Annotated in this window: 100 protein-coding genes, 2 tRNA genes and 1 pseudogene (1 of these 103 running past the window's edge); 43 read left to right on the top strand and 60 right to left on the bottom strand. The window is 46.8% G+C overall.

Annotated features, from left to right (window positions below):
- The 9 genes from NDA03_RS12805 to der form a co-directional block, all read right to left on the bottom strand.
- Nucleotides 1–469, bottom strand: partial view of a VanZ family protein gene (locus NDA03_RS12805; RefSeq protein WP_348238195.1) — the start only. 1,058 nt of this gene lie to the left of the window's left edge; the window shows 469 of its 1,527 coding nt (coding positions 1–469); its start codon is at nucleotides 467–469; its stop codon lies off the left edge, out of view.
- A gap of 60 nt (nucleotides 470–529) precedes the next feature.
- Nucleotides 530–1,342: a pyrroline-5-carboxylate reductase gene (gene proC, locus NDA03_RS12800; RefSeq protein WP_348238194.1), complete on the bottom strand. Its 813-nt coding sequence runs from the start codon at nucleotides 1,340–1,342 to the stop codon at nucleotides 530–532.
- Between the two features lie 109 nt (nucleotides 1,343–1,451).
- Complete coding sequence (locus NDA03_RS12795; RefSeq protein ID WP_190410749.1) at nucleotides 1,452–2,042, bottom strand: cell division protein SepF; 591 nt, start codon at nucleotides 2,040–2,042, stop codon at nucleotides 1,452–1,454.
- A 197-nt stretch (nucleotides 2,043–2,239) separates the two neighbouring features.
- A complete protein-coding gene (locus NDA03_RS12790; RefSeq protein ID WP_190525208.1) occupies nucleotides 2,240–2,911 on the bottom strand; it encodes a YggS family pyridoxal phosphate-dependent enzyme in 672 nt (223 codons plus the stop codon).
- Between the two features lie 85 nt (nucleotides 2,912–2,996).
- A complete protein-coding gene (gene pipX, locus NDA03_RS12785) occupies nucleotides 2,997–3,266 on the bottom strand; it encodes a transcriptional coactivator PipX (RefSeq protein ID WP_190410751.1) in 270 nt (89 codons plus the stop codon).
- A gap of 190 nt (nucleotides 3,267–3,456) precedes the next feature.
- Nucleotides 3,457–3,849 carry a holo-ACP synthase gene (gene acpS, locus NDA03_RS12780; RefSeq protein ID WP_190410752.1) on the bottom strand — a complete coding sequence of 131 codons (393 nt, stop codon included), beginning with the start codon at nucleotides 3,847–3,849 and terminating at the stop codon, nucleotides 3,457–3,459.
- Nucleotides 3,850–3,936: 87 nt separating this feature from the next.
- Nucleotides 3,937–5,358 (bottom strand): anthranilate synthase component I, encoded by a 1,422-nt coding sequence (locus NDA03_RS12775; protein ID WP_348238193.1) that lies wholly within the window; start codon nucleotides 5,356–5,358, stop codon nucleotides 3,937–3,939.
- 15 nt (nucleotides 5,359–5,373) lie between these two features.
- On the bottom strand, nucleotides 5,374–6,333 hold the full coding sequence (locus tag NDA03_RS12770) for a CbiQ family ECF transporter T component (RefSeq protein WP_190986517.1): 960 nt from the start codon (nucleotides 6,331–6,333) through the stop codon (nucleotides 5,374–5,376).
- Nucleotides 6,334–6,404: 71 nt separating this feature from the next.
- The gene (gene der, locus NDA03_RS12765) at nucleotides 6,405–7,769 is read right to left on the bottom strand and encodes a ribosome biogenesis GTPase Der (RefSeq protein WP_190410755.1); all 1,365 of its coding nucleotides are present in this window, start codon (nucleotides 7,767–7,769) and stop codon (nucleotides 6,405–6,407) included.
- Nucleotides 7,770–7,862: 93 nt separating this feature from the next.
- Between der and NDA03_RS12760 the strand changes: the two genes are divergently transcribed.
- Both NDA03_RS12760 and NDA03_RS12755 read left to right on the top strand, forming a co-directional pair.
- Nucleotides 7,863–8,906, top strand: a complete 1,044-nt coding sequence (locus NDA03_RS12760; protein WP_190410756.1) for a WD40 repeat domain-containing protein — start codon at nucleotides 7,863–7,865, stop codon at nucleotides 8,904–8,906.
- A gap of 195 nt (nucleotides 8,907–9,101) precedes the next feature.
- On the top strand, nucleotides 9,102–9,809 hold the full coding sequence (locus NDA03_RS12755) for a TrkA family potassium uptake protein (protein ID WP_190535549.1): 708 nt from the start codon (nucleotides 9,102–9,104) through the stop codon (nucleotides 9,807–9,809).
- Here the strand turns inward: NDA03_RS12755 and NDA03_RS12750 are convergent.
- Nucleotides 9,775–11,364: a cation:proton antiporter gene (locus NDA03_RS12750; protein WP_348238232.1), complete on the bottom strand. Its 1,590-nt coding sequence runs from the start codon at nucleotides 11,362–11,364 to the stop codon at nucleotides 9,775–9,777. The two genes, NDA03_RS12755 and NDA03_RS12750, sit on opposite strands and share 35 nt — an antisense overlap.
- 274 nt (nucleotides 11,365–11,638) lie before the next feature.
- Between NDA03_RS12750 and NDA03_RS12745 the strand changes: the two genes are divergently transcribed.
- Nucleotides 11,639–12,514, top strand: coding sequence for an NAD(P)-dependent oxidoreductase (locus tag NDA03_RS12745; RefSeq protein ID WP_348238231.1), 876 nt, complete (start codon nucleotides 11,639–11,641; stop codon nucleotides 12,512–12,514).
- Between the two features lie 135 nt (nucleotides 12,515–12,649).
- Here NDA03_RS12745 and NDA03_RS12740 read toward each other — a convergent pair whose 3' ends face one another.
- The gene (locus tag NDA03_RS12740; RefSeq protein ID WP_348238192.1) at nucleotides 12,650–13,162 is read right to left on the bottom strand and encodes a DUF1648 domain-containing protein; all 513 of its coding nucleotides are present in this window, start codon (nucleotides 13,160–13,162) and stop codon (nucleotides 12,650–12,652) included.
- Between the two features lie 164 nt (nucleotides 13,163–13,326).
- Between NDA03_RS12740 and NDA03_RS12735 the strand changes: the two genes are divergently transcribed.
- The gene (locus NDA03_RS12735) at nucleotides 13,327–13,731 is read left to right on the top strand and encodes a hypothetical protein (protein ID WP_348238191.1); all 405 of its coding nucleotides are present in this window, start codon (nucleotides 13,327–13,329) and stop codon (nucleotides 13,729–13,731) included.
- 81 nt (nucleotides 13,732–13,812) lie between these two features.
- Nucleotides 13,813–15,942, top strand: coding sequence for a tetratricopeptide repeat protein (locus NDA03_RS12730; RefSeq protein WP_348238190.1), 2,130 nt, complete (start codon nucleotides 13,813–13,815; stop codon nucleotides 15,940–15,942).
- A 116-nt stretch (nucleotides 15,943–16,058) separates the two neighbouring features.
- On the opposite strand, the gene gcvP is transcribed toward NDA03_RS12730, so the two are convergent.
- Nucleotides 16,059–19,007, bottom strand: coding sequence for an aminomethyl-transferring glycine dehydrogenase (gene gcvP, locus NDA03_RS12725; RefSeq protein ID WP_348238189.1), 2,949 nt, complete (start codon nucleotides 19,005–19,007; stop codon nucleotides 16,059–16,061).
- Nucleotides 19,008–19,261: 254 nt separating this feature from the next.
- Nucleotides 19,262–19,651 carry a glycine cleavage system protein GcvH gene (gene gcvH, locus NDA03_RS12720; protein WP_190410762.1) on the bottom strand — a complete coding sequence of 130 codons (390 nt, stop codon included), beginning with the start codon at nucleotides 19,649–19,651 and terminating at the stop codon, nucleotides 19,262–19,264.
- An 84-nt stretch (nucleotides 19,652–19,735) separates the two neighbouring features.
- On the opposite strand from gcvH, the gene NDA03_RS12715 reads away from it, so the two are divergent.
- Nucleotides 19,736–20,578 carry an alpha/beta hydrolase gene (locus tag NDA03_RS12715; protein WP_348238188.1) on the top strand — a complete coding sequence of 281 codons (843 nt, stop codon included), beginning with the start codon at nucleotides 19,736–19,738 and terminating at the stop codon, nucleotides 20,576–20,578.
- Nucleotides 20,579–20,648: 70 nt separating this feature from the next.
- On the opposite strand, the gene NDA03_RS12710 is transcribed toward NDA03_RS12715, so the two are convergent.
- Both NDA03_RS12710 and gcvT read right to left on the bottom strand, forming a co-directional pair.
- Nucleotides 20,649–21,680: a M28 family peptidase gene (locus tag NDA03_RS12710; RefSeq protein ID WP_348238187.1), complete on the bottom strand. Its 1,032-nt coding sequence runs from the start codon at nucleotides 21,678–21,680 to the stop codon at nucleotides 20,649–20,651.
- A 4-nt stretch (nucleotides 21,681–21,684) separates the two neighbouring features.
- Complete coding sequence (gene gcvT, locus NDA03_RS12705) at nucleotides 21,685–22,836, bottom strand: glycine cleavage system aminomethyltransferase GcvT (RefSeq protein ID WP_348238186.1); 1,152 nt, start codon at nucleotides 22,834–22,836, stop codon at nucleotides 21,685–21,687.
- A gap of 20 nt (nucleotides 22,837–22,856) precedes the next feature.
- On the opposite strand from gcvT, the gene NDA03_RS12700 reads away from it, so the two are divergent.
- The gene (locus NDA03_RS12700) at nucleotides 22,857–23,093 is read left to right on the top strand and encodes a hypothetical protein (RefSeq protein WP_348238185.1); all 237 of its coding nucleotides are present in this window, start codon (nucleotides 22,857–22,859) and stop codon (nucleotides 23,091–23,093) included.
- 88 nt (nucleotides 23,094–23,181) lie between these two features.
- Here NDA03_RS12700 and NDA03_RS12695 read toward each other — a convergent pair whose 3' ends face one another.
- Nucleotides 23,182–25,671, bottom strand: a complete 2,490-nt coding sequence (locus NDA03_RS12695; protein ID WP_348238184.1) for a tetratricopeptide repeat protein — start codon at nucleotides 25,669–25,671, stop codon at nucleotides 23,182–23,184.
- 178 nt (nucleotides 25,672–25,849) lie between these two features.
- On the opposite strand from NDA03_RS12695, the gene NDA03_RS12690 reads away from it, so the two are divergent.
- Nucleotides 25,850–25,999, top strand: coding sequence for a hypothetical protein (locus NDA03_RS12690; RefSeq protein WP_348238183.1), 150 nt, complete (start codon nucleotides 25,850–25,852; stop codon nucleotides 25,997–25,999).
- Nucleotides 26,000–26,148: 149 nt separating this feature from the next.
- On the opposite strand, the gene NDA03_RS12685 is transcribed toward NDA03_RS12690, so the two are convergent.
- The 3 genes from NDA03_RS12685 to hisF all read right to left on the bottom strand — a co-directional run bounded on the left by NDA03_RS12685 (nucleotide 26,149) and on the right by hisF (nucleotide 27,374).
- Nucleotides 26,149–26,221: transfer RNA gene (locus tag NDA03_RS12685), tRNA-Ala, on the bottom strand.
- A gap of 67 nt (nucleotides 26,222–26,288) precedes the next feature.
- Nucleotides 26,289–26,501 carry a hypothetical protein gene (locus NDA03_RS12680; protein ID WP_190410773.1) on the bottom strand — a complete coding sequence of 71 codons (213 nt, stop codon included), beginning with the start codon at nucleotides 26,499–26,501 and terminating at the stop codon, nucleotides 26,289–26,291.
- Between the two features lie 102 nt (nucleotides 26,502–26,603).
- Nucleotides 26,604–27,374 (bottom strand): imidazole glycerol phosphate synthase subunit HisF, encoded by a 771-nt coding sequence (gene hisF, locus NDA03_RS12675; RefSeq protein WP_348238182.1) that lies wholly within the window; start codon nucleotides 27,372–27,374, stop codon nucleotides 26,604–26,606.
- 103 nt (nucleotides 27,375–27,477) lie between these two features.
- On the opposite strand from hisF, the gene ruvB reads away from it, so the two are divergent.
- Together ruvB and NDA03_RS12665 are read left to right on the top strand one after the other, a co-directional pair.
- Nucleotides 27,478–28,581: a Holliday junction branch migration DNA helicase RuvB gene (gene ruvB / locus NDA03_RS12670; protein WP_348238181.1), complete on the top strand. Its 1,104-nt coding sequence runs from the start codon at nucleotides 27,478–27,480 to the stop codon at nucleotides 28,579–28,581.
- A 115-nt stretch (nucleotides 28,582–28,696) separates the two neighbouring features.
- Nucleotides 28,697–29,518 carry a tetratricopeptide repeat protein gene (locus tag NDA03_RS12665; protein WP_348238230.1) on the top strand — a complete coding sequence of 274 codons (822 nt, stop codon included), beginning with the start codon at nucleotides 28,697–28,699 and terminating at the stop codon, nucleotides 29,516–29,518.
- A 360-nt stretch (nucleotides 29,519–29,878) separates the two neighbouring features.
- Here the strand turns inward: NDA03_RS12665 and cax are convergent, their stop codons facing one another.
- Complete coding sequence (cax, locus tag NDA03_RS12660) at nucleotides 29,879–31,000, bottom strand: calcium/proton exchanger (RefSeq protein ID WP_190410779.1); 1,122 nt, start codon at nucleotides 30,998–31,000, stop codon at nucleotides 29,879–29,881.
- A 492-nt stretch (nucleotides 31,001–31,492) separates the two neighbouring features.
- Between cax and NDA03_RS12655 the strand changes: the two genes are divergently transcribed.
- Entirely contained in the window at nucleotides 31,493–34,138 is a 2,646-nt protein-coding gene (locus tag NDA03_RS12655; RefSeq protein WP_348238180.1) for a DUF3536 domain-containing protein, read from the top strand.
- A gap of 163 nt (nucleotides 34,139–34,301) precedes the next feature.
- On the opposite strand, the gene NDA03_RS12650 is transcribed toward NDA03_RS12655, so the two are convergent.
- A complete protein-coding gene (locus NDA03_RS12650; RefSeq protein ID WP_348238179.1) occupies nucleotides 34,302–35,279 on the bottom strand; it encodes a DUF2382 domain-containing protein in 978 nt (325 codons plus the stop codon).
- A 1,092-nt stretch (nucleotides 35,280–36,371) separates the two neighbouring features.
- Here NDA03_RS12650 and NDA03_RS12645 point away from each other — a divergent pair.
- Together NDA03_RS12645 and NDA03_RS12640 are read left to right on the top strand one after the other, a co-directional pair.
- Nucleotides 36,372–36,551, top strand: coding sequence for a hypothetical protein (locus NDA03_RS12645; protein WP_190410782.1), 180 nt, complete (start codon nucleotides 36,372–36,374; stop codon nucleotides 36,549–36,551).
- Nucleotides 36,552–36,881: 330 nt separating this feature from the next.
- Nucleotides 36,882–38,039, top strand: coding sequence for a helix-turn-helix domain-containing protein (locus NDA03_RS12640; protein ID WP_348238178.1), 1,158 nt, complete (start codon nucleotides 36,882–36,884; stop codon nucleotides 38,037–38,039).
- 43 nt (nucleotides 38,040–38,082) lie between these two features.
- Here NDA03_RS12640 and proB read toward each other — a convergent pair whose 3' ends face one another.
- From proB to NDA03_RS12615, 5 genes are all read right to left on the bottom strand, one after another.
- Nucleotides 38,083–39,192 (bottom strand): glutamate 5-kinase, encoded by a 1,110-nt coding sequence (proB, locus tag NDA03_RS12635; RefSeq protein ID WP_190535598.1) that lies wholly within the window; start codon nucleotides 39,190–39,192, stop codon nucleotides 38,083–38,085.
- 305 nt (nucleotides 39,193–39,497) lie between these two features.
- Complete coding sequence (locus NDA03_RS12630; RefSeq protein WP_190682799.1) at nucleotides 39,498–40,046, bottom strand: YqeG family HAD IIIA-type phosphatase; 549 nt, start codon at nucleotides 40,044–40,046, stop codon at nucleotides 39,498–39,500.
- Nucleotides 40,047–40,213: 167 nt separating this feature from the next.
- Nucleotides 40,214–41,299 (bottom strand): endolytic transglycosylase MltG, encoded by a 1,086-nt coding sequence (gene mltG, locus NDA03_RS12625; RefSeq protein WP_348238177.1) that lies wholly within the window; start codon nucleotides 41,297–41,299, stop codon nucleotides 40,214–40,216.
- 110 nt (nucleotides 41,300–41,409) lie between these two features.
- Nucleotides 41,410–41,979, bottom strand: a complete 570-nt coding sequence (locus tag NDA03_RS12620) for a DUF3727 domain-containing protein (protein ID WP_190410787.1) — start codon at nucleotides 41,977–41,979, stop codon at nucleotides 41,410–41,412.
- A 195-nt stretch (nucleotides 41,980–42,174) separates the two neighbouring features.
- Nucleotides 42,175–43,842 (bottom strand): alpha-amylase family glycosyl hydrolase, encoded by a 1,668-nt coding sequence (locus NDA03_RS12615; RefSeq protein ID WP_348238176.1) that lies wholly within the window; start codon nucleotides 43,840–43,842, stop codon nucleotides 42,175–42,177.
- A gap of 490 nt (nucleotides 43,843–44,332) precedes the next feature.
- Here NDA03_RS12615 and NDA03_RS12610 point away from each other — a divergent pair, with 490 nt between their 5' ends.
- The gene (locus tag NDA03_RS12610; RefSeq protein WP_190410789.1) at nucleotides 44,333–44,566 is read left to right on the top strand and encodes a hypothetical protein; all 234 of its coding nucleotides are present in this window, start codon (nucleotides 44,333–44,335) and stop codon (nucleotides 44,564–44,566) included.
- 367 nt (nucleotides 44,567–44,933) lie between these two features.
- Here NDA03_RS12610 and NDA03_RS12605 read toward each other — a convergent pair whose 3' ends face one another.
- Nucleotides 44,934–46,586: an alpha-amylase family glycosyl hydrolase gene (locus NDA03_RS12605; RefSeq protein ID WP_190410790.1), complete on the bottom strand. Its 1,653-nt coding sequence runs from the start codon at nucleotides 46,584–46,586 to the stop codon at nucleotides 44,934–44,936.
- 482 nt (nucleotides 46,587–47,068) lie between these two features.
- Nucleotides 47,069–47,263: a hypothetical protein gene (locus tag NDA03_RS12600; RefSeq protein ID WP_190410791.1), complete on the bottom strand. Its 195-nt coding sequence runs from the start codon at nucleotides 47,261–47,263 to the stop codon at nucleotides 47,069–47,071.
- A gap of 259 nt (nucleotides 47,264–47,522) precedes the next feature.
- On the opposite strand from NDA03_RS12600, the gene NDA03_RS12595 reads away from it, so the two are divergent.
- Nucleotides 47,523–49,481: a chloride channel protein gene (locus NDA03_RS12595; RefSeq protein ID WP_348238175.1), complete on the top strand. Its 1,959-nt coding sequence runs from the start codon at nucleotides 47,523–47,525 to the stop codon at nucleotides 49,479–49,481.
- A gap of 79 nt (nucleotides 49,482–49,560) precedes the next feature.
- Here the strand turns inward: NDA03_RS12595 and NDA03_RS12590 are convergent, their stop codons facing one another.
- Nucleotides 49,561–49,974 (bottom strand): AbrB family transcriptional regulator, encoded by a 414-nt coding sequence (locus NDA03_RS12590; RefSeq protein WP_190410793.1) that lies wholly within the window; start codon nucleotides 49,972–49,974, stop codon nucleotides 49,561–49,563.
- 394 nt (nucleotides 49,975–50,368) lie between these two features.
- Here NDA03_RS12590 and NDA03_RS12585 point away from each other — a divergent pair, with 394 nt between their 5' ends.
- The 7 genes from NDA03_RS12585 (at nucleotide 50,369) to NDA03_RS12555 (ending at nucleotide 56,876) form a co-directional block, all read left to right on the top strand.
- Nucleotides 50,369–50,812: an Rrf2 family transcriptional regulator gene (locus NDA03_RS12585; RefSeq protein WP_348238174.1), complete on the top strand. Its 444-nt coding sequence runs from the start codon at nucleotides 50,369–50,371 to the stop codon at nucleotides 50,810–50,812.
- Entirely contained in the window at nucleotides 50,757–51,890 is a 1,134-nt protein-coding gene (cbiB, locus tag NDA03_RS12580; RefSeq protein WP_348238173.1) for an adenosylcobinamide-phosphate synthase CbiB, read from the top strand. The genes NDA03_RS12585 and cbiB overlap by 56 nt, the downstream gene beginning before the upstream one ends.
- 244 nt (nucleotides 51,891–52,134) lie before the next feature.
- Nucleotides 52,135–52,752, top strand: a complete 618-nt coding sequence (locus NDA03_RS12575; RefSeq protein ID WP_348238172.1) for a peptidoglycan-binding protein — start codon at nucleotides 52,135–52,137, stop codon at nucleotides 52,750–52,752.
- A 168-nt stretch (nucleotides 52,753–52,920) separates the two neighbouring features.
- Nucleotides 52,921–53,457, top strand: coding sequence for a bifunctional pyr operon transcriptional regulator/uracil phosphoribosyltransferase PyrR (gene pyrR, locus NDA03_RS12570; RefSeq protein WP_190410797.1), 537 nt, complete (start codon nucleotides 52,921–52,923; stop codon nucleotides 53,455–53,457).
- A gap of 89 nt (nucleotides 53,458–53,546) precedes the next feature.
- Nucleotides 53,547–54,620 carry a type 2 isopentenyl-diphosphate Delta-isomerase gene (gene fni, locus NDA03_RS12565; protein ID WP_348238171.1) on the top strand — a complete coding sequence of 358 codons (1,074 nt, stop codon included), beginning with the start codon at nucleotides 53,547–53,549 and terminating at the stop codon, nucleotides 54,618–54,620.
- 88 nt (nucleotides 54,621–54,708) lie between these two features.
- Complete coding sequence (gene sppA / locus NDA03_RS12560; RefSeq protein ID WP_348238170.1) at nucleotides 54,709–56,523, top strand: signal peptide peptidase SppA; 1,815 nt, start codon at nucleotides 54,709–54,711, stop codon at nucleotides 56,521–56,523.
- Nucleotides 56,524–56,633: 110 nt separating this feature from the next.
- Nucleotides 56,634–56,876 (top strand): hypothetical protein, encoded by a 243-nt coding sequence (locus NDA03_RS12555; RefSeq protein ID WP_190430108.1) that lies wholly within the window; start codon nucleotides 56,634–56,636, stop codon nucleotides 56,874–56,876.
- A gap of 91 nt (nucleotides 56,877–56,967) precedes the next feature.
- Here the strand turns inward: NDA03_RS12555 and NDA03_RS12550 are convergent, their stop codons facing one another.
- From NDA03_RS12550 to NDA03_RS12540, 3 genes are all read right to left on the bottom strand, one after another.
- Entirely contained in the window at nucleotides 56,968–57,648 is a 681-nt protein-coding gene (locus NDA03_RS12550) for a GDYXXLXY domain-containing protein (protein ID WP_348238169.1), read from the bottom strand.
- 15 nt (nucleotides 57,649–57,663) lie between these two features.
- Nucleotides 57,664–59,151, bottom strand: coding sequence for a DUF2157 domain-containing protein (locus tag NDA03_RS12545; RefSeq protein WP_348238168.1), 1,488 nt, complete (start codon nucleotides 59,149–59,151; stop codon nucleotides 57,664–57,666).
- A 356-nt stretch (nucleotides 59,152–59,507) separates the two neighbouring features.
- Nucleotides 59,508–59,912 carry a PPC domain-containing DNA-binding protein gene (locus NDA03_RS12540; protein ID WP_190430111.1) on the bottom strand — a complete coding sequence of 135 codons (405 nt, stop codon included), beginning with the start codon at nucleotides 59,910–59,912 and terminating at the stop codon, nucleotides 59,508–59,510.
- 137 nt (nucleotides 59,913–60,049) lie between these two features.
- Here NDA03_RS12540 and NDA03_RS12535 point away from each other — a divergent pair, with 137 nt between their 5' ends.
- Both NDA03_RS12535 and NDA03_RS12530 read left to right on the top strand, forming a co-directional pair.
- Nucleotides 60,050–62,506 carry a dynamin-like GTPase family protein gene (locus tag NDA03_RS12535; RefSeq protein ID WP_348238229.1) on the top strand — a complete coding sequence of 819 codons (2,457 nt, stop codon included), beginning with the start codon at nucleotides 60,050–60,052 and terminating at the stop codon, nucleotides 62,504–62,506.
- A gap of 154 nt (nucleotides 62,507–62,660) precedes the next feature.
- Nucleotides 62,661–63,053 carry a KGK domain-containing protein gene (locus tag NDA03_RS12530; protein ID WP_190410804.1) on the top strand — a complete coding sequence of 131 codons (393 nt, stop codon included), beginning with the start codon at nucleotides 62,661–62,663 and terminating at the stop codon, nucleotides 63,051–63,053.
- Between the two features lie 64 nt (nucleotides 63,054–63,117).
- On the opposite strand, the gene NDA03_RS12525 is transcribed toward NDA03_RS12530, so the two are convergent.
- Entirely contained in the window at nucleotides 63,118–63,411 is a 294-nt protein-coding gene (locus NDA03_RS12525; protein WP_190410805.1) for a DUF4090 family protein, read from the bottom strand.
- A 33-nt stretch (nucleotides 63,412–63,444) separates the two neighbouring features.
- Between NDA03_RS12525 and NDA03_RS12520 the strand changes: the two genes are divergently transcribed.
- Nucleotides 63,445–63,690, top strand: coding sequence for an HNH endonuclease (locus tag NDA03_RS12520; RefSeq protein WP_348238167.1), 246 nt, complete (start codon nucleotides 63,445–63,447; stop codon nucleotides 63,688–63,690).
- Between the two features lie 264 nt (nucleotides 63,691–63,954).
- On the opposite strand, the gene NDA03_RS12515 is transcribed toward NDA03_RS12520, so the two are convergent.
- From NDA03_RS12515 to NDA03_RS12505, 3 genes are all read right to left on the bottom strand, one after another.
- The gene (locus tag NDA03_RS12515; RefSeq protein WP_348238166.1) at nucleotides 63,955–64,917 is read right to left on the bottom strand and encodes a DUF362 domain-containing protein; all 963 of its coding nucleotides are present in this window, start codon (nucleotides 64,915–64,917) and stop codon (nucleotides 63,955–63,957) included.
- Between the two features lie 122 nt (nucleotides 64,918–65,039).
- Nucleotides 65,040–65,342 (bottom strand): hypothetical protein, encoded by a 303-nt coding sequence (locus tag NDA03_RS12510; protein ID WP_190410808.1) that lies wholly within the window; start codon nucleotides 65,340–65,342, stop codon nucleotides 65,040–65,042.
- A gap of 59 nt (nucleotides 65,343–65,401) precedes the next feature.
- Nucleotides 65,402–66,829, bottom strand: coding sequence for an aspartate ammonia-lyase (locus NDA03_RS12505; RefSeq protein ID WP_348238165.1), 1,428 nt, complete (start codon nucleotides 66,827–66,829; stop codon nucleotides 65,402–65,404).
- Between the two features lie 553 nt (nucleotides 66,830–67,382).
- Here NDA03_RS12505 and NDA03_RS12500 point away from each other — a divergent pair.
- Complete coding sequence (locus NDA03_RS12500; protein ID WP_348238164.1) at nucleotides 67,383–68,324, top strand: tetratricopeptide repeat protein; 942 nt, start codon at nucleotides 67,383–67,385, stop codon at nucleotides 68,322–68,324.
- 7 nt (nucleotides 68,325–68,331) lie between these two features.
- Here NDA03_RS12500 and NDA03_RS12495 read toward each other — a convergent pair whose 3' ends face one another.
- Nucleotides 68,332–68,535, bottom strand: a complete 204-nt coding sequence (locus NDA03_RS12495; protein WP_348238163.1) for a hypothetical protein — start codon at nucleotides 68,533–68,535, stop codon at nucleotides 68,332–68,334.
- 248 nt (nucleotides 68,536–68,783) lie between these two features.
- Between NDA03_RS12495 and NDA03_RS12490 the strand changes: the two genes are divergently transcribed.
- The 3 genes from NDA03_RS12490 to NDA03_RS12480 all read left to right on the top strand — a co-directional run bounded on the left by NDA03_RS12490 (nucleotide 68,784) and on the right by NDA03_RS12480 (nucleotide 76,051).
- Nucleotides 68,784–71,699, top strand: coding sequence for a tetratricopeptide repeat protein (locus tag NDA03_RS12490; RefSeq protein ID WP_348238162.1), 2,916 nt, complete (start codon nucleotides 68,784–68,786; stop codon nucleotides 71,697–71,699).
- Nucleotides 71,700–71,922: 223 nt separating this feature from the next.
- Nucleotides 71,923–73,446, top strand: a complete 1,524-nt coding sequence (locus NDA03_RS12485) for a carboxypeptidase M32 (RefSeq protein ID WP_348238161.1) — start codon at nucleotides 71,923–71,925, stop codon at nucleotides 73,444–73,446.
- A gap of 184 nt (nucleotides 73,447–73,630) precedes the next feature.
- Nucleotides 73,631–76,051, top strand: a complete 2,421-nt coding sequence (locus tag NDA03_RS12480; protein WP_190429972.1) for a sucrose synthase — start codon at nucleotides 73,631–73,633, stop codon at nucleotides 76,049–76,051.
- Between the two features lie 218 nt (nucleotides 76,052–76,269).
- On the opposite strand, the gene NDA03_RS12475 is transcribed toward NDA03_RS12480, so the two are convergent.
- Complete coding sequence (locus NDA03_RS12475) at nucleotides 76,270–77,334, bottom strand: WD40 repeat domain-containing protein (RefSeq protein WP_348238160.1); 1,065 nt, start codon at nucleotides 77,332–77,334, stop codon at nucleotides 76,270–76,272.
- Between the two features lie 394 nt (nucleotides 77,335–77,728).
- Here NDA03_RS12475 and NDA03_RS12470 point away from each other — a divergent pair, with 394 nt between their 5' ends.
- A complete protein-coding gene (locus NDA03_RS12470) occupies nucleotides 77,729–78,031 on the top strand; it encodes an RNA-binding protein (protein WP_190410814.1) in 303 nt (100 codons plus the stop codon).
- A gap of 289 nt (nucleotides 78,032–78,320) precedes the next feature.
- On the opposite strand, the gene NDA03_RS12465 is transcribed toward NDA03_RS12470, so the two are convergent.
- The 3 genes from NDA03_RS12465 to NDA03_RS12455 all read right to left on the bottom strand — a co-directional run bounded on the left by NDA03_RS12465 (nucleotide 78,321) and on the right by NDA03_RS12455 (nucleotide 81,139).
- Nucleotides 78,321–79,364, bottom strand: coding sequence for a WD40 repeat domain-containing protein (locus tag NDA03_RS12465; RefSeq protein ID WP_242037429.1), 1,044 nt, complete (start codon nucleotides 79,362–79,364; stop codon nucleotides 78,321–78,323).
- A gap of 313 nt (nucleotides 79,365–79,677) precedes the next feature.
- The gene (locus NDA03_RS12460) at nucleotides 79,678–80,151 is read right to left on the bottom strand and encodes a peptidoglycan-binding protein (protein ID WP_242029116.1); all 474 of its coding nucleotides are present in this window, start codon (nucleotides 80,149–80,151) and stop codon (nucleotides 79,678–79,680) included.
- Between the two features lie 154 nt (nucleotides 80,152–80,305).
- The gene (locus NDA03_RS12455) at nucleotides 80,306–81,139 is read right to left on the bottom strand and encodes a TIGR01548 family HAD-type hydrolase (RefSeq protein WP_348238159.1); all 834 of its coding nucleotides are present in this window, start codon (nucleotides 81,137–81,139) and stop codon (nucleotides 80,306–80,308) included.
- A 127-nt stretch (nucleotides 81,140–81,266) separates the two neighbouring features.
- Between NDA03_RS12455 and NDA03_RS12450 the strand changes: the two genes are divergently transcribed.
- Complete coding sequence (locus tag NDA03_RS12450; protein ID WP_190410816.1) at nucleotides 81,267–81,566, top strand: 30S ribosomal protein PSRP-3; 300 nt, start codon at nucleotides 81,267–81,269, stop codon at nucleotides 81,564–81,566.
- Nucleotides 81,567–81,883: 317 nt separating this feature from the next.
- Here NDA03_RS12450 and NDA03_RS12445 read toward each other — a convergent pair whose 3' ends face one another.
- The 5 genes from NDA03_RS12445 to NDA03_RS12425 form a co-directional block, all read right to left on the bottom strand.
- The gene (locus NDA03_RS12445; protein WP_348238158.1) at nucleotides 81,884–82,852 is read right to left on the bottom strand and encodes an FTR1 family protein; all 969 of its coding nucleotides are present in this window, start codon (nucleotides 82,850–82,852) and stop codon (nucleotides 81,884–81,886) included.
- Nucleotides 82,853–83,093: 241 nt separating this feature from the next.
- Complete coding sequence (locus NDA03_RS12440) at nucleotides 83,094–83,528, bottom strand: ferritin-like domain-containing protein (RefSeq protein WP_190410818.1); 435 nt, start codon at nucleotides 83,526–83,528, stop codon at nucleotides 83,094–83,096.
- 24 nt (nucleotides 83,529–83,552) lie between these two features.
- Entirely contained in the window at nucleotides 83,553–84,584 is a 1,032-nt protein-coding gene (locus NDA03_RS12435; RefSeq protein WP_348238228.1) for a helix-hairpin-helix domain-containing protein, read from the bottom strand.
- A 96-nt stretch (nucleotides 84,585–84,680) separates the two neighbouring features.
- Nucleotides 84,681–85,715 carry a multicopper oxidase domain-containing protein gene (locus NDA03_RS12430; protein ID WP_348238157.1) on the bottom strand — a complete coding sequence of 345 codons (1,035 nt, stop codon included), beginning with the start codon at nucleotides 85,713–85,715 and terminating at the stop codon, nucleotides 84,681–84,683.
- A gap of 258 nt (nucleotides 85,716–85,973) precedes the next feature.
- Nucleotides 85,974–86,951 carry an aldo/keto reductase gene (locus tag NDA03_RS12425; protein WP_190410820.1) on the bottom strand — a complete coding sequence of 326 codons (978 nt, stop codon included), beginning with the start codon at nucleotides 86,949–86,951 and terminating at the stop codon, nucleotides 85,974–85,976.
- A 216-nt stretch (nucleotides 86,952–87,167) separates the two neighbouring features.
- Between NDA03_RS12425 and NDA03_RS12420 the strand changes: the two genes are divergently transcribed.
- Nucleotides 87,168–88,853, top strand: coding sequence for an iron uptake porin (locus NDA03_RS12420; RefSeq protein ID WP_348238156.1), 1,686 nt, complete (start codon nucleotides 87,168–87,170; stop codon nucleotides 88,851–88,853).
- Nucleotides 88,854–88,912: 59 nt separating this feature from the next.
- Here the strand turns inward: NDA03_RS12420 and NDA03_RS12415 are convergent, their stop codons facing one another.
- Nucleotides 88,913–89,404, bottom strand: coding sequence for a hypothetical protein (locus NDA03_RS12415; protein ID WP_190410822.1), 492 nt, complete (start codon nucleotides 89,402–89,404; stop codon nucleotides 88,913–88,915).
- Between the two features lie 291 nt (nucleotides 89,405–89,695).
- Between NDA03_RS12415 and NDA03_RS12410 the strand changes: the two genes are divergently transcribed.
- A tRNA-Glu gene (locus NDA03_RS12410) sits at nucleotides 89,696–89,768 on the top strand.
- 103 nt (nucleotides 89,769–89,871) lie between these two features.
- Here the strand turns inward: NDA03_RS12410 and NDA03_RS12405 are convergent.
- The 4 genes from NDA03_RS12405 to NDA03_RS12390 all read right to left on the bottom strand — a co-directional run bounded on the left by NDA03_RS12405 (nucleotide 89,872) and on the right by NDA03_RS12390 (nucleotide 95,854).
- Nucleotides 89,872–91,554: an AarF/ABC1/UbiB kinase family protein gene (locus tag NDA03_RS12405; protein WP_190681936.1), complete on the bottom strand. Its 1,683-nt coding sequence runs from the start codon at nucleotides 91,552–91,554 to the stop codon at nucleotides 89,872–89,874.
- Between the two features lie 221 nt (nucleotides 91,555–91,775).
- Complete coding sequence (locus NDA03_RS12400; protein ID WP_348238155.1) at nucleotides 91,776–94,004, bottom strand: GAF domain-containing sensor histidine kinase; 2,229 nt, start codon at nucleotides 94,002–94,004, stop codon at nucleotides 91,776–91,778.
- 219 nt (nucleotides 94,005–94,223) lie between these two features.
- Entirely contained in the window at nucleotides 94,224–94,484 is a 261-nt protein-coding gene (locus NDA03_RS12395; RefSeq protein ID WP_348238154.1) for a hypothetical protein, read from the bottom strand.
- A gap of 476 nt (nucleotides 94,485–94,960) precedes the next feature.
- A complete protein-coding gene (locus tag NDA03_RS12390; protein ID WP_348238153.1) occupies nucleotides 94,961–95,854 on the bottom strand; it encodes a hypothetical protein in 894 nt (297 codons plus the stop codon).
- A gap of 369 nt (nucleotides 95,855–96,223) precedes the next feature.
- Between NDA03_RS12390 and NDA03_RS12385 the strand changes: the two genes are divergently transcribed.
- Both NDA03_RS12385 and NDA03_RS12380 read left to right on the top strand, forming a co-directional pair.
- Complete coding sequence (locus NDA03_RS12385) at nucleotides 96,224–96,769, top strand: 3-isopropylmalate dehydratase (RefSeq protein WP_348238152.1); 546 nt, start codon at nucleotides 96,224–96,226, stop codon at nucleotides 96,767–96,769.
- 134 nt (nucleotides 96,770–96,903) lie between these two features.
- The gene (locus NDA03_RS12380; RefSeq protein ID WP_190410861.1) at nucleotides 96,904–97,248 is read left to right on the top strand and encodes an NAD(P)H-quinone oxidoreductase subunit M; all 345 of its coding nucleotides are present in this window, start codon (nucleotides 96,904–96,906) and stop codon (nucleotides 97,246–97,248) included.
- Between the two features lie 79 nt (nucleotides 97,249–97,327).
- Here the strand turns inward: NDA03_RS12380 and NDA03_RS12375 are convergent, their stop codons facing one another.
- Nucleotides 97,328–97,600: a hypothetical protein gene (locus tag NDA03_RS12375; RefSeq protein WP_190410862.1), complete on the bottom strand. Its 273-nt coding sequence runs from the start codon at nucleotides 97,598–97,600 to the stop codon at nucleotides 97,328–97,330.
- 85 nt (nucleotides 97,601–97,685) lie between these two features.
- The gene (locus NDA03_RS12370) at nucleotides 97,686–98,033 is read right to left on the bottom strand and encodes a hypothetical protein (protein ID WP_190681945.1); all 348 of its coding nucleotides are present in this window, start codon (nucleotides 98,031–98,033) and stop codon (nucleotides 97,686–97,688) included.
- Between the two features lie 356 nt (nucleotides 98,034–98,389).
- Here NDA03_RS12370 and NDA03_RS12365 point away from each other — a divergent pair, with 356 nt between their 5' ends.
- The 6 genes from NDA03_RS12365 to NDA03_RS12340 all read left to right on the top strand — a co-directional run bounded on the left by NDA03_RS12365 (nucleotide 98,390) and on the right by NDA03_RS12340 (nucleotide 106,674).
- A complete protein-coding gene (locus NDA03_RS12365) occupies nucleotides 98,390–98,629 on the top strand; it encodes a DUF6737 family protein (RefSeq protein WP_190410864.1) in 240 nt (79 codons plus the stop codon).
- 153 nt (nucleotides 98,630–98,782) lie between these two features.
- Nucleotides 98,783–101,149, top strand: coding sequence for a protein phosphatase 2C domain-containing protein (locus NDA03_RS12360; RefSeq protein WP_348238151.1), 2,367 nt, complete (start codon nucleotides 98,783–98,785; stop codon nucleotides 101,147–101,149).
- Nucleotides 101,150–101,512: 363 nt separating this feature from the next.
- A complete protein-coding gene (locus NDA03_RS12355; RefSeq protein ID WP_348238150.1) occupies nucleotides 101,513–103,150 on the top strand; it encodes a CHAT domain-containing protein in 1,638 nt (545 codons plus the stop codon).
- Between the two features lie 119 nt (nucleotides 103,151–103,269).
- Nucleotides 103,270–103,896: a hypothetical protein gene (locus tag NDA03_RS12350; protein ID WP_348238149.1), complete on the top strand. Its 627-nt coding sequence runs from the start codon at nucleotides 103,270–103,272 to the stop codon at nucleotides 103,894–103,896.
- 922 nt (nucleotides 103,897–104,818) lie between these two features.
- On the top strand, nucleotides 104,819–105,427 hold the full coding sequence (locus NDA03_RS12345) for an exopolysaccharide biosynthesis protein (RefSeq protein WP_190432632.1): 609 nt from the start codon (nucleotides 104,819–104,821) through the stop codon (nucleotides 105,425–105,427).
- Nucleotides 105,428–105,615: 188 nt separating this feature from the next.
- Nucleotides 105,616–106,674, top strand: a complete 1,059-nt coding sequence (locus tag NDA03_RS12340) for an alpha/beta fold hydrolase (protein ID WP_348238227.1) — start codon at nucleotides 105,616–105,618, stop codon at nucleotides 106,672–106,674.
- A gap of 57 nt (nucleotides 106,675–106,731) precedes the next feature.
- Here NDA03_RS12340 and NDA03_RS12335 read toward each other — a convergent pair whose 3' ends face one another.
- From NDA03_RS12335 to NDA03_RS12320, 4 genes are all read right to left on the bottom strand, one after another.
- The gene (locus NDA03_RS12335) at nucleotides 106,732–108,090 is read right to left on the bottom strand and encodes a PrsW family glutamic-type intramembrane protease (RefSeq protein ID WP_348238148.1); all 1,359 of its coding nucleotides are present in this window, start codon (nucleotides 108,088–108,090) and stop codon (nucleotides 106,732–106,734) included.
- Nucleotides 108,091–108,305: 215 nt separating this feature from the next.
- On the bottom strand, nucleotides 108,306–108,500 hold the full coding sequence (locus NDA03_RS12330) for a hypothetical protein (RefSeq protein ID WP_348238226.1): 195 nt from the start codon (nucleotides 108,498–108,500) through the stop codon (nucleotides 108,306–108,308).
- Between the two features lie 17 nt (nucleotides 108,501–108,517).
- Entirely contained in the window at nucleotides 108,518–109,081 is a 564-nt protein-coding gene (gene def / locus NDA03_RS12325) for a peptide deformylase (RefSeq protein WP_348238147.1), read from the bottom strand.
- A 126-nt stretch (nucleotides 109,082–109,207) separates the two neighbouring features.
- Complete coding sequence (locus NDA03_RS12320; RefSeq protein WP_348238146.1) at nucleotides 109,208–110,083, bottom strand: GNAT family N-acetyltransferase; 876 nt, start codon at nucleotides 110,081–110,083, stop codon at nucleotides 109,208–109,210.
- A 179-nt stretch (nucleotides 110,084–110,262) separates the two neighbouring features.
- Between NDA03_RS12320 and NDA03_RS12315 the strand changes: the two genes are divergently transcribed.
- Entirely contained in the window at nucleotides 110,263–111,165 is a 903-nt protein-coding gene (locus tag NDA03_RS12315; protein WP_348238145.1) for an ABC transporter permease, read from the top strand.
- 46 nt (nucleotides 111,166–111,211) lie between these two features.
- Complete coding sequence (locus NDA03_RS12310; protein WP_348238144.1) at nucleotides 111,212–112,030, top strand: DUF3598 family protein; 819 nt, start codon at nucleotides 111,212–111,214, stop codon at nucleotides 112,028–112,030.
- A gap of 92 nt (nucleotides 112,031–112,122) precedes the next feature.
- On the opposite strand, the gene NDA03_RS12305 is transcribed toward NDA03_RS12310, so the two are convergent.
- From NDA03_RS12305 to NDA03_RS12295, 3 genes and pseudogenes are all read right to left on the bottom strand, one after another.
- Nucleotides 112,123–114,093, bottom strand: a complete 1,971-nt coding sequence (locus tag NDA03_RS12305; RefSeq protein WP_348238143.1) for a hypothetical protein — start codon at nucleotides 114,091–114,093, stop codon at nucleotides 112,123–112,125.
- 123 nt (nucleotides 114,094–114,216) lie between these two features.
- Complete coding sequence (locus tag NDA03_RS12300; RefSeq protein ID WP_348238142.1) at nucleotides 114,217–115,170, bottom strand: DUF3578 domain-containing protein; 954 nt, start codon at nucleotides 115,168–115,170, stop codon at nucleotides 114,217–114,219.
- A gap of 77 nt (nucleotides 115,171–115,247) precedes the next feature.
- Nucleotides 115,248–115,343 (bottom strand): annotated as a pseudogene (locus tag NDA03_RS12295) (IS5/IS1182 family transposase); the annotation flags it as partial.

The following is a 115,343-nucleotide window of genomic DNA, read 5'->3' as shown; positions in this document are numbered from 1 at the left end:
TCGTTAACTTTTTGATCGAAAGAAAACTATTACTACTTCTAAGAAGATTTAAAGCTGCTCCTAAGATTTTATCTCCCCCTAAACGAAAGCTTAAAAACCCGATAAAAGCACCTAAAATACTGGCACCAATATCGACAAAAGAGGAACTTCGAGAAGGAATAAATAGCTGTAAAATTTCAATTGTAAAACTTAAACAAAAAGAAGTTAATAAGATGAAACCAACTGTCTTGATACCTGGGAATCTTTTTCGCTGCATCAAGCAGGAAAAGACGAAACCAAAGGGGGAAAATAATAAAACGTTAGTGATTAAGTCGTAAAAATTTCTTAATTTAAAAAATTCTGAAGTGAGAAAGCGATAATTTATTTTACTAGCATTCTCTTTAAAGGCAAAATCATACGGAAAAAGTGTAACGACCAGTATCAGTAAAAGGCTAAAAATAAAGACTTTATTTGCCCATTTTTGCCGCATAAAGGATTTTTAACAAATCATTTTACTTTTGGCAGCCGGAAAAGAGTATTCAGCGATGCATTAACGACCAAGCTCCTGAGAGCGCCGAGAAGCCGCCACCACTGCCTCAATCAAAGCCGAGCGGAAACCAGCCCTTTCTAACTGGGCAATCCCAGCAATAGTTGTACCTCCAGGGCTAGTCACGCGGTCTTTTAGTTGAGCGGGATGCATTCCCGATTCGTGCAACATCTGGGCAGTCCCCAAGACGGTTTGCAGGGCTAACGAAGACGCGATCGCTCTTGGCAATCCAGCTGCTACCCCACCATCTGCGAGTGCTTCCACCATCAGCGCCACATAAGCGGGACCCGAACCCGAAAGCCCTGTCACCGCATCCATTAAGGATTCCGGCACTTCAACAACCTCTCCCACCGCCTGGAAGATCGCCTTTGCTTGTTCTAAGTGGCGTTCGGTGGCGTGCTGACCCAGCGCGATCGCACTCATTCCTGCCCCTACCGTCGCCGGAGTATTCGGCATCGCCCGAATCGCTGGAGCCTGGGGAAAAGCTGCTTCCAGTTGACTCAAAGAAACACCCGCCATAATCGAAATCACGACTGGCGGCGACGCTTGGGCAGAAATTTCTTTCTCCAAGTCTGCCGCCACCGCTGCAAACACTTGAGGTTTAATCGCCAGTAACAGCACATCCTTTGCCGCCGCCACCGCCCGATTCTCTGCCGTCACCTGGATGCCGTACTGCTGCGCTAAAAAGTCTCGCCGCTCTCTTTGCGGCTCACTCACCAAGACTTCTTCTGTGGCATAAAGCTGTTTTTGCATCAGGCGGGATAATAGAGCTTCTCCCATTACCCCGCCACCAATCATGCCGAATTTAGTAGCCAACCTCGTCCCCCAATCCCTATCAGCATGAAAAGTCCGTTGTCGGCGGTCAGTTGTTTTTAGTCGTTACGACTGACCATTGACCGCTAACAAGCGTCTCGACTCAAAAATTTTACTGCGCCATCCGGGTCGGTTCGTTTGACCAAGCTGGGGAGGGGGCAGAGGGACGGGGAATCCGGACTTGTGGTTGAGGCACTTCGTGAACCACGCCAGTCTGGGTACTGACTTGAACACAACTCGGTGTAAACAGAAAGATACTTTCGCCGATCCGCTCTTGGTGCCCATCGATCGCATAAGTGCCACCGGCAACAAAGTCTACAGCTCGTTGCGCCTGATCTGGGTCCATAATTGTCAGGTTTAACACGACTGACTTCCGCTCGCGTAATGCTTGAATTGCCTGGGGCATTTCTTCAAAAGAACGTGGCTCCATCACGATCACTTCCGAAATTCCATTCACCGAACCGGGCATCCCAATTACATTATTCATTGTTGTCCCCATTTCTATTTCTCTTGCAACAGGTGTGTTTGTCCGCGCTCGACGGCTCTGGCGACGTTCTTCTTCTGCTGTCGTCGGTTGAGGATGCTGTTCTTGATAGAGATTTTGGTACTCTTCTCCCTCGGCTTCTTCGTACTCGTCATACTCGTATTGAGCTGGCTCATTGAGACCCACGAAATCTCGTAGCTTAGAAAAAATATTATTCACAGTTCACGCTCCATCACGATTTAAGGTTAGACTTTGGGGCTGGGATCGCAGGGCACCCTTGAGGCAGCAGTCCTAGTTTAAGGAAACGACAATAACAATCATATAGTCGTGCTGGCAATATAATATCCGATGCCTCTTCATTACCCCACTCATCTGTTCGGAATAGATGTTGACATTTGTAAGCATAGTGGGGCTTTTCAGGATGCCCGTTCTCCAAAAAGAATTCGCCCCAAACGTATCATTGTTGCCCCAGATTGCACAGCTAGCGGGTAATCACCTGACATTCCCATTGATAGCTGCTGCATTTGAATATTTGACCAGTTTTGCTGTCTGATTTCATCGGCTAGTTTGCGGGTTCTATCGAAAACTGACAGGATTTCAGAAGCCTTGAGATCGAAAGGCGGAATTGTCATCAAACCTTGAATTTGCAGATTGTAGCACTCATTCAAGGCTGGTAAATCGGCAAGCAGTTGAGGAACTGTCCACCCATACTTGTTGGGATCTGGCAGTAGTTTCACTTGCAGGCAGATGAAGGGCGATCGCGACAGCTCAAGCGCCAGTTCGTTTAATCGTTGGGCTAATTTTAAACTATCTATCGAGTGAATCCACTGAAATTGTTCTAGGGCTTTTCGAGCTTTATTACTTTGAAGGTGTCCAATCAGGTGCCAGGTGATGTCTGGTAAATCTTGCAGTTGCGCTTGTTTAAGTTCAGCTTCAGAGATGCGACTTTCGCCGAAATCCCTTACTCCCGCTGCATAAGCTTCGCGCATGGCTTCAGGGGAAACCTGTTTCGTAACGGCGATGAGGCGGACAGATTCCGGTAGTTGCTGGCGAATTTCAGAAAGGCGTTGGGCGATCGCTCCAGTCATTTGACTTCACTTGAAAATAAACAGGGAAGCAAAAATTAAAAATGCTTGCATTAAAAAGGATTTTTTAATTTTTAATTGCTGGCCCCTATTGAAATGTTCGCTTATGAATAGCCTGAAGTTGGGTGTACTCCTCCATTTGACCGTTGCGACGGAGCATCCGCAAACGGTTTTCCACCATGAGGCGACCATCGCTGCGGGTAATCGGTTCAAACGTGATGCCGGTAGGACTGGTATTCACCAAAAAGAAGAGACGCTGGGCATAAAGGGTCGTAAATAGTTCCTGGCTGTCCTCAAGCAGACACACTCTGTAAAGTAAGCCAAATGTAGGGTGATTTAAATAGGTTTCGCTGCTCATTAACATCCACGCGAAGAATGCCCATCCCTAAGGGAGAGATTGGGAAAAGTCGAAGAGTTTAAGCGGCAGTACGACTCGCGACAGCCGCTCTCTGTTGAAACCCAAGATGTTTCACTCTAGTTCAAACTATGCAGATGATAGCTTGTATTCGGGCACCTCAGAGAGAATGTTTGGGAATTGGCGACACTTTTCAGGGTGAGCAAACGAGGATGGCGGTGGCTACCGAATAATCGCCATCATGGCTGATGCTTAGCTGCCACTGACAATCTTCCCACCCTGCTGTCTGGGCGGCGGCTGAATGGTGAAGAAATACTTGCGGCGCACCTGTGGGTAAACGTCGAATCTCAATATCGGTGTAGCTGACTCCCCGCCATCCAGTTCCCAGTGCTTTAGCAACGGCTTCTTTTGCCGCCCAGCGCCCTGCTAGCTGGTTGATAGAGAGGCGACTGATATCGTTCTGAGTGTAGCCGCAATCTTGTTGTTCATCAAAAGTATAGACGCGCTGCAAGAAGCGATCGCCAAAGCGTTCAACAGCGGCTTTAATTCGAGGCATATAAACAATATCTGTTCCCAGCCGAATCATTCTGTTGCTAGTTGCTAATAGAAGAGTGGCTCTTCAAAACCCTGTCTGGTAGCCATTCGCTAATGGTATTTGACTGATGACCCAGAACTAATCACTAATAACATTAAAACTTCCCAGGGCTGCTAGCAGAGCTTGAGCTTTGTGTAGAGACTCATGCCATTCTCGTTCTGGATCGCTATCGGCAACGATTCCCGCCCCGACTTGCCCGTAAACCATCGCTGCATCGGCACGCTTGGGATAGAGGAGAGTACGGATCAAGATATTTAAATCTAGGTGCCCGCGCCAATCGAGAAAGCCACAGGAACCATAGAACAAATTGCGACGCACGGGTTCGAGTTCTTCAATGATTTCCATACAGCGGACTTTCGGACACCCAGTGATAGTACCGCCAGGGAAGAAGGCGCGAATTAGGTCAACCGCGTCGTAGTTTGGGCGAATTTTACCGATAACGTTGCTTACGAGGTGCATGACATGGCTGTAGCGCTCAATTGTGAAAAGTTCGTTGACTTCTACAGAACCCCACTCGCACACACGCCCCAAGTCGTTTCGCTCTAAATCCACCAGCATAATGTGTTCGGCTCTTTCTTTGGCATTGGCAATCAAGTCTTGCGCCAAATGCTCGTCGAGGGCGGGGGTGGTGCCGCGCGATCGCGTTCCTGCAATCGGTCGCGTTTGCGCTTGTCGATCTTGCATCTGAACCAATCGTTCTGGAGAACAGCTGATGAGTGCCCCCCACGGAGTCTGCCAATAGCTAGCAAAGGGAGAAGGATTAATTTGGTGTAACGCTTGATAAATTGACCAAGGACTGGCGGTTACGCGGCTTTCAAAGCGTAGGGAAAGATTTGCCTGAAAGATATCTCCGGCTCGGATATACTTTTTCGCTTGCCGCACCGCATCTTCGTAATCAGTTTGAGGCGTCCAAAAATGGAAATGGGGGGATTTTGGATTTTGGATTGAAGATGCTGGCTCCTCTGCTATCCCGCACTGCGTTCGGCTTTCCAGCAGGTTTTGCAAGAAATCGAGTTCGGCTTCATCGCTAGCGGCTAGCCATAGGGTTTGTTCCCAATGGTCGAGGACAGCAAAGGATGCTGGTTCATACCAATAAGCAACCGGGAATGGTAGAGGGTCAGAATTTAAATTGGGTAGCTGCTCGATCTCCCAACCGAGGTCATAACCCAGCCATCCCAGCCAGCCGCCAGTGAAAGGTAGTGACGGCTGTAGGGACTCATCCCTGAAGGCAGAACGTTGCCGCAAGCGGCGTAGGAAGGGGAGGATCTCGCCAATGGGTGGAGTCCACACTGCCTGCACGCCATCTATAAAGCGCGGCGCACCGGCACAAATTGAATATCTGGCGATCGCGTTCTTGGCTTCAGGTGAGTGTTGAAGGAGCGGATTATAGGGACTTTCGAGTAGGGTAGCAATTTTACCAGCGTCCAGAAACAGGGCGGCGAATACTTCTGAGCCAGTTCGATGTTGTAGAGGAAGCGATCGCCAAAACCAAGGTTTCATATGAATTTTTAATTTTTAACTTTCCCATCCCCACATCAGCCGTGCCCCCCAAAGTACGACCAAACTCACCAGTCCCGCCCAGTCGCTCTTTTTGAGACGCAACTGGTGCCATTGGACGCGATGGCTATTGGGGCTGGTAAAGCCGCGAACCTTCATGGCGCTAGCAATTTGCTCGGCTCGTAAGAGGAGATTTTCAAGCAACCGTTCGGCAACCATCAACCAAAGTTGCAGACTTTTGCGGATACCCAGTTTTTTCCAGTTAATTGCCCGTGTCCGCACGGAACGAACTAAATTTTGCACTTCTTCTAAAACCAGGGGAATAAAGCGCAGCGATAAAGTTAAGGTTAGAGCAACTTCTGTCACGGGAAATTTGAATGCTCGCAGCGGTCGCATCAAACTCTCGATCCCCGCAGTAATCTCCTCTGGAGCTGTGGTTAGCAAAAACAGGTTGGTGCTGTAAATCAAGGTAAATAGTAAGGTACTCACGTTAATCGCTAGCGCCAAGGACTTGCGAGTAATTTTGACTGGCCCTTGGTGGAACAGCACGTAACGGTAGTTTGAAGGGTTTTGAGAGGAGACTGGTTTTGTCGCCTCTGGTTTTTGAGTTGCAGCGGATTTGACAACTCCTGGCTTGGGAGTAGCAGTCTGAATAAAAGATATTTCATCGGCTGGGAGACGTCGCTGAGAGTCTGCTCCAAGTCCATCGGGAGCAATCATGCTCAGGATGAAAACAAAAAAGCACAGCATCAACAGCCAACCCATTTGTTGCTTCCATACGCGCAATGGAATCGCCGCCGTCACAGTAATGGCAACTAGCAGCACCGCCAGAGCGATGCGCCAGATGGGATTTGCCAGGACTGGAGCGATGAGAAAGCTCATCAACCAAGCTATTTTCACCCTGGGGTCGAGGTGATGCAGCCAAGTGATTGGTTGTTCGAGGTACAGCCCCAGCGGCAGCGATCGCAGTAAATCCATAGAAAATTAAAAATTAAACATTAAAAATTAAAAATGCAAAAATTCATTTTACATTTTTAATTTTTAATCGATTAAACGCGAGTAGCTCGGTTACTACGACTGCCCGCTTCCACCTCGCGGACTTTTTTCCCTCTCCAGAATAAGCGTACTGGGGTTCCAGTAAAACCCAACTGTTTTCGGAATTGACCTTCGATGTAGCGGCGATAGTTGTCATTGAAGCGCTTGGGATCGTTGACAAATAGCGCGATCGCTGGGGGTTGGCTGCTCACTTGGGTGCCGTAATAAATCTTGCCCTGACGCCCTTGACGGGTCGTGGGCGGGGAAACCCAAGAAATCGCTTCTTGTAGCACTTCATTAATTACAGCAGTCGTGACGCGGCGTTTGTGTTGTTCGGCGGCTGTATTCACTAAATCTAGAATTTTTTCCACCCGCTGACCTGTTTGAGCGCTGACAAAAATTGTTTCTGCCCAATCGATAAAGTTCAACCGTCCTTTAAAGTTGCGTTCAAACTCGTAGATGGTGTAGGAATCCTTTTCAACTGCATCCCACTTATTGATGACGATGACGCAAGCGCGACCTTCTTCATCTATCCGCCCAGCCAGTTTTTGGTCTTGTTCGGTGATGCCATCCACCGCGTCAATGACTAACAAAACCACGTCGGCGCGACGAATCGCTTTAAAGGCGCGATTAATCCCAAAAAATTCCGGGCCGTATTCAACGTTTTTCTTTTTGCGAATCCCGGCGGTATCGATCAATCGGTAGGTTTTACCGTTGCGTTCTACTACCATATCGATGGCATCGCGGGTCGTGCCAGAAATCGGGCTAACGATAGAACGATTTTCGCCGACAAAGGCGTTCAGCAAGCTAGATTTCCCGACATTGGGACGTCCGACAATGGCGACTTTAATTTCTTCAGTTTCTGGGATTTCTCCCGCGGGCACGATATAGGTAATCAGGGCATCAAGTAATTCGCCGGTGCCACTCCCATGAATGCCAGAGACGGGGAAGGGTTCGCCCAATCCCAGTTCCCAAAACTCCATTGCTTGGGTGAGACCTTGTTCGGAGGATTCGCATTTATTCACCGCTAGCAGGACGGGCACGGGTTGTTGACGCAACCAGTCGGCGATCGTTTCATCCGCTGCTGTTAAGCCACTCTGACCATCGACGACAAAGATTGCGGCACTCGCTTCTGAGAGTGCCAACATTGCCTGTTCCCGAATTAGGGGTAAAAACTCGGTGTCATCATTAAACACCAAGCCGCCGGTATCGACGATGACAAACTCCCGGTCTTCCCAGAAGGCGGAACGATAGGTGCGATCGCGCGTGACTCCAGGTTCATCATGCACAATGGCGTCTTGTACACCTGCCAATCGATTGACAAGAGTAGATTTGCCCACATTCGGGCGACCGATAATAGCGACAACAGGCAGGGACATAACCAGATATGCTCATCCGAGTGGATGATGACAGCTCCAAATTTATATTGTATCCATCCTGGATAGACGTGATGTTTTCTGCGGTGACTATCCATGACACATCAGCCAACGTTCGGAAAAGTTTTCGTGGCGATCGCTTTGGGTGCAGTGACGACTTTGACTGGGTGCAGTTCGCTCGAATCCTCTGCCAACCCTGTAACAGGGGAGGATTTAACCGCCTATACATCAACTACGGCATCTCAGCCAGCCCAGCCACTCAACACGCTTACAGGGCATTCTAAGTATGTGCAGGCGATCGCCATCAGTACCGATGGGCAGATTCTTGCCAGTGGCGGTGAAGATGGCACTATCAAGTTGTGGAATTTACCCAAAGGTATCCGCATCCGTACCCTAGCAGGACATATCAAACCCATTCATGCCGTTGCCATTAGTCCGGATAAAAAACTTGTCGCCAGTGGCAGTTATGACGGCACCATCAAGATATGGCAACTCAGTAACGGGGCACTCATCCACACCCTTAACGGGGATTCCACCTCAGTTTTATCCATTGCCATCAGTCCCGATGGAAAAACTTTAGCCAGCAGTGGTTTAGACAAGACGATCAAGCTTTGGCAGCTGAGCAACGGGGAACTCATCCGCACCCTGACGGGGAATTTAGATGCGGTGAATTGCGTTACCTTTAGCCCTGATGGGGGCACATTAGCCAGTGGTAGTGCCGATCGCTCGATCAACTTATGGAATCCGCGCACGGGCATCCGCATTCGCACCCTAGAAGGGCATTCCGATTGGGTAAATTCCGTCGCCTTCAATCCTGATGGAAAACTCCTCGCCAGTGGCAGTAATGACGGCACCATCAAGCTGTGGAATCCTCGTAACGGGGAAGCGATCGCTACTTTGAAGGGAAATGCCACGTTAATTAATTCTGTTGCTTTCAGCCCCAAGGGACAGACAATCGCCAGCGGCAGTTTGGACAATGCAATCAAACTGTGGAATCCTCGCACTGGCGAACTCAAAAGCACTCTGGCAGGAGATGACAGTAAAGTAAATTCCTTCGCTTTCAGTCCCGATGGGCAAACTTTAGCGACTGGCAGTCATGATGGCAGCATTAAGATTTGGCAGGTGCCTGCTCAAGAGTGAATAGGTCTGATTAACAATTTTCAAGTGGATATGATGCCAGCTTTTCAACTTTCCTCTGCCATTGTCCGTTGCGGTGCAAATTTAAAAACGCGATCGCCCTGAGTAACAATTGGGATAATTTACTCCTTTCGCCGCCCAGCAACTACACTGTAGATTTTGAGGGTCAGACGTAAATACCTGCAACAGAGGTGAGCCATGTACGTATTGATTGGTGGAGCAGGACTGGTCGGGCTGGACTTAGCCCAACAATTAGTAGAATTAGGACACACGGTTGCCATCATCGATACCGATCCCACCGCCTGCCGGTATGCTCGCGAACAAGTCGGAGCGATGGCTTTTGAAGGCAGTGCCGTCAGTACGCAAGTGCTAATGGAAGCAGGAATTCGCAAGGCAGATGCCCTTGTTGCCGCCCTCCGCAATGATGCTTTAAATCTGGCAATGGTGACACTTGCCAAGCACTATGGCGTCTCCCATATCGTGACTCGGATGCGCCAAAGTGATTTTGCCGAACCTTATCGGATTGCCGGAGCGCATCATGTTATCAGTACGGTTGACCTAGCCGTGACCACGATGGTGAATGCGATCGAATATCCCCAAGTAGAATCGATGATGCACTTTGAGCAGGGTCAGGTAGAAGTCTTCAAACTCAAAGTGCCACCAGAGTCTGACATTGCGGGTCGTACCGTGGCACAAGTCGCTCAAGATTCTCGGTTTCCCAGCGGTTCTTTAATTATTGGCTATCAATCCCATCCCCAAACCGATCTCGTCATTCCGAATGGAAAGACAGTGCTAGAGGCGGGAGCAACTGTGCTAGTCGTCACGAAATCGGAAAAGTTACATCAAGTGATTGATTTCTTAGGTTTGTGTTCTAGTCATCTTCCAAACTTAGAAGTTGCTCGTTAATGGTTTTGATACGTTCTTGCACCACTTCTTCTGAGAGAATCCGCCTGCGGAGGGCGTCATTGAGTACCTGCTTTTCTGCCAATAGTAATTGCCGACGAATCGTGTCTAATTTTAGGCGATCGCTACTTTCATCAGCAGAGTCTTCGGGACGCTGATTATATATCTCCCGCAATGTTCTTTCAGAAGCTGCCACCCGCACCTGATAAGCGGCTCGCATCTCTTCGTAGATTGATTTTGGTAAAACTCCCGATTTCAGGAGGCTCTCCAATTCATCCTGCGCTGCTTTGGATGTCATCAATTGAGCTTGCAATTCTTCAATCTGCTGCCGTGATTCGGAATGGCGATCGAGCTTTAAACGGCGTACAAACCCCGGTAAACTTACTCCCTGTCCTACCAACGACAGCAGCACAATTCCTAAGACAATGACAACCAGCTTATCTCGCCCTGGTAAATTAGTCGGTAAGCTTAACGCCAAGGCGGTTGAAAGTGAGCCTTTAATATTGCCCATAAAGAGAACGTGCCGCCATTTCACCGGAATGGGTTTGTCAAAAAAACGCACTACGTCTAAGAGTGGATAAACGGTGAGTGCCCTCCCGACTTGGTAGGCAATCAGTGCGAGAAGAACGGCTGGTAGCGTCTGCCAAAGGGTGACAAGATTAATCTCTAAGCCAATGAGTAAGAAAATAAAGGTATTGACACCAAACCCGGCGAATTCCCAGAAGCTGAACAAAGTAACTTGAGTAGAAGCAGAGGTACTGCGAGAAACCCCCAAGTTGCCGACAATTAGTCCTGCCACCACAACGGCAACCACACCGGATACGTGGAAAAATTCGCCCAGTTGAAAGGCTCCCAGCGCTACGGCAATCGTGAGTAGAATCACGCTGAGAGGATCGTCTGCTTGGCTAAATAAACCAATACTGAGATAGCCCAAGGCTAAGCCAACTAAGATTCCACCGACAATCACGAACAGAAATGCCTGTACGACATCGAGGGGCGTTAATGATCCGGTTGAATTTGCAGTCAAGATCAGGCTAAATAAAACCAGCGCCACATCATCGTTGACTAAGCTTTCACCTTCTACGAGCGTGACCAGTCGGTAGGGAACAGATACTTCCTTGAAAACCGCAATCACTAAGGCGGTATCTGTAATTGACAAAATGACCCCAACTAGCAAGGCGGGAACCCAATCTAAGCCCAGTTCTAGTTTCAGCAAGACTGAGGTGATAGCAGCGCAGAGGGGAAAGCCCACTCCTGCTAATAAGGCAATGGGTTTAAACGTGCTGCGTAGACGACTGACGTCGGTATTAATTGCCGATTCAAACAGTAGAATCGGCAAAAAAAGATTAAAAATCAGGGAGGAATCCAGACGGATGCGACCTGGCAAAAGCTCTGTAATCGCCAACCCTGCCAATACTAACCCTGTAATGTAGGGAATCCGAAATCGTCGAGATAGTAAGGCAACCCCCGTGGCAACCAACAACAAGACGATCAGAAAAATTACTAATTCAGCAACATTTCCCTGATTCTCGCTGCCTGTGACCGTCGGGACTGCCATGAGCGATCGCTCGCTTAGCCACTGCATAGCGCGTACTCACAAGTGATGAACGATACACCGAGGGTCAGGTTCTACAAAACTGCCCTTAGTATCTTAAAGGATGAGCTACGATGCTTTTGTTCTGAGTTAGCAGCCGTCACCTTTAAGGGTGCGGCTTTCGCGGGCTTTGGCTGCGGTTGCCGCTTCCAGAGATTTTCGCCTGCGCGATCGCAGGCTTGGTTGGTTTAGCCCCTGGCGGAAGCTTGTGGGCTTATATGACAGGTTTGGTAATCCGATGAAAAAACTCTTAGTTACAGGTGCCAGTGGTTTTTTAGGGTGGCATCTTTGCCAGCTAGCAAAACAAGAATGGGAGGTTTATGGAACTTATTTTTCCCATTCTCTAGAGATTCCTGGCGTAAATTTGCTGAAAGTTGAGTTAAAGGATTTTCAGGAACTCAAGCATTTGTTCCAAGAAATTAAGCCTGATGGAGTGATTCATACCGCCGCGCGATCGCAACCTAATTTTTGCCAACAATATCCTGATGAATCCTACCCGATTAATGTCACTGCATCTTGTAATATTGCTGGACTTTGTGCGGATGCTTCGATTCCTTGCGTTTTCACTTCAACTGACTTAGTTTTCGATGGTTTAAACCCTCCCTACCGGGAAGCAGATCCCGTGTCTCCTGTCAATGTTTACGGGGAGCAAAAAGTGATGGCGGAGGAAGGGATGTTAGAACGTTATCCGATGACTGCTGTTTGCCGAATGCCTTTAATGTATGGGATGGCAACGCCTACCGCCACAAGTTTTATGCAGCCATTTATCGAAATGCTGAGAGAGGGGAAAGAATTAAGTTTGTTTATGGATGAATTCCGCACGCCAGTTAGCGGAACAACAGCAGCAAAAGGGCTTTTATTGGCATTGGAGAAAGTAAACGGACGCCTTCATTTAGGCGGGAAAGAGCGGATATCGCGCTATGAGTTTGGACGCTTATTAGTGGAAGTATTGCAGCTTCCTGAAGCGGGGCTTAAATCTTGCCGACAAGAAGATGTAAAAATGGCTGCGCCAAGACCAGCAGATGTTTCTTTAGATAGTTCAAAGGCTTTTGAACTAGGATATTCGCCTTTATCTGTGTGGGAAGAGTTAGTGGCGTTGCGGGGTAAGGTTTGATAAATGCCCTGGCGAATCAAATTCGCGGCTACACATACAAAACCCGCCTACGCGGGTTTCAATTTATCAGTCCGCGACGGCGGACTTTGCCTGTGTAGCTGCGATTTATAATCGCTTGGGAATTTATAAGCTTAACTAACGCGCTTGATATGCTTGCCACAAACTCATTCCAACAGTACCAAAAATTACTACGATAAATATCGGCAAAAATGCTATTCCCAAGCCTATTGATTTATTCAAAGACACTTGAATCATTTGCCATTCTATGTAAGTAAACAGCCAAATAATTTCTGTTTTTAGCCAATTCATTAATTGAATTGCTATTTGATATTGGCGATAAGCATTTTCTTGTGTAATTGCCCAAGGATAATTAAATGTATGCGGAAAACGTGGCAAAAAGGTAAAGAGTAGATAAAATACAATACTCAAACTAGGAAATAGCAAGATAGTTATTTTGCTACCCGTAGCATCAGGTTTACCTGCAATATCAAAATGCACTGGAATAGTATTAGGCAGATTTGTCCAAGATTGGAAAGTCAGCAAGAGTAGTACAAGAATGCCTGCGATCGCACCCACATCCAGAAGTAAATCTACAGGCGATCGCGCGATTGTCAAAATCGGTCGTTGATTGGATGGGTTCCTCGTCATAGGGTTAATTGTTAGGCAATAACAGTATACGTTTAGTACATATTTTATCTTTAAAGTCAATGTTTATAAGGAGAGAAAAGTTAGTAAAGCCATCAATCTTAACATTGGCAGATCGAGGGTTGATGGGCTACAACCAAATGGCAAGCATAGCTAATCAGTGACAGATGATCCTTGAATTTACAGCAGCAAAGATTGCAGAAATTGCCTTTGGCGGAATGATAGAAGGTGGCGCTGGTAAGTTGACGGAAATCGCCATCGAAAAGGTAAATCTGCTACGCCAGAAGATTTGGAATAAATTACGGGGTAATCCAGACGCAGAAAGAGCCATTAAAGCCGTTGAGCAAGGCTCGAAGTCCGAATTAGTACAGGTTACTGAATATTTGCAGGCTTGCATGGTCAAAGAGCCAGCATTTGCCGAAGAGATTCAGATAATGGCTAAAGAAATTCAAATCAGCAACACTCAAGACAACAGCAGGACTCAGACTTTTCAAGATAATGAAAAAGTCTACTATGCAGAAAAAGTTGACGCGCAGGATGTGCAATTCGGTGACAGAATCAATCCTGGCTGAAAGTTTAATCGTGTTGAGACGCTGGTAGTCAACCAAGGAACAAGCCCTCAACCAGTTCAAAACTCACCTAATCTTGATGAAATGCGCCCCAGCTTGGATTGTTGGCAAGGGCGCACGGAGGAACGGCAGAAAATCCGGGAATGGATAGCGGATGGAAATATCCGGCTGATTGGCATTACGGGTTTGGGTGGCTTTGGTAAATCTACCCTGGCTGCGAAAATCTATGACGACGATAGCGCTGAATTTGATAAAAAGTTCTGGGTAGATGTCAGCCGCCGCGTGACTTTTACTGAGTTGGCGCGACGAGTCTTGCTGCGGTTGGGACTTTCTCCGCCAACTGTGGAGGCAATTCCAGAATTGTCGCTGGTGGATGCGTTGGTCAACCATCTGCGGGAGGGGCGGCATTTACTTGTCCTAGACAACCTGGAAAGTTTGCTGCAACAAGATGGGCAGGGGTTGGATGCTATCTACAAGGAGTTTTTTCACGGTTGGTTGGGATGTGGCGGTAAGAGTGTGATTCTGGTAACGACGCGGGAACGCCCGGATTTGCCAGAAATTAATTTGAAATGGCTTCCTTTGCCGGGATTGTCCCCAGCAGAGGGGGCTAATTTGTTGAGGGCTTTGGGGATTCTGGGGACTGAGACAGAATTGCTAGATTTTGCGAAAAAGGCAGAGGGGCATCCCCTGCTGCTGACGCTGGTTGCAGGTTTTTTGCAGGCAGAAGAGGAGTCAGATCCGCAGATTAGTCACTTGCAGAGGTATGGTTTAGCTGACGTAGCCCAGCTAGTGACTAACGAGAAGCTGAAAGGGTTGCATCGAGGCAAAATCGATATCTGGATGCGCCTGGTGTTAGATGCCAGCTTTAACCGCCTTAGTGACAAGTTGCAAAGACTGCTACTAAATTTGAGTGTTTATCGGATTCCTTTCAACACAGCCGCAGCAGATGCCCAGTTGCCGGAAGAAAATGTATCGGAGCAGGATCTAAGGCAGTTGGCTAGGTGTTCTCTGTTGCAGGAGGAAAGGGACGACAACGGAGGGCGATGGTTTCAGTTTCACCCGTTCATTTTGGCGTATGTCAATCAAAAGGCGGACGATCTAACCGAGGCGCACCAAAAGGCGATCGCATACTACAAAGAAAATGCCAAACCAGAACCCTGGCAGGCAATAAGTGATGTAGCAGAATATCTAGAAGTTTTCTATCACTGCTATCACTTGGGAGAGTATGAAAATGCCTTCAACACTATTCGCCATTGTGACGATTTTTTAACTTTACAAGGTTACAACACTGTCCGAGCCGAACTGTACAAGCAGTTAGTTGAAGCATGGCAGCAAAATAACTCCGACAGTTGGGAATTCGCAGCTTCTCTAAATAGCTTGGGCATTGCTTACCGTTGTCTAGGACAATACCCACTAGCAATCGATTACCATCAGCAATCTCTGGCAATATTCCGAGAGATTAGCGATCACAATGGGGAAGCGGGTTGTCTCAATAATTTGGGCAATGCTTACAATGCTTTAGGACAATACCCACTGGCAATCGATTACCATCAGCAATCTCTGGCAATATTCCGGGAGATTGGCGAGCGCAAGGGGGAAGCGACTTCTCTCGGTAATTTGGGCATTGCTTACGATTCTCTAGGACAATACCCACTGGCAATTGATTACCATCAGCAGTCTCTGGCAATATTCCGGGAGATTGGCGAGCGCAAAGAGAAAGCGTCTTCTCTCAATAATTTGGGCATTGCTTACGATTCTCTAGGACAACACTCACTGGCAATTGATTACCATCAGCAGTCTCTGGCAATAAAACGGGAGATTGGTGATCGCAATGGGGAAGCGACTTCTCTCGGTAATTTGGGCATTGCTTACCGTTGTCTAGGACAACACCCACTAGCAATTGATTACTATCAACAGTCTCTGGCAATAAAACGGGAGATTGGCGATCCCAATGGGGAAGCGGCTTCTTTATTTAATTTAGGAAATGCCTTGGCAAAGCTAAGTCGAAAATCAGAAGCCCTTGGTGCTTACCAAAATGCCCGCGATCTGTATCAATCAATGGGGCTGGATGCAAATGTTCAAGATGCTGAGAATGCAATTCAAAGCCTTTCCAGAAAGACTAATATTTGGATGAGTTTGCCAAAAGCTATAGTCAGCTTTTTACTGCGATGGGTTAATCGCCTATGGCGACTACTACACACCTTCCTCAGGTAGCGATGAGTCAAGGACGATATCCCTTTTGCATCCTCTGTACCTATGTGGTTTTAAAAAAGATGCGATCGCACTCACCATCAATTAGCAAGTGCGATCGCGCTTTCTTTCAAACAATACTAGCCTTGTGAATAAGCGTCCATCGGGAGACAAGCGCAAACAAAATTGCGATCGCCAAAAGCATTATCTATGCGTCCGACAGTAGGCCAGAACTTGTGTTCTCTCGTCCACGGCGCAGGATAAGCAGCTTGTTCGCGGGAATAGGAATGATTCCACTCGGAAGTCATTAAGGCTTCTGCGGTATGGGGTGCGTTCTTCAAGACATTATCTTGAGCGTCCATCTTACCCGATTCAATTTCCGCAATTTCCTGACGAATTGAGATCATCGCATCACAGAAACGATCCAGTTCTTCCTTCGATTCGCTTTCTGTGGGTTCTACCATTACCGTACCCGCTACAGGCCAAGAAACGGTAGGGGCGTGGAAACCGTAGTCCATTAAACGCTTGGCGATGTCATCCACTTCAATACCCGCAGACTTTTTGAGCGATCGCAAATCTAAAATACACTCGTGCGCCACCAAACCATTCTGCCCTTTGTACAAAACGGGATAGAAAGGTTCTAAGCGACGGGCGATGTAGTTGGCATTGAGGATCGCTACTTTTGTCGCTTCTGTTAAGCCTGCCGACCCCATCATGGCGATGTACATCCAAGAAATGGGGAGGATGCTGGCGCTACCCCAAGGTGCCGCTGCAACGGCACCGATGCCTTGTTCGCCGCCAGTTGGAACAACCGAGTGCCCCGGTAAAAATGGCACAAGATGCGGCATTACCCCAATTGGCCCCATTCCTGGCCCACCGCCGCCGTGGGGGATACAGAAGGTTTTGTGCAAGTTTAAGTGACAAACATCTGCCCCAAAGTCTCCCGGACGGCACAAACCGACTTGGGCGTTCATATTCGCCCCGTCCATGTAAACTTGTCCGCCGTTGGTGTGGACAATATTGCAGATTTCTTTAATCGGTTCCTCAAAGACGCCGTGAGTCGAGGGATATGTCACCATCAAAGCGGCGAGTTCATTGCGATGCTTCTCGGCTTTCGCTTTGAGATCGTCTACATCAATATTGCCTCGATCGTCGCAAGCGATCGCCACCACTTTCATCCCACACATGACCGCACTGGCAGGATTTGTCCCGTGGGCAGATTGGGGAATCAGACAGACATTCCGATGTTCTTCCCCGCGACTTTCGTGATACTGACGAATGACTAACAGTCCCGCATATTCGCCTTGAGATCCGGCATTGGGTTGCAGAGAAATGCCCGCAAAGCCAGTGATTTCTGCTAACCACGCCTCAAGCTGCTGGAACAGAATTTGATAACCCCGCGTTTGCGAAGGAGGGGCAAAAGGATGAATTTTGCCAAATTCCGCCCATGTTACCGGGATCATTTCCGCCGTCGCATTGAGCTTCATCGTGCATGAACCCAAGGGTATCATCGATGTTGTCAGCGACAAATCTTTCGCTTCTAGACGGTGCAAGTAGCGCAACAACTCGGTTTCCGAGTGATAGCGGTTAAAGACGGGATGAGTTAAATAGCTGCTTTTCCGGGCAAAGGGTTCCCCTTGTATGGACGGGGTTACGCCTTTCCCCAACTCTTCCACCGTAAAGGGCAACTCATGTGTCCCGGCGAAAATTTCAAATAAGTCTTGCAAGTCCTGTACGGTTGTGGTTTCGTCCAAGCTGATTCCGACCGCATTTGCATCCAGAATCCGCAAGTTAATCTGACGAGCTTGGGCATCTGCGAGAATGTCTTCGAGAGTGCGTTTGCCCAACTCTACCCGCAACGTATCAAAAAATTGCTCTGCACCGATGCCGTACCCCAGCCGCTTCAATCCTGACGCTAGAATCCCCGTCAGCTTATGGATATTCTGGGCAATTTTTTTCAGTCCAGCTGACCCGTGGTAAACGGCATACATACTCGCCATTACCGCCAGGAGAACTTGAGCGGTACAAATATTACTGGTCGCTTTGTCGCGGCGGATATGCTGTTCGCGGGTTTGCAAAGCTAAACGCAGTGCTGGCTTGCCGTTGGCATCCTTGGAGACTCCGACAATTCGCCCCGGCACCTGGCGCTTATACTCTTCTTTGGTGGCAAAGTAGGCTGCATGAGGCCCCCCGTATCCGAGGGGAATTCCAAACCGCTGAGTGCTTCCTACCGCAATATCTGCCCCAAATTCTCCCGGTGGTGTCAGCAGCGTTAGGCTCAAGGGATCTGCTGCCACCGTGACTAAAGCACCCACTCCATGAGCTTTTTCTACAAAACCCCGATAATCGTAAATCGTGCCATCTGTGGCGGGATATTGCAGGATTGCCCCAAAGATTGCTTGCTCAAAATCAAAGCTCTGATGAGCGCCGATAATAATCTCAATGCCCAGCGGTCTTGCCCGTGTTTGCAATACTTCAATCGTTTGGGGATGACAAGCACTGGAGACAAAAAAGGCGTTTGCCTTGGTTTTGCAGAGACTATAACTCATTGTCATCGCTTCTGCGGCGGCGGTTGCTTCATCGAGTAAGGAAGCATTGGCAATTTCCAGACCTGTCAAGTCAATAATCATTGTCTGAAAATTCAGCAGCGCCTCTAGTCGCCCTTGGGCAATTTCTGGCTGATAAGGGGTGTAGGCGGTGTACCAGCCGGGGTTTTCTAAAATATTCCGTTGAATGACTGGTGGGGTAATGCAGTCGGAATAGCCCATGCCAATCAATGAGCGAAACACCTGATTTTTGGAAGCGATCGCTTTCAATCGACTCAGCGCTGCGTACTCACTCTGGGCTGGGGGAAGCTGGAGCGAATCTGTTTTCGGAGTTGCCCCATTCAGAGAACGCGATCGCCGGATTGCCTGCGGAATCGTTTGGTCGATTAGGGCATCTAGGGTCGATATCCCCAATACCTCAAGCATTTGCTGGACTTCGTCCGGGGTAGGGCCGATATGCCTCTGTACAAAAGAAATCGGCTCTCCCATTTCTTCTAGCAGATGCTGACGGCTAGACTCGGTATGAGGGATAGAAATTACCACAGGTTGCTCTCCAGACGCGACTATTTCATATTTTGCAATAATTTTTCGGGGTCAGGCGCTGTAGAAACACCGATTTGCCGCGTCTCGAAGTTACCGCGATTTTAGATTTTAGATTTTGGAAGGAATTACCAATAGGACTTACGCAGAGATCCCCCGAAATCCCCCAATGCGTTGGGGGACTTTTCCGATTCCCCCGAATTTATCGGGGTAGTAGGGGGATCTAGGTTTCAAGCTTGCAGTGGGTAAGTCCCGAGCTACTCTCCTTCCACCTGCGAACGATACTCATCCGCCGATAAAGCTTCATCCAGCTCATCAGGGTCGTTAATCCGAACTTTTAAAAACCATCCTTCGCCGTAAGGATCTTCCGCCACGTGTTCCGGAGCTTCCACGATGGCAGTATTGCGTTCTATAACGGTTCCGCTGACTGGGGCATACATATCTTCAACGGCTTTCACCGATTCAATTGTCCCAAAACTCTCTCCCTTGGAGAGGGCGTCGCCGATTTCTGGCAAATCCAGAAATACAATATCGCCCAGCTGATCGATTGCAAAGGCGCTGATGCCAATTGTGGCAATCTCACCCTCCAGTCGCACATACTCGTGAGAATCCAAATATTTTAGGTCTTCAGGATATTCCAGAGCCATTGCACTTCCTTCCTCAAATACGCGCTCAAATAGCTTTAACCAGCCATTAAGTTTACAGCTTCAAACCGTAATATCAGAAACATTATGGATAAGAAAAAGCTTAAACGCCTGGTTTTCGGTGAATTTTCTCTTAAAAGACTTATGCGCTCTGCCATCTTCATCTACGCTTTTCTTTGCTTCTACGCCTATTTCTTTTCCGATAGGATGATTTTTGTGCCCCAGCCGTCCAGCTATCGGGACAGTAGCGAGATTCTCAAGCTAACCACAACGGATGGCGTGCAAATCTCGGCAGCTTATCTGCCTAATCCCAATGCCACTTACACAATTTTATATAGTCACGGTAACGCCGAAGACTTATTTGATGTCTTGTCGGTGCGTCAAGGTTTGCGGGACATGGGCTTTGAGGTCTTCGCCTACGATTATCGTGGCTATGGAACCAGTCAGGGAACGCCTACCGAGCGCAATTCTTATCGGGATATCGACGCTGCTTATACTTATCTGACTCAGCAACTGGGTGTGCCACCGAATCGAATTATTGCCTACGGGCGTTCGGTGGGAAGTGGGCCTGCGGTGGATTTGGCTTCTCGTCAACCGCTTGCGGGTTTAATTGTGGAAAGTGCGTTTATTACGGCGTTTCGAGTGCTGACGCGCATCCCGATTGTGCCGTTTGATCGGTTCCGCAATCTCGACAAGATTAAAAAGGTGCGTTGCCCAGTCTTGGTCATGCACGGGAGGCGGGATGAAGTGATTCCCTTTTGGCACGGGGAGCAACTTTTTGCGGCTGCTAACGAACCGAAGCGCTTTTTGTGGGTGGATGAAGCAGGTCACAATGACTTTAACTGGGTTGCGGCACAGCAGTCTGAGAAAGCTGTGCGGGAGTTTGCCCAGTTGGTGGAGCAGTTTCAGCGCAATCTGCCCAGAGGCTGAAGCTTTGGGCTAGGTAAACTTGCAGCAGGCTTGACGGAAGGAGCGCTTAAAGCCGTGCAAATAACCTTGATTACTGACTCTCCGCCAAGTCTGCAACAACGCCCTCTAATCCAGCCACCACCCGCGCCAAACGGCCGTAATCAATTTTATCGGGGGTATCTTGTGAAGTGTGATAGTGGGGGTAACGGGAGGGTGCAGTGTCTGTGACGATGATGCCGGGATAACCTTGCTGCCAGAAAGACCATTGATCCGACCAGCCGACGCCGGGAATCCTTTCTGGGAGGGCGGCACCTTCAGAGGGGAACTTGGCGTGGCGACGGAAAGATGCGATCGCTTTCCTCAACAAATCAGCAGAGGTTGGGTTGCTCACAAAAGCAATAAAGTTACCCTGTGAGGGATAAAACAGGCTCAAAGGAAATGGGTAGTTCTGGGTTCCTGGCTTGTCGGAGTAGTAGCCGATTGTTTCCAAACTGAGCATGGCGACAATATTTTCACTGGCGTTGCGGCAGCGTTTGGCATAAACAACGCTTCCCATCTCCGCAGTCTGGAAAAATGGCGGTTCCTCATTCACAAACTCAACGAAGCGCAGAGTTCGGGAAGTCTTTTTTCCAACAAAGGCACGCGCTAACTCTAGGACGGCTGCGGCACCCGTGCCGTTATCATTGGCACCGGGACTCCCAAATACAGAGTCATAGTGACCCCCTATCACCACAATCTCGTCGGCTCGATTTGTCCCAGCAATCTCGGCTTCTAGGTTGTAATAAGTGTTCTCAGCAATTTTGTATCCTTGGCGTTGAACTTTGTAGCCAGCATTGCTCAAAGATACTTCCAAGAAATCAGCCGCCGCCGCTAGATTCTTATAGTTCGAGAAGTTATGTTCTCCCAGTTCACCGGCAATCTTTTCCACATCTTGCCGGAGGGCATCTCGCAGCGTTTCCTCCTGGGGAGTCAGCAGCGGCAATGCAGCTTGGTAACTGACTCCGGGCATCCAAATCGATGTAAACCACGCCCAAGCGGCTACGCCCAGAAGAATGCCAATGATGGCAAGCCTAATTAATGCCGCCCGATTCACCAACCACCTTATCCATCCACCTCGCGCCATAAATTTACTTGCTGGGGAGACGGCTGGGGGAGCGATAAAAAGGTTTTTTAACGACAACGGCTGGATAAGCTTTGCCCCGGATTTCTACCTCCAATTCCTGACCAATCTGAGCCAGATTCGGAGGAACATAGGCGAGGGCGATGGGTTGCCCTACCGTTGGTGCTAAGGTGCCACTGGTGACGACGCCGATGGCTTCACCTTTGGATAGCACCGGGTAGCCATGACGCGCAATAAAACGCCCCTGCATTTGCAGCCCTACCAAGCGTCGTTCTACGCCATTTGCCTTCTGCTTTTCTAAAACTGGACGCCCGATAAAATCGCCTTTCGTCTCCAGATGAACCAGCCAACCCAATCCAGCTTCTAAAGGGGTCGTGCTTTCGTCCATATCTTGCCCGTAGAGGCCCATTGCCGCTTCGAGGCGCAGGGTGTCTCTGGAACCGAGTCCGCAGGGTACGACGCCAGCCGTAAAGAGACTGCGCCACAAGTCTACCCCCACTTCTGGGTCTACCATGACTTCAAATCCATCCTCTCCGGTGTACCCAGTCCGGGCAATGAACGCTGGCTCATTCAATACGGTTGCTTCCAAATGTCCAAATGCCTTAATCGGTGTCAGGTCTTCCTTGACAAATTCCTGAAGATATGCAATCGCTTGTGGTCCCTGAACGGCAATCAAAACTTTTGCCAGGGAAAGATCCTCGAAATCAATTTGACTAGATTCGAGTTGGGCAAACAGCCATGCTTTATCTCTGGATCGAGTGGCGGCGTTGACAATCATCGCTCCTCGCTGCTCGCCGTCTGCATCTTCGCCCTGATAATAGAAGATAATGTCGTCCAAAATGCCGCCGTGAGAATTCAGCAGGACGGTGTACTGAGATTCACCAGCTTTCAGGCGGCTTAAATCTGAGGGAACGAGAGGCTGCAAGTACGAAATCAGCTGTTTCCCTTTGAAGGTAAATTTTCCCATGTGGGAGATGTCGAACATTCCCGCTGTGGTGCGGACTGCCAGGTGTTCTTGTCCGATTCCGGTGTATTGTACGGGCATTTCCCAGCCGGAGAAGGCAGTCAATCGGGCTTTTTGTTCTAGGGCAAGTTCATACAGGGGAGTACGGGCAAGTGCAATCGCCGTCTCTGGATGCAATTCTTCTGACTTAGCCACAGATAGTCATTCCGTCGCAGGTGGATATCTTTTATCCTACGGGATGCTTCTTGCTTGAGCAGTATAAAACGGCAGGTAGCGATAGCGAAGCGCTGACTTGTCAGTTCGCACTCTTGGGATATGGTGAATGCGATAGCGAAGCGCTGACTTGTCAGTTCGCGCTTTCACTCAGTGCCTCTAATTTTTGTAGCTTGGCGATTGGAAATCGCAGCTACACAGACGAAACCCGCCTTCGCGGGTTAAATAAAATTTATTAGTCCGCGCAGGCGGACTTTGTTTGTATAGCCGCGAATTACATTCGCCAGGGTATATTTGGTTCCCAGGATGTCCCAGATGCGATCGCTCTCATCCTGACGAATTATCCTCAGATCCTGGCATTATTGCTATCATTTGCGCCAAGATTTCCTGCCCCAAAGGATGCTCCTGCAACGCCTCTATATTAAACCGATTCTCCATCATTCCTTGCATCCAAAAAACTGCAAAATTTTGTTTAACTGTCACTGTATTAGGATGCTTTTCTCCTAAACCACGTTGACAAATTGCCATCGCTTGCAGATACAAAGGTTCGGCTTCGCTGTAACGTCCTTGATTTCGGTAGAGTTCGGCTAAGTTGTTGAGGTGTATTGCAATTTCGGGATGGTCGGCGGGGAGACTTTTTTTATAGATTTTAATCGCTTGCAGATACAAAGGTTCGGCTTCGCTGTAGCGTCCTTGAGTTCCGTAAAGATTAGCTAAGTTGTTGAGGTGGGTGGCGATTCTTGGATGGTCGGCGGGGAGGCTTTTTTTATGAATTTCAATCGCTTGCAGACACAAAGGTTCGGCTTCGCTGTAGCGTCCTTGATTTCGGTAGAGTTCGGCTAAGTTGTTGAGACTGGTTGCGATTCTTGGATGGTCAGCGGGGAGGCTTTTTTTATCGATTTCAATCGCTTGCAGACACAAAGGTTCGGCTTCGCTGTAGCGTCCTTGATTTCGGTAGAGAATAGCTAAGTTGTTGAGGTGGGTGGCGATTCTTGGATGGTCAGCGGGGAGGCTTTTGTTATGGATTTCAATCGCTTGCAGACACAAAGGTTCGGCTTCGCTGTAACGTCCTTGATTTCCGTAGAGAATAGCTAAGTTGTTGAGACTGGTGGCGACATGGAAATGTTCTGCACCGAGGCGACTTTCAGTTACTTCTACACACCGCTTCAACCAAGGTTCTGCCTGCTGATAAAAGCCTTGACCTTTATAAAACCAACCTAAACGTGTAAAAGGTGTAATTAAATCTTCATTGCTAATATATTCAATCAGATACTTAGCAGCTTCTTCAATATGAGGAATTGCCGGACTGATATTGATAATATCTTCACGAATCGGCTGCTGAGAAATTTCTCTTGCCACTGCCACAATTGCCGCCGCAAACTGGCGTTTCATTTCATCAGCTTCGGCTGATTTGTTTAGCTTCTGTTGAAAAAATTGCCGGGTCAGCGGATGCAAACGATAACTTTCCTCACCCAGACTTTGTACCAAATGCAAACTTATTAAATCCCTTAGCGCTTTTTCCCAAATTTCTAGTTCTTCGTCATCCTCCATCTCTAAAGTTAGTGGAATTGGAGCTAAAGCATACAAACTTAACGCAGCACCAAGAAATTGTGCATTATCATCCAACTGTTCCCAACTCAAATCAAAAGCCGACGCTACGCCCAATTCATACTGCATTAACGGGTCAGCTTTCAAAATCGCTTCGTGTTCCAGTCGCTTTCGTTCCAATCGCGCCAACAGTTTCTCCAGCGACAAATTCGGCTGTTGATCCAGATATCTCCCGACTAACTCTAAGCCCAACGGCAAATATCCCAACCATTTACAAAGTCTTCTCGCCACCCAAGCTTCGCGTTTTAGCCGTTCCCTGCCAATTATTGATTCTAATAACTTCATCGCCGCCAATGGTTTCAGCACATCTAGCCGTAACTGCGGCAAAGATGACCCAAACTGAAATCTCGTCGTCAGCAATACTTTAAATCGAGATAATTCCAGCGGAGGTAAGTAAGGCTTGACTTGTTGTTTGTAGTCGGTGACATCATCTAACACAATTAAAACATTGCCGGGAAGCCATTTCTTCCAACAAAACTCCAATTGCTCCGCTAATTCCCAATCTTGCGGCGGGTCGATATCAAATTTCAATTGGAAAAATCTAATAATGCCAGTTCCCGTATTTCCCTGTGCAGATAGCCAGCAAACGCCACCCGCGTAACTTGATAAATACTGTCTTGCATACTGAGTCGCGAGTTCCGTTTTACCCACGCCACCCATCCCAGCCACAGCAGCGATGGCGACTTGCTTATTTTCCTGCAATAACTGGTGAACTTCTAACAATTCTTCTGTGCGTCCGACAAATTCTTTGGCACCGCTGGGAGGAATATTGTTAGAAACAGATTTCGGTTCCTTAATCTTCTTGACAGTAGCTTGAGACTTTGGCGGTCTTCTCTTTTCCCACTCAATATCAAATTGCCTCAGATTCGCCTCTTTATCTTTGTGCCACAGTTTCAAAGTAAAGTGCCAATCTTCCGAACCTTTGGTTGAGGTACGGTTATCTTCTAAAACTTCTAAATAATCTTTCAAACGCTTGAGTGCTTCCCTAACTTGCGCTTGAGTTAACTGACCTTCGTATTTGTCTTTTGCGGTCAGTTCTTCCAGATATCGCCGCTTTGTCCTAATTACCAACTGTGTCTCGCTTTGCCAGTTGAAATCAATTCCGAGTTTGTCGCCATCCTCAAATTCATCATTAACATAAGCTAGCAACGCCTCAAACAGACGCTTCACCCGCGCCTTGACATCATCACCGTAAGAAGGTCGCGCCATAGATTAAGTCCAAAGATTTTGCCACAAAGTTTGGGGATAACCCTAAACTTTCCACCTACCCCAAACTGCTTATCGCTTATTATAACTAGCTTTCAGCAGTTGCCCAGTCTGCTTTGCTTTCAGCTACAGCCCCAAAAATACCTTGCATTCAACCCCAATAAATACAGGTTGAATCAAGATGAAACTTTCCCCAAAGCAACGCCGAGACATTGTTCTAATTGCTCTATTTCTGATAACAACAGCAATCGGACTAATCAACAACCCATTAGGTATAGTCCTTGATGTCTGCTTCCTAATCTGGCAACTGATGGAAGAAGACGATGAATAAAAATTAGTTTTGTGGAGTACGCGACCGCCTTCTTCCCTCTCTTCCTTCGCGTCCTCTGCGTCTTTGCGGTTCATTAAAAACGCGCGATCGCAAAACTCTTACTCCCCTCTCCGTTAACGGAGAGGGGTTGGGGGTGAGGTTTATTCTTATGGAGCTAAGCGGATTCGAACCGCTGACCCCCTCAATGCCATTGAGGTGCTCTACCAACTGAGCTATAACCCCTTACGGTGCTTTATGATTATGCCTTAAAAATTCGCAAGTCGTCAAGTAAAATTTCCGCAACTATAAATTAATAAAACGAGCAAGGGTGTTGAGCAAGATGGCTGATATAACCCATGTAGCTGTTCATCAGGAAATATACGACTAGCATGGCGGCTGCCGATAGCGCCACCAGGGTGCCAGCAAGCATTAAGGAGAACTCCTGTTGGTCGAAGGCTTCCTGCATCAGGTGCAGCGACCACGCCACCAGAGCCACATCAAAAATTAAAATACCAACTAACATAATTTACGTTTTGTAACACTTCCTTTATTCTAATATATACAACCGAACAGATTGATGCTACAAAGCCAACCCCGCTTCTTCCAGAAGGAAGAAGTTTCGCTTTTACAAAAGCCGCACCGGCACTTGATGCTCTACGAGATAGTTTTTAATTTCTGATACAGTGAGTTCTCCGTAATGCAGGAGGGAAGCCAGCAGAGCCGCTTCCGCTTTCCCTTCCGTTAAGGCGTCATAAATGTGACTCGTGTTACCAGCCCCACCAGAGGCAATTACTGGAATTTGTACTTGTTCCGCTATGGTGCGCGTAAGCTCTAAGTCATAGCCAGCTTTAGTTCCATCGGCGTCCATACTGGTAACGAGCAGTTCGCCCGCGCCGCGTTGCTCGACTTCTTGCGCCCAATTGATCGCATCAAGGCCTGTGTTTTCCCGCCCACCACGCACGTAAACATCCCAACCGGGATTGGTGGGATCTTGCCGTTTTCGTGCATCAATTGCTACCACGATGCACTGGTTCCCGAAGCGATCGCTCGCCCGATCGATCAACTCTGGATCGCGTACCGCCGCCGAGTTAATGCTGACTTTGTCTGCGCCAGCCCTTAACAATTGTTTAATATTTTCTAAGGATTGAATTCCCCCGCCCACGGTAAGGGGGATAAATACCTGCTCAGCGGTGCGGTATACCACATCCAGAATGATGCCCCGGTCTTCGTGAGTGGCAGTAATATCCAGAAACACCAACTCATCCGCACCCGCCTGATTATAAGCTTGTGCCAGTTCCACCGGATCGCCAGCATCCTGGAGATTGACAAAGTTAACCCCTTTGACAACTCGCCCCGCTTTCACATCTAAGCAAGGCAGTATTCTTTTTGCAAGCATGACAATCCTCTGGTTCCCCGATGTAATGATAATGAAAGCCTATACACTCTAGACCTTCTGTGTCTTCATGTCTTGGTATTGTTTTTAAAATAAATTTTTAATCATGGCGATAATTTCTTCTAAACAGCAGCCTCAAGAACCCAACGGGAAACCCCAGGAACGCCGGAAGCCAGGGGGACGCCGCAAATCTCAGCCAGAAGAGACGGTTGAAGAGTTATTACAGCCAACTGTCGCAATGGACGAAACCGAGAAGCAAGAAGAAGGTCTGCGACCCCAGCGACTAGCTGACTATATTGGGCAAAAAGACCTCAAGGGCGTTCTAGAAATTGCGATTCAAGCAGCAAAAGGCAGAGGCGAGTCGATGGATCACTTGCTGCTGTATGGTCCGCCGGGTTTAGGAAAAACCACAATGTCGCTGATTTTAGCGACAGAGATGGGAAGCACTTGTAAAATCACCTCTGCACCTGCGTTGGAGCGTCCCCGCGATATTGTGGGGATACTAATGAGCCTAAAGCCGGGAGATATTATATTTATTGACGAAATCCACCGCTTGAGTCGGATGACGGAGGAATTGCTTTATCCGGCAATGGAGGATTTTCGGTTAGATATTACGATTGGCAAGGGTCAAAGTGCGAAAACTCGCAGCTTGCCGCTCCCGCCATTTACGCTAGTAGGAGCAACGACGCGGGTAGGTTCGCTGTCGTCACCGTTGCGCGATCGCTTTGGTTTAATTCAACGGTTACGCTTTTATGAGTTGGATGAACTGATTTTGATTGTGCAGCGGACGGCTGAAGTGATCCAAGCCCCGGTTACACCAGATGGTGCTGAAGAAATTGCGCGTCGTTCCCGTGGAACTCCCCGAATTGCCAATCGCCTTTTAAAACGGGTGCGAGATTTTGCTCAGGTAAAAAAAGTTGGGGAAATTACTAAACCTGTTGCGGTGGAAGCTTTGGAAGTCTTCGGTGTCGATCCAATGGGTTTAGATTGGGCAGATCGGTTGATGCTGACCGTCATGATAGAACAATTTAATGGGGGGCCTGTAGGCTTGGAAGCGATCGCCGCCGCCACAGGAGAAGATGCCCAAACAATTGAAGATGTCTATGAGCCGTATTTATTACAGATTGGCTATTTGCACCGAACGCCTCGCGGTCGCATTGCGACTCCCGCAGCCCGAAAGCACTTAGGATATGATTCGTCATTATTCTAAGGATAATAAGCTAAAGACAAATGACGAATACAGCAGTAGTAGGATGGGCATTGCCCAGGAATTAGCTTTCTGCTGGGCAGCGCCTATGCTACCAAAATCTAAAAGCCAAGATAATATGATTCGTTGGATTCTGACTTTACTGAGCATTCTGTTTATTACTGTTTCAACTGGGTTCGTGAATGCGCCGCCAGCGATCGCCCAAGAACCACCTTCCACTTACACGGAAACTGAGTTGCAGGAAGGAGACGAACTAGCGGCTAAAGCGTTTACCGCGACAAATGCCGGTGATTTTGTTACGGCTGAAGGGTTATGGACTCAGCTAATTGAGCGATTTCCCACTAATCCGGCTATTTGGAGCAATCGGGGAAATTCCAAGGTAAGCCAGAATAAATTGTCAGATGCGATCGCTGACTTTAATAAATCTATTGAACTCGCCCCGAACGCTACCGATCCTTATCTAAATCGCGGTACTGCATTAGAAGGACAGGGGAAATATTTGGAAGCGATCGCTGATTACAATCGGGTGCTGGAAATCGATCCCAAGGATGCAATGGCTTACAACAACCGAGGAAATGCCAAGGCAGGATTGGGTGAGTGGGAGGAAGCGATCGCTGACTACAAAAAAGCAGCCGATCTCGCTCCTAATTTTGCGTTTGCCAGAGCCAATTACGCGATCGCGCTGTATCAAATGGGCGAACAAAAAGAAGCGATTCGCACGATGAAGAATATTGTTCGTAAATATCCCCAGTTTCCTGATATGCGAGCTGCCCTTACCGCTGCTCTCTGGGAACAGGGAAATCGGGGTGAAGCCGAAAGTAACTGGGTTGCGGTTGTCGGAATCGATCGCCGCTATAAAGATATTAACTGGGTAAAAAATGTCCGCCGTTGGCCTCCAGTCATGGTTGCCGCTTTAGAGAAATTTCTGAGTCTACAATAAAGGCGATTGCAACTACCCCTAAGGTTTGTGCCACAAATATCAGAAAACCGCCTTCTTTAAGAAAGCGGTTTTTTGATTGAGGAATTTTCCGTATAGAGTTTCTGTATAGAGATAGCGATCGCGTTTAGTGAGAAAGGGCGATCGCGGTTTTGATTCACTTCTAGGGATGACCTGGAAGCAAATCAAAACTTTTCTACAGTTCCAAGGTAATCTGCTTTGCCACGCTTCCCCCTCACCCTACCAGGTAAAAAAGAATCACCCATTCAGGTTAGCGATCGCCTTTTCTAACAATCGATAGACGCCGGAGGAGCCATCACAAAAAACAAAAGCTCGAAGAAAGAACTTTTACCTTTTGTCTTTCTACCCAATCCCCCCCATGACTGGGTGGAAGTAAAAAGCCAACGCCAAAATTGCATAAGCAGCCAATAGCAGCGTACCTTCTAGCCAGTTCGACTTGCCATCAGAACTAATCGAATTGGCAATGAGTACCGACACCGCCACTGCTACCAATTCAAACGGGTTGAAGTCCAAATCCATCGGTTTGTGCAACGCCCAACCCGTCAGAACGAGAACCGGAGCCACAAATAAGGCAATCTGCAAGCTAGAACCCACCGCCACTGAGATAGAAAGATCCATCTTATTTTTCATCGCTACGGTGACAGCGGTAGCGTGTTCGGCAGCATTGCCAATAATCGGAACCAGGATCACCCCTGTAAACAGCGCCGTCAGACCCAGTTGGGAGGTGGCTTCTTCCAAGGAGGAAACCAATAGTTCCGACTCCGCCGCAACCAGTAGCGTTGCGCCTAATAGCACTCCAATCCATAGGGGCAGGTTAACTTTATGCTCCGGATCTTCTGGAGCGAGATTTGACTCAGCTAACTCAGTGAGTATCTCCTGTTCTGCCACACCCGCATCGTAGAGATAGCTGTGGGTCTTCATCGAAAATAGCAGCGTCAACCCATAGACTCCGATTAATACTACGGCAACGGCGACCGAAAGTTGCTGGACGATGGCTTCATCAATCCCGGTGGAGGTATAGTCCATCGCGGTTGGTAACAGCATTGCAATCACTGCTAGGTTCATTGCCGAGGCATTTACCCCTGCCACCATTGGCTGAAATTCCTGCTCTTTGAAGCGCAAGCCCCCCAATAGCATGGAAAAGCCCATGACCAGGAGTAAGTTGCTGATAATAGAGCCGGTGATACTCGCTTTGACGACATCCACCAGCCCCGCGTTGAGGGCAACGAGGGAGATAATGAGTTCGGTGGCGTTGCCAAAAGTAGCATTCAGCAGTCCTCCCAAGGAGGGGCCAAGAACAACCGCGATTTCCTCTGTGGCGGTGCCCATCCAAGCGGCAAGGGGAATAATCCCCAGACAAGCGGTGATGAAGACGACTGACGATCCCCATTCCAGAAAGTGGGCCGTAATGGAAATAGGGATAAACAACAAAAGAATGGAAAAAAGCGTGTTTAGAGACAGCATCCAAATTATTCGTATTTAGCTCGTGTCTAGGATAGCCGCTTGTTGAGTGTTCTGGCTTCTTTCAGTCTTTGAGTATGTAACAGAATATTTCTTTAGACGCAGGATTCCTTAAGCAAAGTTAATTTACTATTCATTTGCATGAAGTTAGTGTTCCAAGCATGGCAGCATTACGCTTGAATCATGTAAGTAACAAGTAACTATCCTGGCTTTTCAATTTTGTTCATTGACCGTTACCGGCATGGGGCACAGGCAGTTGCTCATCGGTACGGGCAAAATAATTGGATGTTAAACCGATTGCTTTGATCCCCCCATTTAAGGAGAGAAGGCTTCGCCCCCAAGAGTCTTTACCATGTTTGGGTGGTGAGTCTTCGCCTTCTCCAGATGGACTGATTTAACTTGCTGTTTCCCTGGCGTTCAAGTAAACGCGGGGATGCTCAGTCTATCTAGATAAGTTATTGACCCTAATTTTTTACTAATTTTGGATGCGATCCTATGACTTCTGCTGCTGAAAGACCAGCTTCACAGTATTCTGCTGAGGGAACAGCAAACACCAGTGTAGCAACCGATCCCCTGCAAACGGCTACCGGCGTTTATGTTACGGTTCACGGTCATTTTTACCAACCGCCCCGCGAAAACCCTTATCTAGATGCGATTGAACGGCAGCCGAGTGCGTCTCCGTTCCATGACTGGAATGAGCGGATTCACCATGAATGCTATCGCCCGAATGCCTTTGCCAGAGTGCTAAATGACCGGGGCGAAGTCGTGGGGATCGTGAATAACTATGAGTATTTCAGCTTTAATATTGGTCCCACATTGATGTCGTGGCTGGAACGCTACGACGTGGAGGTATATCAGCGAATTCTAGAAGCGGATCGCAAAAGTAGCGATCGCCTGAACGGACACGGCAATGCGATCGCGCAAGTCTACAATCACATCATCATGCCGCTTGCTAACGAGCGGGATAAGTACACCCAAATTCGCTGGGGTAAAGAAGACTTCCGCTCCCGGTTCGGGCGCGATCCCGAAGGAATGTGGCTGGCTGAAACTGCCGTAGACTATGCAACCTTAGAAGCATTAGTTGCAGAAGGAATTAAATTCATTGTTTTAGCACCTTCTCAAGCTGAACGTTGCCGACCGATCCCCACAGACGAGCAGCCTGTGACTCAATGGTTGGAAGTGGGCGGTTCTCAAATCGATCCTACCCGTCCTTATCGCTGTTATCTGAAACCCACACTCAGCACGCAAGATTCACCCCTCAGCGCTGAGTATTCATTTCCCACTAACGAAACCCCAGATACCCCTTACATCGATATCTTTTTCTACGATGGCCCGATCTCGCGGGACATGGGATTTAATGATGTCCTGGGCTGGGCAGGGACGCTAGCTGGGCGCATCGGGTCAGCAGTGCGCGGGGATCGCCGGACTTCGCAGCTCATCTCTGTTGGCACAGATGGCGAAACTTTTGGACACCACAAAAGCGGGACAGAGAAAACCTTAGCCTTCGCCTTTGTAGAAGAGTTTCCCCGGCGCGGCTGGACTGTCACCAACTATGCCCATTACCTGAGTCTGAATCCTCCCACCTGGGAAGTGGAACTGAAGCCAGTCACCGCTTGGAGTTGCGCTCACGGAGTGAATCGATGGCAGGATGATTGCGGTTGCGGTGGCGAAGGTGGCGTTTGGCATCAGAAATGGCGGCGTCCCCTGCGGAATGCCCTAGATTGGTTGCGGGATCAGTTAAGCAAAGTTTATGAAGAAACGGGTCGCCAGTTCTTCCGCGATCCCTGGGCTACACGGGATGAATATATCCACGTAATTCGCGATCGCTCTCCTGCTAATGTAGAGCGCTTCCTCGCCCGCCATCGCACCCGCAAACTAACACCATCAGAACAAGTAGACGCCCTGCGCCTATTGGAAATGCAGCGCCATAGTCTGCTGATGTACACCAGTTGCGGCTGGTTCTTTGAAGAACTCTCAAGACCTGAAGGAACGCAGATTCTCCGCTACGCCGCTAGAGCCTTGGAACTTGCTGGTGATGTCTCTGGTGTGCAGTTGGAAAAAGGATTTATCAAACGTCTCTCCCAAGCTCCCAGTAATGTTGATTTATTCAAGCATGGTGCTGAGGTGTACCGGCAGCTGGTAGTCAGTGCCCAGATTGGTATAGAGCAAGTGGCAGCACACTATGCCATCAGTTCCCTATTCACTACCTATCCCCAACAACAGCGGGTCTACTGTTACGATGCCCATCAGTTGGATTACCAGATGCAACGCATGGGATCGCTGACTCTAGCGGTGGGGCAACTGCGACTAACATCAGAAATTACTTGGGAAAGCACTCATTTAGTCTTTGCCGTTCTTCATTTGGGCGGCTGGGATTTCCATTGCTGCATTCAACCGTTTGCCGGCCGCCGCACTTATAGCCAGATGAAAGAAAAGCTGTTTGCGGCGCTGCAACAGGCTAGTGCTGCTCACGCGATCCTGGCGATGTCCCAGCTGTTTGGGGGTAATTCATTCAATTTGCAGAAATTATTTGCTGAAGAACGCCACCGGATTATGCGGCTGCTGAGTCAGAAAACTTTAACCCGCCTAGACCAGCTTTACACGCAGGTTTACCGGGATAACTACGGCATCTTGATGGCGTTCCAGCGCGATGAGCTGCCCGTTCCGCAAGAGTTGCAAGTAGCGGCAGAAGTGGCAATTTCTAACCGCGCCCGGATGTCTCTACGGGCACTGGAGCAAGAAAACGGCGAACCCCAGCAAGGTTTGAATCAGCTAGCAGAACTGGAAGCGATCGCCAAAGAAGCGAATCAGCTACGCTGTCAGCTGAATATCCCCGATGCCAAGAAAACTTTAGAGCAGTTGATCTTGCGCTCGCTCTGGAAGCTTCTGCACGACTCTAACCCAGCCACTCTAGAAGCAGATATCCAACGCTTAGAGCGCATGATTTCTGTAGGCAATCAGCTACACCTCGGCTTATCTTTGCATCGCCCTCAAGAACTCTACTTTAGCTGTCTCCACAGCCAAATTGTGCCGCTGCTGGAGTCAGAAACTAACGGCAATTCGTCTCAGCTACGTCAGTTGCTATTACTCGGTCAAAAGCTAGCTGTAGATGTCAGTCCCTGGTTGAACCAACTGTCATAAATGTCACGGGTAATGGGGAATTGTCCGACGAATCACCCATTACCTGAATCGATTAGCTGCTCTCAAATATTAAGGGGTAGGTTTTGTAACCTACCCCTTAATATTTACACTTGAAGCGTTTCACCCATTATTTCAGATTCAAAAGGGTGTAGCCTCTACGCGATTAGATGCGATCGCGATCGGTGCGGATGTTTTGATCCCGAATGGGCAGATCGTTACTATTCACATCCAGTTCTTCTCGACGAAGCTGTTCTTCAGCATTAACCGTTTCACGATCTACTTCTTTTCTGATTCTGACTTCCTCACGTACAAAAGCTTCCTTTTGAATGTTAGGAGTTTCTTCGTAGATTTCTACCCGTGCAGCTTCCCCTTCCTGGAAGGCAGCTTCGCCCGGAGTAACAGCTCTTCCCGCATCTGCTGGAGTCACGCGCTCAACGATCACTCGCTCCCTTTCAATGGGGACTGAAACTCGCGCTGTCTCAGTTTCAACGTGTTTACCAACCGCTACCTCGCCTGTTTTCTGGCGGGTTTTATTAGCAATCAACCGTTCTTCGTACAACTTGAGGGTTTGATGATCCCGATCGTTCATATCGTACAAAGATGGCTCTTGCTGATAATTGTAGCGATCGCGATCGTAAGCTTCATAATTATCCTCAACAGGTACAGCACCTGCCATCGGAGCGGCGTAACTAGGTTCCACAACAGGTGCCCCCAAAGGTGCAGATGCATCTAAAGGTGTTGCTGTGTTTATCGGTGCCGATGTTTCCACAGATGGCTCTACCGCCGAGTTGCGATAAACTCCTCTCACCTGCTCTTCGTAATCGTAATCAACCCTGAGATCGTCGCCAAATTCCGGTAAATTTTCTACTTGCTCTTTGGTAAGCCCAACAGCGTAGACGTGCCGATTATCATAGTCGATCCGAGAACGACCCACTGGTAGCAATACTTGCTTACCGAAAACCCAGAAGCCTGTATCAACAACTAAATAGCGGAAACGCCCCGATTCATCAACTAAGATATTTTTGACGCTACCAACCTTGTCATCGCTGATATCTGAATAGACGTCAAATCCCTTAACGTCTTCACCGCCAAAAGTGTCTTGATAGTCTGTGTCGAAATCTTCAAGCTTGTATAAAACCATGCTTTTCTTTTCCTCCAAATTTCTTGTGTATTTCTTATGTATCTATGCTAAAAGTCTCTACGCTGGCTCCATCTGGCTAGCGACTGACTTCAATAAATTCAATACATAAGCCCTAAAGAGGATGCACAATTATGGAGCATTTGCTCAGTTTTTGTCAGTTAATTATTAAGTAGAGATAAAAATAAGTTTTTTACAAATGATTAGCAATTATCTTTCTATATTTGCTAATGAAAGCAGCAAATTTTGATTTTTTATCTCCCTTCAGACAGGTATGTATATATTTCAATGGATAGATATATAATTTAATTAATAAACTCTTTGAAAAATTAAATTATTCTTAACCTAAGAGTAGCATCTAACATTTTTTGAATGAGATGAATTGCTCTTGCAATCTTAAATTCAATATTTTGTGAAACTAATAGACTGCTTGTGAGCTTTCCTTGGCCTTTTTTGCGTCTAAAGCGGAGATCGTGTACGGCAGCATCGCTTACGCAGTTTTTTTATTTCACAAGTCGAATAAGGTTGCTACAGCAGTTCTAAATGATTCCCGAAGGCAAGATACCCAACTTCTTAGAGAAGTTGGGTATCTCAAGCCCTGAATTATCACAACTTGAGTAGGATTGCTGTATCTTGTGAACTTAATTGAGGTTGTAGTCGATCTTTGCAGATTAAAACTTACGCAATTTACTAGCCTTGGTGCCCCTGATATTTTAAGATTTGTAAATTTATTTAAGCCTGCTCGCCTATAAATTTTTTCTATCTTTGGTAGTAGTAGAAAATCTCGCTACATCTATTAAGTATAAGTACCTAAAATTCAATTGTTGAGCTGCTCCTTGAAATATCTTGACACGCTCTCTAGAAGAGCGCTTACATAGCGCTTACGCTCTAGTAGCAGAGTACCCTAACTGGGCAGTTCAACAGCGCATCCGTGGAAGTACAGAGTTTGCAAAAACACTTTCTAGAGATTCCGTAATCTAACCCAAGCAAATTTGTAGTAATCTTTGGCAAGGTAATATTAACCAAGCAGATGTCACCATAGATAGATGCACGGTGCCCCTGTTTTGTACTACTGCTATCTGGAATTTTCAAACTATGGCTCCCCAAAACGGCAAGATTCGGTTCCCTCTGTGGCAGTTTCTCAATCAGCCCCTGTTTAGTTCCAAAACTAAATTAGTGCTCAATCCCCGCCGCTTCTCGTATTGTTACAGAATTCACCTTTTGGAACGCTGCTGGGTTAAAGATTACCAGCCAGGAAACCGCCGTCAGCACTAAACCGCCAAATTGCATTCAGTTGTCAGGAGCCAAGTTGAGACTGACCACCACAAGGTCTCTACAGAATCCAGGAGCCAGAATCTATCCTCAGTCTGACCCCTGGATTCTAAATAAGGCGAAAATTGTTATTTTAATTTATTAAGTTTAAACGCACTTCAGGTTCTAAGTGACGCCGCTGAACAGAGAAAATTGACTTTTGCTCGATCCGGAATCTAGTTCCCGCTTGCCGAATACTTTACTCAGATAGCTCAAACAGCCTGCAAATTCACCGTCAGTTATGGGTGAAAAGCCCCTGTAACCGTCGTGGGGAGCCGTTTTAGGCTCTCAGGAATGCACGTTCGCGAGCGATCGCATAAGTTTGGTTTTCCTCAAGCACGCTCGACAAGAAAAGTCATGGCATTACAATCGGCATATGGTAGCGGTATTACCGAAAGCCCAACCATTGAAATTTCTCAGGAAGTATTACGGTCTATCCTTAGCCGGATAGAATCTGAACTCCATAGCAGCGAAGTCTACAATCGTGCCTTGGCTGGGTTACAGACAATCTTGGGAGAAGCTGCTGGGAGTGCCCAGATTATGGTTAAGGCAGTAGGGAGAGAAGCCATCCGGCTAGCGTTCCAGCAGTTTGCGAAAACTTATAAGGTTGTCCCAGTCACATCTCCAGAAATTGGTAACAATCAACAAGAGCCGCAAGCTAGCACTCAGCCTCAAGAGTCATCAGTCCATAGCGAACAGTCATCCGTTAATCACCCAGAATCAACGACGAATGACTTAACTTTAACGAATGACCAAGGACGCAGTATGAATGCCTCACCTGCCGATTTAGTAGACATTAGGCCACTGCCTGTGCCAACCAGCCCAGATCCGGTTTTTCCCAAACCACTCAAAAAGCTCTCCAAGGCGGAATTGGCAGCGCAAATCGCAGATGAGCAACGGCAAGAGTGCCTGCGTCAAATTGGTCAGCAATTAGGGCAAGCACGTCATGCACAGTCAATGACTCTGCGGCAACTTCACAATCAAACACTCGTGCCGCTTCATCACATTCAGGCTTTGGAAGTCGGTTGCTTCGAGCATTTGCCTGAGGATATCTATGTCCGAGGTTTTATTCGCCGGATGGGGGTCGCCTTGGGGTTAGATGGTGCTGCAATGGCTGCTTCCTTACCCGCGCCCGATCCTGCAAAATCTGTACTGCCTTCTTGGTACCGACCGAAATCAGTGCCTGGGTTTGGATTTCAGCTCAATACAGTTCATTTATACGTGGGTTATGCTGCGCTAGTGGCAGGGGCAGTGGGGGGACTCGCGTTGATGTCAAACCATTCACAATCATCAGCGTCTGCTGATTCTCCACCGGATGTTCCTAACAACTCATCTGCTTCTGAGTCGCATCGTCCTGTGAAACCTGCTGCGAAACCCGGTTTAAAGGCGGGTCAGAAAGGAGTGGCGGTTGGGCCTGATATTGCTCCGCCTGAAGCAATTAGTCGTAATTAGTCATTGGTTATTAGCGATCGGCAGAAAAATCACTGACTGCTGACTAACTAATGACAAGATTATCTCGATGGACGACGGTTTCTGCACCGGCGTAGCCTAAAATTGCAGGAATTTCTTCGGAACGGCGTCCACTAATTTGCTGTAGCTCGTCGCTGCTGTAGTTCACCAGCCCTCTAGCTATTTCCCGTCCTTGAGGGTCGCATAACTGCACAGCGTCTGACGCCTGGAAGTCTCCCTCGACTAGGGTAATCCCAGCAGCTAAGAGGGATTTTCCTGCCTGACTAATTGCCGCGATCGCTCCCTTATCCAGATATAGCTTCCCAGCGGGAATCAACCCGTGGGCAATCCAGCGCTTACGGGCATTGCCCATCGTGTCGCGGGGTTCAAACTGAGTGCCGAGGGGTTCTCCTTGCAAGATTTTTTGGATGTTGCGGGGAAATCGCCCTTCGGTGATGACTGTCCGAACTCCGGCGCTGGTAGCGATGCGGGCGGCAGTAATTTTTGTAACCATGCCACCTGTGCCCCATTGAGAGCCGCGATCGCCTGTTTGCACTTGTAATTCTTCCAGCTCATCAATGTGGTTTACTAGAGCGATCGGCTGAGCATCCGGAACTTGACGCGGATCGGCGGAGTACAGTCGGTCTACATCGGTCATTAAAAATAGCCAATCTGCCTCTATCAAGCTGGCGACTAGGGCTGAAAGCGTATCATTATCCCCAAATTTCAGTTCCTCTACGGCTACGGTGTCATTTTCATTCACCACGGGGATGACGCCCAACCGCAACAGTTCCCGAAAGGTGTTGGAGGCGTTGATATAAGCTGAGCGTTCTTTGAAGCTACTGCGAGTCAGGAGAACCTGGGCAATGGGTTGTTCTAAGGTTGTAAAAAAGTCATCGTATACGCGCATCAGGCGTCCCTGACCGACTGCTGCCACTGCTTGTTTGAGTGCTAGGGTGCGCGGACGTTGCACGAGTCCCAAGCGGGCGCAACCCACTCCGACAGCACCCGAAGAAACTAGCACCACTTTATGACCTTGCCGCCGTAAATCTGTGAGGGTTTCTACTAAGGCAGCGATAGTGGAAAGAGCCAGATGACCTGTTTCAGGCGATGTCAGGCTGGAAGTACCAATTTTGATGACAAGGGTTTGACTCACAAAAGAGAGGGGGCGCAGGGGAGTAGAGGGGAGGGGGAACAGATTGTCCAGACGCGATAAATCGCATCTGATTTATCGCGTCTGGAGGCTGGGAATTGGCAATGAGTGATTAGCTTCAGCCGATTTCCCATTCCAAATTGTAAAACGCCAGCTCCTCCATCTGGGAACTGACGCTTTACACAGGTATTCACGGGGATTAATGTTTAGGGTCTTTATATTGGCTGACCCCATTTGAACCATATGTATAATGCCAGGGATTTTTGACAATCGAGAATCTCATAATTATTTCTTTATATTTTGGTTTTTCAGGATTTGTCTGGATTTTTTAAGTTTTGTTGCTTTGCGGTGAACGAGACGCCCAAGGCTTGGGACACCCAGACTTCAAAGGTACGGACTGGATAAGAGCGCACGGCAAGCGCTGGGTCAAGCATCGGCTCGACGAGAATGGTAAACATACCGAGTCGGTTGCCTGCTAAAACGTCTGTAAATAAGCGATCGCCCACCATTCCTACTTGTTCGACAGGAAGGTTCATCGCGGTGACAGCCTGCCGCAGCTTGCGCCGCGATGGCTTAGCAGCGCTGGTAATGTAAGGCAAATTTAACGAGCGAGCGATGCCACTAATTCGGTTTTCGCTCAAGTTATTACTCACCAGCCATAGCGTCGCCACCTGTCTAATTTCCTTCACCCATTCCACGAGTTCTTCAGACGCCTCGGCTGCTTTTAGGGGTACCAGCGTGTCATCGACATCCAAGACTAAACCTTTGAGATGATATTGCTGGAGAAGATCGGGGGTCAGACTCACAATAGGTCTGCCCAGAATTAAGTCAGGCTGTAACCGTGTTACCCAGGACATAAGCAGTTTTTAATTGTAAGTGTGAGTTGTTAGGAGAACTCCCAGGTAAGAGCTTTTTCAACCCGGCAAAGTTATCAATGGGATTGCTAGTAGTTGCAAGTCCAACTTCCCCGATCTTAATTAGACTTATTGGCAGCTTGGCGACTAGACCAATCTAGGTACTGTTGTTAGCGGCTTTGTTGCCGTTGTTGGCGAATCGCGTTTGTAGCGGCTTGGTGTTCTTGTAGCGTCCGACTAAACACATGGGTGCCATCGTAGCGAGCCACAAAAAAGAGGTAGTCTGTTTTTTCAGGATTGAGAGTGGCTTTGAGACTTCCTAAGCCAGGGCTGGCGATGGGAGTTGGGGGCAATCCTGCGTTGAGATAAGTATTGTAGGGGGAGGCTGTCCTCACCTGAGCCAAAGTTAAGGGCTGATCCGCTGTTTGCCGAATGCCGAGTCCATACTCAACTGTTGGATCGGATTCCAGTCTCATCCCTTTCTGAAGGCGTTGTGTAAACACACCAGCAATCTGAGGGCGTTCGACCGGAATCACTGCCTCTTTTTCGACAATACTAGCCAATGTCACCCATTGAAGAAGAGGTATCTGGGTTTTGTTTGGCGCTTGTTGATAGATGGGGAGTGCCACCTGTTCAAAGCGATCTAGCATTTGTTTGATGATGGCTTGGGGGGTGATGCGATCGCTATTTAGCTTGTAGGTATCCGGGTACAAAAAACCTTCTAAATAAGGCAAATCCGCAGGTAGCCAAGGATACTGGTCTTTGGGAATCTGAGTTGCGGCAGTGAGAAATTCTTCGCTTTTGAAAAATCCCTGAGATTCAAAGTAAGCCGCCATTTGTCGAAGCGACCATCCTTCAGGGATTGTGAAGGAAAGCTGCACTACATCGCCCGTCCAAATTTTATCAGCGATCGCTGGCAGCGGCTGGGTGGGTGACAACTGGTAAGTCCCAGCTTTAAACCCACCCGGTCGCTTTTGCAAGTCCAACCAAAACGTCCATAGCTTCCAAGCATCAGCGGAGCGAATCAACCCTGCTGCTTCTAGATCGCGCCCTATCTGCTGCGCCGAGGTTCCTTGAGGAATCCGGATTAGCACTGATGTATCTTTTCCAGCATTCGCTGACGGTTGAGTTTCGGCAACGGGGGGCGCACTCGCCCAGCTCCACCACGCCCAACCCTGCCATGCACAGAGTCCAAGCGTTGCTGGGATTAAGGCGAGATAAAACGTCCATTTGGAGATGCGTTGGATTGCTTTCATCTTGATTGCGGGTAACAACCGCTGTCATGGAATTAAGAAGGCAAAATTAAAAATTAAAAAAAGAAAATTCTTCATATTTAATTTTCAATTTCTAATTTTTAATTCTTTACCTATTCCATTTCATCAAATAGCTGATCTTCCAGCAGCGGTTGCACTTTTTTAAATTCCTCAGGGGAAAGTAGCACTGGTTCACCCGCACTATTAATCCGCGCAAACAGTAGCAGCGGATCTAGAGGCGTGTATATTGTGTATTCTTGTTCTTTGTGATAAAAGCTGGCTAGAAACTGAAATTCCTCTGGTTCGAGCTGAGTATCGTCATCTTCGATTTCCAAGGTGAGGATTTCTTCCTCTTCAACCGCAGGCAGTTCACCGGCAACAGTCAGAGCAAATGCGGTTCGCTTTAAGGCGAGATTCCGCTCTGCCAGGACTGCTTGAGCCGTAGGAAAAACTTCGTCAATTTCGGCGTCGTCTTCGACTAAGGTGGCTTCTTCCTCCTCCTTCTCCTCGTCCCACGCCACAATTTCTACAGGTGAATCTACCGGCAGGAGGATGACGTATTCTTCACCATCTACTTCTATTGAATGCTCAATGTAACAACTAAGCGATCGCCCGGATTCATCCGTCAACGAGACGGTTTGGACGGAAGACCCATTCTCTTCAGGGGGTTGGGATGAGAACATTGCAGATATGCTGCTATCAACGTGAGATTGTGGACTAAAAAACTCCAACCCCAAAGTTTGCACACAGTGGGGAAGTAGCTTGCAAAAATCAGGATATCACGGCATAAGAGTTGTAGAGACGCCATACGTCAAGGAGGGACAATTTATCAATTGTCCCTCCTTGAGTTGAAAGATTCTTCCAAGCAATAGATTCGGTTACTGACAGACAAACACCTTCGCTTCGTACTCTGGCAAGTCAACTAGAGAGCCATCCTCTCCAGCTTCGATGCGGGAGTTATTCATCCAATCCTGCCACGTCCCAGAGGATGGGAAGTTAGGAATGCGATACCCTGACAGAGACTTATCTGAGAAATTCGCCACAACAACCACACGGGAAGCAGGTTCGTTCCAACGGTAGTACGCCAAAACTTTTGCCTCTGGATTTTCGTGAAAATACTCAATGTTGTCGCTACAAAGAGCCAGATTTTCTTTCCGGAGAGCGATTAATCTTTTGTAATACTCAAACAAATCTTGATTTAAGTCTTGTGACAACAAAGGCCAAGCAATTTTCTTGGGCTGAGTCACGTTTTCACTTTTGCGCTGGTATTCTCCAAACTCTTCTCCCATCCAGAGCATTGGCACACCTACCGCCGTCATTAACAAAACAGCTCCTAACTTCGCTCTGCCAAATGCGGCTTTGTCAAAAATCCCGCGATCGCCTAATTCTCTCATCAAACGTTGGCGGTCGTGAGTTGCCAAATAATTCACTACATTCGTAGCAGCCGTATAACCCTGCCTTCTGGGATCTAAAACTTCCTTCAGTTTTTCTAATTCAAACATTTCGCCACAAATATGTGGAAGCACAAAGTAGCGAAAACTTTCATGCCAACAACCATCCAGCGGGCCTTCTGGATAAACTACGGTTTTGGTATCGGGAATATGTTCGGCAATGTTGTAGAACGGCTTAGGAGCAGTATTTTTCTTGGCTTGCTTCGCAAGCCAATCCAAAAATTCATAATTTGCCAATTGGCGCACGGCATCAAAGCGAATCCCATCAATGTGATATTCCTGAACCCAGAAACGCACCACATCTCCGACGTATTTCCAAGCAGGCTTAACGTCTAACTTTTCGTCGTAGTTGTCGTAGTTAAATTCTGGTCCCCAGTAATTACCCGGGTCTTCTGGATAATGCATATGCTCGTAGTACCAGTAATTCCGGTCAATCAGCATTAACGGGCATTCTTCATCTGTGTGGTTATAAATCCCATCCATGAAAACGCGAATGCCTCGACCATGACACTCGTCAATAAACCGCTTCAAATCTTCTGTGGAGCCGTAACTGGATTCTGTAGTGAAGTAGTGGCGGACTGTATAGCCCCAATTGTAATCACCGGGATACTCATTTACTGGCATCAACTCGATAGCATTAATGCCGAGTTCGCTCAAATGATCTAACTTAGCGATCGCGTCTTGGTATTTGCCTCGCTGGTGTGGGTCATCTTCACCACCGGAAAAATCTGCAACGTGCATTTCATAGATGACTAATTCGTGATTGTCTGGCAAGAGCGTATCGTCATGCTGCCAAACGTAAGTATCAACAATTCGCTTCCCATCTTTGACCCGTGCGACACTGTGGCCTCTTGCTTCATCAACGTCTGTAGCGTATGGGTCGATTACATCCACCCATTGATCGGGTTCAAATTTTGGGCTTTTCGATTGAACTCGAAATTTATATTGATAAATGCCATCCTCCAAGTCTACCTGGGTTCGGAAATATCCATCCTCACCTTTTTCCATTGGAATGTTTTTCCAGTTAGAAAAAGAGCCGATTAACGCCGCTCCTTGGTTGCGAGGAGCAAATAAATTGAATTCGACTGCTGCCATAAAAGCTTTTAATGAAGTAGATTCGCTTACTTAGTTGACCAATGGTTCTTTGCAAACATTTTTAAAGCCTGCATTTATAATTTTAAAGTTTAGTAATGAATTATACTGAATTATCTATCTTGAGAAATAGCAGAACATTAATCAAGTTTGTATCTTCAAAAACAAAATTAACTAACTTCCGGATTTTTATATCTGGAGAAGTAGACAAAAACTATTTTTTAAACTTTAAGAGATAGGTTTAAAAAGACTGCAAATAAGGCTAGCGAGAGATGTCAATTCAGGGATGAATAGGGAAGATCGGGTCATAAATAACAGCTCAAAGGAGCTGAAGATGAGTACATTACAATGGATTCCCCTACTTTCTACTCTTAGTCTCGGTCTTGCATTTATCATGCTTGCTTACTGCTTTGCAGCAGTTACTATCTAGTTTTTCCTAGAAAGAGATTGTCTGATTAATCAATTATTTCTAAGTTGAATTAAGGAGTTTCAAATGTTGAAACAAATGTGTTGGTTGCCAGCGATGGGAGTCAGTGGAGAAAAGTTGTTGCATTTACGAACTGCACCCAATCAACCGTGGCGACCTTATACGGCTTTTCCCGAATATGCTGTACCAGACTATCCAGTTCCAGGCGGTTCTAAGGGTTGGGCAACCTACCAAAAATTAAGATGCGAAGGTTGGGCTTTAGCACCCAGTACGCAGAGCCAGCAACTGAAAAGTGCTTAAAATTATCCACTGATTTTTAGGCAATGTATCTAATAGAGTTGTTGCTTCATTAGCCTTATGGGTTTCGGCTCTTACCTCTAGTAAGGGTTGAAACTTCGCTTCTTAAAAAGCAAGGCTCTAATCAATACTTCTTTTAGGAAATAATTGTTTTCCTAAACTGATCCATTTAATACCGTTCGAGTTGTGAGGCAGTATATTAACGAATAATTCAATTCCCCAATCCACGCTGCGCCATAGCAGAGCATTAGCGCAGCGGCTAACGGGGAGTAAAACGAGACTGGCAGGTTCACTGTATAGACACAGTAGTTTTTTGCTTTTTTAAGGGCGGCAAAGAGAAGCTACTGTTCAAGGCTTTAGCTAGTTTCGATTACTGCCAAACTAATACTTTGGCTTCGTAACTTCCTAAGTCGAGCTGGATGCCATCCTCCCCTGCTTCGACATCATAATCGCCAGTCCATTCGTGCCAGGTTCCTGCTTCGGGGAAGTTAGGAACGTGATAGCCTCCTAGGAAATTGTCAGAGAAGTTTGCAACAACGACAACACGAGAACCCTCGCCATTCCAGCGGCTGTAGGCTAATACCTTTGCTTCTGGATCTTCATGGATAAAGTCAATATTTTCGGTGTAGAGGGCATGATTATTTTTACGGAGATGAATCAAGCCTTTGATAAACTCAAACATCCCGCGATTGAGGTCATGACCTAAGAGCGTCCAATCAATTTTTGCTTGTTCAGTTGTTTTGTATTTATACTCTCCGAACTCTTCACCCATCCACAGCAGAGGTACGCCGACAGCGGTCATATTGATGACAGAACCTAACTTTCTCCGCTTAAATGCTTCTTCATCCAAAATGCCGCGATCGCCTAACTCAGCTAAAACATGATTGTGGTCGTGATTCGTCAGGTAATTCACAACATTCGTAGCACCCATGAAGCCTTGCCGCTTGCAGTCAATGGCATCCTTGAGACGCTCTAAGTCAAAGGTATCGCCGCAGATATGTTCTAGAATGCAGTGATAGAAACTGTCATGCCAGCAGCCATCCATTGGTCCATCTACATTCGTAATGCTGGGGGTTTCAGGAATGTGTTCGGCAATATTGTAAAACGGCTTTGGCCCAGCTGCATTTTTTGCTTCCTGAACAATCCAGTGCATGAAATCGTAGTTGGCAATTTGTCTGGCTGCATCGTAGCGAATGCCATCAATGTGAAATTCCTGAATCCAAAAGCGCACGGTATCGCCAACAAACTTCCATGCAGGCTTAAGATCTAGATTTTCATCATAGTGTTCATAGTTAAACTCTGGCCCCCAGTTATTATCAGGGTCGCGCGGAGAATGATGGTACCAATAATCGTGGTCTATTTGCGTCAGTGGACTTTCTGCTTCTGAGTGGTTAAAAATTCCGTCCATAATGACGCGAATTCCACGACCATGACACTCATCAATTAGGTTTTTTAACCCTTCAGTTGTGCCATAACTGGATTCTGTAGCAAAGAAGTGACGAGGATTATAGCCCCAGCTATGGTCCCCTGGATACTCCTTCACTGGCATTAACTCAATGGCATTAACTCCTAACTCGCATAGGTAATCTAATTTTTCTACAACGTGTTCGTATTTGCCTCGGGCGTAGGGATCATCTTCACCACCGGAGAAGTCGCCAACGTGCAATTCGTAAATGACTAATTCGCGATCGCTTGGCAGTGGCTTATCGTCATGTTGCCAAACGTATGTATCCACAATCCGCTCACCATCTTTAATTCTCACAACACCGTTTTGGGTGGGATTATCAATATCGGTGGCATAGGGGTCAACTACCTCTATCCATTGATCCGGTTCAAAGAACCAAGATTTGGATTGAACACGGAATTTGTATTGATAAACTCCATCTTCCAGTTCAACTGTGGTACGGAAATAACCATCATTACCTTTTTTCATTGGGATGCTTTCCCAGTTAGAAAAATCCCCAATTAAAGCAGCTCCATTGTTATAGGGAGCAAATAAATTAAATTCAATCGGAGTTGCCATAGAAGTGTTTGGAGTTTGATGAAAAAAATGCTTAGAGCAGTATTTTCTCCTTTTCATCCCGCTGAGGTATCGTTCTTGAGAAATAAAGTTGCCTCTGGTGCCCTAATTCCCAGGAGAGAAGTGGTAATGAATGCTAAAGGTAATTTAAGCTGAATTTCAGCGATTAATAGCGATTAATGCCGAATTTAGCGTTATTGTTGCGATCGGTTGTAGAAAAAATTTACCTATTTCAGCCAACTGAAATAGGGGAGAACCCCACCCCTGCGTCCCTTTGTAAGCGACTACTGTGTATACACATCTAGGCAAGAAGCTAAAGACCAACCGAGACACAGAGAATCAAACTGTCGCAGATCCTGAAAAAGAGTGGCAATTTCGGTAGTCCGTTGGCTCTACTAGCCGAGTCAACCGTCTAGTAGAGCAATCAAGTTGCCTAAGCCAACCTTAGGGGAGGACAAGGAATTCGTTGTTTTGGGATGCGACTATTAAGCGACCATTAAGTGTGGGTGTAAGCTCTGTGAGGCAATGCTGCTGGGCATCACAGAAGATGACTGTTGCTGATTGAGTGACATCTTCAAGCCTTTGAGGAATTGAAGCAGACGCACAGCAGCAGACAACGCTAACACACACAGACGTTGAATAGCTGCTCCAGATTCGAGTTGGGTTGCTTCCTGATTCAACCGGCTTTGTTTGAGAGTGGCAAACAGTATATCTCTAGCGATCGCTATGGATAGAAATTAAGCTTTCACACATCAAAGTTGCACATCATGCAAACCATAAAACGAGCAAAATGCCGGATGCTCTGTTTATGCAGGCTAAAAACCCAAAATTTTCCCTAATTGTTCGCCTTTTGAAGCTGATAGCCAATCGCTCGCAGTTACAATGAAAATCATGAATAAAAATTAAGCTTTTTCTCATTTTTCCTGTTAACCTCCATCAATGAGCGCCACTCCATTGTCAGATGTGCTGTTGGCGGAATCATCCGCACCAACTTCTCCGGCTTCTCGTCTTACTAAAATTCTCAATCGACTCGAACCCTCACCCGAAAGCGTCGTCCTGCTGTTGGCTGTACTAATTGGCACCGGCACCGGGATGGGCGTTGTCACATTTCACTATTTAATCACTGTCATCCACAGCTTGATGCTGGAAGGGGTGATGGGGATAATTGGAGGCTGGGGTGCCTGGACTTTAGCTTGTATTCCCATTTTGGGAGGATTAATCGTTGGTTTAATGCGTCTTGCTTGGCCCGATTTTGGGCCGAATATTTCTTCGCTGATTGCTGCTGCCCAAGGCGTCCGAGAGTTGCTACCCCTGCGACCCGTCACCAAGATGGTAGCGGCTGCTGTTTCCCTCGGTAGTGGAGCCTCTTTAGGCCCAGAAGGGCCGAGCGTGGAAATTGGCGGCAATTTTGGAATGCTGCTCGGTCAAGTGCTGCAAGTCTCCAGAGAAAGGCAGCAGTTACTCTTGGGTGCTGGAGCAGCGGCGGGTCTGGCGGCTGGTTTTAATGCCCCGATTGCCGGGGTTTTCTTTGCCTTAGAGGTGGTCTTGGGAACCACCTTTGCAACTTCAGCGGTTAGCGTCGTATTGCTGGCAGCAGTTGTGGCGTCTTTAATTGCTCAGATTGGTTTGGGTGCCCAACCAGCTTTTACGCTGCCCGTCTATGAAGTCCGTAGTCCTCTAGAATTACCGCTTTATCTGGGATTGGGGGTATTAGCAAGTTTGGTGTCGCTGACTTATACCCAGTCGATTCAACTGGCTCGAAGTTTCTTTCGGGGACAGATTGCCGGTTTTGAGTGGCTGGGAAAGATACCGCGATCGCTTTGTCCGATAATTGGCGGTGCCTGTTTGGGCTTGGTTGCTTTGCAGTGGCCCCAAATTCTGGGCATCGGTTACGAAACAATTGCCGCTATGCTTCAGGATGTGGATTTTCCGTTGGGGTTACTCCTCGCCTTGCTAGCAGTCAAGCTGATCGTGACGGCAATTAGTCTGGGTAGCGGTTTGGTGGGGGGTATCTTTGCCCCTGCCATGTTCCTCGGTGCTTCTTTGGGGGCAGCATATGGAAAAATTCTGGCAGCGATGCTTCCAGGCGTACCGATTCAGATTGCCGCACCTCCAGCTTACGCGATGGTGGGAATGGCAGCCGTTCTTGCTGGCAGCGCCAAGGCACCCCTGACGGCGATTCTGCTAATGTTTGAGCTAACGCGCGACTACCGGATTGTTTTGCCACTGATGGCAGCAGTTGGTTTGAGCATTTGGCTGGTAGAGCGCTTCAAGTCAGCGCCAACGAAAGGTCAAAATCTCCAACAGCTGGAACTCAATGTGGAGAAAGACCAGCAGTTAGAAATTTTGCAACAAATGTTAGTTGCAGAAGCAATGCAAGTACCAGGTTTGATGCTGAGTAGTTCTTTATCAGTATTAGAGGCAGGTTTAGCTTTAACCAATGGTCGCTGCCGCAGTGCTTTAGTCATTGATGATGCCGAGCAGTTAATTGGCATCGTCACTTTGCAGGATATTAATCGAGCAATGTCTACAGCTCGAACGCCAGTTACCGCTCCTACTGAAACCGTAGAAACAAACAACGTTCTTTGCAATGTCTCGAACAATTTAACCAGTCATCTGGCTCATCAGCCAGTTGCTGACATCTGTACTACTGAAATTCTGTATGCAAACCCTGATGAATCGGTAGCAGAAGCGATAGACCGGATGGCAGCACGCGGTCTCCACCAGTTACCCGTCGTTGACCGCGATCGCCCCCAACAAGTGTTAGGTGTGCTGGAACAAGAGGGAATCGCTTTAGCTTATAGTGTCGCTGCCACTCGCAAGACACTGCGCCGCTATCTTCCCCTCAATCCAGTGTCGAAAGAGTTAAATTTACCGCCCCTCAAGCAAACAGTTTGAAAATTTAGAGAATCGCTAATGAGTCATTGGTTACAAATCAATGACTCATTACGAATAACTGCTAACTAAAACTAAAGTTTTAGGATGCCTCTTCCAATTCTTCGTCTTCAGCGCCTTCTTCTCTATCCAGTTGCCGCAGATGAATGTGCTTCCGTCCCAGAGAGATTTCAAACTCATCCCCTGCCCTTAGACCCATTTGTTTGGTGTAGGCAGAACCAATCAGTAAGTTGCCGTTCGATTGCACGCTAATTTTGTAGCTGGCACTTCGACCGCCACGTCCGTTACCATTTTGTTTGCCGTCTAACTCAATTCCTTCAGCATCAATGAGAGCATTCAGGAACTTCATCATATTCACCCGCTCTACACCGCTTTTGGTAACAGTGTAGTAACCGCAGGCTCTAGCCTTTTCTTCTTTGCTGAGGTTTTCTAGCTCTTTAACTTTCTTGACTAGCGCTTCCCCCGTTAAGGGATCGATCTTTTTCTTTTTATTCATCAACTTGGAGCGAAAAGTAAGGAATAGCGAGTGTGTACAGTGTTTTCGACTGACTGTTTCTAAGCTAATTTTAGCTTAGCTTTATATCAGCTCATAAAACTATATCATACGGATTGGGGAAAGCTAGTTCAATAAGATCGATAATTTATTCGCTACTAACCTTTTTAATCCAAGTTCTTGCTTAAGCATAAATATCTGTGCCTTGCGAACAACCGATGCATCTCGATGATCGGAGTTCCTCACAGCATCAACCTGAGAAAAAATGAAGGGGGTACGCTGTAGGGTAGTCGTTAGTCTATCATTAGCGATCGCTTCTGAGCTGTTTTTTTTTCCATTGACTACCGCCTCATGACCACTGACTAATTATCCATTACCCTAAGGAATATTTTCCAGTATGAAGCTGACAACCCGCGGACACTACAGTGTTAAAGCACTGCTGGATTTGAGTCTACAACCTGGGTATGGACCAACTTCTGTAAAAGCGATCGCAACTCGGCAAGACTTACCCGCACCCTATCTGGAAAAATTGTTGATAGAGTTACGTCGATCTGGGTTAGTCGAATCAGTTCGAGGTGCCCAGGGGGGGTATCAACTATCCCGCGTCCCCGCACAAATTTCCCTAGGACAAATATTAGAAGCAGTCGGTGAAACAATTGAACCGCTGCCTCGCCATACCCCAGATGCAGAGCTTGCTGAGGATTGGGTAACGTTTACACTTTGGCACCGATTGCATCAAAAACTTAAAGAAGCGTTGTACAGTATTACACTGGCAGACCTTTACTATGACGCTCGCAGTTGGCAAGCAGCCCAAGGCGAAGAAACCAGTTTTGTTGTATAGAAACTGTCAGCGGATCTCTAGCAGCTTTGGTGTTGTGAATTTCCAAGATTTATTTGCCGCAGTCCTGCTTTCTCATTCCTCAGTCCTATCATTAGCGATCGCTTCCCTTTTTGATTACATCATCGGCGATCCGTGGGGTTGGCCTCACCCAGTCCGAGTCATGGGCTGGCTAATTTCTCGCTACAGCCAGATGGCTTTCCAATTATTTAGTCATCCTCTCACGCTCCGATGGGCTGGAGTAATTTTAGGAATTGGGCTGATAACTGGCAGCTACGGGATGGGGTGGTTAATCGTTCACGCAGCGAACTGGGTGCATCCTTTTTTAGGAATTGCGATAGAAAGTATTTTACTCGCCAGTTGTTTCGCCGCTCGAAGTTTGAGAGCTGCTGCTGAAGATGTCTTGCAACCTCTAAATGAGAACGATCTTGTCGCGGCGCGTTCTAAGTTAAGCCAATATGTAGGGCGTGATACCGAAAATCTTCATAAAACAGAAATTCTTCGGGCTGTTTTGGAAACCGTCACAGAAAATGCTACCGATGGAGTAATGGCACCCCTTTTTTATGCGATTATCGGGGCATTTTTACCTTTACTAGGAACGGTTCCTCTCGCCCTTGCCTATAAAGCCGCCAGTACCCTAGATTCAATGGTCGGCTATCGAGAACCACCCTACACCGATTTGGGTTGGTTTAGTGCCAAATTAGAAGATATCCTGACTTGGTTGCCCTGCCGATTCACGGTGATTACCTTGGCTTTACTATCTAGAAAACCTGGGTATGTTTGGAGTATTTGTCAACGCGATGCGACGAAAGATCCTAGTCCCAACTCTGGCTGGAGTGAGTGCGCCTATGCGGCAATTTTAGGCGTTCAGGTGGGGGGCACAAATTGGTATCGTGGCGTTGCTAAACACAAAGCCTTACTGGGAGATGACCTCCAGCCTATCAATTCAGAATGCATTCAACAAGCCTTGCAGTTAACACGATATAACTTTTTGATTTGGTTGGGGATAGCGATCGCTATCTTGCTGCTGTTGGGGTTTAGAAATGGGCGCTCGCTTGGAATCAACTTGATGACTTTTTAATCGCCCTATCAGGTGAACTCAACGGGCGATGGCTACTGAATAGGTGTAAGCATATCTTTGAATATAGAGCAACCAGTTGAAGGGTAATCAATCACTGATTCATCTGGGAAAGCGATCGCACTTTTTAGTGATTGGTCAAGTGAAATGCCAATGAGGAGATGCGACCCAAAAACTTAACCCCCGCTAAACCACGGAAGCGATCGCCTAAGTCTGAGCTACGAAGTCATCATCTGCGACTAAAACGATGGAAACTCTTGCATATCTTCATTTATCTGCCAATTACGAAGACCCTAACTCGGAGCCTCACCAATTCAAATTGTTCCAAAATCGGAACCCGCTTCCAAGTTCAGCATGGATTCGATTACTATCAGTTGTCCTTGCCTTATCCGTTATCGGGACAGCCGGTCATGCATTAGCACTCCAGAGAGGGAATAGCGGTTCTCAAGTCGCCACGCTTCAGAGAAATCTAAAAATCGCAGGCTTCTATAACGGCCCGGTTACTGGATACTACGGTCAATTGACGCAGGCATCCGTCAGCAGTTTTCAGCGAGCGGTTGGACTGAGAGCCGATGGCGTTGCAGGCTCCCGAACTCTAGCAGCTCTAGAAAATCGGGGTGGTAATTATGATGAACCGATTACGGGGGGTGGTTTTGGCAGCAGCACCCTGAAACGCGGCAGCAGCGGTTCCTCCGTAACGAGGCTTCAAAATACTTTGAAAGCCTTGGGCTATTACAACGGGCCAATTACTGGATACTATGGTCGGTTAACCGAGACCTGCGTCACAAGATTTCAGCAAAGCAGAGGGCTATTCGCTGACGGAATAGTTGGGCAAAGAACGAAAGCAGCACTTGCCGCTGACTAATCTTATATAGCTTGATGAGATTGAGCTATCTATACTCAATGACATAACTTCCTGTTCCTGGTAGGAACAGGAAGTTATTTTTGTTGAAATGATAACGATGATGGTTTAGGTGAACTTGTACACTGAGGCTGTAATTTGTCCGCAGTTATCATCGGATTTTCCTAAACCATGTCTCCCGAAGTTGTAGAAATTCTTTCCGCAGATGAAATCCGTCGAACCCTCAATCGTATCGCTTCCCAGGTGGTAGAGAAGTCACGCGACTTGTCTGAGTTAGCGCTAGTAGGTGTTTATACCAGAGGCGCTGTATTAGCCAATCTCTTGGCTCGTCAGATAGAAGCGCTCGAACAAGTGCAAGTGCCCGTGGGAGCGCTAGATATTACCTTCTATCGAGATGATTTGGATCAAATTGGCATTCGCACACCCGCCAAAACTGACATCCCTTTCGATCTCTCTGGCAAGACGGTAGTGCTGGTGGATGATGTCATTTATCGAGGGCGTACCGCTCGTGCTGCCCTGAATGCGGTGAATGATTATGGTAGACCAGCGGCCATTTGGTTAGCGGTTCTGGTGGATAGGGGGCAGAGGGAGTTACCCATTCACCCGGATTTCACTGGCAAGAAGTTGCCAACGTCCAAAGAAGAACAGGTGAAGGTTTACTTACAAGAGATTGATGGACGAGATGCTGTGGAATTATTAAAGGTTTAAGCGGTCTTGTCTTCGGTTTCCCTGGTGTGTTGGTGGGAAAATCGAGATTGTTAATAAACCAGTCTGTACAGATTTGTCAGGCGCTGTCTATGCAGAACGTTGGAGATAGTAGATTGATTAATAAATCGGCTCTTACCAAAGAAACCCAGACCCGAAAGGCAGATCATCTAAAAATTTGTCTCGATGAGGATGTGCAATTTGACTCCACAACGAATGGATTGGAAGGCTACCGCTTTAATCACTGTTGTTTGCCGGAGTTAGATCGACGTGAAGTTGATATCTCAACAACATTTTTGGGAAAACAGCTTGGTGCGCCTTTGCTCATTTCTTCGATGACGGGGGGAACGGAACTGGCGAGGATGATTAATTATCGTCTAGCTGCTGCGGCGCAACGCTATAACCTAGCGATGGGCGTGGGTTCCCAGCGGGTAGCGGTGGAGAATCCCCAGGTTGCTTCAACTTTCGCCGTGCGATCGCTTGCTCCCGATATTCTCCTATTTGCGAACTTGGGGGCGGTGCAACTTAACTATACCTATGGAGTTGATGAATGTCTGCGCTCAATTGACTTGTTAGAGGCAGACGCCTTGATTTTGCATCTCAATGCCTTGCAAGAGTGCATTCAACCCAGAGGTGACACCAACTTCCGAGGTTTGCTTGACAAAATTAAAAATCTGTGCCATAAGTTACCAGTACCCGTGATTGTCAAAGAGGTGGGAAATGGCATCTCCGCTGCGATCGCGCAGAAGTTGATTGATGCGGGTGTGAGCGCCATTGACGTTGCCGGTGCCGGTGGGACATCATGGGCAAAGGTGGAGAGTGAACGGGCTGAAAATGCCCAGCAGCGCCGGTTAGGACTAACTTTTGCTGATTGGGGTTTGCCCACAGCAGAATGCATTACCAGTATTCGAGCCATTGCCCCAAATATTCCCTTGATTGCCTCTGGGGGATTACGCAACGGTCTGGAAGTGGCAAAAGCGATCGCGCTAGGAGCCGATCTCGCGGGTCTGGCGTGGCCTTTTCTCCAGGCAGCCGTAGAATCGGAAGACGCCCTTGATGCTTTGGTTGAAGTATTAGTCGCTGAAATCACCACTGTATTATTCTGCACTGGCAATCCCACCTTGTCTGGTCTGAAACAGTCTGGCGCGTTGCAACCATTACGATAACTGTGTTGGAAATGGGAAAGCGATAAGTGAATTCAAAGCTTAAAACTTTTACCCATTCCCAATTACCCATTACCCTAACCCCAGCCTAATGCGTAGTTTCCTAAAACAAACTTTTGCTAGCTTGCTTGGAAGCCTATTCGGACTCATCCTATTTTTCGGTTTGGGAACGAGCGGGCTAATCTTGTTATTGATTGCGGTGGCATCTAAAGATACAGGGCCGGAAGTTGAGGATAAATCGGTACTGGTAATCGATCAGTCTTTGACGATTACGGATAGCGATCCGATATCCAGCACCAGCGAAGCAATCAGCGAAGCTTTATCTGGTGAGGAAAATAATAGCGTGCGGCTGCGAACGGTTTTGAATGCCCTTGAGCAGGCAACTAAAGATAAGCGGATTGTAGGCGTATATCTAGACGGCAGTGGTTCCTCTAGTTCTAGCACCGGGTTTGCCACGCTCAAAGAAGTCCGTTCGGCGCTGGAAAAATTCCGTAAGTCTGGCAAAAAGATTATTGCCTACAACATGGATTTGGGGAAACGGGAATATTATTTAAGCTCAGTGGCAGACACCATTGTGATGAACCCGTTGGGAACAATCGAAATGAACGGTTTGCGTTCTGAGTCGATGTTCCTAACAGGAGCCTTGCAGAAATACGGGGTTGGGGTTCAGGTGATCCGGGTTGGGAAATTTAAGTCAGCGGTGGAACCTTATGTACTCACGAAACTGAGTCCGGAGAACCGACAACAAACTCAGAATTTGTTAGGCGATTTGTGGGGAGACTTTTTGACAACAGTGAGCCAGGGTCGAAAATTAAACCCGAAACAGCTACAAGCGATCGCAGATACTCAAGGAATATTAACCGCACCGGATGCGAAAAAGCGTGGCTTTGTGGATCGGGTAGCGTATCTAGATCAGGTGGTGGCAGACCTGAAAAAGCTAACTGGCAGAACCGAAGAGAATAAAACATTCCGTCAAATTAGCCTTGCTACTTACGCTAGAGCGACTCAAACCGAAGGTAAAGATCGCACTTCTGACAACAAAATTGCCCTACTTTACGCCGAAGGGGAAATCGTAGACGGCGAAGGTGGCTCTCGGCAAGTGGGAGGAGATCGCTTTGCCAGACAGCTGCGACGGCTGCGACTTGATAAAGATGTGAAGGCTGTCGTGCTGCGGGTAAATAGTCCCGGCGGTAGCGCCTCGGCGTCTGAGGTGATTCAGCGAGAGGTACGGCTAACTCGTCAGGTGAAGCCAATCATCGTTTCTATGGGAGATATGGCAGCATCCGGTGGCTACTGGATTTCCACCTATGCTAATCAGATTTACGCCGAACCAAATACCATTACCGGCTCGATCGGTGTCTTTGGAATGCTGCTCAATTTCCAAAAGCTTGCGAATAATAATGGCATTACCTGGGATGTCGTCAAAACTTCCAAATTTGCGGACAGCAACACGGTTTCTCGTCCAAAAACGCCTCAAGAATTGGCAATTCATCAACGATTTGTTAACCAAATTTACGGTCAGTTCCTCAACAAAGTGGCGGATTCTCGAAAACTCTCAAAGCAGAAAGTCGCTGAGATTGCCCAAGGACGAGTGTGGTCGGGTCAAGATGCCAAGCAACTGGGACTGGTTGATGAGATTGGCGGTATTGATGATGCGATCAAATCTGCTGCCGTTGCCGCTAAACTGGGTGAGAATTGGGAGCTAGAAGAGTACCCCAAGGTTCGCAGTCTAGAACAACGCATTCTGAAACAGTTTGCGGGTGGGGACAGTGCCCAAACCAAGCAGCCATCCGATCTGCTGAGTGCAGAACTCCTCAAGTTACAAGAAGAATTAGTAGCGCTCAAAAAAATGAACGATCCTAGAGGTATTTACGCCCGTTTGCCCTATAATTTGCGAATTGATTAGTGCAACGTCCGGAATAGGCAGTTGAAAATGTGGAATATACGGTAACAGTCTGCCGATAGGTAGAGTAGACTGAACGGAATAGCTAACCAAGTACTTAAAAGCCTCTATCTATGGATAGAAAATCTAACCGCTTTGTCCTGCTGATCGTTTCTTGTAGTGCTGCTGGTATCCTTGTGGGAGGCGTCTCCAACTGGATAGATAGTAATCAATGTCTGCAAGCCAAAACGCCTACCAGTGAATGCTTGATGCAAGACCCCACGAGTCAAACGATTCAAGGAATGTGTATGGGTTTGATAGCTGGAGCTGGAGCAGCACTGGGTGCTACTTTGCAGCTAAAGCGGCAAGAAGATTAGAAAGTTTGTTCTTAGTAATGAAAGTATCGCTAATTGATAAGATATCTCGAACAATTAGCCATACTTTCATTCCCCTATTAAAATTCTCCTATTAAAATCGATAACGGCGAGCGCTTACCCAGAAGCTAATCGGGACTGCACGACCTTGGGCATCCACCTTCGCTTCCACCACGATCGCTTGTCGTTGTCTGCTCGATTGGGCTTGATTAATCTCCTGATTAATTTCATCCCGCCGCGCTTCTGGCATATAGTAGCTTTCTAAGCCGTAGTCGATGGAATTACCGCTAGATTTGCCCTTTAACGCTATCTGATTTGCTGGTAAAGATTTGGGCATCTTGCTACTCACCCGCACGGGTTTCCATGCTTGGGGAGAATTTGTTTTAGCAGCAGGCGCTTCTAAAATCACGTAGAAGCGAATTCCTGTCGGTAAAGAATTTAAAGGCGGTACGGACGGTGGCAAATCCGTTGCTTTTGCTTCGAGGTGTTGTTTTACTAACGCTTTCCAACCCGGAAGCGATCGCAAATTCTCTTGACGTGAGATGTCATAGCTTAGCGTCTGCGAATAGCCACGCAAGAAATCGTATGGGTCTACGGGAACCGTCTTGAGAACGACCGTTTTCCCAGTGAGGTTAGTGTAAAGTGGCTGGGCAGGTGCGGCAAGAACGATCGCCGTTTGCAACAGGAGAGGCACCCAGAGTCTCCAAGCAGGCATTCGCTTTTGTGGCTCTATGAGAGTCGGAGCGATTGAAGATGATTGAGAAGTGTGCCTCATTAAAAATCCTCTGAGTCAATTTTTAATTTCCAGCGTGCGGACATAGCGCTCGAACCAAAGCCCAATCGCGATCGCAGTGATACCGCACAGAATAAACAGCAAGGATTTGAAGACTAATCCCGTCGCAGACAACACAAACCAAGTCAGAATTCGCACAATTAATAGCATCATGCCCCCCCAGAAGGCGCTGCGTTCTGCTTGTGCTAGCCCTTGGCGCATCAATCCCGCGGCTAACAAGAACAACAGCACATTGCCAATAAAAGTGGCAAGCAGGGGAATTGGCTGGACGGTGAGATGCCAAACGGGTATCCCCGCCATGAAGCAGATAAAGATACCGATGGCAATTGTGGTCAGAATTTCCTCCCGACGAGTGCGAAGGCTTCTGGTAAGCCACAGCAGACGCAACCACGCAAAGATTGCCAACCCACTCAAAATCACTACATCTACCAGGGGAAACCAAGTAACTCTCGCGGATTGCTCCGCAGAAGACATTTTGGATAAAACACCCCAGAACCAAAGCGAGGACGACAGATAAAGTACAACGCCTAGAAATACCAGCGCCAAACGACGGGCGAGGGGTCGAAAGGAACCTCCCCAGCTTCCCCCTTGCCAAGAGGCGGGAAAGATTTGGTTTGGCTTCGGAACCCGATTTAAGTCACTGTAGACCCACAGCGAGTCATCATAGCCCCACAACAGTGCGGGGGGCAGTGCCAAGGCGATCGCTAATACGATACCCGTAGACTTCAGGGAAAATAGATTAAATAGTCCCAAGCTGAGCGGTCGGAGGTTGGCTTCCAAGGAAGAAATAACTGCGATCGCTGCCAGTCCAAAAATCACGCGAGAACGACACCAGTATGCCAGCGGCACAAACATCAAGCTTGCCAACAGCGGCATATGTTGTCCCATCTGGGATGACCAGGAAAACTCTTCATAATAGTAGGAATTTGACCAGCTTGCCCCTTCCCAGTTCCACCAAAAACTCCAGTAACCCAATCCGATAATGATAATTGCCAGCACGCTTAAGGAAGTCAAACGCAAGCTGTAAGCCATTGCTAGCACACCGACTCCCCACGCTAGTAATAACTCATAGAAGGGACCGCTAATGTGAAACATCTGACCCATCAGCCCCATATTTGCCCCTAAAATGATTGCTCCTAAGAGCAAGAATCCATGACCGAGACGTTGTTGCGCCCCATTCGGACGCCGCCACAAGTAAAAACCAGCAATATTCAGACCGATAAACAAACTCAATAGCAGCGTTACCTTGCCATTTCGCGGCAACTCCTGCCAGTTCGCTGCGACAAAACTAATCGTCCCCAAGCCAATGAGGATACTCCCCAACCCTAACAAGATCATCACAAAGCGATCGCGGGCAGCAGTTTCCAGCCTATTAAATTGATAACGCTCTGATAACTGTTCGTATAGTTGAGCATCAATCAGCCCCTCAGTTCGCCAAAGCTTTGCTTCCTGACGTAACTGACGGCGAAATTTATCTGAAACCATAACCCTCAATTACAATCCGCTCTGTAGTCTAATTTTTTTGACTATAAACTTAGTTTTAACGCCCTCCCATGATTCAATTCAAGGGGATGTGACAGTTAGATTCACTATCTACAGATGGGAAAACCTTCTACGTTACTGCTTAAACTCAGTCGGCGTCTATTCGATGACTTAGGCGAACAAGCAAAGTTTCTTGAACTCTTAATTCATCCTTAACCTTTTCCTCCTTACTTTCTTTGATGTCAGGAAAAAACGGGGAATTTGTCCTTGGCTATTCTTAGGCCGACGACTTGGCAATACATTTTTGTAGACTGCTGACCTCTTTTACTTTAAGTAATTTAAGGCTAAATAGCATTTAGTTAATAATTAGGGTTTGGAAAAATCTCCAACTCTTTATAGCCTGTCTGCTCATCCATTGTTCTTAAAAAAGTGAATTCTTCGCTAACTCCGATGACAATTTCGGCAGTAGTATAGATAATACAGCCTTCCATGAGATGTCCGCCGATGGTTTTTCCTTCTTTATTTGCAATGGCGATATGCAGGTGAATGCCAGCCGCTTCCAGAGTGCCATTGAGAGAAATAATTTCAAAATTGTCGTTAAAAGCTGTACTATACCTGTGATTTGCAAAGCGAAGAGTCGCTTTTTTCAAGCTACCAACTCCGGTTAAGATAAAGCCCGATTGAAGATTTTGCTTGATTGCAAAATCTTGTAAGCTTTTTTTTAAATCTTGATCTGGCTTCAGACGAATAGCAAATACTTTCATTAATTAAAGACTGGTAAATCTACTGGGATTACGCGGATAATTACTAATTGTATCGGTAATTCCATCATACCCGTCATGAATTGCCATTCCTAAAATATGCGTAAAGGCTTCTACTTTATATTGATAGGATGCAAACTGTGCCTGAATTGCCGCCTCAGTGTCAAAATCTGAAAGAACAGGTCGAGACTATACTACAACTGTTGCATCAGGAGCCGTCTCTGCGATCGCAAGATGTTACACCCGTACAGACATCTCTCGGTAAAGCGATTTCCCCTAAGTTTGAGATTGTATTTGCGGGAGCTTTTAGTGCAGGGAAATCGATGTTAATTAACGCTCTGTTAGAGCGGGAATTGCTTTACAGTGCGGAGGGACACGCTACAGGTACGGAATGTAAAATTGAGTACGCCGAACCGGATAAAGAACGAGTGGTGCTGACGTTTCTGAGTGAGGTAGAAATTCGGGAACAGGCAAGTGCGGTATCTCAGATGCTGGGGTTAGGGACAGCTAGCAATATTAATCAATCTGAAGTGATTCAATTGCTAAGCGATGGATGCCAAGCGATTATCGAGATTGAGGGTGGAGAAAGTAAATCAGAAAGAGCAAAACAAGCGAATGCGTTGATGTTGTTGTTGGAGGGATTTGTTGCCAATCGCGATCGCATCAATACGGTTAATAATGCTACATATTCAATGGAGCAATTTAACTTCTCCAACCTCAAAGAAGCGGCTGGTTATGCTCGCCGTGGCAGTAACAGCGCGGTTTTGAAGCGAATTGAGTATTACTGTTATCATCCGCTGTTGCGGGATGGGAATGTGATTATCGATACGCCGGGAATTGATGCGCCAGTGGAGAAAGACGCACAACTGACCTACGCTAAGATTGAACACCCGGATACGTCAGCGGTGGTGTGCGTTCTTAAACCCGCATCTGCTGGCGACATGACGAAGGAAGAAACGGAACTGCTGGAGAAAATGCGCTCAAATCCGGGGATACGCGATCGCGTATTCTTTGCCTTCAACCGTATCGATGAAACTTGGTATAACAGTCAGTTAAGGCAACGTTTAGACGGTTTGATTAGCGCTCAGTTTCGAGATACTACTAGGGTTTATAAAACGAGCGGACTATTAGGATTTTACGGCAGTCAGATTAAACAGACCAGTGGACGCGATCGCTTTGGTTTAGATTCTGTCTTTGCTGATAGTGTTAAAGGCTTGGATGAACGAGAAGAAACACCACAATTTGTTACAGCCTTTAATAACTACTGCGCGAATTCTGGAAAATTACCTCCTAACAAGTTCCGAATTTCCGTTAATAGCTACGAATCCCCAAATGAAAATTACGTGCGGATTTTAGCTGAACAAGGTACACCTATCATTCAACAGTTAATTCAAGATAGTGGAATAGAAGAGTTTCGCGCTGCTATTACAAACTATCTTACCAAAGAGAAGCGTCCTCAACTGTTCAAGAATCTAGCCGACGATCTCGAAGATGCCTGCATTAGTCTGAAGAAACATTACCAATCTGCGCTGCGCGACTTGGATAGCCAACCCCGCGAAATTGAGGCAATGAAGACGCAGGAATTACAACGCCTTAACCAGCAGTTACAGCAAATTGGTCAAGAATTTCACCAGCATATTACAGAAGAATTAAATCAGGTTGTAACAGGTCAATCTAGCGCTTTCGAGGCAGATTTTCGCCAACTGCAATCTCGAATGGTTCGGCGTTTAGATGAGTTGCTGGATACTTTCTCGGTTGCAGATGCTTATAGTCGGGCTATCCTTAGCCATCCCCGCAATTCTACAGCACCTTTGATTGCTGTTTTAGTTGAAGCGCTTTATTACTTGGCGAATCAACTAGAAGATATCTTGAAAGAATCTTGCCAGGAAGTAGTTACCAACCTATTCCAGCGTTTAATTGAACAAGTTCGCAAATCTGACTACTATCGCCAGCTTTATCGTTTGCTAGGTAATGATGGTGGGATTGAGCAAAAGTTAAAACAGATAGAAAAACAGGTTCATCATGCTTTAGTCAATGCAGCAAGTGACGAATGTAATCGCTATGTCCGTGAAAGTCCTCGCTTTTACGATGAAGGTACTTTCTCGATTTATCAATTTCGACAAACGTTGCTGCAAACTTCCCAAAGCTACGGTTGTGAAAGCATGATAGCAGCAGAACCAGCAATTCGTCAGTTGTTGAAGTTAGATTTTGAGCCAAAAGTTAAAGCAACAATTAGCAGTGGTTTCCCAGCAACTGTTAATCAAACCCTCACAACTAATTTATTGCCAATGGCAGCGCATCAAGCTGATGACATATTACAGCAATATACTCAAGCTCGTGCTTATTTAGAGCAAACACTAGAACAAGAAGCTGAGGAAAAAATTGCTACTAATCGCCGTTTGCAAAGTGCAGTTGAGCAAAAAATATCGGCTTACAACTCTGCGGTTGCCAGTATCAATGGTTGTTTGCAGGCGATAGGCTTGTACGATCGTCAACTGCCTGTAATTACTGATTCTGATGTTAGCTCAATTGAGCCTAATTTAGAAGCTGCCAAGGTTAGCGCTATGGGTAATGGACTTGTTCCTTCAGAAGTATAGTTCATCATAGTCTTGGCGATTGGAAATCGCGGCTACACAAACGAAACCCGCGTAGGCGGGTTTCAAGACTCTTAGTCCGCGTATGTGAACTTTGTTTATACAGCCGCAAACTCTATTTACTGGTTCCTGTAAAAATAAATAGTTGGAGGTTAGCATGGAAAACTGGATAGATGTGATGGATTTCAACGAGAATGATGTTTTTTCCTTTCCTGAACTATTCAAAGTAGATAAAATCAGGAAAGCAGTGAACCAATCATCCCATACCGACTCAGTAGCACAGGCGCTAAGTTATTCACTACCATCTAAGGGAGTGTCCATAAATAAGATTAATAACCTTCGACCTCAAAATATATTGCTTGATAAAGGTATAGATTGTGAAATACTTAGAATCGGTGCTAAGGGCTGGAAAAAAGGAAGACTTAGACTCAAACTCCAGGTTACTGTAGAGTTTTGTGCTGATGAACCTGATGCTGAAGAAACACCAGAAATCAGCCAACTAGAATCGCCGCTTGACGATCTTCGGAAGATGATTAATCAAGAAAATTAGGAGAGAAATTGATAAAAAAAACCTAGATTTTTATTCATCTAGGGGGTAATTACTATTACTAATACTATTTACCGCTATAGTAAAAAGCGATTTCTTTTTCTTTCAGCGGTGCAAAGTCGGCGTCGATTAGCATCTGGTTGAGTTCTTCCTGAGGAATATGCTTAGCGCCGATGCGAACAATCCTCGAACGCATCGTATTGGATACGCCGCTGCGCTGCCGTCCAGCTTCCAGCCCCATTACTTTTGTGTATAATTCTAGTTTTGGTGTTGGAATCGGGGAACCGTCAAAATCAATTCCCTGAGCGATCGCTACATCAATCGCATCAGCGCCTGTAGTTGTTTGATTGTCTGGATTCATTGCAGCGTGGGATCGTGTTTACAAGAGCATTTTATGACTAAAACGCCCAGAATTCGCATCCCGGCAGAAGTGAGGAAGTATGTGTTTCAGCGCGATCGCTGTCAGTGCCAAAGTTGCGGCAAAACGGCGCTAGAAGCAAACCTCACGATTGACCACATCATACCGCTCTCTCGTGGCGGTTCTAATGACATCAGCAATCTACAAACCCTCTGTCTCCCCTGTAACCAGCGCAAAACCAACCATTTAGCTCCTCGGTTCCGGCGTTATTTCGATCTTTAATCTAGAAAACACACCAGACTCGTTTTTAAAAATATACTGTCCGCGCAGCGCTGCTAACACTCCGTCATTTGGCAGGCAGAAAAAAACCGCCTCTAGCATGAGTCAGGGCGGTCTTCCTAAGCAATCGGAGGGTAGATAATAGATTACGCTGATGATTTTGTAGCCTACTGTAACAGAATTTACCGAATCTGCCTCAAAGTTGTTTATTTGATAGCTTTCCAAACCCAGTTTTGATAAAAACCGAGTTTTTTTATCGATAAACTCTTATCGTCCTGCGTAGGCATTCATCGGTTCCTTGATAAACCGAATGTAAAGATGCCTAAACGTGGACTTAATCACGCGAGGCATCGCGAAGTCGATAGGCATCATGTTAGTAGGAAGTTGCCAATCCAGCACCTTTAGATCATCCGGATGCAGTTGGGGAAAGTCAATTTCCTCCACATTTGTGCATAGCCCTAATCTTATCGAAGCCGCCATAGTAGGGACGTTGAGAGGATCTACATTGAGAATTTCTACAATCGCCCGATCCAGGGCAAATACATCAGACGATGCCGCTAAAATCCCTAAGAAGCGAGGTTCGCCACCGCTAGGGCCGTTCCCTTCATGCCCGATAATTGCATCTAAAATCGTTAGGGTAGGATTAATTGCCCTTGCAGTTTCTACTAACATTTCCCCAAATCGGGCACTATCTTTCCCTGCTTCCATGTGCCACCAGGCTTTCATTTTTCCCGGTACGCAACCGAATAAGTTTTTAACGCCCATTGTCATCGTTAGCTGACAGTGGGATTTTAGTTTAGGTAGGTTGATTACCACATCTGCATCCATTGCTTCTTTGCACAACAACAGATGGTTGAACCCTTCGCTAACGGTTTCGTAACGCTTCCCTGTAAATTCCACTAGCGGCAAATTGAGTTCTTCCATAAGGGGAAGATAACCATTTGCCTTTGCCACACCCATCGCGCTGCCAAACGCGGGACTGTCTCCCAGGAAAGGCTTGCCACCCGCTTCCTGTACCAGTTTGGCAACACAGTGAACCAGTTCGGGACGGGTGACACATTCTTTACTCGGATGTCCGCCAGTGAGTAAATTGGGCTTGAGGAGAACGCGATCGCCTGCTTTGACAAAAGCTTTGATTCCTCCCAAGGGTTCCAGCAAACTTTCCACGGATTCTCGCAATAATTGCCGCTCGTAGGAATTCGCACGAATTAAACTAACGGAAGGTTTCATGATTCTGCGTTTGTAATTGAGGATTGAGCGAATACAAGAATTTTGAATCAATTAAAGTGAGAATTGCCAGCCTCCAATTCTTCATGAAGACCTGGCAATTCTTAATCTAAAATCTCAAATTCTCAGCGATTGCTGCCACGAGTCAGGGCAGTTACCCGCTGGGCATTCGAGAAGACATCTTCTCCCTGGAGGTGAGGAATCGGGGGCTTCACCTCAACTTTGGTAATATTGGCGGTGTTAATAAAAACCGTTTCTTCAGGTAAGTGGAGAATCCACCAGGATTTATCTAAAAGCCGACGGACTTCTTGCCGAATTTCCTGCTTTGTTTCTAAGCCTTCCTCTACTGACTCATAGATAGTAAAGGATTCTGTGTGCCCATCAATATAGTGAAAAGTTAACTGGGTCAAACCATCATGACTATGCATAGAACGAGACTCCTGGTTAGAAAGTTTTGAGTTTTGGATAGATGCAAATTTTGGTGTATCTACAACTCTGGACGCTGCACTCCTGACATAGCACTCATTTCCTCCAAGTCTAAGACCTTGGCTAGTTCTTCGGAACTCATCAAACCTCGTTCTAGGACAATTTGCCGCAAGGATTTGCCAGTTTCGAGAGATTCTTTGGCAACAGCAGCTGCGTTGAGATAGCCGATGTGGGGATTGAGGGCAGTGACGAGGGCGAGGCTTCCTTCTGCATAGGCAAGGCAGCGATCGCGATTGGCGGTAATTCCCTCCAAACAACGCTGCGTCAGTGCGCTTAAGGTATTGCCCAAAATTTCAATACTGTGAATCAAGTTATAGGCAATCAGCGGCATCATCACATTTAACTCTAACTGTCCTGCTTGGGCGGCTAAAGCGATCGCCGAATCGTACCCCATCACCTGAAAACACACCATCGAAGTCATCTCTGCCATCACCGGGTTATATTTCCCTGGCATAATCGACGATCCAGGCTGTACTGGCGGTAGCTGAATTTCCTTTAAACCTGTTTTTGGTCCCGAATCCATCAGCCGTAAGTCATGAGATATCTTGACGCAATCCTGGGCTAAGTTCCGCAGGCTACCGGAAACGCTGACAAAAGGTGCCATACTCTGCATTGCCGCCATCAGATGAGGGGCTGGGCGCAAGGGCTGATCGATCAATTCTGATAATAATTGGGCGACGCGATCGCAATATTGGGGATGGGTATTTAACCCAGTTCCCGCCGCACTTCCACCCAAACCCAGCGCCATTAAATCTTCAGACGCCCTCTCGATGCGAATCATGTGTTCTGCGAGAATTTGCCCCCAAGCGCGGAAGTTTTCGCCCAGGCGTACGGGTACAGCATCTTGCAGATGGGTTCTTCCAGATTTTACGACATCTTGAAATTCCTCAGCTTTGTTATCCAAAGTAGCGATCGCATCGGCTAAAGCTGGGTACAGTGTCTTCTCCAGCGCCACCAGCGCCCCAATCCGAATCGCCGTGGGAATTACATCGTTCGTCGATTGACCGTAATTGACATGATCGTTAGGGCTGACGCGCTTGTAATTGCCTTTTTCATCGCCCAGCAGTTCCAGCGCCCGATTTGCCAACACTTCGTTGATATTCATGTGGTGCGAAGTCCCTGCACCCGCCTGGTAGACATCCACGACAAACTGATCGCGGAACTTCCCGGAAAGCACTTCATCCGCCGCCTGGACAATCACCTGGCTGATGTCTTGGGGAATGCAGCCAAGTTCCCCATTGGCGATCGCTGCTGCTTTCTTAATCAGCACGCAAGCATCAATATAAGTGGGTAACGGCTTAATTCCACTAATCGGGAAATTCTCAATCGCCCGTAGCGTCTGAATGCCGTAGTAAACGTTATCCAAGATTTGGCGATCGCCCATTGAATCGCGTTCGATGCGGTAGGTTCTACCTATCTGTTCACTCATGTTAGTTGTCTATGGATTCTTTTAGATGAGATCATCCCATGTCTAGCTGGGGGATGCGATGAGTCAGTCTTCAGATTTGGCAGCATTCTTTTCTCAGAAGGATTACGCAATACTGGCGCAATCCTTCTGAGAAAAGATCCGTCTAAATCCCATTTCACCTGAAGGTCGGCACAAATAAATTGTTAGAAGTGTCTACTGACAAGACTGGTGTCACCCAGAATCTGAAATCCCAAATCTAAAATGGGATAACCCCTGCCTAGGGTTCCTAATCCTGCCCTAAGAGAGAGGGAAGTGGAGTCAATTTCTTATAGAAGAGAATATTTATCGCTCCTCCCTTGGCACCAGGTGGGTGAGAGAGAGGTTAAATCAGGATTACCGTACCGACTGCTCAAGGAAATTTTTTATTGCTTCTAGCGGCTGAATCCCTTGCCCAGCGGTCATCTGGAATTTATCGTTCTTGCTTTGAATGTATTTTAGAAAGGGATTTACCGTCTTGATGTTGACTTATGTTATTGTTTTGGGAATCTTAAATACAAGATCCTCCTAAAGTAAGATGCAAAATTCTATGGGTCAAACTATTACTCTCGAAGCAGAATTCTTCTTCCAGCAAGGACTACGCCAGCTTCAGTCGGCAAAATATGAAGCGGCGATCGCTTGTTTAGACAACGCCCTCAAGTGCGAACCCAATTACCCCGATGCCTTATCGCAGCGGGGTTTTGCCCTAGGGAATTTAGGTCGCCATGAAGAAGCGATCGCCAGCTTCGACAACGCCTTGTCAATTCAACCCGATGCTTCTTGGGTTTGGTTCAACCGGGGTATTGCGCTGGGGAAATTATGTCGCTACGAACAGGCGCTTAATAGCTTTGATCGCGCCATAGAATTTAACCCGGATGCTTCCGCTGCGTGGCACAACCGGGGCATTACCTTAATTGACTGGGGTTTCTATGAAAAAGCGGTCGCCAGCTTTGACCGCACCCTGAAGCTGCGTCCAGACGCCTACTGGGCATGGTACAACCGAGGCAATGCTCTTGCCCAACTCAATCATTACGAACAGGCGATTCATAGCTATGACCGGGCGATTGAGTTTAAACCAGATTCCTGCAATGCTTGGTACAACCGAGGCATTACCCTCAATGACTGGGGGCTTTATGAAAAGGCAATTTCTAGCTTCCAAAGAAGTTTGGAAATTAATTCGGAATACTACAAAGCTTGGTTCAACCAAGCCATTGCTCTAGGGAAATTAGCTCGCTACGAAGAAGCGATCGCTGCTTGTGATAAAGCGTTACAACTTCAGACTGACTACCCCACCGCTTGGTATAACAAAGCTTGCTACTATGCTTTGCTGGGCAATGTCGAGCAGACAGTCCACAACTTGCAACAAGCGATTCGTCTGAGTGAGGAAAAATATCGGGAAATGGCGAAATACGACCCAGATTTTGACGCAGTTCGCGATCAGGATTTGTTTGAGGCGCTGGTAGAAGCATCCAGGTTTTGATCCAGTTTTATTGCTCATTCCCCTTCAATGTAGGGTTGGAGATAGACGCCTCCACCCTACCTACATCTGTTCGGTCGAGCGATTCTTTAGCGATCGCCACCAGTTCTTCCACTGTATAAGGTCTTGCTGCTGCCTCCGACCATGTGAACGGCGCTAAGTCTCCTATATCGTCTACTTTGGGTTTGATTACAGGTGCATTTTCCCCCGCCACAGCTGATTTTTTACGATTACCTGTTCGCCCTAGTAGTTACTTGACTACTTCCTCACAGTCATTCCAATACACGTTATAACCTTCATCTTGGCGCATTTTAGCGTCATGACTGCGCTAAGCGAGACGACAGCACCGAACATCTCTGCGTAGCTGAACGCTACAGTTCTCATGCGACTCTAGAAGCAAAGGTTAGGATCTGGGGAAGAGTGTAATTTTTCAGATAGCTTCGCCAACAAATCCTTATCTACATGACCAGTCAGCCTTACTACATCTCTCGCAAGCCAGCAGAAGACTTTGTTACAGCCTTTGGCAAAGCGTTAGAGGAGCCAGCCTCACATCCCCTGCTGTTTCACGTTCACGGCATCGGAGGTATCGGCAAAAGCACTCTGCTGGAGAAATTGCAACAAACGCACCAGCAGGCTTCTGTTGCCAAGTTTGACTTCAGCGGTAAGGCAGGGATTAGAGAAACGCCCTTGAAGGTGATGGCAACCTTGTACGAGCAATTGCCCAAACCTGACCTCTGGAAACGAGAATTATTTAAATCCGACCCTTTCCACAAGCTTTACCAGCAATATAACCAGACACTTGCGCGACTGGAAAATGAACCCATTGAAGGCAAGCAAGTCGTTGAAGAGGATCAACGCAACTTAGTAAAAGAACTAGGCTCTGCCGCAGTATATGGATTGGGTGCATTGCTTCTTGCGCCAATTGAGCCTGTGTCCGCACTGGGTTTGGGAGCTAATGCTCTTGCCGAGACAACAAAAGGCACGGTGACAGGGGTGAGCGCAATTAAAGAGCGCGTCCTGCTCAAGCATCCAGCAACCAAGCGAGATAAACAGCTGCAAGAACTATTGCTGGAACCTATACCCCAGTTAACTAAAGCATTTGTAGAGGGGTTGCTCCAGATCCAAAATGCGCGGTTGATTCAGCTCCAGAAGGTGCAAAACCCTCCAATAATACTCGTACTAGACCATTATGAAAAAGCGACCTCAGACCTTAACCTATGGCTGTCCGAGTACCTGCTAAAAGAGAAAGATTTGCAACCTCAACCGATTCGCATTGTAGCGGCAGGACGATACTCTTTGAAGAAGAAGTCCCAGAAGATTCGGAATTTAATCTATGAAAGGGAGCTAGAGAGATTTGATAAAAAGCAGACTGAGGCATATCTCAAGAAAATTGGCATTACTGAGCCTAGAGAGATTCAGCAAATTTATCAAGCAACAGGTGGCTTTCCCTTCCATCTTGACTTAATTAGACAGCAGCATGAAGAAGGCAGAAAGATTAACTGTTCCCGTGACAATAGAGAACTTGTCGATCGGCTGCTGGAGGATTTGACTCCGGCACAAAAACAGGTAATACAACTGGCAGCTTACTGTCGCTGGTTTGATGAATCATTGATTCAGGAATTGATGGCAGCTAACAGATTAAATTTTAAAACAGATGCGGATGCAAGTCTCAACTGCTTTGAATGGTTAAGTCAGCAAGAGTTAGTTATAGAGGACGACCATTTTCGCCTCAAGGATGTGGCGCGAGATGTGTTGCGAAGATGGCAATGTAAGAAGAACCAGAAAAAGTTTCGTGAAACCCATGCCCTAATAGCTAAATACTTTGAGCGGTTGGCAAATGAAGAAGTTCACCCAGATAATCTGCCCCCAGTTCAATACGAAAGTTCTAAATGGCGTGAATATACGGCTGAATCTATCTATCATGCCCTATTTGCTAATCGAGATTACGGTCAGCATCAGTTAATGACCCATTTCTTTGCTGGCGCGTATCTGAATCAAATTGAAGTGGTAATAGCTCCCTTTGCAGCTGTTGCAGCTGAAGCGGAGATTGAGGATTACGAACTGTTGCCCGATGATACGCGAAAGTTTCTAGACAACATAAACCTTGCCATTGGGTTAGGCTGGCAAGTGTTAGAGATTAATCCAGATAACTATGAATTTAAACTTGGGCAGATTGGCGATATCAAGCCACAAATAGAGGCATCTTTAAAACCTTGTTTGGGGAAAGTGGACTCTTTAGACGGGCTGGCTAAATATGCAGGACTAATGTACCAATTCCTACGCTGTCGTCCCAGCAAGCGATTGGACTTACTACTCCGAGCAAAGGAGCAAGCAGAACAAATTGTAACGCCAACCCATCCTGAATTTAGCAGCAGTCTCTTTTTCAATGTAAGCAATGGGTTTTATCAATTAGGTCATTATGAAGAGGTGATCGCCAGCTACGACAAAGCCTTGGCAATTAAAGACGACTTCCCCGAAGCTTGGCACAACCGGGGCGCTGCGCTAGCGAATTTAGGCCGTTATGAAGAGGCAATCGCCAGCTATGATAAAGCTTTGGAAATTAAACCCGACAACCCCGGAGCTTGGTACAATCGGGGCGCTGTGCTAGCGAATTTAGGCCGTTATGAAGAGGCAATCGCCAGCTATGATAAAGCTTTGGAAATTAAACCCGACGACCCCGAAGCTTGGAATAACCGAGGCAATGTGCTAGTGGACTTAGGTCGTTATGAAGAGGCAATCGCCAGTTATGATAAAGCTTTGGAAATTAAACCCGACGACCCCGAAGCTTGGAATAACCGAGGCAATGCGCTAGTGGACTTAGGTCGTTATGAAGAGGCAATCACCAGTTATGATAAAGCTTTGGAAATTAAACCCAACGATTTTAACACTTTAGTCAACCGGAGCGCGGCTCTGTTGAACTTAAGTCGTTATGAAGAGATGATCGCCAGCTGCGACAAAGTTTTAAGAATTCAACCGGATAACCCTGATGCCCTGAGTAACCAAGGTTTAGCACTGAGTCTCTTAGGTCGTTATAATGACGCACTGGCTAATCATGATAAAGCTCTAAAACTGCAACCTAATGATTCCTTATTGTGGGCTAATCGTGGAATTGTACTTGCGCGCTGGGGGCGCTATGAAAAGGCTTTGGCTAGTTGTGACAAAGCTTTAGAATTGCAACCTAATGATGAGAGTGGTTATTACGGCAAGGCTTGCTGTTATGCCTTGCAAGGCGACTCTTATATGGCAATTGAAAACCTGCAACAGGCAATTAATCTGAATCCTCATCGATGCCGGAGCGAAGCAAAAACAAATCCAGATTTTGACAACATCCGAACAGATTCGCGGTTTCAAGCGTTGATGCAAGAATGCACGAATTAACTACAAATACCAAGAGATTCTCGCAGGTGGTACTACAGGATTTGCAGTAGCAGAATTTAAGGCTGCAAATTTAATACAAAAATGGTCAACTCCCCTGGCATATTCCCCTTTTGGTAAATTCGCCTTGAGCAAGCTGGGGAAAGTGACATATCGCGAACGGTGGTTGAACTGATATTTGCTCGTCCTGCGCCACACTATAGGAAACGAGTATCAACAGCGAATCATGCAGACTCTGGACAAGACTCACCCCAAACTTCAAGAACTCAAAACCCGCCTCACCGAAATCGACGACATTAATGCAGCGTCGTCCCTACTTTACTGGGATCAAGCGACCTATATGCCGCCTGGGGGTGCAGCAGCGCGAGGGCGACAGATGGCGACTCTGCGGCAAATTGCCCATACTAAGTTTAGCGATCCAGCGATCGCGCAACTGTTAGAAGATTTGCGTCCCTACGAGGAAAGCTTGCCCTACGACTCTGATGAAGCCAGCCTAATTCGTGTTGTCAGACGCAGCTACGAGCGCGCGGTGCGAGTGCCAGCAGATTTCATGGCAAAAATGTCTCTCCACCGAACTCAGTCTTATGGTGCTTGGGCAAAAGCACGTCCGGAAAATAACTTTGCCGCTGTGCAGCCTTATCTGGAAAAAACGCTGGATCTGTGCCGCGACTATGCCAGCTTTTTCTCTGGCTACGAGCATATTGCAGATCCGCTGATTGATGGTGCCGATTATGGGATGAAGGCTTCAACCGTGCGATCGCTCTTTGCGGAACTCCGTCAAGAACTGGTTCCAATTGTAAATGCGATCGCTTCCCAACCGATTGCCGATGATAGTTGCTTGCACCAAACTTTTCCAGAAGACGAACAGCTAGCGTTTAGCTTAAAGGTCATCGAACAGATTGGATATGACTTCCAACGGGGACGGCAAGATAAAACCCTGCACCCATTTATGACCAATTTCTCGATTGGGGATGTGCGAATTACTACCCGCGTCAGAGAGAACGATCTGAATGAGGCACTGTTTAGCACCATTCACGAGATGGGACACGCCTTGTACGAGCAAGGGATTAACCCAGAATATGAAGGGACGCCTTTAGCCACCGGCACCTCATCGGGGGTGCATGAAAGCCAATCACGGCTGTGGGAAAATCAGGTGGGACGCAGCCGCAACTTCTGGAAATTCTGCTATCCGCAACTGCAAGCAGCTTTCCCAAATCAACTTAGTAATGTATCACTGGAGACATTCTACCGGGCGATTAATAAAGTCGAGCGATCGCTCATCCGCACCGATGCCGACGAAGTCACCTACAACCTGCACGTCATGATCCGCTTTGACTTGGAATTGGCGCTGCTCGAAGGCAACCTAGCAGTGCGCGATCTCCCGGAAGCATGGAACGAACGCTACAGATCGGACTTGGGTGTTATCCCCCCCAACGACAGCGTTGGCGTCATGCAGGATGTCCATTGGTACACGGGTAGCATCGGCGGAATGTTCCAAGGATATACTCTTGGCAACATGATGAGCGCCCAGTTTTTTGAAGCTGCACTCAAGGCAAATCCCCAAATTCCTACCGAAATCGAGCAAGGGAAGTTCAGCACTCTACATAATTGGCTGAGAGAGAATATTTACCAACACGGACAGAAATATACCGCCGCTGAAATTATCGAGCGCGTCACTGGCAATTGTTTGAGTATTAATCCCTTGATTCGTTATATTCAGCAAAAATACGGAGAAATTTACGCTTTGTGATACACAATAGCGTGAAAAGAAGCTAGGCTAGGCATAGCCTAGCCGATTCACTCTTAAGAAAGATGAACGGTGAATTAATTTTGGTTTGAGACGTACTCCTTCCACCTTCGGAAGGGCGTCACCAGGAAAAACATTTTGTAGTTTAGTCTTTGTGAATGTTATTGAACTAATCTAGGGAGTTGTCATGTCCGATTTGATTCAGGCTGTTTTAGAGAGTGATGAAAAAATCGATCTGCGCCAATTTGTGAGTGAGTTACGCCAACAGGACAAGTCGTATTTACTGAGAAACGACATTCTCAATGCTTTTTCCGAATACTGCACAAATCACCAAAAGCCTGAACATTTTGACCAATCCTCCCATTTAGGTAAATTAATTTACTACACTCAAGAAATTATTCGGGAGGATGGAAACATCTGTTTGATCGTCCGCCCAACCATTGCTTCTCAAGAAATCTATCGGTTAACGGAAGATTTAATTGTCGAACCAATGACGGTGCAAGAACTGCTGGATGTACGCGATCGCCTGGTGAATCGCTTCCATCCCCAGGAAGGCGACATCCTAGAACTCGATTTTCAGCCGTTTTACGACTATACCCCGACCATTCGCGACCCTAAAAATATTGGTAAGGGGGTACAGTATCTCAACCGCTATTTATCGAGCAAACTCTTTCAAGACCCCGGACAATGGCTGGAGAGCTTGTTTCAATTTTTAAGCGTCCATTCCTATAACAATCTGCAACTGCTGATCAACGGGCGAATTAAATCGCAGCAGCAACTTTCTAGTCGTGTCAAGCAAGCTTTGGGATTTTTGGGCGATCGCCCTTTTGAGCAAAGCTACGATGAATTTCGGTATGATTTGCAAGCTATGGGCTTTGAGCCTGGGTGGGGAAACACCGCCGGACGGGTGCGGGAAACTCTAGAAATTCTTGATGAACTCCTCGACTCCCCCGATCATCAGACTCTAGAAGCTTTCCTCTCCCGGATTCCAATGGTCTTCCGGATTGTCCTCGTGTCTCCCCACGGTTGGTTTGGGCAAGAAGGTGTCTTGGGACGTCCGGATACTGGCGGACAGGTCGTTTACGTCCTCGACCAAGCCAAGAGTCTCGAACAGCAGATGCAAGAAGACCTCTCGCTGGCTGGGTTGGATGTTCTAGGTGTTGAGCCGAAAGTAATTATTCTCTCTCGCTTAATTCCGAATAGCGATGGTACTTTGTGTAACCAACGCTTAGAAAAAGTTCACGGCACAGATAATGCTTGGATTTTGCGAGTGCCTTTGCGAGAGTTTAATCCCAAAGTGACTCAAAACTGGATTTCCCGGTTTGAGTTTTGGCCTTATCTAGAAAGCTATGCCATCGACTCAGAAAAAGAGCTGCTGGCAGAATTTCAAGGTAAGCCCGACTTAATTGTCGGAAATTATTCCGACGGTAATTTGGTGGCATTTTTACTGGCGCGTCGCTTGAAGGTGACTCAGTGCAACATTGCCCACGCCTTAGAAAAATCTAAATATCTTTTCAGTAACCTCTACTGGAACGACTTGGAAGAAAAGTATCATTTCTCTCTACAATTCACTGCCGATTTGATTGCGATGAATGCTGCAAATTTCATCATTAGCAGTACTTATCAAGAAATTGTCGGAACGCCGGATAGTGTGGGACAGTATGAATCTTACAAGTGTTTCACAATGCCGGATTTGTACCATGTAGTGAGCGGAGTTGAGCTATTTAGCCCCAAATTCAACGTGGTGCCGCCTGGAGTAAATGAAAATGCTTATTTTCCCTATTCGCGTACCGAAGATCGCATACCGAGCGATCGCGCCCGGATTGAGGAGATGCTCTTTACTCTCGAAGATCCGTCCCAAATTTTAGGGAAATTGGACGATCCGAACAAGCGCCCCCTCTTCTCAATGGCTCGTCTCGACCGAATCAAAAATCTTACCGGATTGGCTGAGTGTTTTGGCAAGAACGAAGCTTTACAAGAACATTGCAACTTAATTTTAGTTGCTGGGAAGTTGCGCGTTGAGGAATCGAGCGATAACGAAGAAAAAGATGAAATTGTTAAGCTTTACCAAATCATTGAAAAGTACAATCTACAAGGCAAAATTCGCTGGCTAGGCGTGCGCCTTTCTAAAACCGACTCCGGCGAAATTTATCGGGTGATTGCCGATCGTCAAGGTGTCTTTGTTCAACCAGCTCTGTTTGAAGCTTTTGGTCTGACCATTTTGGAAGCGATGATTTCTGGTTTACCGACATTTGCTACTCAATTTGGTGGCCCGTTAGAGATTATTCAGGATAAGTTTAATGGGTTCTACATTAACCCGACGCATCTTGAAGAAATGGCGGAAAAAATCCTGGAGTTTGTCTCTAAGTGCGACCAAAATCCTAACTACTGGTACGAAATTTCTACACGAGCGATTGATCGAGTTTATAGCACTTATACGTGGAAGATTCACACAACCAAACTTCTATCTTTAGCTCGAATTTACGGCTTCTGGAATTATACTTCCAAGGAGAACCGCGAAGATCTACTGCGTTACATTGAGGCGTTGTTCTATTTAATTTACAAGCCGAGAGCGCAGAAACTGTTGGAACAGCAAATGCAGCGATAGGGAGTTTCTCCTCTTAATAAATTGGATGCTATGGGGATCTGACGTGATTTGCATTACGTTTCGATCCCTCCAACCCCCAATTTATTGGGAGCTAAGAGAAGGTCGCAGATAACATTCTTAACCAATGTGTCTAGAGTCGGGCTTTTCCTACGCAAGAGAAGGGAAATAGAGCCTGAAGCGATGCCAATCTCACTTCAGGCAAAAGTGAAAAAGTATAACTATTGGGGTTCCCAGAAGGTAATTGTTCCGTCAAAATTACCACTAACAAGAGTCTGCCCGTTCGGGGTGAATGCGAGTGAGGAGATAACGTTAAAAGACCCTGTAAAAGGATTGATTATATTACCAGTTTGCAAATCAACTAAGTTTAAACTGCCTTCCGATCCGCCTAATGCACTTGCAAGTATCCGATTATTTGGATGCAAAGCAACAGCATTCACGAAAACGGTGCCTGAATCCTTAATCGGTGTAGAGATGAGTTCGCCGGTTTGCAGATTCCAGATTTTGACGATTTGGTTATAAGTCTCGCTGACAAGGGTTTTGCTATCTCGACCAAAAGCGATCGCTCTGACAGCCTCTCCATTGTTGATGGTGCGAATGGGTTTGCCTGACCTAAGATCCCATAGTTGGATCGTACTGTCTTCATTCCCACTAGCGAGAGTTTTTCCATCGGGACTAAAGGCGACCATTAAATTCGACTGAGGAGATCCCTGGAAGCTATAGATCGATTTACCCGTGCGTGCATTCCACACTTCAATCTCTGCGTTCCGTGCAGTCGTGTTCCAGCTACCAATCGCAAGGCGCTCTCCATCTGGGCTAAAGGCGAGAGATTTAACGTACCAATCCCGCGTGATAGTCCGGATTACCTTGCCAGTTTTTAAATTCCACAGTTTTAGCGAGCCATCGTTGGTCGCGCTACTGCTGGCGAGGGTTTGCCCATTAGGACTAATCGCAAGTGCCCAAATGGTGTCAGTATGCCCAGTTAGGGTGCGAATTGGTTGACCCGTTTTCGGATTCCATACTTTGATCGTGCCATCATCGCTACCACTAACCATTAGCTGTCCGTTGGGAGCGATCGCGATCGCTCCCACGCTCCCTGAATGAGCCTCGATGGTGCGAATCGGTCGCACATTTTGCCAAGTGTTGGTGGGTATTTGAGCCGTTAAGGTAGATGAAATGACAGGCGGCTGAGATACTGCTTTAAACATAGGCATTCCAGAAACGCCAATCGTTGCCACCACGACCAGCGCCGTGAAAACCTTAGCGGAAATTTGCTGATTTGTCATTTTAGTAAATTGGGAAACAACGCACACTACAAAAATGTGTTGCTTTACACTGAGACGTTGTTGATTTACCTGTGTGCCCAGAATTAGAAAATTTATGTAATGTTACCGTTGCAAATTTATTAGGAATATGCATTCGCAAGGAAAGCGATCGCTCAGACTTTTCCGAATCCGGGAAATTAGCTAGAAGCTATACTCGGTCAAAGTTTAAAGATTAGTTGGAGAAAACTTAGATACCAAAAGCCCCATTCCAGAATCTGTTGTGCTACCGTAATAGGTGAGAATAAATTCGGTTGCAGTGTTTGTTTATAGTATTGATAGGTGTTTTCCTTTTGGTCTTGACAGGCTTCTCTCCGAAATTCAAATCTCTACACCCCCTTGATTTTGGAGACAATCTATGTCTATTTATGTAGGCAATCTATCCTACGAAGTTACGCAAGAAGACCTGACTGGGGTTTTTGCAGAATATGGTTCTGTAAAGCGCGTCCAGCTACCCACTGACCGGGAAACAGGTCGTCTACGTGGCTTTGGTTTCGTAGAAATGGGTACAGAAGCTGAAGAAACAGCTGCCATTGAAGCGCTTGACGGTGCTGAATGGATGGGTCGCGACTTAAAAGTTAACAAGGCGAAGCCCAAAGAAGATAGAGGCCCATCTGGTGGTGGTGGTCGCGGAAACAACAGCTTTTCTCGCCGCTACTAAGCTTTAGAAGCTAAACCTTTTTAGTTTCTCCTTGAAAAAGCTGAGACAAAAAGGGCTGAGTAATTTGTAAGCGCAATTAGTTTCAGTTACTCGTATTAAATTTAAAAAGGCTTAAGCATTATGCTTAAGCCTTTTTTTTGCAGGTATGCCTCTCAAGTGTGACGATTCAAGATGCACGTCAACGAGCGACATTTATAGCATTGGTCAAGCTAAAAGTTTCCTGGGGAGCTAAAACTCGCTTCAATGGGTTTAAACTTTTAGCCCAGATTTTAGTTTTTAGCTATTCAATTTAAAGTCCCTGCGTTCGCCAAATTCGGATGTTTTTGTCATAACTACCCGTTGCAATCGTCTGTCCATCTTGGCTGATAGAGAGGGAATAAATTGCACTAGAATCACCCGTCAGCGTTGTAATTTGTTTCCCAGTTTTTAGGCTCCAAATTTTAATTGTTCTATCTTCGCTACCACTAGCGAGAAACTGTCCATCCGAACTAATAGCAACTGCATAAACCATGTCTGCATGCCCTCTCAGGCGACCCTTGAGCTGCCATGTGGTCATGTCCCAAAGGTAGATAGTTTTGTCAAAACCCCCACTTATAAGTGTCTGTCCATCTGGGGTAATTGCCAAGGAATGAACCGCATTTGTATGTTTTCTCAAGGTGCGGATGACTTGACCTGTAGATAAATCCCAAACTTTGATCGTTTTGTCCTCAGAACCACTCACGAGGGTCTGCCCATCTGGGGTAAAGGCAACAACATCAATCCCATTAGCATGACCTGTGAGGCTTAAAATTTGCTCGCCGGAAGTCAGATTCCAAATCTTGATCGTGTCGTCCTTACCCCCACTGGCAATAAACTGCCCGTCAGGACTGAAAACGACCGAATCAATGGAGCTAGAATGCCCCCTGAGAGTGCGGATTACTTGACCTGTAGCAAGATTCCAGATTTTGATTGTATTATCCTGAGATCCGCTAGCAAGAAGCTGCCCATTGGGGCTATATGCAATTGTGAAAATTGGTTTGAAATGCCCGGTAAGGGTGCCAATTTCTTGTCCGCTGGAAAGATTCCAAAGTTTGATCGTGTTGTCAGAACTGCCACTGGCTAAAGTTGTTCCATCGGGACTGATGGCGACAGCATTTACCCAATTTGAATGCCCTCTGAGGGTGCGTTCTAGTTGAGCGTTTTCCCAAGCATTTAAGTTCGCTACTGCAACAGAAGCATCGATTGGAGCTGCGTATGCCTTGATGTTGCTGGGTGGAATTATAACGCTCGTAGCCATCACTGTGGCGATCGCGCCTATGGTACCGACTAAAGTCCTAGTTTGAGCAGAAAACATAAAAATAACAGACGAATGGGAAGAAATTTTGCACATCTGCTGAAATATGGGCAGTAATTGCAGAATTTTACAGGTCGTTTCTTAATATAGATGGCGATACCCGCTCCGCACACTCTCTGCGGTCAGAAGCTGCATTCTGAGTAAAAATTTATCGATTTTCTGCACAGTTGAGACTCCCGATTAAACAACCAGCGCGAAAAGCACAGCGATCGCCCTAAGACTTCTAGAGCGATCGCGCTGGTTGAAAGTTCCAATTCGATACGAGGGATGCGGGTAAAAAAGGAGCGCCACCACATCCCGATGCAACAACTTCTTAGTGAGGTAGCTTGCTCAACTCAAACCAAGTGCGAGAAGCGACAATTCCATCCGCTACCAAGCCACGGGAGCTTTGGAAGCTTTTCACAGTATTCTGGGTAATTGACCCAAATATACCATCGGGAATCAACTGTAGGACTTTCTGAAGGGTTTTCACTGCTTCACCACGGCTACCTAGTCTCAGTTCCGGCATATCAACGGGGGCACCAGAGTAAAGAGCTTGCCACGTCTTAGCGCCAACAATCCCATCTTCTACTAGAAAGACGCGGTGTTGAAAAGCTTTCACGGCATTTTCGACGGGGAGGTCAAACACATCATCGAAAGGAGTGGCATAATAGCCCCAATGAGCGAGTAGTTGTTGGAGTTCTACCACTGCGCGATCGCGGGAACCTCTACGCAGAACTGGCTTTTTAATCGCATTGGTAGCAGCGGCTTGAGGAGTCATGGCTTCAAATTGATTGGTTGATTGCATGATGAATTTTCCTGGGAAGTGTTGTTTCTACTGTTCCAATCTACTGATGGCAGCCCCGCTTCCCCTTCGCCCTGCTAGGTGTATTTAAACTCACCTTAACCGCTCACCCATTCGTATGAAGCAATACCCACTCGCCCGCTGCTACATGATTCGCTCATTCTGGTGAATTGACCAGTTGTAAAATCTGCACGGGTGTCAACTCCTGTACATTGCTGAAAATCGCAGCAGCACCAGCAGCCTTGAGAGCATTTGCATAAGCATCCCTTTGTTGTTGAGTTTCCTGAACGTGGGGTGGCAAAATGCCCACTGCAATCCAACGACGGTCAGGGTGGAGCGATTCTCCTTGGGAGACGCTAAGCGATCGCGCCTTTTCTATCGTGTAAATGTCAGCAACCGTATCTCCCACATAAATAACCGGGGTTGAGGGGGGAACCGACGATCTTTCTTCCATCGCTTGTACTGCCGCAAACAGCCCTGTCGGATCGGGTTTACCCGGAGCATCTTCCATCGCAATGAGCAACGGCGACTTTAAACCCAGGCGTTGCTCCAAGACATAATTAGCCGATCCACGGGTAGCACCGCTAAAAAAGCCCCAGGGAATCCCAGCCGCTGTCAATTGCTCTAGATAGCTCGGTTGTAATAGGAGCGGTTCATCGCAGATATAACCCGTCCAATGGTGTGGATCTGGCCCACGATACCGCGATTGGAAAAAAGCAACCAAAACGTCATAATCAAGGCTTAGTTGCGATCTTTTCTGTCCAGCGCTTTCAAAGTAACGATAGACCAACTCTTGGGATGCCTCCCAATCGTTATTCCACATCCCTTCCAACTTCAGATGGTCAATTTCCTCTGGGGTTGGTCGGTAAGCACCCTCCGTAAACTGCTCCACAGTATCAGCCAACGCCCGTCGGTAAGATCCCCCAACATCTCGCACCACACCGTCAATATCGAAAACGACTAAACTTAGGCAACTAGATTCTTGAACCACTGCAAAGCACCTCCCAATCCCAATTAAAATATCCGATGAGCAAACACATAGCTATCCACGATCGCCTAGGTGTAAAATAATCGTTTGTAGAGTATTCAACAAGCCTGGGACTTCCCTGGAGGTGTGATTGTCGAGGTTTATTTTAAAGGTTCTCTGGCTGGAAGAGAACGTAGCACTAGCGGTTGACCAAGTAGTAGGCAAAGGCACCAGCCCTCTGACATCTTACTTTTTTTGGCCTCGGAACGATGCTTGGGAACAGCTAAAAAATGAGTTGGAAGCCAAGCATTGGATTACCGATCAAGAGCGCGTCGCGTTGCTCAACAAAGCGACAGAAGTGATTAACTACTGGCAAGAAGAAGGCAAACGCCGTTCTATGTCTGATGCTCAGGCAAAATTTCCAGAAGTCGCCTTCACAGGTAGTGCTTAAGAATTCTCCTGTGCATCTGCCAGAGTTTAATGCTTTTGTCCTGCTGCCAAAGCACTTCGGAGTTGAGCAAGAGAGATAAGCTAACCTTTATGTGACTAAAGAGGGTAGCAATTTCTTTTCTAGGGCTAAACTTTCCTGCTTAGCAACTGGCGATCGCTCATTTTTGCAAAGGACGTATTGTTCCTGTCACCCTGAAGCGGTGGGACAATCGGTATGTCGCTAAAACAATCCGAAAATAGAAAAACCCGTTTTCTGAGAAGAAAACGGGTTTTTCTATGACTACCTCTATACCAATCTCTAGAATCTTGCAATTGGCGCTATTCTTGCCGATAGCTAATCGGTTTTTGTGCCGATTTACCATTTGCCGCGGCTACACTGGTGCGTCCGGTAATACTGCGGAAATAAATGCCCCCAATAGTCAGCAAAAACAGCAGGTAACTGACTGCTTGAACGACGTAGAGCTTATCGGTATATCCGAACAAGGCGCTAAAAAGTAGGCCAGGAAACTTGTCATCGGGAAAAATTTGCGTCGTATTCCAAACCATTGGTCCCAAAATACAAGAGGGATTTTTAGCAAACCGTTCGTAGAAGAAACACAAAGCTTCTGACTTCCGATCCATTTGAGCTAATGTAGCAATCGCTGAGTCAAAATGGCTCAACGAGGATACGACTAAACCTGCAACAACTAGGATCAATAAAACGCCCATCACCTGGAAAAATAGGCGGATATTAATCCGAATTCCCCACTTGAATAAAGCAACACCAATCCCAGCAGCAACTCCTAAGCCAGCCAAGGCACCCAAAGCTGGAATTAAACCTTGTTGAAATTTGGCAAGGATAAAGAGAACAGTTTCAAAACCTTCCCGCAGAACTGCGATGAAAATTAGGCTGAAAATACCCCAACCGGAACCCCCTTTTTGCCTCAGAGCCGATGTAACGGCTCCTTCGACAGATGCTTTCATCGAGCGTGCCTGTTGAGTCATCCAGATGAGCATCCAGCTGAGCATCGCGATCGCGATTACACTGAATACACCCTCCAGAAGTGGCTCCAGCACGGGTGCAAAGGGTTGATTGGATTTCGAGAGCGCTTGAGCTATCCAGGCTAACAGAACGCCTACTACGGCACTGGCGGCAAGCCCAGCCCCAACACCCGCATAAACCCAAGGATTCAGGGAACTCTGCTTGGCTTTTTTCAAGCAAGCCAGCACGATCCCCACAACGAGGGCGGCTTCAACGCCTTCGCGGAGGGTGATCGCAAAGGTAGGTAGCGCAGAACTAAAATCCATGACGATTGGTAATTGGTAGTAAGCAATTGGGAAAAAGTTGTAGAGGCAAGAGTTTATCTCATCTGAGTTTTGAGTTTTGAGCGATCGCGGTTATTGCACCAGTGAGGTACGCCAAAATTCACGATTATCAAGCTTTTCAGTTTTGAGAATGTACCTCACATAACCGAGAACCGCAATTAGAACTTTCTTCTAGCTCAAAGCTCAACATTTAAAACTCAAAACTCTGCTTACCTATTACCCATTAGCTAAAGTCACGCAACATCTTTTTGATTTCTATGGTGTGCATTTCTTCAGTGCCAATCATCGTGCGGGCAAATTCTTCCAAGTAAATGCTGGCATCGGCAACAGTGTCTAGCAAGGTTTTATAGAGGTCTAGCGCTTTCTTTTCATGATTGAAGCTTTCCCGCAAAATGTCCTGCACCGAATGTTTATAAGTCTCCTCAATGGGAGCAATTCGTAGGCTAGGATGTCCCTCTAAACCTGTCAGAATTTCTCCCGCTTGTTGGGCATGGGTCAAAGACTCAGTTGCCTGCAATTTGAAAAATTCCACAATCGGAATTCGATTGGGGCCAATTACCATCAAGGAATAGTGGGTATAACGCACCACTCCTGCCAGCTCAAATTCCATGATTGTGTTCAGCAGGTCAATAGTCTTTTTTTGGTCAAGCTCTTTCATGCTTTCGGTGATGTCCTAGATTGGTTAACTCTTCGCGATCGCAGTTTGAGCGTTCTTCTCAATTGTCTTGATTAGCTGGTTTACTTCCTCCGGAGTCTTTACGGGTGCAGCCGGGGGAATAGCGGAGGGCCAAGCAGTTTTCAACTGGGTCATGCTGTCTGCGATCGCTTTGTGGGCTTCCGGATTTTCTTTAACCATTTTATCGGCGATCCCTTTATACAAAGTGTCGGCGTAGTTAACAAACCCCCGCGAGTCTTGATACTCAATCGCAGCGGAGATTTTGCCGTTAGCGATCGCGGCTCCATATTCTGCATTCGCCGCATCCAGCAACCCGTTGATCGTCTGTAGCACAAATTTTGGAGACTGGCGTTGGGTTTCGGGTAAAGCCTTAATTGCCGCGTCCACAGCCTCTGTGGACTGAGCGAAACTCGTTTTTACGCTGGCATCCTTGGGTTTGGACTTTATTAAATCTTGCAGGCTAATCAAAGTTGTCTTAAATTCTTTGACGTTGCGTTCCTTGAGTTGGTCTTCTACATCCACGTAGATTTCTTCTACCGGGTGCCCAATGTGAGGTTCCGCTTGGTCGGGTTTTTGTTGATCGAGTAGTTCTCTGGCAACCAAGAGATGACCCTTCATCAAGCCTAACTTGGTCATATAATCAACGTCTTTGGCTTCCCCAGTTAGCACCACATCCTGAATCGTGACCATGTCTTTCACTTGGTCATATTGCTCCTGGCTAATTACTTTTTTGGTAACTAATTCCTCAGGACTGCCGTAGGGACGACTTGCTTGAATTTTATTAGACAGTGCTGGAATGCCTAATTTTGCTTCTAATTTGTCTAACTCGGAGAGAATAGCCGTGTTAATGTTGATTTGCTTACCACTACTGTGATTGTGAGCAGCCGTTTCTGTGGTACTTGCAGGGGAAGAAGCTGCGGTCGAGGGACTCGCTGCTGGGGATGCGGTGTTGTCGGTGGTTGGGGCATTCCCACAGCTGGTGAGAGCGATTAAACCAGCGATCGCCACGGTATAAGATAAAGACCGAAAAGAAGGCATCATTGAAGAGTTTTGAGACATTTTTTTATTCAGATTCCGGGGTTTATTATCTAGTAGTTGCAAAACTATATCAACTACTTTTTGCGAAAATTTCTACTAAGCAGAACCCATTACTTCAAACTGACCCATACAACCGTGTTCTGCCATCTCATCCTGATGGGGATGAAACATATATTTCCCCGGGTACCGGAAGGAAAATTCTAGGATATGCCGCTCAGCGGTACCCATCGTGATCACATCGGTTTGTTCCGTGGGAGTCAGAGTGCGCCCAGTGCGATACACCTGAAACATGTTGGCGTGCAGGTGAAACGTCGCCGCTACATCGAACTCAATCATGTTCAGAACGTATAGGCGAATCAGTTGATTCTGGTAAATCGGGATCGGGTGCATCATGTAATAGTCAGGCAGACCATTAAAGGCATACAGTTCATTTTTCCGATCCTCATCGATGTCATAGCCAGCCATCATCAACACCATCTCATCCGCCGGTGGACGAGCCTCAGGAGGGTCGATGATAAACATACCGTACAGACCTTTGCTAATATGCCGCGTCACAGGCTCCGTGTGACAGTGGTACAGATGCACGCCAAACGGTTCTGCGTCAAACTCATAAATCGTTGCGGCTCCGTGGCGCACCGGACGCACTCCATCCACCTCAGAACGGTGGAAGCCATGAAAGTGCATCGAGTGGGAATGTCCACCTTGATTGAGGAAAAGAACGCGAATGCGATCGCCTTCTTTTGCCCGTAATGTTGGCCCTGGTACGCGATTGTTGAAAGTCCAGGTGTTATAAGAAACCGCACTATTGAGCTGTAGCATGGAATTCTCCGCAACAATCCGAAATTCCCGGATTGCCCGTCCATTTTCCTGCTTAATCGTGCCATAATCAAAATCTCGCAACACCGTCATGGGGTTTAAGCCACTCGGATCGGCGGGTGTATCGCTGGCAACGGGTGGCACTCTTGCTGGGAGCGTTCGTTTTTTATTGAGAGCGGGTAAAGCCAAGCGTAAAGCATTACCTCCGGCTAACGCTGCACCAGTCACACCGACTCCTGCTAATCCTAGTGCCAGCAGTTTGCGGCGGCTCAAAGGTTGTCCTTGTTGTAGTAATAGTAGTGGGTTCTTCGGCATGACACGATCGACGGTTCGCGCCGATCAATTGAGGAAAGTTTGTAAATAATTCCAGAAGAGTATAAAACTCTGTTCATTTATTGTCAATTATTCTCAATAAGTAAATCAAGATAAACGTTAGTAAAATTGCTTGCCTAGTTTTGACAGTGCATACATAGCATTAAGGCGTCGTGCGACTTTCATCGCCGTTTTTTCGATAGTGAGGTTCGGTAATCGTCGTGAGGGCGAATTTTTCTGCGTCCTTTGCGGTTAAAACAATCAAGTCCAAGCGCGGAAGAAAGTATTATCCTCCCAAGCAGCAACAGTGCGTTGCTCAATTTCTGCGATCGCTGTCTCAGCAAGTGGTTGGAATGCCTGGGCTACCTTGACATTTGACTCTAACTGTGTAGGATTTTCAGCGGCGATGACTGCACAATGTACACCTGGGACTGACAGCGAATATCCTAACGCTTGATGCATTCCCTCCAACACTCCCGGCTTAAATAGACGCCCGTAAGCTGGCACCTTCATGGCAATCACACCCGTCTTTTTCTCCCGCGCCACTGGTAGCACTGCGGGGATAAACGGGCGTGGATGGTGTTTATCCGCAGGATTTATGGGAATAAGTGTTGTGTCAAAGGCATAGCGGCGCAAGCCTTCAGCGATGATTGCCGGTTCGTGGTGCCCGGTGATGCCAACGAAACGCACCAGCTTTTGCTGTTTTGCCTCTTCCAAAGCCTGAATTGCACCGTTGCGCCCAAAAATTTCGTCTAGTTCTTGCTCAAAAGAGACATGATGGAGTTGCCATAGGTCAAGGTAATCTGTATTCAGACGTTTGAGACTGCGCTCCAACTCCCGCCAAGCCCCATCTCGGTCGCGGATAGCCGTCTTACTACTCAGGAATAACTTACTTCGATGTGCAGGTAGCACTTTTCCTAGATAGTCTTCGCTAGGGCCATAGCTTGCCCCTGTATCAAAGTGACGAATACCTAAATCTAAAGCTTTTTGAACGAGGGCGATCGCTTTCTCTTCCGAATTTTCCCAGGATAATGGTGTCTGTCCAGCACCCCCTAAACCGAGAATCGGGAGACGCACCCCAGTACTTCCCAATTCCCGTTCCGGTATGGTTGCTGTCACCGGCGTTGGAGATGACTCCGCAGGCGTCCGCTCTTCTTTCAACGCCGCAGTGCCGACAATTCCTCCTGCTACAGCTATGCTAGTGGCTAAGAAAGCACGGCGCGTTGTTTTCGGTGTCATGGTGATTTTATAGAGTAGTGCTTCTACTCTTTGTTTTAGCAGCGATTCCTGCTTGCGATCGCAATGATTCTGGTTGTTTCATCGGATGCGATCGCGTCTGAAATTTCAACGACGGAACACTCTGGCTGAAATAAAACAAATCTTCTCTGTTGTCATGTTAGAAAGCATTTGACAATGAACAATGGGGAAGAAGCTTAAGTGGTGTGAAGAGTAGAGATGTGCAAAATCCTCAGGAATTCTCAGTGGCTAAGCTCAGCAGTTTTAGGAGCAATCCTGATTGTCAGTGGGAAAGCGATCGCGTCTGAAATTCCGACAACGCCAGAAAATCCCGTTCCTGTTGACACTCCAGAAGTTGTCATGCCCGTCGATGACCCCCCGGAGTCATCATCCAGCGTTTTAGAACAAATTGATGGCTACGCTCAGCCAGACTCGGCGCAGGAAGACTCTGTTGATGACCGCATGAACCAAGTCACCAACGTTTCCCAGCTAAAGGATGTTCAACCAGGTGACTGGGCGTATGAGGCGCTACGGTCTTTAGTAGAGCGATATGGGGTCATTGCTGGCTATCCCGATGGCACCTTTCGGGGCAATCGAGCCTTGAGCCGCTATGAATTCGCTGCTGCCCTAAATCTTGCCCTCAACCGAATTAGCCAGGTACTGCCTGTGGCGAACGGAGACGCCATTGCTAAAGAAGACTTAGTGATATTGGAGCGTTTAAAAGAAGAATATACCCTTGAACTCGCCTTGCTGCGCGGGAAAGTCGATGAACTAACAGCGCGGACTGAGGAACTGAAACTGATTGGATTTTCCACCACGACCAAACTTGCTGGGGAAGCGATTTTTGGGGTGGCAGGCGTTGCAACCGGGGAAAATGCTGATAGCAAGCCGATCGATGACGTGGCAATCTTTGGGCATCGGACGCGCCTAAACTTAGAAACTAGCTTTACAGGTCGAGATATCCTGAGAACTCGACTGCAAGCTGAAGGATTGGGTTCGCTTTCCGAACGTACCCTTACCCCAGAAGGCGACCTATTTTTTACGGGCGATACTAGCAGTGATGTCGTGATTGATGAGCTGCTTTACCAGTTCCCCGTCGGCAAGAATACAGAAGTCGTGGTTGCTGCCAATGCCGCTGATGCAGAAAACTTTACGAATACCGTCAACCCTTACCTGGATGGCGACGGTGGCAGCGGTGCCTTATCTCGCTTCGGAACCCGTCCTTCCATTTACTACCTGGTTGAGGGGGCAGGTATTGGGATTCGGCACGCTTTCAACGACAAACTGGAACTGAGCTTAGGCTATTTAGCCGGGGACGCTGATAGTCCGGAATCTGGAAACGGATTGTTCAATGGTTCTTATGGGGCATTAGCACAAGTATTATTTAAACCCAGCGATCGCGCCAGCATTGGATTAACTTATGTTCACGCTTATAAAAATGACCTGCAAACTGGCAGCAATGACGCCAACCTGAATAATCAGTTAAATCCGTTAGGGTTTCCAGTGGTTAGCAATTCCTACGGTGTAGAAGCCTCTTTTCAGATTAGTCCCCGGTTTGTCGTCGGAGGATGGGTTGGCTACACGGCGGCGAGGGCGAGCGCGCTGGGAGATGCCAACATCTGGAACTGGGCTTTAACGTTGGCATTTCCTGACTTGGGAAAAACCGGCAATTTGGCAGGTGTGATTGTTGGCATGGAACCAAAGGTGAAAAATCGGGCTAATAGCCTTAGCCAGTTGGGCATTCAGGATTCAGATACTTCATTGCACCTAGAAGCGTTCTATCAGTACCAAGTGACGGATAACATCGCGATAACACCGGGGATTATCTGGCTCACTGCTCCCGATCATAATGCGGCTAATGACGATTTGGTGATTGGCACCATCCGAACAACATTTACTTTTTAAAAGTCTGAAGTCATTAGTCATCCGTCCTTAGTTGAGGAGTCGCAACTAAGGACGAATGACTAATGATGAATCTCCAGATTCAGGATATAGCTCCCCAACTGGACTTTCTCCGACCATAATTCATATTCCAGCCGCAGATGTTCTGGCAAGAGACGCCCTTCTAGAGTCAAACTTTTGGTAAAGTTTCGCAGACGCACCTGTCCATGCGCGGCTAAGGACTCGCTATGTAACCAATAGCGGCTAAGACCATAAATTCCTCGTTCCCAGAGATGGCGATAACTCAACTTGCCGTTTCCCTGCATGGTCATGATCACCCTAGAAGGGGAAATTTCCAACCACAAAAGTCTGGGAGTTTCTGGCGCTTGGTCTTTAGCAACAGCGGGCGCTTCTTCAGAGCGTTCCCAATCCCGAATTTCTGGTTCCGTGAGCAGCAGATGAAAGCGCTGTTTGTCTTTTTGATATAAGGTAGCAGCGGTTTCAATGGTAGACCAAACCGGCATATCAGTAGATACAAGTGATAGGCAGACAGGTCTGCGGTGATGGGTCAGCATGGAATGTGAGGAGATAGAAATTAAAGACTACTATTGTTCTAGCAGCTCTAGCTGACGCGATCGGGCTTTTCACTAAAATTACGTCCCGATTGGTCGCGTCCCGCGATCGCGAGCGGCAAATTATTGCCGCATACCCTGGCTGCTTACCCAGCCACTAGCCTAACGCGATCGCGCTCCTCCTGCCCCAAAACTCCGAAATTGCCTGTCTTAACTCCCCGCTCAAATTTTTTTCGTTTAGGTGTTGACAAAAGCTTTTCAATTGGCTAAATTAATAAAAGTGCAACGGAGCAGGCCCCCATCGTCTAGAGGCCTAGGACACCTCCCTTTCACGGAGGCGACGGGGATTCGAATTCCCCTGGGGGTATTAAAAGGGAAAAGGCAAGAAAAACTTCTTGCCTTTTCCCTTTTTAATTTAAGAGAATAAATTCTCATCGTTACTAGATGAGAAAAGAACGAACGGCTAACAGCTATTTTTCAGTGAGTTTGTCTATTTTTTCTTTCAAGCCTAAATTGAATAAAGAGCGTAGCAACACCAAGAACCATAGACCTGATAAACCAAAAATAGCGATCGCCCAACTACTATAGGAAGGTAGCGCCAGCAGCACTGCCGCCGACAGGAGGGTAAAACCTGTTAAACAGGCATAAACTAGGCTTTTTAGGGCTAAATTAATCCGTTTGAGGATGCGATCGCTTTCAAGGGTTCGCACTCGCAGTTGTAACTCTCCCTGTTCAATTCGTTCTTCTAAGCGCCGGATTAAAATTTCCGAAGCTTTTGGCTGTCGCAATTTATAACCAATAAAATTCTTGGCTTGTCGGGCAAGTTCGCCGATTAAATTTCCTTTAGCTTGAGAGACAGTGATACTTTTAATAAAGGGTTGAGCCGCTGCTACTGGATTATATTCAGGATCGAGTGTCCTAGCGATCCCATCGAGTGTGGTTAATGCCTTTAAAATAAACGTCATCTGGGCAGGCAAGCGAAAGGGTTGCTGCTCAAACATGGCATAAACTTCGGTACTCATTTCACTAAAAGCTTTGACATCAATCGGTTTTTCAGTGAACTTATCTAAGATAAAAGTTAATAACCTTCGTACCGGAGTCATATCCGCGACAGGCACCACTAAACCCATATCAATTAAGGTATCTAATACCTCGTCTGTATCCTTTTTTAGGACAGCAAAAAATGTTCTAATCATTTGATCTTTGGCAATAGACTTCAGTTCTGCCATCATGCCAAAGTCATAAAAAATCAAGCTGCCATCCTGGCTCACTGCCATATTTCCAGGGTGAGGATCTGCTTGAAAAAAACCATCTTGTAAGAGTTGTTTTAAATAACAACAGATTCCAAGTTGGTTGATTCTTTTCGGATCTAACCCACAGGCTTCAATAGTTTTGCGATCGCTTACTTTGATTCCAGGTAAATATTCTACAGTTAAAATTTTTGTGGTTGTGTAACGCCAGTAAACTTTCGGAATCAGAATCCGGGGATAACCGAGGAAATTGGCAGCAAAACGTTCGGCATTTTTACCTTCTTGAATATAATCAATCTCTTGATAAAGAAGATTAAAGAATTCGCTATAAATTGCTTCTAATTCATATTTTCTTGTCCAAGGCAGATAGCGCCGCGAAAAACGGACAAGCCTACCCAAAGCTTGAAAATCTAATTTAAATAACCTTTCTAATCCCGGACGTTGTACTTTGACAACGACATCTTCACCCGTATGCAGCCGTGCTTTGTGGACTTGCCCTAAACTAGCCGCAGCAATCGGAAAACGATCGAATTCCCGATACAGAGCATGAATTGAATTACCAAGTTCCAATTCAATCAGCGCGACTGCTTGCTCGGCACTAAATTCCGGAACCCGATCCTGTAGCTGCCCCAACGCTTCTACATATTCTAGAGGCAGCAAATCTGCGCGGGTAGATAATGCCTGCCCAATCTTAATAAAAGTGGGACCTAAATCTAGTAAAGTTTCAACTAACCACTGTGCCCGACGCTTTTTATGTAAAGGGGAAGTATTTCTAAAGATATTATCCCACCATAAATAAAACACCCACTCTGCTGCTGCTCCAAAAATGTCTAGTTGACGAGCAAGGGCAGTATATTTCGTTCGTTGCCAACGTAGGGGTTTTAGTGGAGCTTTTGCGAGCATATCATCCCTTAATAAAGTCAGGAGTCAGAATCGGGGTGCTTGGCAGGTAAGCCCTTACAAGAATTAGTAAGCCGTGAAATCTCGAAGCAAGCCAGTCTGAACTGCTACAAGAACAGAAGAGAGGAATTCACCACTTTTCCCCTATTTTCAGAATATGCAAGTTAAACGTGCAACAGCTTATAAATTCTCAGATTTGGCGTCTGGTTGTCTAGTTTCTGGCTTCAGACTTGAGTGCTGTCAAAAGACTGAGGCAAGGTGAGCGTGAAGCAGGTTTCGCAAGCGTGAGTATCTTCAGTAGAACAACTAGAGACAGCGATCGCACCATTGAGGTGCTGTACTAAAGACTTTACCAGAGCTAGGCCCAACCCAGTGCCTTGAATTGCTTGTTCGGTGATGCCTTTACCCCGGCGGAATTTATCAAAGATATACCCCATTTCTGCTGGCGAGATGCCAGGACCATTGTTGCTCAAGTAAAGAACAATCTGATTCCCTTGCGGATTAATCTCGTGAGTAGCACGCAAATGAACGGTAGAATCTGGCTCAGAATATTTGCCAGCATTGGTCAAAAGTTCATGCAGTATGCGATTGAGGCTATCCGCGTCAGTCTGAAGCATTAGCGATCGCTTGGGGAACTCTACGGCTAGCGTTAATCCTTTATCCACCCATTTCTGCTCAAATGGCTCAACTAACTCTTGAATAACCTGCTTGAGGTCTATCTTTTGCAGATGAATTGAAGATTTCTTCGACTCCAGTTTCTGGAGAGCGAGTAAGTCCGCGATCAAATCAATTTCTCGAGTACACTGCTCGTCCAGCATCTCCAGGTACTTAGCACGACTTTCTGGCGACTGTTCGGCTTGACGTAACATCCGAATCGCTAGCTTCATCGTGGTGAGCGGTGTGTTCAACTCATGGCTCAGGTTGCTGATGAATTCATCCTTCACTTGATTGAGTTGCCGCAACTGATCGAGTTGTTGGCGAGTTTTTTCGTACAACTTCGCCTGCACTTCCATACTGCCTTGCAGCTGGGCGGTACGCTCCTCGACAAGAGCTTGCACTTGGCGTAATGATTGCGTTTGAATGATTGCCGTACTCGCCTGAGCGCTGACTAATTTTACTAACTCTAATTCCTCAGATTGCCAGGAACGAGGCTGATGATGCTGTAGCACCAGGAACCCTAACACGGTACCTTGGCTTTCCAGGGGAACCATCAGCAGAGCAGGCATGGCTTCTTTAAACAGGTCGGAGGATTGGCTGGCAGAGGTGTCTGCTGGGTTGCTGGTAGCGAGATCCGCTTGATTCGCGATCGCCAATAGCTCAGGTGACTGCATGAAGACCTGTTGGCACCAGTGACACTCCGAGAGCCCAAAAGAATGGTTTAACCAAGAAGGTGAAACAGAAGCGGTTGTTTCTTTAATTGCTGGTTGTTCGCTGTTGCTTTGGGAAGACCATTCGCAAACCACCGTAACTTTCGCTTTAGGAATCTGCTTTAAAGAACGGTTTTTCAACGGGGGAGCGACGTATTTCAGCAGTAGAATAAAGCCACGGTGAACTTGGAAAGCTTGAGCTGTACCGGCAAGCGCGAGTTGGAGAATCTGATTCACGTCTTTGCCTGCTCGAATTGCCAAGGTCAGCTGGTTGATCAGGATTTGGTATTGGGCGGCGATACGCACCTGTCGCTGGAGTTGGACTTGAGAAATTGCGATCGCAACTGAGTCTGACACAGCTTTCAGCAATTCTTTTTCAATCTCTGTCCAATCGCCGGGTTGCGATCGCCCGACGACAATCACCCCATTTGCTGAAGATTGAAATTGGGTTTGAATTCCCAGCACGGCACGTACCGGATCTTCCCAGGCACGTCCAGTTTCAATTGCCTGAGTATCCGAAATCGCTACAGGTTGGCGATCGCTTAGGATCTCTTCTAGCACGGCATTTTCTTGCATCCATCCTTTCGAGGACAGAGGACGCACGCTCTTAAACTCAACGGTTCCCGCCTCCGCCACGTTGGATGTTCCGTTAGACCCTGAAAATGCCTCTGCATACCAAAAAGCAGCCTGTGGTGTCGCCTGATGGCTCGCGATCGCTTTTATAAAACAAGCGTCTGCCTGCAAACTCCTTCCCACTACCTCCGCAATTTTGGGCAATACCGCTTCCGGAGCTGAGCTTGTCAGAAGGATTTGAGTAATCTGTTGCCCTAAGTGAATGCAGCGATCGCTGGGGTAATGCATGAGTGCGCCCTTGTATTCCTCTATAAAACCCGGTTCAACTGGACTGGGCATCGGTGAAGTGAGAGGCTCTACCATCAGGGTTGCAGCTGTTTGCAGCTCTTTGACAGCCGCCAGCTCTTCCTGAGCCGCTTTACTAACGCTAGCGTGCCGCTTTGCGACCAACTCTTGGGACATCCGCGTTGCGATCGCAGTGGCTGCATCCATATCCGCTTGTGCATCATTCATCTTAGCCGAGCTTCATTAGGAGGACATCAAGGCAGGGGTTAAAAGACACTCTGCTGGATAGAGGGAGAGGCGTTGGCACGGCAGCAATAAAAACAGTCGTTTGTCGGGAGCAATCCGCTGTCAATCTTTTACAACCATGACTGGGGCAACCAGATTTCACCCTCACTCTTCTATAGACTAGGGTTCCCAGATTTTTTAGATTTCTACCAGTTCAAATGCCTAATTTCTAGAAGTGGTAGCCAGTACCTCTGTGGGTAAACGTTTCAACGACTCAGCCTGCCCCAGTATTTTTTCTTCCAGCTGCACGCGCGACTCTTGCGTCACCTGACCAGACATGGCAGCTTGTTGTAGGCTCATAAAAGCTTTCAGATCCTCTGAGCCATATTTGCCTTGGAGCATCTCCCGGAGCAGCTCTTCTGCTTCCACTGTCAAAAAACCAGTACTGAGAGCTTGTTGAACCACTTCTCGAATTAGAATCATCGTGCACCTCCTAGACGACTTGCTCAGCAAGGTCAGTATCCAATTTATCCAGTTGCCATCAGGTGACGCTAATCTTTGTGTCTAAGTGACCCTGTCGGCAATGACTTTATGATGTATACATCCTGATTCTTGTGATTTCCAGTTAGGGCTTTTGTGATTGAAATCACTGAAATATCTACTAAAACCTGAATGCCAAATTGGCTTTTTCTTAAATCAAGCTCAATGGCAGACTTGGTCTAAATCACAGTGATGTAACTTCTTTTCTCCCCCTCCTCCGTAAGCGCTTCAATTTCCTTAAAAGGAGAGGAGTCAGGAGAGGTTAACGTAGTACCAGCGCAGCAGTCTTGCCAATCTCATATAACGTAGTCGGCAGAAAAACCATTGGAGCAACGAGAATCTCATTTTTTGAAGAAAACGGCTTCTCGGTAAAGAAGCAATTTTCAGCGGGTTTTCTAGGGAACAACAATGTTTGACGTTTAAGAACGCCTTTTTTTTGCTTCCTGCTGGGCAATTTCACTCTTTTTCCGATAAGATTCCACCCGATCCTGAGCCGTTCCGTAACGACTATCAGAGGCGGGTACAGCAGCCATTAAATCGGAAGCTTGTTGCCATTTAGCGGCCAAATCCAACCACTGAGCAGAAGTCTGAGCATTTCTCCCCGCAATTGACGTTTGTTCCGCAAGTCGCACCGCGTCTGCAAAAGGATCTGACGAAGGCAATGCAGTTGTTTGAGTGCTAGATGCCACAGGTGCTGAAGAGGTTGCTGGCGCGGTCGTCGCCGTTGGGGGAGAGTTTGGCGCAGAAGCTGGCGTCCGAGTAATCGTAAATGGCCCCAGCCAATCATAAAGCGCCCAGCCTACCAGCAGTAAAAGTAACGATAAGCTGGCACCGCCCACAATACCACGCCAGAATTGGCGTTTTTCCCGTACAAACCGGGAGGACGGCTGGGGGAATGGTGGCTGACTTTTTTTGGCAGGTTTCCGTCCCTTGAAATCTTCTCCTAAACGTCGAAAAACATTCGGCTTGGCAAGGGTAATTTCTTCAGCCCAAAGTAACTGACTCTCCGGATCTCGATGAATTTCTTCTAGCCAGAGTAATTGTTGCTCTCGGACAATCCGACTGTTGATATTGACTCGACGAATATTTCGCGGTGAAATTGATTCCAGAATCTGCCGAATGCGCTGTACCAGGCTAGATTGTTCGAGTTGATCTGGCGTAGCTGCCTCACACAAAAGCTGCAAGACACCATCGGCAAAAATGGCTCTAGTTCTGACACCAGCCTCTGCCAGCTTGTCATTGAGTATTTGAATAATCGCCGCCACGCTCCCCTGGCGAGCTTGTTTGGCGATATCATCCATCGGATCAACCATTTTGTTTGAGTAAATGATGCCGGTAGTTCAACCTGACTTTTTTTATTTAAGAGTATCAGTCTTTTGTTTAAGAGACTCTGTCAGAGTAGTATAATTGACCGGCAACTGCGATCGCTCCTTTTTTGCTCTTAGTTTCATGAAGCAGCGCAGACGATTGCCAAGGGTCTTGCTGTGGCAAGATGTCCCTGTCAGAAGATATTTTTTCTACATTGAGCGGAAGATTCGCTTACGAAGCTTTGTTAAGGCGCTTGGGAGGCACGCAAGCACCTCCCATCGCGAGATGCTATCTGTCGCAGAGCAGCCAGTCGCGCTCTTGAATGATAAAGTGAAATAGCTAAACAGAAGATTGGAAAAACCGGGAACTGAATCATGGGCGCATTGATTCGCGGCGCAATTTTTGTTTTGGATGACAACATTGATACCGATCAAATTATCCCAGCTGAATACCTAACTCTGGTTCCTTCCAAGCCTGACGAGTACGAAAAATTGGGCAGTTATGCCTTGATTGGATTGCCGGATCGTTATGGAAAGTTTGTGGCTTCTGGAGAAATCAAGACCCAGTATCCCATCATTATTGCTGGGGAAAACTTTGGTTGCGGTTCTTCACGGGAACATGCACCGATTGCTTTGGGTGCTAGCGGCGTTAAAGCGGTGGTGGCTCAGTCTTATGCTCGGATCTTTTTCCGCAATTGTGCGGCTACTGGGGAACTTTACCCTTGGGAATCCTCTGAGCGGTTGTGCGATGAATTTGAAACGGGACAGGACGTTTCAATTGATTTTGAACAAAATCAGCTGATTAACCATACCTTAGGTAGAACTTATTCTCTCCAGCCATTGGGTGATGTAGGCCCAGTGATTGATGCAGGGGGAATTTTCGCTTATGCTCGGCAAACGGGAATGATTCCTACCCGGTAGCGATCGCAATATTTTGAGTGTTGAATTTTGAGTTCAATCTTTCAACACTCAAAACTTTTGAATCTAAGCGCGATCGCTTTTACAATTCTTTAAAATAGTTATTAATGTCTGTAAACCAAAAACTATTGACGACTATGCTGCTAAAGTGTACAACCCGCCACATCCGCATCTATACCGCTGAGGTGAAGAACAACGAACTCGTCGAGAGTGACAATGTATTAACCCTGGATGTCGATCCAGATAATGAATTTAATTGGAACGAAGACGCTCTGCAACAGGTTTATGGCAAATTCGATGAGATGGTTGAAGCTTACAACGGTGCAGATTTAACCGAATATAATCTGCGTCGTATCGGTTCCGACTTGGAACATTTCCTGAGAAGCCTGCTACAGCAGGGGCAAATTAGTTACAACCTGAGTAGCCGCGTTCTCAATTACAGCATGGGACTGCCTCAGGTTAGCACTCAATCGGCTGAGTAATTCTTTTTTAGTTGTTAGAAAAGTTGAGTTTAATATCAGAAAACTTTCTAACAACTAATTACTGGTCACTACAGATAATTTACCGCCAAATCCGATTCCCATTTTCATCAACGCGAGCTTGGCGAATCACATCAGAGATTTCCTCGGCATCCTTAACATGGTGTAATGCCTTCTTTTCTCCGTCCGGCTCTTCCACTTCAAAGTAAGTTGGAACAACGATATGGTCGCCGGTAATATCTGGCGCATCTACCGCAATTTGCTGGGCTTTTTCTTCAACGGTTTCGGGTTTATCGGAAATTCTATCGCCCGGATTAGTAGTTCTATTGGTTGTATCTTTGGGTGGGTTTTCCATATAACTCCTAAAGATTTGAATCTTAATGTTACTAATATTAGATTAGAGAAATGGGTGTGCGATCGCCTCTTTCTGTGGGTGTAAGTCAGCTCTCTGTCTGTTTCTGCATTGATGGGGAATTTTGCTGAGTTGGGTTGATAACGCTACCATCCAAAGACTGAGCATTTGCAGCAACTTGGGATTTAGCCGCTCGTTTCTGCTCCAAAAATTGCTTAAGAGCAATGCGGCGATTTTCTAAGAAGCGGCTCCAAAACCCTGGAAGAAAATGATCCATCGTTTCAGCCAGCGCCCAAGTTTCCAAATTTACCATCTTGGAACGCAGGCGGTGAGACTCCTCTAAAGAGTCAATTAATTGCTTAATTTCTGCACTAGCAGGTGAATTAAGCTCTGCAAATGGTGGATCTGTAGCAGTATAAGCTTCGGACTTAGGCATGGCAATTGGGGAAAGTGGCAGTACACAGAGCAAATTGGAACAACAATCCTTGATTGGCGAAACCGGAGAACCGGCAAAGGGCACAATGCGGTATCAAAGCAGGACAACAAATGTAAACCCTCGACTCCCCATCTCTACCAAGAAAGGGGAGGATTTCGCCCCTCGCTCGTGAGGAGTTGAAAGAGGAGTTAAACTGCCCCGGTTGAAGTTTGGTAGCCGGAGTGATTTTACCCAACGTTTAAAAAAGCATCGCCTAGTCTGATTCAAATTTAACGCGAAGTGTCAATTTCTCAAGCACGAGAAGACCCTTAACCGCTAAACTCTGGAAATAGAAACTTGATTATTTTTTACCTCTAGTGTATAAAAAAGACCCCGAAAGCCCTTGGACGTATAAACCTTGGTGGTGTCAGCCTTGGTCTATTTTGCTGACAACTATTACCGTCATCACTGCCTCTTGGACACTAACCAAAACAATTTGGATAACAGCTGGCGTCTCGATTCCCATTCTTGTGTGGATGTCATACTTTTTGCTACTCTGGCCTCGACTAATGCGGCGTTATTATCAGCAAACAGAAAATTCTGTAAGTGAAGAATGAGTTTTATTGACCGATCGCAAATCTATTGAGTGTCAGAGGCTACAATCCAGATTAACGCTCAGATTTGGCGAATTGAGAAAGAGCTACCTTTCTCAGTAGCTTCTGGTAACAGCAAGTCAAATCACAACAGGCTGATGGGAGCGCATAACCTTCATGAACAATTCTGCGGCAACGCTTTACTGCTCGAATCTCAATTGTCAGGCTCCTAATCCCCAGAGCCATAACTTTTGTCAGAAATGCCGCACGCCGTTGCTCAAACGGTACTTGTGGGCAGTTGGTGAAGGGATAGAGGCTTACAAAGCTGGGGATCTGATTGCTGAGCGATATTTGCTGAAAAGCGATCGCATCATTTTAGATACCAAACCGGCTTTGTCTCCGGAAATGTTGCCGGAGATATCCAATAGCCTTATGCCCTATCTCAAGCTGTCTCCCTATCAGCTGCACGTTCCCCAACTATACGGACTTCTGACACCAACAGAAGGGCAGCGTAACGCCGAAACTTGGCTGCTAGAGCAGGTACCGATTTACAGCTGCGGGAACGGGGAAGGCACCCTCATGCCAGAACTAACCAGCGTCTGGAAAAACGCCTCGGCAATGCGCCAACTGACTTGGCTATGGCAGATGGCAAATTTGTGGGAACCCCTGCAAATCAATCATGTAGGGTCGAGTTTGTTGACACCAGCGCTGCTGCGAGTAGAAGGTTCCATCCTTCGGTTATTGATATTGCAGGCGGATCGAAGCTCCCCGGTAACGCTGCAAAACTTAGGTCAACTCTGGTCTAAATGGGTCGCCGCTTCACACCCAACCATTGGAAAATTTTTGGAACAAGTTTGTCAGCAGCTCAACCAAGGAGCCGTACAGACGGCAGAGCAGCTGGTGAGGCTGTTGGATGAGGCAATGGAAACCATCGGGCGATCGCAATCTTGCACCTATCAAATTGTCACCCGCAGCGATACAGGGCCAACTCGTCGGCAAAATGAGGATGCCTGCTATCCCCCCAGTCCAAGCAGTACCAATCCCTCCCTTCCCTTGGCAATAGTCTGCGACGGTATTGGGGGACATGAAGGCGGGGAAGTCGCCTCCCATCTGGCAATTGCAACTATCCAAGAGCGAGTACAGAATCTGCTGGCGAATCCAGCCAATCCTTTAAATCCGACCGCTCTTACCCTAGAATTGGAAAACTTTGCCTGTGCTGCCAATGATGTTATCAGCCAGCGCAACGACACGGAACAGCGGCTCGACCGGCAACGCATGGGCACTACGTTGGTGATGGCGTTAGCCCACGCTCATGAAATGTATATCACTCATGTGGGAGATAGTCGAGCTTACTGGATTACTCGCACGGGGTGTCGGCAGATCACCCTAGATGATGATATTGCTTCGCGGGAGGTGCGGCTCGGATATGCCCTCTACCGGGATGCAGTGGAACAATCCGGCGCTGGCTCTCTCGTTCAGGCGTTGGGTATGAGTTCATCAGCAACCCTGCACCCCTCCGTACAGCGCTTTGTTTTAGATGAAGACGGTGTTTTTCTTCTCTGTTCGGATGGTCTGAGTGACAATGACCGAGTAGAGCAATACTGGGAAACAGAGATTCTGCCAATTCTAGAAGGTCAGATTGATTTGTCAACCGCCGGAACCCGGCTGATTGAAATTGGCAACACCAAAAACGGGCACGACAACGTTACAGTAGCCCTTGTCTACTGCCAAGTGGCATCAGCTCAAACTGGGCAACAGGTCACAGCACTACAGATGGGAGCCATTCCACCCGCAGCTCCAACTCCGGCTCCAGCGGCTTCGGTGCGCTCTCAATCTGCATCTGCTTCCAGAATCAAAACCAAGATCATTTCACCGCAGTCTACTACTAGGAGTCCTTTGCCGCTCCTTCTGGTGCTGCTTCTGTTAGCAGGTGTCAGCGGAGCGATCGCTTATTGGTTGATTCCAGAAGTCCAAAACAAGGTCAATCCTCTAATCGGGCTGACACCCCCCTCCAGCCCCAGCCCTGAACCATCCGCCGCCAGTTCATCTCCATCGGCAGAACCTGTTGTGACTCCTTCCACCTCTGTGCCCTCTTTAGAGGCTGGCTTGCTGCTCCAAACCACCCGTTCCACAACCAAGAACGTTCAGGGAAAAGAAGTTCCTGTTTTGCTGCGACGTGGTGTCCAGGCACCCCAAAACCAATCTGTAGTCGGGTTAGTTTCCGATGGGAGTATTTTGCAAGTCAGCTCCATCCAGCGAAATCAAGACCCTGACAGTTGGCTACAGGTGAAAGTTTGCTCAACGCTCACTACATCTAATCCGCAGCTTTCCCCCGAAAAAGTTAATTCCGGCACCCCAAACCCAAGAGCCGTCCCTGAAGTGACCTATCGCCCAATAAAACAAGGAGAAATTGGTTGGATTCGGGAATCCGACGTTTTACCTGTAATTAATCCAAATTTCGCACCAACATCGGCTAATTTGGGCGAATGTGCAATTGGGGCTGCCGATCCAACACCTACCGTCACTTCGTCCCCCTCTAAATAGCAATTAATTGCTAGCCTTTAATTGTTAGGACTTCGGTTTTTGTCAGGGTTAGGTGTTTTTGGGTAGTTGCTAGTTGGGAGTCATTCGTCAATTGGTAAAGATGCGATGAATCGCGTCTCTAGGTCAGTTGTCTTTTGCTGCCAGTGACGACTGCCAGAGACTTGCCACCCATTACTCACGATTCACTGCCCAAAAACGATTGATAGTGAATCGCTAAAGCTAAAATATCTCTTCAATAACCTTGTTTACCCTATTTGAGGTGATAAGAGCGAGTGAAGAATATTCGGTGAGTATTCCCCTGTTGTTCGGGTAGACTGATAAAAAACCTCGTATAGTGCTAGGTTTAAGGTTAATGTCTTTAGAATGTCCCAGTCTGAGAATCCCTGCCTCAGTTTAGCCATCAATCGGCTCTCCAAAACTTCCCTTGGGGCAGAACATTTTGCCATTTGGGTGATGAAAGCACCCTGTCCGGGTGGTCACGTTCTGCATGACTGTACGTGGCCTGAAATGTTGACCCAAAAGTGGCTGGCATGGCAGGAAATGTTTTCCCCACGGGGACTCCCTGATGTTCCGCTGGTACATCAGGCAAACCCTCCCGCCTTGACAGTTCCACTCGACGCCCTGAATGTTAACGGTCAAGCACTTCCGTATACGGCTCGTTTGATGCAAGATTTAGGGATTAGCCTCTGGAAGTGGTTATTTGACGGGGAAATTCAAAATAGTTTCGCTCAAAGTCAGGGAATTGCAATTGGGCAGAAAAAACGTCTGCGGCTGCGCTTAGAAATTCGAGACCCAGACTTAATTCCTGTGCCTTGGGAAATTATGCAGCCCGAACCTGGGAAACAAGCGATTTCTCTATCACAACAACTATTGTTTAGTCGTACCAGCAATGCGGTTGACCCGCTTCCACCCCAGCGCTTAGAGCAGGCTTTAAACATCCTGTTGGTACTGGGACACGATACAGAAAGCGAAGTCGCTCCCAGCTTGCAGCTGGAACAAGAAGCGGAGGCGCTGGCTAATATTTTGGAACGCTGCGGACGACCAGACTTACACCCAGATGGCGAACATACTGGTGCAACAGTTCTGTGCCAGGTAGATACGCTTTTACAACCTACAAAAGCAGAATTGATTTCACGTCTGGAAACAGAAAATTACAACATCTTGTTCTATGCCGGTCATGGCGTCCCGGCAGCGGATGGTGGATTATTGTTTCTGCGACCTGATGCCAGGATCAATGGCACGGAGTTAGCCCAGGTTTTGGTTCGCTGTCAGGTGACGCTGGCGGTTTTTAATGCTTGTTGGGGCGCTCAACCAGAGCGGCACAACCAACAAAGTTTGCCGCGCAGCAGTTTGGCAGAGGTATTAATCCATCACGGTGTTCCAGCAGTTTTGGGAATGCGCGACTCGATTGCCGACGAGGAGGCTCTGTCGTTTATTCAGGCTTTTGCACAAGCTCTGGCAGCACGGATGCCCATTGATGAGGCGGTGGCGGTAGCAAGGCAAAAGTTGTTGACGCTTTACAAGTTCAACCAACCAGCCTGGACTTTGCCGGTTCTGTATATGCACCCAGATTTTGAGGGTGAGTTGATTCGACCGATTGGCGAGGAAGTGACGATACTGCCGGTGGATGTGAAGTCACCTGGGCACGATTTATCTACTCCATCTGCCTATCTTCGTCCGTTAGGAGTAACCAGCAAAGTTTCGCCAATTAGTGGCACGAGTTTGCGAGTGGGGCGTAATCCTAAGGGAAACGACTTGGTGATTGAAAAACAGGAAGTTTCTCGGCAGCACGCTGAAATTATTTGCGATGCTCTCCCAGACGGTAAACTTACTTACTTTCTAAAAGATAAATCTCGTTACGGCACGTTCATTTTAAGACCGAGTGGATGGCAGAAAGTCTATCATCCGGAAGTGCCTTTGCAATCGGGAGACCAGATAAAGTTTGGGAGTATGCAGGGTCAAACTTGGGAGTTCATTATTCAAGATAGTACGAAGTGCTAGGGCATGGTAAAAGCGATCGCCCTACAGAATACTGAGTGCTAAATAATATTTACGGAACTCGCCAAAGTGCCGCTGTAGCTACCCCTGCCAAGAACGGTATATCAATACACAGGAGCATCATGATGGCAAGGAAATCAATCGAAGGATTTTATGAGAATTCTCTTTCTCAAGTGCAAGCAGAACTACTAGAGGCACTCCTCCAGCCTGAAGAAGCTCCCTATCCCTGGAATCCTGCCGATCCAAATGTGGAAGCCTATTGGACAGAGCTGGAACAAGGGTTTGAACTTGAGGGATGGTTAGATGAAGAAATTAGTAGGGGGTCGCAAGCACTCTATGCAAAGTTCGATGAATGCTGGGCAAATACAAATGTGGCAGTTGCGCCGACAACAGCGATCGCAGTTACATCTAGTTTAAGCGAGCGGTTTGCTGCCCGCGTTCCCCAAGCTTGGCTGGATGCGATCGCTCACAAAGCCCAACAGGTTGTATCAAGCCCTCTGTCAATCGCAGATCAGATGGTACAGTGCGTTCAAGAGCTGGTGCCGGAATGGGGAGAAGATGTGTTGCAGGTATGGGCGCGTCCTTTGGCTTCCGCTATGCGAGGCTCGGAAGCTGAAATTGCCCGCCCAGTTGAGTGGGATGAGTTATCGGAGAGCGAACGGGCACGGTTGAGTTTAGCAGTTGCCCGGTATGCGCTCAGACAATTCAACGACCTTAATTCTTCAGCACAAAATAAGTCACCTGAGTAGACACTTGATCAGATTTATTCTCTGCGTAATATCGAGCGTAACTTTCGTTTTGATTGGCGCTTAAGAATAATCCCAATGAGTCTCACACAAGGAATCAGGAAGGTGTACTTCGATTCCTGGCTGCCTTATAGTGCCGATCGATGCCAACACATCGATGATGGCATTTTGCCAACAGTTCATTTAATCAGTCATTCTAGAGGCTCCTATGGACGACGTGGGAGAGGATTGGAGGGTTGTTAACGAGGGTCTGCTTATCAGTAGACCCGTCCCCTCTGTATAGATATCGGTCAAATTCTGGTTTTTATGCAAGAACTAGAATTTTTGTTACAAAACATCATTATTTTTTTCTGACCCTGGCAGGCGATCGCTTCTACTGGTTAAGGAGCATTCTGGTCTGGTACAATAATTCCCCATTACTGAATCCCTGGAAAGGATACGCACCAATCGTTAGAGGTATTTTCGCTCTGTTGTTAGAGTAGTTGACACTTGGCGAAGTTAGGCGTTTGAAAAATTTGCTTGCTCTTTGTAAAACACCTCCACTCCGGGAAGTCAACAGCACTTCTTCCTGCTGGCATAGCTAGTTGTTCCTAAGTGAGTAAGTAACTGCAAGATTGAGTATCTCTTAGGATATTCTCATCCGACAGAATGGCTAGCTAAAATAAGGTAGGGGATCGCAATTGTGCAAACATCTCTTGCTATACCAAGTAATGAGAGTCCCCTCGATAACATCCCTATTTAGTGGGATTTATTTAATTGTTCTGCCTGTAAAAGCAAGGGTTGCTCTGCTTTTCACCACTGCATTTTTTTCTCTGACCAATAGTTAAGTGCAGTCGAAAAAAGCAATCTTACTTTACATTAAAATTAGAAGAGATATTTATTTATTGAAAAAAAGTTGACCTAAAAGCCGAGAATTTAACACCCCATGCACCTCAGATTCTCTCAAAATATCAAGTCTCTTCTAGAGAAGTTAGCGAATAAACCGTTAACTCTAGCGGATGTTCTGGCAGAAACTTCTGAAAGGGGCTTTAGTTTAGTTATCGCGTTACTTGTTTTGCCGTTTCTGTTTCCGATGCCACCCGGATTTACTGTCATATTGGGTAGCGGCAGCTTGATATTAGCATTGCAAATGGCTTTAGGGCAACGTTTTCCTTGGCTACCTAAAAGAATTCGCCAGTTTCAATTTCCCCGCTGGTTTGCTCAGCAACTTTTAAAAAACCTGCAACGAGTCACAGGGGTGCTAGAGAAAGTGACTCGTCCCCGGTTGCGCTGGATAGCAGAAAATCCTCAAATTTGGCAATTAAACGGGCTTTGTATTGCATGGCTGTCTGTGTTGCTGATGTTACCCATCCCTTTTACGAATCCGATTCCAACAATTGGGATTTTGCTACTCGTCATTGCCATGCTAGAAGCCGATGGTTTGCTGATGTGTTTCAGTTATGGATTAACTGCTGCGATTACTTTGTTGTTTGCAGTGGCTGCTGGCACGTTCTGGCAAGCGTTGAGTTCGTTGCTGCAAAGCTTGCTTCAGTAAATTCTATAATTGAGGGCTTTCTCGTTCTTCGGGGTTACAAGATAGAAGTGTAAAGGCGCATATCTTGATACCTCTAGAATGATTATTTTTCACTATCTCAGTTAGGCTGTAGGCACCCAGCATTACTTTGTTAAGCTGTATTAAGTAATGCTCAGCTCATGCTCAGAACTCCACAGATGCGCTTGTTGATGCCGAATTTGTCCTACACACCGCCTTGGTTGCTGAGAAATGGTCTGTCAATGACCTTATATACTGCTTTGCAGGCGGGTCGCGAGTGGGAGAAGACGACTGTAGATCCGGAGCCAAGTTACCGGGAGACAACTTTTACAGGTGCCGGAGATGTGCCGATTTATGGCTGGGTTGCTATCCCCGATCGCCCTCACGGTACGATTGTGGGGACTTATGGCATTACCGGCGATTTGGAGAATCAATGGTTTCTGAGACTGTTGGGGCGCAAGGCATTTGCACAAGGTTATGCAGTAGTGCTATTTGATTGGCGTGCCCACGGAAAAACCGCTCAGTTGTCTCCTACCTTGACTTCTGATGGCTTATACGAGGGAGAAGATTTTGTCTACATTGCTGCCCAAGCTAAGGCGATGGGTTGTCCTGCACCGTTCTGGTTCACGGGGTACTCGTTGGGAGGGCAACTGGCGCTATGGGCGGTAAAAGCGTCACAGGAGTTGTTAACCGGGAGAGGACAGGAATTAGGTTTGGAGGAAAGGGAGATTGGCGGGGCTGCGGTGATTTGTCCTAGCCTGGATTCTAACCGTTCCCTATCCTATTTGGTGAAACACCCGTTGGGTAAGTATTTAGAACAAGCGATCGCGCGAGAATTGAAAAGACTGGCTTGGCGCGTTCATCATGCTCATCCTGAAGCCATCGATCCCGCAGCGATTGAGCGGGCTAACAGCATTTGGGGCTTTGATAATGAATTGGTAATCGGGCGATTGGGCTTTCCATCCGTCGAAGCGTATTATGACGCTAGTAGTGCCCTACACCTGTTACCTCACCTGAAAAAACCGACTCTAATTCTGTACGCCGCTGACGATCCGATGTTTGACCCTTCAATTGTGCCTGAGTTGCAAGCGGCTAGCGATCGCAATCCTGACATTACTTTAGTGCTGACGCAATATGGTGGTCATGTAGGCTACATCAGTAGCCGGGAATGTCAGCGTCAAATAGGAGATCCCGATCCCTGGTGGGCGTGGAATCGAATTTTAGAATGGTATAAGGAAATTAAAAACTAAAAATGCAAAATGTAAGAGTTGCCATTTTACATCCTTAATTTTTAATTGCACTACTAACTATGGCGGGGCAGTAAAACGGGTGGCAAAATTTGAATTTCGCGTTGGAGATAAAGCCCGCGCTTTGAGAATTGCTGCGGTCAAAAAGGCATAGGAAATGATTCCCACCACCGCCAACAACAAGCCGCTGACAGCGCCTGTAGCGTTCCACAACGCATGGAGTCCTGATGCTGTCAGATAACCAATCAGCAAAATTGTCCAGCGCTTCTTGGGTTTTAGGGCACTCAGCCCAATGAAATAGCCTAGATAGCCGCTGTAAGCCATGTGTCCTGCCACCGATCCTAAAATTCGGGGAATCAGGAGTTGCAATCCCACCAATTCTCCAGCACCTTCTCCAGCTTGTAGTGTCACATTTTGGATAATCTGGGGGATGTATTGACCCAGTGTTTCCAACAGGGTGAAGCCAACTGCTGAGGCGGTTCCCAGCAGGATTCCATCCAGGGGTTCCCAGACGCCAATGCGATCGCGCAAGGGAGAGCGAAATCCCCGCCCAATTAAATACAATCCCAGCACCGGCAACGCCTTGAGCAACTCTTCCATTAATCCTGCCCCGAAAAACATTCGGATCAGCAAACTGGGAAAGTCAATCAAACTAACCTGTTCCGAACCTCGGAGTACCGCTTCTACGTCTCCGGGCAAAACACGGCGAAAAACATAGATAAAAGCTAGTAAGACAGGACTGACTAAAATCAAGGCGGTTGTGACGGCTGAACCCAGGAGTACCCACCAAGGCTTATGCTTGCCGCAAAGTTGGTAGACAAAGTAATAAGCTGCCCAAGCCAGATAAGCTGCCAGTAACAGATTGAATACCACTGACTCACCGACAGCGGCAAACATCAAGACCACAAATCCGACTGTGACCATCCCCGGTACTAGATAAGCTTTTTTCGTTAAATCTCGTCCGGTGGAAAAAATCGGAAATAACTGGGTAAATGTCACTCCTTCCGGCTGGGATGGCTGCACTGGTGCGAATGGCTGAGACGACAGTTGAGTTCTGATTGAGGGAGTTTGAAACTCAAAAATAAACTCTGTGCCGTTTTGTCCCAACTCAATGCGATCGCCTGCGTGCAAAATTTGACATCCCTGTAGACGTCTCCCGTTCACGTAGGTACCATTGGCACTGTTGAGATCGCAAATTTGCCAATTGGGTGCTACTCCCGACTGAGTAAGGGGACAGATTGCCGCATGACGCCTGGATACAACACCATGTTGGTTAGAATCCAACACAATTTGACAACTGGGTTCGCGCCCAATCACGACCTCCCGATCGAGCGGAAGCAAGTATGGGGGCAGTGGTGTACCAGCAGCACCAGTAGAAAGCAGCCGGAGAAACCCACTTGTGTAGCTCTGGCCTGTCATTTTAGTAGATTGCGAGAAAGCGATTAGCGATAGCTTAGCAATTAGTGGGGAGTTGTAGAGGCTGGGATTCACCCCATCTCTCCGGCTAAAAGCTAACAACTCAGCACATCATCACAAAAAACCCTATCAGAAGAAACCCGATTTCTTGAAGAAACCGGGTCTCAAACTTTCTTAGGTGATTTTTGTTGATTTCTATCACCCTGATTCAATGCTATTTATTGGTGAGAGTTGGCTTCCCGAACTGCGGCATAGAACAGCAATCCAACGAGAGGAATACTGGCAGCCAGGATGAGCCCTGTAGGCAAGTTGCCCAAGTCGGGGTTTCCAGAAGCCAGTTCAAAAATGGAGCCAACGGCAGCGATCGCTGCTACGCAAGAACCGAGCAAAAATACACCACTTTTTGGGGTCATCATGGGCGGTGATATCCTTAAGCTACTGGCTTGACAGCTTGAGCGGAGAAGCCATGCTTTTTCAGCTCCTCATTCAAAGCGATCGCATTTTCCACCCGATCCACAAACAGCACGCCATTGAGGTGATCCATCTCGTGTTGAATAGCGCGGGAGAGGAGTCCAGTCGCCTTCATGGTGCGGGGGCGTCCTTGCTCATCTTTAAAAGCCACTTCCACCATTTCCGGGCGCTTCACGTCGATATAAACGCCAGGAATAGAAAGACAGCCTTCTTGAAACATACACAAGTCGCGCCCGAATTTCTTGATAGTCGGGTTAATCAACACTAAAGGCTGATTAGCGGCGTTATCCGGTTCGGTGTCAATGACAATCAGCTGTTTTTGCACTGCCACTTGGGGGGCTGCCAAACCGATGCCATCTGCGCTGTACATGGTTTGCAGCATCTCCCGAATCAGCTGCCGGATTTCCTGGTCTACCTTAGCAATACGTTTAGCTGGCTGACGCAGGACGCGATCGCCCATATAGTGAATTTCTAATGGCGGTTTTTCTAACTTTATCTTTTCGACGGCAACTTCAGTCGTCATAGCATTCTGGCTCGCAGATACAGCTTATATGTTCAATGGGTGGAGTTTTTTTATCTTAACAGTTCTCAGTTGTTGGCTCCCTTACTGCTTAACTCACTTACTCTCGTCCCCCAACACCTACTTTCATCAACAACGCGCCGAACGCGGTAGCATAAATTTTTCTCCCTCTCCTGCAAATTTCCCCCTCACCATCAGCACCGTCTCATCAAACGTGTGGGGAAATGCTGTGATATCTCCTGGAGCCAAAAGTTCAGGACTAAAGTATATCGTCACGTCTTCAATGGTTTGGGGTATTCTGTTGATAATTTCTTTCAATGGGCATATCTGCGTTGCCACGATATCAAAAAGGTGGAGTTGGGTATCTTTTATCTCCATGCAAGCGATTAAATCCAATTCTTCTGCATAGTATATAGGGTGACTTCCTTCATTGAAGCAAAATACGGCTTTCTCTTTCACCACTCCAACAATATTAGAAACAGGTGTCCGAGTTTCTAATAGTCTGTGTAACAATTTCAAATCTTTGTCATTATCAAAATTCAGTATTCTAAAACCATCCCTGCTACTCCGAGAATCCCATCTAACTTTAAACACGTATTCTTCTAATTTACGAAAACCGAAAGGCGTATAAAACTCTGGGTTCGGTGTTGTCAATACCAGCGTCTCGTAGCGTTTATCGCAATATTCTAGCGCCTCCTCCATCACTTCGCGGTAGTAGCCGCGCCTGCGAAATTCCGTCCTCGTGCATACTCCATGTACTCCCCCCACCGTCACCATTTGTCCCATAATTTGCATAGGAATTTCTAACACTCCTACATGGGTAATAGCTATGCCGTCATGAAAGCGAATAAACGGAGTCGAAGCATCTTCCCAGGATGCGCCTAATTTTCTTCCACATTCTGTTAACTTCCCTATTCCAGGAAATACGATTTCAACTAAGTCAAACAACTTATTACTTAAACTGGAGTCACTAGAGAATGACCGCTTAAAGCGATACTGATTCATAACTTAAGCATAATTATTAAGGCTTTATACTACAAATACTACAACAACTTAGGCTTTCAAGGCAAGTGGTAGCGGTTCGGGAGAGTAGAATCTAATGCAGCCCTAAAATCCACTTTTCAAAGAATGGAACGCCCATGCTATAAACTCTCTGATAATGGCTGTGGTTGAGGAGGAAATTCGTGTTTAAATTCCTGAGTAAACTGGACTACCTGCTGCGCGAAACTTTCCTAGGATTGCGGCGTGGAGGGTGGATGAATTGGGCGGCAATCAGCACCGTTACCGTTTTGCTGTTCCTATTCGGCATGAGTTTACAGGCATCCTGGCAGCTAGAACGCCTGCTGACTCAATTTGGGAGCCAGGTGGAAGTATCGGTATATTTAGATCCCGGAGCGCGGGTGGAACTTGTTGCCCCAATCGTGGGAAAAATGCCAGAAGTGGTCGATGTAAAAACTATTTCCAAAGAGCAAGCTTGGGAATCCTTGGTCAAAGAGCTGGGAATGTCAGAGATTGATGGTGCCACCCAGCAACTCGAAGGGAATCCTCTGGTGGATGAACTAAAAGTAAAAGCGCGGACTTCTGAGGCAGTACCTGTCTTAGCGCAGAAGCTGGGAAAAGTGCCAGGAGTAGATGACGTGCAGTATGTCGATGAGGCGGTACAACGGCTGGCTCAGCTCAATAAAGGTTTGAGCTATGTAAGTCTTACGATTACTACTGTCCTAACGATGACCGCAGTTGCAGTAATTACCACCACGATTCGCCTGATTGTGATGGCGCGACGGCGCGAGATCGAGATTATGCAACTGGTGGGAGCAACGACAGCTTGGATTTATCTACCGTTTATATTACAAGGCATTAGCTTTGGTTTAGTTGGGGCAGCGATCGCTTGGGTTCTGATTGGCACGATTCAGCGTACTTTGAGCAATTTGTTATCAGCCCAACCCGATTTTATTCAATTTCTGGCGAACGGACTGCAATTAAGCCCTCTCCAAGTTTTAATGTTGCCGCTGATTTTGCTTTGTTTAGGCGGTTCAGTCGGCTTAATGGGAAGTTTGTTTGCTGTCCGCCGCTTTGCTTTGCGATAGTTGGCAGTTAAAACTCAAAAATCAAAACTAAAAATTAAAAATTTTTATGGCATCACAATGGGAACGTTTGCTGCAAAATTTAGGGGAATGGCAAGGTTCATTTACCCGTCTCTCCTCTACTGGAGAATTACAGGAAGATACTCCTACCGTTGTTTCCCTAGAAGGTCTAGACAATAACCACACCATTCGCCAAATCATCCGCCGCTTACCACCTGGTCAACCCCCAGACGAGAAAGTTCTCGAATATAGTTCCTTAGGAAAAAGCGTTCTATTTTTTGAAAATGGAGCTTTTTCCCAAGGTTCGATTCAACTCGCTCCTTTTTCCGAATTTGGAGCTGAACTTGGCTTAATTGACGGCAACCGGCGTCTGCGCTTAGTGCAGATATTTAATCGAGACGGTCAATTAGATAAAATTACTTTAATTCGAGAGAAGCTAGCTGATTCAGACGTTCCGGAGCGACCACATCTAACCCTAGACCAACTGATAGGAGAATGGCAGGGAGAAGCAGTAACAATCTATCCAGATTATCGCTCACCCGATACTTATTCCACTACACTCAAAGTTGATTATGAAGAGAGTGGTAACGTAATTCAGCAATTGAGCTTTGGCGATCGCATCTTTACCTCAACTGCAAGAATGAACGGTAACATTCTCCGCTTCGAGCAAGGTTCCCTACCCGTTCAAGTGTTGTTCTTACCGGATGGTGCCTCTTCCAATTGTCCGCTGCAAGTAAAAACGGGTCAATCTTTTGTTCTAGAAGTAGGTTGGTTATTGAAGCCTGATTTGCGTCAGCGAATGATTCGCCGCTATAGCGATAAAGGAGAATGGATTAGCCTTACCCTAGTTACAGAGCGCAAAGTGTAACAAACACAGTTAATCGCACAGAAGCACAGAAAAATTTTTAAATTTGTGAACCTTTGCGTGAACCTTCACGTACCTCTGCGTTTAAAAGATAATTAAAAACTCACCTTCTCATCCTTTGAAACAGTCTCTTCAAACACTGAACCACCCGCTTCAACACGAAGTTTTCCTGTTTTCCAGCCAAGAGAAATAGGGCTATTCCCTTCAGGCGACTTGTAGAGTTCAAAATTTTCAAACCAGTTATGCTGGACGCCGTTCCGGATAAGAATTGGTAGCTCGTTCTTAGAATTATGTGTGATTTTGAGAGTATCGCCAGTTGTTCCTTTGAGCTGCACGGTGCCCGTTGCTATTAAGCTTAAATCTAGCTGAATCTTAGTCTTTACAGCTTTTTTAAAATTTTCATAACTACCCGTCGTTTTTGCTTCGCCTACTTCTAGAGCAAAGCCAGCATATTGATTGTCTGTCGTGGTTACTTTTAATATCTTTTCATCTTGATAAAGCTGCGCCGCTTTCTTATCTTGAATTTTAACTTCAGTAGTAGAAGAATTAAGATTAATTGGATGAATGGCTAACCAAGTATTTTCTAATTTAATAAACCAAAGGTTATCTTCTATTTCCATTTTCGCTGCTTTAGGTAACTGTAAAAAAAAGGATTTATCAGAAGCAGGTCGTAGCCAAAGCGCTAAGTTGCGGTATTGCCCTATTTGATCGCCTGGATTTTTCCCGGACTTCATTCGGTCGTCGCCCGTGTTAACGACAAAATAATCAACCCCTCGCTTAGAATTTTCAGCCATCAATTTGAAAGGGCCAACATCACCATCGCTAAACTCACCGGCTATACTACCCATCTGATAAGTGTTGCCAAAAAATGTAGTTTCCCAATAACCCGGTCGGTCTTCTCCTCCAGGCTTCCAATTTTCATAAACTGGTTTTGTAGCGAGTAGTTCAACCGGCTTCTTAAACTGCTTGCGAGCTAATGCCACAATTGCGAGTGGGGGACGGTAAGCGCTAGTAATGACGTGAATTGAATCGTGTTCTGGTTTAGGATTAGGCAGCGAATTATCCCCAAAATATAGCCAGAGTAAACGAGCGGCAGATGAACCATAAACAACATTACTTTTGTTATAATCTCGCTTCGTTGGCCCTCCAAAACCGCCGTGATAATACTTCACTGCTCCAGCAGCGCAAAGCCAATCAAGAGCAGCGTTACCAAGTTGTTTGACTTCTGGATCTTTGGCAAAATCGTAGAGATTCAGATATGCAGCTAGAGTATGACCGTGGTAATTTTCTGAATCCCACTCGCCCATCCCGATGTGATAAAGTGCCCAGACATATCGCTGAATTTTCTTTTTGTATAACTGGCGCACCTCTTCATTACCCGTTTCCTCCGCCATTAAATAAACCGATATCTCGCGCATCGCTCTAAGATTATCGGTATTGCGCCCATCTACCCAGCTACCGCGCACATCTGGCCCCCAACCATCACCGCCACGACCTCTCCCGTAAATTGGGTGGGGGCGACCATTCGGATCTTGCTTTGTCCATTTTTTTGCCCCGTCAAACATCCGTTGTTTGTAAGAAGAATCTAGAAATTTGCTAAAGAAAAAATATTTTCTAACTTGACCTTTGAGAGTAAAAGAATAGTAATAGTCAATACCGTCAGTGTGGGCGTTATCTTTGGCTTGTTTGTCTTCCTTTTCTAAGAAGGCGATCGCTTTCTCCCGCTTGCCAGCTAAAAAGTCAAACATGGCAAGAGGATATGTTTGCTTTTCGTTTTCCCCACTGTTGTTGTTATATTTTTTACCCGTGTAGTAGCGAATAACCTCATTCGCTCTTTGCTGAAACTCTTTTTCCAGTTCAGGTGTCCACTGGTTCTGAAACTTTCCATCAACGGGTAGCGGCTGAATCTGAACTAAGCCATTTGCATCCTTGCTAATTGAGGGAGAAGCGTCTGAACTGGGTGTATTTGCCTTAGATAAGGGAGTGGTTTTGGCGTTGCAAGCCAATATTGCTACAGCCAGTACGGATGGTATCACCGCGTGACGAAAAATAAAAAACCGTTTCATCAGCAACAGAGGTAATTAAGCTGCTCCGATTTTGCCATAAGTAAAGAGAAGCGATCACGCTTTGGGCAAGATAAACGCGATCGCGCTTTGGGCAAGATGGAAGCGATCGCTTAATAGTCTTCTTTATGTTCTGATTATTGCTTTGAACTCTTCTAAACTTGGGGTAGGTTTTATTCGGTGAATCATGCGGTGACAGTTAGAGCATAAAACAGTAAAATCTTTTGATGGATCTAGCTGAACTTTAGTTTTTTCTAAACTTGAAATTGGAACAATATGATGAGCCTCTATATAGTTTCTTCCAATTTCTCCGTAACGATTTTCAAAATCGAATCCGCAAGCCTTGCATATATATCCATGTATTTCTTTTGCTTTCTTACACAGAGCTTGATTTCTCTCTACTCTTCGATGAATCCTATACTTTGTTAAGTCTTCCAGCCAAACTTCTTCAGAATAGGAATCACTTCCCGGAGCCTCAGAAGGTTGATTTTCAATTAATTCTTCATAGATATTAATAAATCTCAATAAATCTTCAAGCATTTTTTGAGATGATGGTAACGCATCTCTAGAATAATAAGTAGCTAAAATATTACCTGCTTCGTAAGCTTGTCCTAATCGTCTAGCAGTGGTTTCTTTAGGAATTGCTTCAAGCTTAAGGTCAATTTTCTCATAAATATTTATATCAATTTTCGTCAAAATCATCCTTCTAAATATCTTGGATTGATTTCGCAAAACTTCTTTTGAACGTCCGAGTCCGTAAATCTCTTTCTGAGATGCTGTACCTTGAATAAGTGATAGGTAGACACCAGAAAAATCAGCACGAAAAAGGTAGACAACGAAAAAACCAAACCTTACACTTTCTGTGACGAGCTTGTTGAAAATAGCAATCCAAGGGATATTTGCCCATGAGCCGTTTCCTGGGGATGCTTCGATGCTATAAATATCTGGAAGCTTTAGATAAGTATCTAACGAAACTGGTACATCATTTCTCAGATAACTAGCAAATAAATGCTTTTTAAAATTTTCTTTACTAACGATTGAGTACTCCGATAAAACTCTCTCAATTATGTTTTCTAGCATTCGTACTAATTCCTCAGCTAGATTTCATTTATGCTAGTTGTTACCAGATTGGTTCTTCAATAGACCTCCTGCATGAATCAGGAGGCATGTGCCAGTTCGTAGTTCAGCAAGCCAGCAATTAGGTTTAAGCGCAAACCAAATCTCTGCCTGCGATTGCGATAACGTCCTGAAAA

Source organism: Trichocoleus sp. Lan (genome assembly GCF_039961855.1).
Lineage (GTDB): Bacteria > Cyanobacteriota > Cyanobacteriia > Cyanobacteriales > FACHB-T130 > FACHB-T130.
Note: the sequence above shows the minus strand (reverse complement) of the source record. Positions and strands in the feature narration are given on the sequence as shown.

What these genes read in the sequence shown, in the direction of transcription:
- NDA03_RS12335 (WP_348238148.1), bottom strand. Translation starts at nt 108,090, where the DNA reads ATGACAGGCCAGAGCTACACAAGTGGGTTTCTCCGGCTGCTTTCTACT.
- NDA03_RS12470 (WP_190410814.1), top strand. Translation starts at nt 77,729, where the DNA reads ATGTCTATTTATGTAGGCAATCTATCCTACGAAGTTACGCAAGAAGAC.
- NDA03_RS12440 (WP_190410818.1), bottom strand. Translation starts at nt 83,528, where the DNA reads ATGAAAGAGCTTGACCAAAAAAAGACTATTGACCTGCTGAACACAATC.
- ruvB (WP_348238181.1), top strand. Translation starts at nt 27,478, where the DNA reads ATGGCGATAATTTCTTCTAAACAGCAGCCTCAAGAACCCAACGGGAAA.
- NDA03_RS12460 (WP_242029116.1), bottom strand. Translation starts at nt 80,151, where the DNA reads ATGCAATCAACCAATCAATTTGAAGCCATGACTCCTCAAGCCGCTGCT.
- acpS (WP_190410752.1), bottom strand. Translation starts at nt 3,849, where the DNA reads ATGATTCGGCTGGGAACAGATATTGTTTATATGCCTCGAATTAAAGCC.
- NDA03_RS12620 (WP_190410787.1), bottom strand. Translation starts at nt 41,979, where the DNA reads ATGTTCTCATCCCAACCCCCTGAAGAGAATGGGTCTTCCGTCCAAACC.
- sppA (WP_348238170.1), top strand. Translation starts at nt 54,709, where the DNA reads ATGCGTAGTTTCCTAAAACAAACTTTTGCTAGCTTGCTTGGAAGCCTA.
- NDA03_RS12640 (WP_348238178.1), top strand. Translation starts at nt 36,882, where the DNA reads ATGCACGTTCGCGAGCGATCGCATAAGTTTGGTTTTCCTCAAGCACGC.
- NDA03_RS12420 (WP_348238156.1), top strand. Translation starts at nt 87,168, where the DNA reads ATGTGCAAAATCCTCAGGAATTCTCAGTGGCTAAGCTCAGCAGTTTTA.
- NDA03_RS12550 (WP_348238169.1), bottom strand. Translation starts at nt 57,648, where the DNA reads ATGAGGCACACTTCTCAATCATCTTCAATCGCTCCGACTCTCATAGAG.
- NDA03_RS12505 (WP_348238165.1), bottom strand. Translation starts at nt 66,829, where the DNA reads ATGAGTGAACAGATAGGTAGAACCTACCGCATCGAACGCGATTCAATG.
- NDA03_RS12645 (WP_190410782.1), top strand. Translation starts at nt 36,372, where the DNA reads ATGGCTCCCCAAAACGGCAAGATTCGGTTCCCTCTGTGGCAGTTTCTC.
- NDA03_RS12690 (WP_348238183.1), top strand. Translation starts at nt 25,850, where the DNA reads ATGAAACTTTCCCCAAAGCAACGCCGAGACATTGTTCTAATTGCTCTA.
- NDA03_RS12395 (WP_348238154.1), bottom strand. Translation starts at nt 94,484, where the DNA reads ATGATTCTAATTCGAGAAGTGGTTCAACAAGCTCTCAGTACTGGTTTT.
- NDA03_RS12770 (WP_190986517.1), bottom strand. Translation starts at nt 6,333, where the DNA reads ATGGATTTACTGCGATCGCTGCCGCTGGGGCTGTACCTCGAACAACCA.
- NDA03_RS12405 (WP_190681936.1), bottom strand. Translation starts at nt 91,554, where the DNA reads ATGCTCGCAAAAGCTCCACTAAAACCCCTACGTTGGCAACGAACGAAA.
- NDA03_RS12490 (WP_348238162.1), top strand. Translation starts at nt 68,784, where the DNA reads ATGACCAGTCAGCCTTACTACATCTCTCGCAAGCCAGCAGAAGACTTT.
- gcvH (WP_190410762.1), bottom strand. Translation starts at nt 19,651, where the DNA reads ATGGCTCTGGAATATCCTGAAGACCTAAAATATTTGGATTCTCACGAG.
- fni (WP_348238171.1), top strand. Translation starts at nt 53,547, where the DNA reads ATGCAGAACGTTGGAGATAGTAGATTGATTAATAAATCGGCTCTTACC.
- NDA03_RS12445 (WP_348238158.1), bottom strand. Translation starts at nt 82,852, where the DNA reads ATGGATTTTAGTTCTGCGCTACCTACCTTTGCGATCACCCTCCGCGAA.
- NDA03_RS12655 (WP_348238180.1), top strand. Translation starts at nt 31,493, where the DNA reads ATGACTTCTGCTGCTGAAAGACCAGCTTCACAGTATTCTGCTGAGGGA.
- NDA03_RS12430 (WP_348238157.1), bottom strand. Translation starts at nt 85,715, where the DNA reads ATGCCGAAGAACCCACTACTATTACTACAACAAGGACAACCTTTGAGC.
- NDA03_RS12320 (WP_348238146.1), bottom strand. Translation starts at nt 110,083, where the DNA reads ATGAATCAGTATCGCTTTAAGCGGTCATTCTCTAGTGACTCCAGTTTA.
- NDA03_RS12370 (WP_190681945.1), bottom strand. Translation starts at nt 98,033, where the DNA reads ATGCCTAAGTCCGAAGCTTATACTGCTACAGATCCACCATTTGCAGAG.
- NDA03_RS12755 (WP_190535549.1), top strand. Translation starts at nt 9,102, where the DNA reads ATGTACGTATTGATTGGTGGAGCAGGACTGGTCGGGCTGGACTTAGCC.
- NDA03_RS12330 (WP_348238226.1), bottom strand. Translation starts at nt 108,500, where the DNA reads ATGACCCCAAAAAGTGGTGTATTTTTGCTCGGTTCTTGCGTAGCAGCG.
- NDA03_RS12665 (WP_348238230.1), top strand. Translation starts at nt 28,697, where the DNA reads ATGATTCGTTGGATTCTGACTTTACTGAGCATTCTGTTTATTACTGTT.
- NDA03_RS12630 (WP_190682799.1), bottom strand. Translation starts at nt 40,046, where the DNA reads ATGTCCTGGGTAACACGGTTACAGCCTGACTTAATTCTGGGCAGACCT.
- NDA03_RS12380 (WP_190410861.1), top strand. Translation starts at nt 96,904, where the DNA reads ATGCTGCTAAAGTGTACAACCCGCCACATCCGCATCTATACCGCTGAG.
- NDA03_RS12340 (WP_348238227.1), top strand. Translation starts at nt 105,616, where the DNA reads ATGCCGAATTTGTCCTACACACCGCCTTGGTTGCTGAGAAATGGTCTG.
- der (WP_190410755.1), bottom strand. Translation starts at nt 7,769, where the DNA reads ATGTCCCTGCCTGTTGTCGCTATTATCGGTCGCCCGAATGTGGGCAAA.
- NDA03_RS12540 (WP_190430111.1), bottom strand. Translation starts at nt 59,912, where the DNA reads ATGAAAGTATTTGCTATTCGTCTGAAGCCAGATCAAGATTTAAAAAAA.
- NDA03_RS12500 (WP_348238164.1), top strand. Translation starts at nt 67,383, where the DNA reads ATGCAAAATTCTATGGGTCAAACTATTACTCTCGAAGCAGAATTCTTC.
- NDA03_RS12605 (WP_190410790.1), bottom strand. Translation starts at nt 46,586, where the DNA reads ATGGCAACTCCGATTGAATTTAATTTATTTGCTCCCTATAACAATGGA.
- NDA03_RS12615 (WP_348238176.1), bottom strand. Translation starts at nt 43,842, where the DNA reads ATGGCAGCAGTCGAATTCAATTTATTTGCTCCTCGCAACCAAGGAGCG.
- NDA03_RS12520 (WP_348238167.1), top strand. Translation starts at nt 63,445, where the DNA reads ATGACTAAAACGCCCAGAATTCGCATCCCGGCAGAAGTGAGGAAGTAT.
- NDA03_RS12610 (WP_190410789.1), top strand. Translation starts at nt 44,333, where the DNA reads ATGTTGAAACAAATGTGTTGGTTGCCAGCGATGGGAGTCAGTGGAGAA.
- NDA03_RS12590 (WP_190410793.1), bottom strand. Translation starts at nt 49,974, where the DNA reads ATGAATAAAAAGAAAAAGATCGATCCCTTAACGGGGGAAGCGCTAGTC.
- NDA03_RS12790 (WP_190525208.1), bottom strand. Translation starts at nt 2,911, where the DNA reads ATGACTGGAGCGATCGCCCAACGCCTTTCTGAAATTCGCCAGCAACTA.
- NDA03_RS12510 (WP_190410808.1), bottom strand. Translation starts at nt 65,342, where the DNA reads ATGCATAGTCATGATGGTTTGACCCAGTTAACTTTTCACTATATTGAT.
- NDA03_RS12740 (WP_348238192.1), bottom strand. Translation starts at nt 13,162, where the DNA reads ATGACGAGGAACCCATCCAATCAACGACCGATTTTGACAATCGCGCGA.
- mltG (WP_348238177.1), bottom strand. Translation starts at nt 41,299, where the DNA reads ATGAAAGCAATCCAACGCATCTCCAAATGGACGTTTTATCTCGCCTTA.
- NDA03_RS12415 (WP_190410822.1), bottom strand. Translation starts at nt 89,404, where the DNA reads ATGCTGACCCATCACCGCAGACCTGTCTGCCTATCACTTGTATCTACT.
- NDA03_RS12515 (WP_348238166.1), bottom strand. Translation starts at nt 64,917, where the DNA reads ATGAAACCTTCCGTTAGTTTAATTCGTGCGAATTCCTACGAGCGGCAA.
- NDA03_RS12355 (WP_348238150.1), top strand. Translation starts at nt 101,513, where the DNA reads ATGTCCCAGTCTGAGAATCCCTGCCTCAGTTTAGCCATCAATCGGCTC.
- NDA03_RS12775 (WP_348238193.1), bottom strand. Translation starts at nt 5,358, where the DNA reads ATGAAACCTTGGTTTTGGCGATCGCTTCCTCTACAACATCGAACTGGC.
- NDA03_RS12710 (WP_348238187.1), bottom strand. Translation starts at nt 21,680, where the DNA reads ATGGCGCGAGGTGGATGGATAAGGTGGTTGGTGAATCGGGCGGCATTA.
- NDA03_RS12735 (WP_348238191.1), top strand. Translation starts at nt 13,327, where the DNA reads ATGATCCTTGAATTTACAGCAGCAAAGATTGCAGAAATTGCCTTTGGC.
- NDA03_RS12525 (WP_190410805.1), bottom strand. Translation starts at nt 63,411, where the DNA reads ATGAATCCAGACAATCAAACAACTACAGGCGCTGATGCGATTGATGTA.
- NDA03_RS12300 (WP_348238142.1), bottom strand. Translation starts at nt 115,170, where the DNA reads ATGCTAGAAAACATAATTGAGAGAGTTTTATCGGAGTACTCAATCGTT.
- NDA03_RS12680 (WP_190410773.1), bottom strand. Translation starts at nt 26,501, where the DNA reads ATGTTAGTTGGTATTTTAATTTTTGATGTGGCTCTGGTGGCGTGGTCG.
- cbiB (WP_348238173.1), top strand. Translation starts at nt 50,757, where the DNA reads ATGACGCTCGCAGTTGGCAAGCAGCCCAAGGCGAAGAAACCAGTTTTG.
- NDA03_RS12345 (WP_190432632.1), top strand. Translation starts at nt 104,819, where the DNA reads ATGCACCTCAGATTCTCTCAAAATATCAAGTCTCTTCTAGAGAAGTTA.
- NDA03_RS12545 (WP_348238168.1), bottom strand. Translation starts at nt 59,151, where the DNA reads ATGGTTTCAGATAAATTTCGCCGTCAGTTACGTCAGGAAGCAAAGCTT.
- NDA03_RS12485 (WP_348238161.1), top strand. Translation starts at nt 71,923, where the DNA reads ATGCAGACTCTGGACAAGACTCACCCCAAACTTCAAGAACTCAAAACC.
- NDA03_RS12760 (WP_190410756.1), top strand. Translation starts at nt 7,863, where the DNA reads ATGACACATCAGCCAACGTTCGGAAAAGTTTTCGTGGCGATCGCTTTG.
- NDA03_RS12475 (WP_348238160.1), bottom strand. Translation starts at nt 77,334, where the DNA reads ATGACAAATCAGCAAATTTCCGCTAAGGTTTTCACGGCGCTGGTCGTG.
- NDA03_RS12595 (WP_348238175.1), top strand. Translation starts at nt 47,523, where the DNA reads ATGAGCGCCACTCCATTGTCAGATGTGCTGTTGGCGGAATCATCCGCA.
- pipX (WP_190410751.1), bottom strand. Translation starts at nt 3,266, where the DNA reads ATGAGCAGCGAAACCTATTTAAATCACCCTACATTTGGCTTACTTTAC.
- NDA03_RS12390 (WP_348238153.1), bottom strand. Translation starts at nt 95,854, where the DNA reads ATGGTTGATCCGATGGATGATATCGCCAAACAAGCTCGCCAGGGGAGC.
- NDA03_RS12530 (WP_190410804.1), top strand. Translation starts at nt 62,661, where the DNA reads ATGGAAAACTGGATAGATGTGATGGATTTCAACGAGAATGATGTTTTT.
- hisF (WP_348238182.1), bottom strand. Translation starts at nt 27,374, where the DNA reads ATGCTTGCAAAAAGAATACTGCCTTGCTTAGATGTGAAAGCGGGGCGA.
- def (WP_348238147.1), bottom strand. Translation starts at nt 109,081, where the DNA reads ATGACGACTGAAGTTGCCGTCGAAAAGATAAAGTTAGAAAAACCGCCA.
- NDA03_RS12745 (WP_348238231.1), top strand. Translation starts at nt 11,639, where the DNA reads ATGAAAAAACTCTTAGTTACAGGTGCCAGTGGTTTTTTAGGGTGGCAT.
- NDA03_RS12585 (WP_348238174.1), top strand. Translation starts at nt 50,369, where the DNA reads ATGAAGCTGACAACCCGCGGACACTACAGTGTTAAAGCACTGCTGGAT.
- NDA03_RS12555 (WP_190430108.1), top strand. Translation starts at nt 56,634, where the DNA reads ATGGATAGAAAATCTAACCGCTTTGTCCTGCTGATCGTTTCTTGTAGT.
- NDA03_RS12695 (WP_348238184.1), bottom strand. Translation starts at nt 25,671, where the DNA reads ATGGCGCGACCTTCTTACGGTGATGATGTCAAGGCGCGGGTGAAGCGT.
- NDA03_RS12360 (WP_348238151.1), top strand. Translation starts at nt 98,783, where the DNA reads ATGAACAATTCTGCGGCAACGCTTTACTGCTCGAATCTCAATTGTCAG.
- NDA03_RS12310 (WP_348238144.1), top strand. Translation starts at nt 111,212, where the DNA reads ATGGCATCACAATGGGAACGTTTGCTGCAAAATTTAGGGGAATGGCAA.
- cax (WP_190410779.1), bottom strand. Translation starts at nt 31,000, where the DNA reads ATGCTGTCTCTAAACACGCTTTTTTCCATTCTTTTGTTGTTTATCCCT.
- NDA03_RS12425 (WP_190410820.1), bottom strand. Translation starts at nt 86,951, where the DNA reads ATGACACCGAAAACAACGCGCCGTGCTTTCTTAGCCACTAGCATAGCT.
- NDA03_RS12715 (WP_348238188.1), top strand. Translation starts at nt 19,736, where the DNA reads ATGGATAAGAAAAAGCTTAAACGCCTGGTTTTCGGTGAATTTTCTCTT.
- NDA03_RS12650 (WP_348238179.1), bottom strand. Translation starts at nt 35,279, where the DNA reads ATGGTTTTATACAAGCTTGAAGATTTCGACACAGACTATCAAGACACT.
- pyrR (WP_190410797.1), top strand. Translation starts at nt 52,921, where the DNA reads ATGTCTCCCGAAGTTGTAGAAATTCTTTCCGCAGATGAAATCCGTCGA.
- NDA03_RS12730 (WP_348238190.1), top strand. Translation starts at nt 13,813, where the DNA reads ATGCGCCCCAGCTTGGATTGTTGGCAAGGGCGCACGGAGGAACGGCAG.
- NDA03_RS12350 (WP_348238149.1), top strand. Translation starts at nt 103,270, where the DNA reads ATGATGGCAAGGAAATCAATCGAAGGATTTTATGAGAATTCTCTTTCT.
- NDA03_RS12375 (WP_190410862.1), bottom strand. Translation starts at nt 97,600, where the DNA reads ATGGAAAACCCACCCAAAGATACAACCAATAGAACTACTAATCCGGGC.
- NDA03_RS12750 (WP_348238232.1), bottom strand. Translation starts at nt 11,364, where the DNA reads ATGGCAGTCCCGACGGTCACAGGCAGCGAGAATCAGGGAAATGTTGCT.
- NDA03_RS12480 (WP_190429972.1), top strand. Translation starts at nt 73,631, where the DNA reads ATGTCCGATTTGATTCAGGCTGTTTTAGAGAGTGATGAAAAAATCGAT.
- NDA03_RS12305 (WP_348238143.1), bottom strand. Translation starts at nt 114,093, where the DNA reads ATGAAACGGTTTTTTATTTTTCGTCACGCGGTGATACCATCCGTACTG.
- NDA03_RS12400 (WP_348238155.1), bottom strand. Translation starts at nt 94,004, where the DNA reads ATGAATGATGCACAAGCGGATATGGATGCAGCCACTGCGATCGCAACG.
- NDA03_RS12465 (WP_242037429.1), bottom strand. Translation starts at nt 79,364, where the DNA reads ATGTTTTCTGCTCAAACTAGGACTTTAGTCGGTACCATAGGCGCGATC.
- NDA03_RS12385 (WP_348238152.1), top strand. Translation starts at nt 96,224, where the DNA reads ATGGGCGCATTGATTCGCGGCGCAATTTTTGTTTTGGATGACAACATT.
- NDA03_RS12575 (WP_348238172.1), top strand. Translation starts at nt 52,135, where the DNA reads ATGGAAACTCTTGCATATCTTCATTTATCTGCCAATTACGAAGACCCT.
- NDA03_RS12435 (WP_348238228.1), bottom strand. Translation starts at nt 84,584, where the DNA reads ATGCCTTCTTTTCGGTCTTTATCTTATACCGTGGCGATCGCTGGTTTA.